Consider the following 115,343-nt stretch of genomic DNA (forward strand, 5'->3'; position numbering starts at 1 on the left):
TGTGCAGCAATTGGCAGACAGTGGCCAGTTCGGTGCGCCGGTGGTCACGGAGGTGGCACTGCTCACTCAGTTCTGGCCAGCTGAGATCTACCACCAGGAATACTTCGAGAACAATCCGCGTCAGCCGTACTGCCAGTACGTGGTCAGCCCCAAGGTGGACAAGTTGGAAACCCGCTTTGCCAACTGGCTGAAATAGGTGGCAATGCCTGGACATGCATTTGGACAGGCATAATGCAACACAATTGCATCAGCATTGGTTCACTCGCCCCATGTCCGCACGTACCCCATCCACCACGACTGCTGCCTTGCGCGTAGACGCGCTGCCCGCCGGCATGCGCGCAACGCGTGCCACCAAAGCCTTGCTGGCCCTGGTGGCCGCGCAGCCGGACATGCAGTGGTCTGCCGCCGATGTACAGGCGCGCCTGCAGAAAATGGGCGTGGACGTGAACCGGGTCACAACCTACCGCTTGCTCGACAGGCTGGCAGCCGCCGGAAGGCTGGTCAAGAGCGTGGACAGCGAACGCCTGACCCGCTATTCGGTGCCCACCCATGCCGAGGCATTGCACGTGCGCTACGAATGCACCGATTGCCACCAGGTACAGGCGCTCGACGAGAGTGCCGATGCCCAGATTGCCCACGCCATGGCGCAGTACCTGCAGACCCTGCAGGGCCAGGGCCTGGCGCCTTCACAGAGCGAGCTGCGCCTGCAGGGGCTGTGCGCTGACTGCAAATCAGGCCATCGCTAAGGCATTGAAAGAAGCCCTTGCTGGGCGGCGCTCAGGCCTTCTTGGCCCCGATGAGCCCTGTCGAGAGCATGGTGCCTCCGATGATGATCGCGCCGCAGCCCACCATCCAGGCCGTGATCGGCTCGGCCAGGAACCAGTTGCCGTAGAGCAGGGCAAACACCGGCGCCAGAAAGGTCACCGCAATGGCGCGACTGGGCCCGGCCGTCTGGATGATGCGGAAATACAGAATGTAGGCGATGCTGGTGCACAGCAGGGCCAGCGCTGCCACTGCCAGCCATGACGAAAGTGGCGGCATCTGCGCGGGCCACAGCGCAATGGTGGGCAGCAGCAGGCCAAGCGCCGCGCCAATCATGCTGCCGGTGGCTGTGGCCAAGGGCGGCACGCCCACCAGGTAGCGCTTGGCAAAACTGGCCGCAATGCCGTAGCTGAGTGATGCACACAGGCAGGCGCCTATGGCGGTATAGGCGGCCCAGCCGCCGTCGGTGCTTGCCGGCCGGTCATGCAGGGCCAGCAGGGCCACACCAGCAAAACCCATCAGAAGGCCGATGGCGCGCAGCGGCGTGATGCGGTCGCCCAGCCACAGCCAGGCTACCAGTGCGCCAAACAGCGGTGCCGCTGCATTGAGCACCGAAGCCATGCCGGTGGGCATGTGCACCACGGCATAGGAAAACAGGGCAAACGGAATGGCCGAGTTGATGAGGCCCGAGAACAGCACCGGGCGCCAGTGCGCGCGCAGCGCAGGCCACTCGCCGCGCACCAACATCACCGGCAGCAGAAACAGCGCGGCCAGCGCCACGCGCAGGCCTGCCGTGGGCACGGGGCCGAACTGCGATGCGCCCAGGCGCATGAACAGAAACGATGCTCCCCACAGAACGGCGAGCACGACAAATTCCGGCAACCAGCGCATCACGGGGATGGATGCGGCTGAGGGCAGGGCGGCTGGCGGAGAGACGGTCTGTGCCGGGGCTTGGGGCGTGGTGGTGCTGGGCATGGTGGGGGCGGGTCAGCGCAAAGCGGTTGTCACGGCCGGAAAAGGCCGTGGACAGATGCTGGTAACAGATGCTCCATGCTAGCGGGAGCGGGGGCCGTGATTGGTGACATTCTTGCGCCGAATTGATGCGCTGTGTTGATTGCTACTTATTTTATAGCTTATAGCGCAAGCCCGTTGGGCGGTTGCAGTCCATTTTGCCCCCCTACTCCTCTTGTTGACAGGCAGGGGCCGTGTGCCTTCTGGCCGGAAGCGGCTCACACAGTGCCTACAATAGCCTGCTCCCGGCATTGCGGCTTCCGAGCGAAGCCGTTTTTGTGTGCGCCGGGCCAACCAAAGGGTTTCGTACTGTGCCGATTTCTCCATCGATCTTCAAAGCCTATGACATTCGCGGCATTGTGCCCAGCACGCTGAACGAAAGCGTTGCGCTGAAACTCGGCCGCGCCTTTGGCCAGCAGGCCCTGGCCGCAGGCGAGATGGTGGTGGCCGTGGGCCGCGATGGCCGGCTCTCGGGCGATGAGCTCGGCCGCGCGCTGATCCAGGGTCTTGTGGAGGCGGGCGTCGAAGTGATCGACGTTGGCCGCGTCACGACGCCGATGCTGTACTTTGCAGCCAGTACCCTGTGCCACAGCGGTATTCAGATCACTGGCAGCCACAACCCCAAGGATTACAACGGTTTCAAGATGGTGCTGAGTGGCCGCGCCATCTACGGCGACGAGATCCAGAAGCTGCGCCAGATTATGGAAAAGGAAGCCTGGCGCATGCAGGGCGGCGGCAAGGTGCGCGAGGCCGATGTGACGCAGGCCTACCAGGAGCGCATCGTGTCCGATGTGAAGCTGGCCCGCCCGATGAAGATTGTGGTGGACAGCGGCAACGGCATTGCCGGGGCCACGGCGCCGGGCATTTTCCGCGCGCTGGGTTGCGAGGTGACCGAATTGTTTTCCGAGGTGGATGGCAATTTCCCCAACCACCACCCGGATCCGAGCAAGCCCGAGAACCTGAAGGATCTGATCGAAGCGCTGCAGAACTCCGATGCCGAGTTGGGCCTGGCCTTTGATGGCGACGGCGACCGCCTGGGCATCGTCACCAAGGACGGCCAGAACATTTTCCCCGACCGCCAGATGATGCTGTTTGCGCAGGACGTGCTCTCGCGCGTGCCAGGGGGGGAGATCGTCTACGACGTGAAATGCTCCCAGCGCCTCGCGCCCGCCATCGCGGCGGCAGGTGGCAAGCCGGTGATGTTCAAGACCGGCCACTCACTCATCAAGGCGCGCATGCGCGAAACCAATGCACCGCTGGGCGGCGAGATGAGCGGACACATCTTCTTCAAAGAGCGCTGGTACGGCTTTGACGATGGCACCTACGCCGGCTGCCGCCTGCTGGAGATTCTGAGTCGCGCGCAAAACCCCAGCGCCGTGCTCAATGCCCTGCCCACCAGCTACAGCACGCCCGAGCTGAACGTTGCCTGCGAAGAGGGCGAGCCGCACAAGCTCACCGCCCAGTTGCAGGAAATGGCGCCTGCCGCCTTTGCAGCGCCCGCCGTCATCAACACCATTGACGGCCTGCGCGTCGACTGGCCCGATGGTTTTGGCCTCATTCGCGCAAGCAACACCACCCCCGTGCTGGTGCTGCGCTTCGAGGGCCACAACCAGGCCGCGCTGCACCGCATCGAGCAGGACATGAAAGCCCTGCTGTTGAAGGTCAAGCCGGACGCCGTGGTTGGCAGCGCTGCGCACTGACACCCCCGCCACGAACGCCAACGCCGCCAGGAAAGCGCCATGGGACTGAGCCTGATTCTCTACCGCTGTGCGGCGCGCATGGCGCGGCCGCTGGTGCGGCGCAAGCTGGCCCGCCGCGCGGTGGCCGAGCCCGGCTACGCCGAAGCGGTGGAGCAGCGCTTTGGTGATTACGGCGATATACCCGCCTACCAGGCATTGCCCGATATGCCGCTGGTGTGGATTCACGCCGTCTCGCTGGGGGAGACGCGAGCCGCCGCCATTCTGCTGCGCGAGCTGCGCCTGCAGATCCCTTCGTTGCGCCTGCTGCTCACCAACGGCACGGCCACTGGCCGGGAAGAGGGCAGAAAACTGCTCTTGCCTGGAGACATCCAGGTCTGGCAGCCGTGGGATGACAAGGCTTCCGTGCGGTCGTTTCTGCGCCGCTTTCGGCCCGCCATCGGCATTCTGATGGAGACCGAGATGTGGCCGGGGCTCGTTGCCGAATGCCAGAAGGCCCATGTGCCGCTGGTGCTTGCCAATGCGCGGCTCAATGAAAAATCGTGGCGCGGTGCCAAACGGCTTGCATGGCTCTCGCGCCCCGCCTACCAGGGACTGTCTGCCGTCATTGCCCAAAGCTACGCTGATGCGGCGCGCCTGCGCGAGGTGGGTGCGCCGGTGCAGGCCGTGCTGGGCAATCTGAAGTTCGACGTGCAGCCCGATGCCGAGCAGCTGGGCCAGGGCCAGGCGTGGCGGCAAGGCGCCCAAAAGCCGGTGGTCCTTCTGGCCAGCAGCCGAGAAGGTGAGGAACAGCTGTGGCTGGACGTGGTGTTGCAAAGCAAGGCGCTTGCGCCCGCTCAGCAAGCGCCAGATGCTATCGATAGCGAAGCATCTCATGCCTCTGAGACGCCTTCTCAAAGCCTGTGCTCTGTACAGTGGCTGATCGTGCCCCGGCATCCGCAGCGCTTTGACGAAGTGGAAAAGCTGCTCACCGGCGCGGGCCTGAGCGTATCGCGCCGCAGCCAGTGGCAGGGTGGCCCGGAGGCTGCCGATGTGTGGCTGGGCGACAGCATGGGCGAGATGCAGCTGTACTATGGCCTTGCCGATGCAGCCCTGCTGGGCGGCAGCTTTGCGCCCCTGGGCGGCCAGAACCTGATCGAGGCAGCCGCCTGCGGCTGCCCGGTGGTGATGGGGCCGCACACCTTCAACTTTACGCAGGCCGCTGCCAGCAGTGCAGAGGCCGGTGCTGCGCTGCGCGTTGACGGCATGGCACAGGGCATTGCACAGGCCGTGCTGATTGCCACCCAGCCTGCGCTGCGCAGCAGGATGCAGCAGGCCGCCTTGCATTTTGCGCACCACCACCGGGGGGCCGCCAAAGCCAGCGCGCAGATGATCGCCGCGTTGCTGGAGTCGACCGAAGGCTTTGTGAACACCGGTTTTGAAGCGTCGATCTTCGACGAAGAGTCGCGCGGCTGAAGGCTTCTGCCTCTACGAGGCGCCGCCGTGATTGCGGATAGCTGGAGGCTTGGGATGCGATAGCCAGAATTGGCATTGACTTCAAGTGCGCTTCAATTTTTAGACTGCAGGCCATTTCCTGTTCTTCTTGATCTGGCGGATATGCAAGCACAACCCCATCACACCTCCTGGCGCACCATTGCACTGGCGATCTTTGCGGCACTCAATGCCGCCTTCCAGATTGGCAAGGCCATCATTGCGCTGCCACTCCTGCAAGGCGCGCCGCTGCACCTGAGCCTGCGGGAAACCGGCCTGGTCATCTCGTCGCTCGCCATTGTGGGCGCCGTGCTGGCCATGCCGCTGGGCCTGATGGTTTCGCGCTTCGATGCGCGCAAGGTGCTGTGCGCCGGGGTGGCGGCGCTGGCATTGACCAACTTTGCCGGCAGCTTTGCCACGGGGATCGGGTTATTGATCGCGTCGCGCGTGGTGGAAGGCATTGCGGTGGTCGTGTTGTTGATCTGCGCGTCGAGCGTGGTAGGGCGCCAGGCCGCGCCCCGCGAGCGCGACCTGGCCATGGCGTTGTCAAGCACGGCGGTGCCCAGCGGCATTGCCCTCATGATGCTGGGCGCCACCGTGGCGGCGTCGCTGGGTTACCCCGTGTCCTGGCAGCTGCTGTGGCAGCTCAATGGCTGGCTGGCCGTGGCCAGTGGCGTGGTGCTGTGGCTGTGCCTGCCTGCCATGCCGGCGCTGGCGTCAACCGCTGTGGGCAGCGGCGCATGGAGCGCCATTCGCAGCGTGGCGCAGGCGCGAGGGGCGCAGCTCATCGCCCTCTGTTTTGCAACGTACGCGATGATCTATTTCGCGTTTTCCGGCTTCCTGCCCCTGCTGCTGCGCGATCTGCTGGGCCTGTCGGCCCGGCAGGCGGGCTATGTGAGCGCCGCCATCGTGGCGGTCAATGTGCTGGGCAATATCAGTGCAGGTGCCCTGATGCGGCGTGGCGTGCCGCCGCGCTGGGTGGTGGGGGCAGGTTTTACCATCGGTGCGGTGTGCATTTCGCTGCTGTTCTGGGTTCCACTGCCCATGCAGGCGTCGGTGGCCGTTGCCATGCTGATGACCGGGTGCATGGGCTCCATCCCGGGCGCCCTGACTGCAGGCGCGCCCAAGGCCGCGCCCAGCGCGGCGCTGGTGCCGCCCACCATTGGTTTCATGCTGCAGGGCAGCTATGTGGGGCAGTTGCTCGGGCCGCTGGCGGCCGGCGTGCTGGCCCAGGCGGGAGGGTGGACGACGGTGGCCTGGATGCTGCTGGCTCTGGCCGCCTGCGGCGTGTGGCTGGCCCGCAAGCTGTAAGAACGTGTTTACGATCTCCTCGCGCCGCGACAGTGGCTTTGCGGGGCGCCCCTGACCGAGCGCCCCTAACTGGGCGTCCCCAAACCCACTGTCCCTACGGGTTGGAGTGAAATCGGGCGATTTCTTCGCGCTCGCCCTTGCTTGCACCCCGGTGCAAACTGCGGCCCAGCGCTTCGAACTCATCCCGATTGCACTCCAACGCGGCTGCGTAGAGATCGTAAACACGTTCTAAGGAGCGCCGCGCTGCGGGCGCGAGCAACACGCCCGGCCATGGTCTGATCGCGGTCTGAACACCGTCTGGCGCGAGCCGCTGCGCTGTCTTCTTCGCCAGTGGCGACAGCGATTGCCTTCAACAGGCGCCTTGCGGTGTATCCCGACCCGTGTCCAGCCCATGTGGTGAGGGCCCTGCAGCGCATCCGTGGCAGCTTTCGTCCTGCGCGGGCACCAGCCGGTCGCCAAGCCAGACCCGGGGGCCGGCGCCATTTTCTGCAATGCAGTCGGCGCGGTTGAAGACGTTGCACACCTTCATCGACAGGCAACCGCAGCCAATGCAGTCTTCCAGGCTTCTACGCAGGTGCATCAGCTCCTGGATGCGCTCATCGACGCGGTTGATCCAGGTTTTCGAGATGCTGCTCCACTCATCGCCCGTGGGCGCATGGTGCTTGGGCAGCCCATCGAGCTGCGCGGCAATTTCTTCGAGCTGAAAACCCAGGCGCTGGGCAAACACGATGTAGGCCACCCGCCGCAGGCTGGAGCGCCGGTAGCGGCGGTGGCCCGCGCCGCTGCGCACGGATTCGATCAGACCCAGCGATTCGTAGTACCGCAATGCGGAGGCGTTGACCCCGCTGCGCTGCGCAATCATGCCGATGGGCAGCAGCTCATCATCCCCAGGATTCATGGTGGTAATCCATTTTTTCATTGACTTAAAGCTTACTTTAACTTGAAAAATGCTGCGCAGCAACGGGCAAAAGCAGGGTTTGTCTCTGTGTGGTCATTGCGGCCACGCTCGTGCTTTGCCTTCATGTCTGCCAGCACTCCGGTCTGGCAGGCCAACGGATGGGGCTCCCGGTCGCGCCTGCGGTTCGGGTTTGCCGTCCACTCATGGAATTGAACAATGACATCAGCAATCAGCGCGCACTGGTTTGTGCGCACCGGCCTGGCAACTGCGGCCAGCATGGCGCTAGTCGGTTTAACCGCCTGCAAGCAGGCCAGCGGAGGGAGTGAATCTGCTGCCGCAGGCGAGCCGCCGCCAGCACAGGTCAGTACAGCGCAGGTGCAGTTGCATCCGGTGCAGCAATGGGACAGCTTCAATGGCCGCATTGCCGCCAAGGAGAGCGTGGAAATCCGCCCCCGCGTGGGCGGCTACATCGACAGCGTGAACTTCAGCGAAGGGCAGGCTGTGCGCAAGGGGCAGGTGCTGTTCACCATCGACGCAAGGCCCTACAAGGCAACGCTGGCAAGCGCCCAGGCCCAGCTGCAGCGCGCCAAGGCGGCGCAGGCCTTGGCCAGAACGCAGGACCGGCGGGCCCGCGACCTGCTGGCAGACCGCGCCATCTCTGCCGAAGAAGCCGACAACCGCGCAGGCACCCTGGCGCAGACATCGGCAGAAGTGATGGCGGCCGAGGCCGCCGTGGCTGCTGCGCAGCTGGATCTGGGTTTTACCGAGGTGCGCTCGCCCATCAGCGGTGTGGCGGGGCGCGCCGTGCTCACGGCAGGCAACCTGGCCCAGGCCAACCAGAGCGTGCTCTCCACCGTGGTGTCGCAAAACCCCGTGTATGTGTACTTTGATGCCGACGAGCAAAGCCTGCTGCGCAGCAGGCAGCAGGCGGTAGCGAGCAAGGCTGAGGGCAAGGGTACGGGGGGGAGCGGGGGCGCAGGAGCCGCGCAGGTGCGCATTGGCCTTGCCAACGAAGACGGCTTTCCGCACACCGGCCAGGTGGGTTTTACCGACAACCGGCTTGATCCGCAGACGGGCACGCTCACCGTGCGCGCCACGCTTGCCAACGATCAGGGCCTGTTCACGCCCGGCATGTTTGCCCGCGTGCAGATGCAGGGGCGCAGCGATTTTCAGGCGGTATTGATCGACGACAAGGCGGTGCTGACCGACCAGGACCGCAAATACGCCTACGTGGTGGGCGAGGGCGGCCGCGCCGAGCGGCGCGAGCTGAAGCTCGGCCGCATGTTCGAGGGCCGGCGGATTGTGGAAGCGGGCCTGCAGCCGGGCGACCAGCTGGTGGTGGCAGGCATGCAGCGCATCTACTACCCAGGCATGCCGCTGGCCCCCAAGCCACAGGCCGAGGCGGGCAAGCCCCAGGCGGCTCTGTCAGAAGAAAAACTGGCCACAGCGCCCGGCCAATAAGCGGAGGGTGCTATGGATTTTTCAAAATTCTTTATTGACAGGCCGATCTTTGCCATCGTGCTGTCGGTGATCATGTTCGCCGTCGGTCTGATCGCCATTCCGCAGCTGCCTTCGGGCGAATACCCTGAAGTGGTGCCCCCGAGCGTGGTGGTGCGCGCCACCTACCCGGGCGCCAACCCCAAGGAGATTGCCGAATCGGTGGCCGTGCCGCTGGAGGAGGCCATCAATGGCGTCGAAGGGCTGATGTACATGAAATCGGTGGCCGCGTCGGACGGCAGCCTGCAGGTTGTCTCCACCTTCCGCCCCGGCACCGATCCCGATGCTGCCGCCGTGCGCGTGCAGAACCGCGTGAGCCAGGCGCAAAGCCGCCTGCCCGAGGAAGTGCGGCAATACGGCATCACCACGCAAAAGCAATCGGCCACGCCGCTCATGTACGTGGGCCTTGCATCGAACGATGGCAAGCTCGACACGCTCTACCTGCGCAACTACGTCACCTTGAAGGTCAAGGACGAGCTCGCGCGCCTGCCCGGCATTGGCGATGTGGGCGTGTATGGCTCGGGCGACTACGCCATGCGCATCTGGCTCGACCCGGACAAGGTGGCGGCCCGGCAGTTGACGGCCAACCAGGTGATTGCCGCCATACGCGAGCAGAACGTGCAGGTCTCCGCAGGCCAGCTGGGCGCCGAGCCCAGCACCAAGGGCACGGAGAAACTGCTGTCGATCAATGTGCAAGGCCGTCTCAAGACCGAACAGGAGTTTGGCGACATCGTTCTGAAAACCGGCGCTGACGGCCAGATCGTGCGCCTTGCCGATGTGGCCCGCATCGAGCTGGGCGCCAGCGACTACACCCTGCGCGCCGCGCTGGACAACCAGAACATGGCGGCCATCGGCATCTTTCTGACGCCTGGCGCCAATGCGCTGGGTGTGGCTGACGAGGTATACAAAACGCTCGATCGCCTCTCGGCCACCCTGCCGCAGGGCGCTTCGTTCGAGTACCTGTGGGACCCTACGGTGTTCGTGCGCGACTCCATCCAGGCGGTGCAGCGCACCCTGATCGAGGCGGTGATTCTGGTGGTGCTGGTCGTCATCGTCTTTTTGCAGACCTGGCGCGCCTCCATCATTCCGCTGCTGGCCGTGCCGGTGTCCATCGTCGGCACCTTCGCCTGGCTCTACCTGCTGGGGTACTCGATCAACACCCTGACCTTGTTCGGGCTGGTGCTGGCCATCGGCATCGTGGTGGACGACGCCATCGTGGTGGTGGAGAACGTGGAGCGCTTCATCGAAAAAGGCCATAGCCCGCGAGAGGCTGCGCACCTGGCGATGAAGGAAGTGTCCGGCCCCATCATCGCCATTGCACTGGTGCTGTGTGCGGTGTTCGTGCCCATGGCTTTCCTCGACGGCATCACGGGCCAGTTCTACAAACAGTTTGCGGTGACGATTGCGATCTCCACCGTCATCTCGGCGATCAACTCCCTCACGCTCTCGCCAGCGCTGGCCGCCAAGCTGCTGCAAGGCCACGGCGCGCGCAAGGATTGGCTGGCACGCGGCATGGATGCGGGCCTGGGCTGGTTCTTCCAACGGTTCAACCGCATGTTCAACCGCAGCGCAAGCGGCTATGAGAAGGTTGTGGGGCGCTCGTTCAAGATGCGCGGGGTGGTATTTGTGGTGTACGTGGCGCTGCTGGGCGGCACGGCCTGGCTGTTCAACACTGTGCCCGGCGGCTTCATCCCCATGCAGGACAAGCTCTACCTCTTTGCCGGTGCCAAGCTGCCCGAAGGCGCATCGCTCAGCCGCACCGACGAGGTGACGCGCGAGCTCACCAAACATGCGCTGTCGGTGGAGGGCGTGCACTCCGTGCCCGCGTTCGCTGGCCTCAACGCCTTGCAGGGCACCAACACCCCCAACCTGACGAGCGCCTACGTCATCCTCAAACCCTTTGGCGAGCGCCAGCGCAGCGCCGCTGACATCAGCGCAGAGCTGAACGGCAAGCTCTCGGGCATGGATGGCGGCTTTGGCTACGCGCTCATGCCGCCGCCCATCCAGGGGCTGGGCAATGGCTCGGGCTACTCGCTGTTTCTGGAAGACCGGGCGGGCCTTGGCTATGCTGCGCTGCAGCAGGCGCTGGGCGCCTTCCAGGCCGAAATCGCCAAGACGCCGGGCATGCATTACCCGGTGAGCGCCTACCAGTCAAACATTCCGCAGCTGGAAGTCAAGGTGGACCGCACCAAGGCAAAGGCCCAGGGCGTGGCGCTGAACGACCTGTTCCAGACGCTGCAGGCCTACCTGGGCTCGGTGTATGTCAACGACTTCAACGCCTTTGGCCGCGTGTACCGCGTCATGCTGCAGGCCGATGCAGATTACCGCCAGACCGCAGAAGACATTGGCAGACTGCAGACCCGCAACAGCCGCGGCGACATGGTGCCGCTTGCATCCATGGTGAGCGTGGAGCCCAGCTACGGGCCCGACCCGGTGCTGCGCTACAACGGCTTTCCGGCAGCCGACCTGATTGGCGATGCCGACCCGCATGTGCTCTCGTCTGCCGAAACGCTGGCCAAGCTGCGCGAAATTGCCGACCGGGTGCTGCCACCGGGCATCGATCTGGCCTGGACGGAGATGAGCTACCAGCAGGTGGAGCAAAGCCATGCGGCAGCCATCGTCTTTGCGCTGGCCGTGATGCTCGTGTTCCTGGTGCTGGCGGCGCTGTATGAGAGCTGGACCATGCCGCTCGCCGTCATCCTGATCGTGCCCGTGTGTATCTGCGCGGCGCTCTTTGGCGTGTGGCTCTCGGGCGGAGACAACAACGTCTTCGTGCAGGTGGGGCTGGTGGTGCTGATGGGCCTGGCCTGCAAGAACGCGATCCTGATCGTCGAATTTGCCCGCGAGCTGGAAATGCAGGGCGCCAGCATCTGGGATGCCGCGCGCGAGGCCTGCCGCCTGCGCCTGCGCCCCATCGTGATGACCTCGATTGCCTTCATCGCCGGGGCCGTGCCGCTGCTCATCGGCCATGGCGCAGGCGCCGAGGTGCGCGCCGCCACCGGCATCACCGTGTTCTCGGGCATGCTGGGCGTCACCATCTTCGGCCTGTTCCTCACGCCCGTGTTCTACGTAACGCTGCGCAAGCTCAGCGGCACGCAACTGCGGCAGCATCCGCAAACCCCTTCTTCTGCAATTCCCCCTTCGGAGCATGTCCATGGCTAAACCCCTTCTGTTGAGCAGCATGACCCTGGCATGCAGCATGGCGCTGTCCGGCTGCGCCGTGGGGCCGGATTTCAAAAGCGCAGCACCCACCGTGCAAACGCCCGCACAGTTTGCCCGGCAGGAGGCGAGGGCGGGGACAGACGCGGCCCCGCTGCCATCGGTCGACGTGCGCGACGCCGCCTTCTGGCGCGAATTTGGCGACGACACCCTCACAGCCCTGGTGCGCCAGGCACTGGGCGGCAACCACGACCTGGGCGCAGCCCTGGCACGCCTGCAGGCAGCCGATGCAGTGCTGAACGAGACGCAGATGGACCGCTTCCCCACCGTCACCATGAATGCGGGCGCCACCCAGCAAAAGCAGAGCCAGGATCAGTTGAGCCCCGGCCAGCCGCGCTCCACCCGCAGCTACAACGCAGGCATTGCCGCGCAGTGGGAGGTAGACCTGTTTGGCCGCGTGCGCCGCGCCGTGGAAGCGCAACACGCGCAAAGACTGGCCACAGAGGCCGATCTGGCCGCGCTGCAGGTGGTGATTGCCGCGCAGGTGGCCGACAGCTACGCACAGTTGCGCGGCACCCAGTTGCGGCTGCAGATCGCCCAGGCCAATGCCCGCAACCAGCGCGACACCCTGCAACTGGTAGAGCGGCGCCTGCAGGCAGGCATGGCGACAGACCTAGACGCCAGCCGCGCCCGCGCTCTGCTGCTGGGCACCGAGGCGCGCCTTCCCAACCTGCAGGCGCAAGCCGCCGTGCTGCAGCACCGCCTGGCCGTGCTGGCAGGCCTGCCGCCCGGCGATCTGATCGCCATGCTCGACAGCGCCCAGGAACTGCCCCGCCTGCCCGCAGTGCCGCGCGCAGACACGCCTGGCGAACTGCTGCGCCGCCGCCCCGACATTGCGGCTGCCGAAGCGCGCCTGCACGTCGCCACGGCGCGTGTGGGCGTGGCCACGGCCGACCTGTTTCCGCGGCTGTCCATCGGCGGGCTCCTGGGCAGCTTTGCGCTCGGCGGCAACGACCTCTTCAAGGGCAGCACCGCCACCAGCAGCGTCTTCCTGGGCGTGGACTGGTCGTTTCTGGACATAGGCCGCGTGCGCGCACGCATTGCGGCCAGCGAAGCGGGCGCCGCCGAATCCCTGGCGCAATACCAGCAGAGCGTGCTGCAGGCCCTGGAGGAAACCGAAAACGCCCTGGTGCGCGCCAACCGCAGCCGCGAAGAGTTGCTGGTGCTGACTACCGCCACGCAGCAGCGCGACAGAGCATCCAAACTCGCACAGCGCATGTACCAGGGAGGCACCATCGGCCTGTACGAAGTGCTCGACGCCCAACGCGAGCAACTCGCCGCCCAGGACGCCAGCTCACAAAGCCAGGTGGAGGCCCTGCGCAACAGCATTGCCGTCTACAAGGCGCTGGCGGGAGGGTGGCAGGATGGTGGTGAGGTGCGCGGGGCAGGGGACGGCGAAGGCTGAGAGACACCTGTGCATGAAACCCAAAGCCGCCTGAGGGGATCACCTCAGGCGGTTTTTTTGATTGCGGGACGCAGGTTGTTTGTGGATGTCTATTGCTTAGCGTTTGGTGCAAGGCGTGTAACCAGCCAAAAGCTGCAGATCGTCACACCCGTTTGATCGGCCCCTCCAGGCAGATTGCAGTCCTAAGCTGTAAACCTGTGACCGCTGCCGCCGATACCAGGTGTTGACCTACTATTTGCTCAGAGGTTCGCTGCGCGCCTCCAACCGAAAACTTGCTGAATCGCAGTGCGCCAGACAAGCTGAACGGCAACTCTTGTAAGCTTGGAGCTGCCGACCCAAAGCGGAACTAATCTCCTAGTACTCCAAATATTTGCGAGAGTCCCCGCGAACTTTCTCGGCGGGGTACTTTGTTTGGTTATGTGCAAGCTTTTTTGAGGCAGCATCCAACAAATCAATGTTAAGCTTGTCCGCAAGACGTACGAGATAAATCAGCACGTCAGCCAATTCATTTCGAATTGCTTCCTGCTTACGGGTATCTAACTCGCGTAGCTCACCCGTTTTTAGCCATTGGAATGGCTCTAGTAGCTCCGCAGCTTCAACACTCAAGGCTGAAGCTAGGTTTTTTGGGGTGTGAAACTGGTCCCAATCACGTTCAGCAGCAAAGACCCGGAGTTCATCGCGTAGTTCAACCAAATTTATTGCTGATGATTTAGCCACGATAGTGTTCTTTCTTGAATTGGTTGATGTCGTCGACAAATCCTGAGCGATGAATCATACGGTGACAGTTTGCGCAAAGCACCGCAAAATCCATTGCAGGGTCCATGGCAACCTTCTTTCCTTTGAGCGAGGCCAGCGGCTTGAGGTGATGGGCTTCAATGTATTCCTTGCCAATCACCCCATAAAGAGCTTCAAAATTTGTATTGCATACTTGGCAGCAATAGCCATGATGCTTTTTTACAGCCTTTGCCAGGCCGGCGTTACGTTCAATACGTTTGTGCATGCGGAAACGAGTGGCATCCTCATATGCCATTTCTGGGGGCTCGTCACCCTCAATGGTTGTATTGCTCACTTCACTATTGGTTTCGCCTTTAAAAAGTACATCATATAGCTGGACCATATTGGTCAGGTCCCGACTCAGTTGCACCTCGTTCGGAAGGTTCCCCAGGGCGTAGAACTTGGCGCATATGTTTCCGGCTTCGTAAAATGCGGTGTCGTTAGTTGGGTCCGATGGGCGCAAATCAATGCTTATCTCTGGATAACCAGAAATCTCTTTTCCAAGCATGGCACGGTAGTTAGCTGCACGCGATTTCAACGCAGTCTTGGCGTCCGACTTGTATAGCTTTTTGGCCTCCGTCATCCCCTGATTGAGGCTAAGGTAGAGCCCTGTCATATCCTCGCGAAATAAATAGACTGGGTAATAACCACTTTGGGCACTAGCCGTTACGAGTTTGTCAAAAACAGCAACCCAAGGACCGCGCGCCCAGTTACCTTGGCCAGCACTACCCTTGAAAAGCAAACGCTCGTCTTTTCCGGCTGCGATGGCAACAGCATCGCGCAACCCGCCTCGGATGAAATTGGCTAATGTATGCTGCGTAAAGACTTCTTGGCTTGCTATGGGATACTCTGTTAGCACTCGTTCAAATCCATCGCGTAATCCCATAGACGTATCCTTCATCAGCGGACCCAACCCCAATAAATGCAGACAGCATACCCGTTGTACATGAGGCAGACGGATTTGGAGAAGATCAATTAGCCAATCCTGGACGGTAGCTCCAGTTCGTGGACCTCGCTGACAACTGACTTTTCCCCTTGGGCTTGTGTCTCGGGGGGGCCGCTCCCCAGTACATCGGTGCATTTGCGCTGCGGGCCAAGAGCCTCCACTAGTGGCACATGTAAGCGGATGTTCAGCGCCGGCGTTAGGCGGGCGACAGCGATAGCTCCAAGCCCGAGCGGGTAAAAATGTGCTGTGTACAAGCATAGCGGGCCCGATGATCTGCCATTGGCGCACCGCTTAGCGAGAGGTTAGACCGTACTGCGTGCCGCTCGCGGATGCACCACACGGAATCGCTCGCATGCGAGCAGCATTTCGTGGCTGAAAGAGCGGCCTGATCTTTCGCATTCTCTTGTGAAGTATTCGAAATGCGCTTTGCGCCAGTAGTCGAGAGAGCCATCACCTTCTCCCTCGGTTGCTGCAAACTCCTCCGAAACGGCATGAAACGGAACAATATCAACTTGAACTGTTTCGATAATGCACAGGGGGGTGTCATTGGAGTCGGTTACCACGCTCAAGTCACCGGGCTTGGGTATACCTTTGCCGCTCGACTCGTACGACCAGACGGATCCGGCAGTTGCGCGCTTGATGCCAGCCAGCACCAGCTTTCCGAGTTCATCAGCCATAGACGGTGAGTCCCCGAAGCCGAATGCTTCGTAGAATCTTCCGTCTTCGATTCCGCCTTCCTCCAGACAGAATGCGGACCACATAGTCAGAACGTGAGATGGGATGGTCATGGTGCTATCTGTTGTGCAGCCCGGCGTAACTCAGACCTCAATGAAAGACTATCAGCAGTTTTTGGTGGTGCGCCGCATGGTTTGGCAGTTTACCCTGCCGATTGCGATCGCTGGCGTAGAAACCGCACGCGCAGAAGATAGCCTGGCGCTCACAATGCGTCGACTTTGGGGTCGATTCAATTCAATCCGGCCTTGTCCAGCCCGAACATCCGATCTTTCGAGCCTGGCGGGCTGCGGAAGGCAACGTTGAGGCGGTTCCAGCCGTTGATGGCAACAACACGGAAGGTGAGCTCGGAGAGTTCGATTTCATTGAAGTGCTCACGGGCGGCGGCATAGAGTTCGTCCGAGACACCTTCGCCTTCAATCTTCGTCAGCGCTTCGGTCCAGGCCAAGGCCATGCGCTCCTTCGGTGTGAACAGATGGGACTCACGCCAGATGACAAGGTGGTGCAGGCGCAGTTCACGTTCGCCATGGAGCTTGGCCTGTTTGACGTGCATGTCCAGGCAGAAAGCGCAACCGTTCAGTTGTGAAGCACGGATATCAACGAGCAGGGCGAGGCTTTCGTCCAGTTTGCCGGCCATGCCGAACGCAACGTACTTCTTGAACAGGTCGGGCGAAATTTGCATGTAGTCGAGGCGCGGCGAATTTGCAGTCATGGTCATTTCCTTAAGGTGGGTTTGCGTATGGGGCTTGTAGAAAGCGCAATACATGAACAAGACGACATAGCCGGGTGCTTTGTGACATGCGCACCGAATTTCTCTATTCCTTCGCCGCCAGCATCTGCATGATGCCTGCCAGTTTTTCCGGGTTGCGCTGTATGTAAATTGCGCCGATGCCACCTCCGGCATCGGTGGCTGGGGCCAGGGCGATGGTCTGCACCAGTTCGCCGTGGTTGCAATCGTCGATGATCAGGCAGCCAGGCAGGCCATTGACGACGGTTGGCACAATGCGCCAGCCACGGTTGTCGTCCAGCCGTGCCCAGCCAATCAGGGCTTTGGCAATGCCGACATTGCCTCGCAGCGGCTTTGTGATTGCGCTGACCTTGCCGCCTCCATCGGCGAGCATCACCGCATCCTCGGCCAGTACCTGTGCCAAAGCACTGATGTCCTGGGTGCGTATGGCCTCTGCGAAGGCCTCAGAGAGGCGTTGGCGCTCTTCCTCGGCGACTTCGCGGCGTGCATAGTCAGCCTTGACATTGCGGCGTGCTCGGCTGGCCAACTGGCGGCAGGTGTCGGTATTGCGGCCCAGATGGCGAGCGATCTCGTCGTACTCCAGATCGAACACGTCGTGCAACAGGAAGGCAGCACGTTCCAGCGGTGACAGACGTTCCAATGCCAGCATGAATGCCACCGATACGTCCTGAGCAAACTCTGCCTGTCGTTCAGGATTGGGTGCCCAGCCAAACAGAATCTCGTCTTCCAGCAAAGGCTCGGGCAGCCAAATACCCACATACTGCTCGCGTCGTGCGGCGGCAGATCCCAGCTTGTCAAGACACAGATGGGTGGCGAGGCGTGACAGATAGGCTCCCGGATTGTCGATGGTGCTTTCATCCACCTCGACCCAGCGCAACCAGGTGTCCTGCACGATGTCCTCCGCTTCGGCGCGCGAACCGAGCATGCGATAGGCCAGGGCCCGCAGCCTGCGTGCGTGCTCGGTGTCATAACGGCGAGCGCGTTCGTCGGGTGAGAATAGGTTTTTCTGGATCATGAATGCAGTCTCGTGCCTGCCCCCAAGCGAGGCATGCCAGTATGACGAAATAGCCGTCAAGGATGTGACATGAATGACCAGGCACCTTTGAAGCCCGACGCGCTGCAAAGTGCAGGGGAAGACCGTTGAACGCGCCTATACCTCTGGCACTTGCGTCAGGTTTGATTTGCCAGGTTGAAAGGCTGTATGGGCCTTGCATGGCGGATGTCTATTGGCAGGTCAGGGACGGCTGCAAGCAATCAGTCCAGCTTGTCTCACCCCTTCGCCCGCGTAGCAAACGCCACCACAAACGTCACCACCAGCGTAGGAATCGCGGAACCAGCGACCGGCGCCCAGGCTGCCAGTGCGTGGTAGAGGGCAATACCGCACAGCCAGATGCATACCGGCAGCCAGTGGATCGGTGCCTGCACGGCAGTGCGCTGGTAGCCGCCAAACGACAGGCGGCCCAGAATCACGCCGAAGAGGGGCACAAATACCGAGCTGAGCAGCAGCAGGAAGGGCTCCAGGCTGTGCATGGGCAGCACCAGGGCGAGCAGGGTGCAGGCAGCGGCCACCACCAAGCCCCAGGCGCGCACGCTCCAGGCGGGCAGCACGCTGTGGGCCGATACGGCGCCGGAGTAGGCGTCGCCATAGGCGTTGTCCACCTCGTCCAGCAGCACCAGCGACAGGGCGATCAGGCCGCCCTGGGCCAGCAGCAGGGCGGCGACGAGGTCCTTGCTGGGCAGCACCAGGGCCACGAGCACGCCCAGGGCGTAGCACCATACGTTAGCAATGCCAAAACCGAGCCAGGTGCCGGCCATGGCCGAGCGGCCGTTTTTGCCGTAGCGCGAGTAATCAGCCACCAGTGGCAGCCACGAGATGGGCATGGCCACCACCAGGTCCAGTGCGGGCATCACGCCCATGCCGCCTGCGCCGGGGCGGCTCCACAGTGCAGAAAAGCCCTGTGCGCTCGCCATATGGGTGAACTGCCAGGTCAGCCACAGCAGCGACAGCACCACCAGCGGCAGCGCAATGCGTGAGATGAGCCGGCGCACCAGGTGCACCATCGAGCCCAGCATCAGCGCCATCAGCAGGCCGCCCCACAGCAGGGTGGCGGCCCAGGGCCAGTAATCGGCCTGCATGCTGTCCGCCTGGCGGCCGATGGCGACGGTGGAGTCGCGCATCACCACCAGTTCGAAAGCGCCCCAGCCCAGCAGTTGAACGATGTTGAGCAGCACCGGCAGCTTGGCAAAGTGGCGGCCATACACATGGTGGATGAGGCCTGCGCTCGACAGCCCGGTGTCGCACCCCAGCTTGCCCACCCAGGCAAGCAGGCCCGCGCCGACAATGGAGCCTCCCACAATGGCCAGCATGGCCTGCTGGGGCGACAGGGCGGGCATCAGGTAGGCACCCACCTGCATGACCAGAAGGCCAACGCCCAGGCTGAACCACAGTGAGGCCAGATGCATGCCGCTGAACACGCGCTCGCCAGCCTGAACCGGCGTGAGCGCTGCATTGGAGGGGGAGGAGGTGTTGCTGCTCATGGTTGTTGTGTCTTGTCTTGCTTCGCCCGAGGTTCGAGTCTGGCCCTGCCTGGGTGCGACGGAGGCGCTATTGTGCCTTGCCGCCAATCCCCTGCTGCAGCAGCGCCATACCGGCGCAGCGCGCTCCGAGGGATGACAACACAGGCCTACAATCGCCAGCGTCATGACGCGTGCAATGAATGAATCTGTAACCCCTTCGCCCGAAGATGCAGCCCTTGGCCCTCCGCACACCTGGATGCGCGATGGCGTGAGCCCTAGCTGCGTGGTGCTGCCTTCGCAGGGCGACGGCTGGCTGCTGGATTACCTTGCCGAGCGGCTGCCGCTGGTGGCGCGGCAGGAGTGGCAGGCGCGCATGCAGGCGGGCGACGTTGTGGATGCCCAAGGCCAACCCTTGCGTGCCGACCAGCGTTTTGTGCCGGGTCAGCGGGTGTACTACTGGCGCGCCTGGGCGCAGGAGACCCCGATTCCCTTTGAAGCGGCGATTCTGTACGAGGACGAGCGCATTCTGCTGGTGGACAAGCCGCACTTTCTGCCTGTGCTGCCCACTGGCAAGTATGTGCAGAACTCGCTTTTGGTGCGGCTGAAGCGGGCCACCGGCAATGCCGGGCTGTCGCCGCTGCACCGTATCGACCGCGACACCGCAGGGCTGGTGCTGCTGTCCAAGGATGCAGCCACGCGCGGCGCCTACCAGGCGCTGTTCCGCGACCGGGCCATGCACAAGAGCTACGAGGCGGTGGCTCCGGTGCGTGCCGATCTGGCTTTTCCGCGCGAACACCACAGCCGCATGGAAGAGAGCCAGCGCTTTTTTCTGATGCACGAGGTGCCGGGCACGCCCAACAGCCACACCCGGATGGCCATCATCGAATCGAACGGCGCCTGGGCGCGCTATGCGCTGGAGCCCATCAGCGGCAAGCGGCACCAGTTGCGGGTACACATGGCGGCACTGGGCATTCCCATCCGCAACGATGCGTTCTACCCCGAGGTGAACGACCCGCCCGAAGGTGACTTTTCAAGCCCGCTGCAGCTGCTGGCCAAGGAGCTGGCCTTTACCGATCCGGTGAGCGGGCAGGTGCACCGCTTTCGCAGCCGTCTGCAACTGCTTGAAATTCCAAAATGATAGCATTGGGCGCTTTATGGATAAGCGCAAGAGGTAAAAAAGGCTGAAAATCAGGCGGTAAAGCTGCCCATGGTTTCGCCCAGTTGCACGGGCTTGGTCGCAGCCCAGTCGGCGGCAAAGCCGGTTTTGCCGGGTGGCAGCAGCAGCACGACCGTGGAGCCCAGCAGGAAGCGGCCCATTTCATCGCCTTGCTCCAGCACGATGGGCTGGGTCTGGTAATCCCAGCTGCGTACCTTGCTAGAGCGCGGCGGGTTCACCTGGCCGTGCCAGGTCGTGTACATGCTGCCCACGATGGTGGCACCCACCAGCACCATCACCACGGGGCCGATGCGCGTCTCGAACACGCAGACCACGCGCTCGTTGCGCGCAAAGAGGCCCGGCACGCCGCGTGCGGTGAGGGGGTTCACCGAAAACAGATCGCCCGGCACATAGATCATCTTCTGCAGCTTGCCGCGCAGCGGCATGTGAATGCGGTGGTAATCGCGCGGGCTCAGGTAGATGGTGGCGAACTGGCCGTTGTTGAACTGCGCGGCCAGCTCGGCATCGCCGCCCACCAGGGCCGTGGTGCTGTAGTGGTGGCCCTTGGCCTGAAAGATCTGGTCGTGCTCGATGGCGCCGCACTGGCTGATGGCGCCGTCCACCGGGCAGACGAGGTCAGCCTGGGCAAGCGGGCGGGCGCCGGCGCGCAACTCACGGGTGAAGAAGGCATTGAAGCTGTCGTACCGGGCAATGTCCGGCTCGGCGGCTTCTTCCATGTTGACCCGGTACTTCTGGACGAACCAGCCGATGAAGGATGTGGTGGCTCCGCCCAGGCGGGCCGATGCCAGCTTGCCAGCCAGAGCGGTCATCCACTTTTTAGGCAGCAAGTATTGGGGCAGAACAGCAAATCGGTCACGCATAGAGGGTTTCACAGTAAACCGCCGATTCTAGCGAGACTGTGTCATCTGTTTGACAAGTTGACGCCGGGTAAGCCCGTAGATGGCAACAAATATGCGGTGCCGGAGCCATTTTGGGCTACCGTGGCGCGTGGATGGGCGGTCGGGCATTCCAGCCGGGCAGACACGTCGCGCCGCCCTTGTCTATGATGCAGGTCAATATTGCGCAGTTTCTCCCTGATCCATGCCTGACGACAGCAAACGCACTCCTGAACCTCCCGTCCGCGCCGAACGCCTGCGCCAGTGGCTGCGCAATTTCTGGCCGTCTTCTTCGCATGTGAACGGCAAGGAGTTGCTGCGCATGGTGGTGGGCGTGGGGCTGACCCTGCTGCTCACCGGCCTTGTGAGCCGCTGGTGGGGGCAGAGCCACCACGCGCCCTGGCTGTTTGCGGCCATGGGGGCGAGCGCCTTGCTGCTGGTGTGCACGCCATCCAGCCCCATGGCCCAGCCCTGGCCGGTGATCGGGGGCAGTGTGCTTTCGGGCCTGGCGGGTTTGGGGGCGGCCCTGGTGATCGACGACCCGTCGGCCGCCGCTGCCGTGTCGGCCGGTCTGGCGGTGATGGTGATGGTGGTCATGCGCTGCCTGCACCCGCCGGGCGCCGCACTGGCCATGTGGATTGCGCTGGAGCATGGCACCGATGTATCGGTGCTGGCCTATCCGGTGGCCACCAATCTGGTGCTGCTGGTGGTGCTGGCTACCCTGTACAGCCGCGCCACCGGCAAGCGCTACCCGGCGCCGCAGCACAGCCAGAAACCCGCAGCCGCAGGCGATGCGCGCAATATGCGCATCGAAGGGGTGGATCTGGATGCGGCGCTCGATCATTTCAACGGCGTGCTCGATGTGAGCCGCGCCGATCTGGAAGCCCTGGTGCACATGGCGAGCCAGGCCGCTTTCAAGCGCACGCTGGGCGACCTGCGCTGCGAAGACATCATGGTGCACCCCGTGTTCGTGACCACGGCCGATGCGCCGGTGCAGCAGGCCTGGGAGCGCATGCAGCAGCATGGCGTGAAGGCGCTGCCGGTGGTGGACGAGAAAATGCAGGTCAAGGGCATCATCACCTCGACCGACCTGCTCAACCAGGCGCTGTCGCAGGCGCCTGCCGGTTTGGGCGACCGTCTCAAGTCGCTCGTGCTGCGCAAGAAGAAGGCGGCCGTGGTGGTGGGTGAGCTGATGACCGAGGAGGTTGCCACGGTGCAGGGCTATGACCGCGTGGTGGATCTGATCGCGGTGTTCAGCCGGGGCCATCTGCGGCACTTGCCCGTCATCAATGCGCAGGGCAGGCTGGTGGGCATGGTCACGCAGACCGATCTCATCCGGGTGATGGCCAAATCCCTGGCCTCGGCGCACACGACCCAGGTGCTGCAAAAAGCATAGCTGCAGGCGCTTTCCCTGTCTGAACCTTTGGCATGTGGCGCATGGAAGGCCAGGAGGGATGCGCGCGGACCGCTCTCTTTTCGATAGGGGCTCATATTCGCGTGTCCAGGGCATGCGGTTACACTGCGCACCGCTAAGAACCGCCAATACAACCCTTGATACGTCGTTGCTTCGCCGGGGGCGCCCAGCCTGGTCGTACGTCTGTACTGCCTGCGGCTTCGCCTAACGCGGCCCGGCGCCTCGTCTCAACCGCAAATCTGCGATTTACTGAGTTGTGTTAGCGGCTCTAAAAACAACAACAGGCTGCCGCATCGTGCAGGTATGGATGTCACAAGAACCAATAACAGGAAAATCGACCGGCCAGCGTCTTCGGGTCTGGGTAAGCGCCTTGCTGCTGACGGGCATCATGCTGTATGGCCTGGGGTACCTGCACGTCAATGACGCTGAGAGCGCCATGCGCCGCCTGCTGCTGGCGGCGTTGACCTGCGGCTTCTACCTGTACAGCGCCCGCAGGGGTTGGGCCACGAAGTGGGCGTGCGGTATCAGCCTGCTGTTTTCCCTGTATGTGATGCTGGGCATTGGCCGTGGCTATGGCTATCCGACGACCGTGCTTGCGGCCTCGGCCCTGGAGACGGACGTGCAGGAGAGCTGGGAATTTCTGCTCAACCTCGATGTCACCGATATCGCCCTGGGCCTGGTGGCAGCAGCGCTGGCCATTTTCTACGGCAGGCAGCGCACGCAGGCGCCCCGGCGTTTCTCGGTCGTGCTCTGGGTGGTGCTGGCCATCCTGAATGTTTTCGGGCTGTTTGCCGTTCAGGCCATCAAGTCGGTCGTCAAATACCGCTCCGAGCACGCCGTGCTGGAGGCCAAGCCCGGTGCGGTGGATTGGCAGATCGAGCGCGTCGAGCGCAACCGCAACCTGAAGGTGCTGGTGATCGGCGAGAGCGTGAATCGGCGCTACATGTCCGTCATGGGCAGCCCCTGGAAGACCACGCCGTTTCTCGATGCATCGCCGCAGGTCGCCGCCTATGCGCAGTACCACGCACCTGCGCCCAATACGGTCACGAGCCTGGTGCGCACCCTGTCGTATTCGACCATGGCTGACGGCAGCTTTGACCCCGACCGCAACGTGATGGCCCTGGCCCATGCCGCAGGCTATACCGCGCACTGGATATCCAACCAGGGCAGCGTGGGAAAGCACGATACCAAGATTGCCTGGATCGCCCGGCAGGCCGACTCCTACCGCTTTCTCGACCAGCCGCCCGCCGTTGCGCCGTACCGCGATGATTTCGCCATGCTCAACGTGCTGCGCAGCCAGCTGGAGACGCCGGGCACCATTGCACCGGATGCCGTGATCGTGCTGCACATGATGGGCTCGCACCCCGACGCCTGCGAGCGCGTCACCGACATGCCCATCGCCTTTCAAAGCGGGCAGGGTCACCACATCGACTGCTACCTGACCAGCCTGCGCAAGCTCGATCTTTTTCTGCAGAAGCTCGACGAGCTGCTGCAGACCTGGCGGCCCGACCAGCACGAAATTCTGTTTGTTTCCGACCATTCACTGCGCGTCGAGCCCGCAAGCGACTGGGAGCGCTGGAAGGAGCAGCTGCACATGCCCAACAAGAACATCTACGTGGAGCCCAATATCCAGGAGGCCTACGATACCGCGCTGCTGCATATCGACACCGGCCGCAAGGAGCCCATGCGCAACACCACGCCGATCAGCGGCTATGACTTCTTCCACCTGTACGCCAACTGGCTGGGCGTGAAGAGCCCCATGGTGCAGCCAGGCAAGAACCTGGCCGCGCCCACCAGCAGCGCGCCCATCCAGGTCTACAACTGGCAGCGCATGGTGCCCTGGAGCGAACTGCCGGATGCGCCGGTGTTCGCGCCGGCGCGGGCAGACGGAAAAGGCAGCGCCGTCAGCGCCGCAGCACCAGCCAGGTGAAGGCGCCCAGCGACAGCAGCGAATAGATGATGCCCGGGGCCGCCGCTGTCAGCATCGGCGGCCAGTTCTGCAGGTTACCGGCAAAGCCGAACACATTGTTCAAGAGGAAGAAGCTGATACCGGCCATCACCCCGCCAAACACGTAGCCGGTGATGCCGCCCGAGCGGAAGTGCAGGTAGGCAAAGGGCAGGGCGAGCACCACCATCACCAGGCAGCTGATGGGGTAGAACACCTTGCGCCACAGCTCAATCTCGTAGCGCTGCGCGCTCTGGCCGTTGGCCTCCAGGTGATTCACATAGCGAAACAGGTCATAGGTGCTCATCTGGTCGGGCTTGAGCACGGCAGCGGCCACCATGCTGCGGGTCACCGTCGTGGGCCAGTCCACATCCGGCAGGTTCTTCACTTCGACACGCGCCTTGTTGCCATCGCCCAGGAAATAGTGCTGCTCCTGCACCTGGCGCAGCTTCCAACTGCCATCGCCAAAGCTGCCGCCGCCAGCGGTGAGCTGCTTCTGGATGCGGCCCTGGCCGTCAAAGTTGAAGATGCGCACCTGCTGCAGCTCGCCTTCGGGGCTGATGGAACGCACATTGATGGCGGCCATGCCGTCGTCGCGCTTTTCGCGCAGCCAGGCGCCCGTCTGGCCGGTGCTCAGCTGTCCAAAGCGCTGCGCACGCAGCAACTGGCTGGCCTGCTCGCCAGCGGGCGCCACATAGTCGCCAATGGCAAAGGTCAGCACCACGAAGGCGATGCCGATGGTCATGAGGCTGCCCAGTGCCTGCCAGGGGCTCAGGCCGCTGGTGCGCAGAATGGTGAATTCGGAGGTCTGCGCCATGCGCGCCATCACGAAAATGGTGCCGATCAGCACCGTGATCGGCAGCAGCTCATAGACATGGGTGGGAATGTTCAGCGCCACGCTCAGCACGGCGTGCTTGAGCTGGTAGGTGCCGGTTCCGACCCAGCGGAACTCGTCGACCATGTCGAAAAAGAAGAACAGCGCCAGAAACGCCAGGGTGACAAAGCCTACGGTCGAGGCAATGTCGCGGTAGATCATCTTGCGGAAGGTTTTCATGCGCGGGCTCCCTTGCTGCGCAGCCATTGCAACGGCGAGCGCTGGTGGCTGCGGAAATAGAGCAGCACCCAGGCAAGCACCGCAGTGGCGCCATGCACCAGGGTGAACGATGCCCACAGGGGCACCTTGCCCGACGACACCCAGCTCTGGGAGAAGGTCATCAAGTTGTAGTAAACGACAAAGGCGAAGAGGGCGAAGAGCAGGCTGCTGCTGCGGCCCGCCCGGGGGTTGACGCTGGCAAGCCCCAGGCCCAGCACCACGAAGTTGAGCGCCGCAACGGCCAGGCCCAGGCGCCAGCCCAACTCGCCGCGCTGCCGCGGTTCTGCACTGGTGACGAGCTTCTGCGTAGGAATGTTCTTGACCGAGTAGGAGTCATTGAGGTCGACCGCACCTGCCTTGCCGATGCGCGTGCCGTACTCCTTGAAGTCGCTCACCTTCAGGCCCTGCTTGCTCTTGTCCTTTTCAACGCGCTGGCCGTCGTTCAGCACCGCAACGCGGGCATCGTCCTGCACCTCCAGGTGGGCGCTTCTGGCGCTGGTCACGGTGTCCTTCTTGGCCTCGTTGGTGACGATGAAGACGTTGCTGGCCTGCGTGTCCGATGCACGTTCACGGTCGATGAAGAAAACCCGCGTGCCGTCGGACGACTCCTGGAACTCGCCCGGCGCAATGCGCTCCACATCGCCGCGCTGTTCATACTGTGCACGCAGTTGCACGATCTGCTGATTGGCCCAGGGCCACACCACCAGCGCCAGCACCGCGATCACCACCATCACCGGCCAGGAAAAACGCATCAGCGGGCGCAGAAAGGCCATCAGGCTCTGGCCGCTGCTGAACCACACCGCCATCTCGCTGTCGCGGTACATGCGCGACAAGGTGGCCACCACGGCGATGAACAGGCAAAGGCTCAAAATCGTGGGCAATTGGCCGAGCACGGTATAACCCATGACCAGCATCACATCGGATGGATTGACGCTGCCGCGCGAGGCCTGGCCCAGCACCTTGATAAGCATCATGGTCATCACGACGGTGACCAGCACCACCAAGGTGGCACCAAAGCTGCGGGATAGCTCTTTACGGATCGAAGAATCGAATAACATTGGCGGCAAGGAAAGCACCGATTATGAACTTTGAACTCAAGACTCTGGATCTGGCCTCGGCCGCATTGCAGCCGGGCGATCTCCTGGTCGTACTGGTGGGCGACAACGCACCCAAGGCCAGTGACGCATTGTCCACCCTGATTGCGCATGCGCAGAAAAATGGTGATTTTGAGGCAAAAGCCGGCAAGTCGCTGGCCATGTACGCGGTGCCCGCCATCCAGGCTCGGCATTTGCTGCTTTTGGGCGTGGGCGACGGCTCGGCCAAGGCGGTGCGCCAGGCGCTTGCCGCTGCGGCAGGCGGCTTCACCCGCGAGGGCACCAAGCAGGCCGTGATCGTCAGCGCCAGCCCGCTGGCAGAAGATGCCCTGTACGCTGCCGTGCAGTGTGCGGCGGAGCTGGCCTACCAGTACGGCACCTCCAAGCCCTCGGCCAAGGCGGTGGCCCTGCAGGGCGTCACCATCGGCGCCCCCAACGCGCAAGAACTCGGCGCTGCCTTTGGCGTGGCTCAGGCTACTGCCACTGGCGTGGCTTTTGCCCGCGAATGGGCCAACCGCCCCGCCAACTACGCTACGCCCAAAATGCTGGCCGATGCCGCTGAAACCCTGGCGGGCGAGCACAAGCGCATCAAGTGCAAGATTCACAAGCCCGAAGACGTGGCCAAGCTCGGCATGGGCGCCTTCATGGCGGTGGCACAGGGCTCCAAGGAGCCGCTGCGCTTCATCGAGCTGCACTACAGCGGTGCCGACAAAGGCGACAAGCCCGTGGTGCTGGTGGGCAAGGGCATCACGTTCGACACTGGCGGCATCTCGCTCAAGCCTGCGCCGGACATGGACGAGATGAAATACGACATGGGAGGCGCCGCCAGCGTGCTGGGTACCTTCCGTGCACTGGCAGAGCTCAAGCCTGCCGTCAACGTGGTGGGTTTGATTCCGGCCTGCGAAAACATGCCCGATGGCGGCGCGGTCAAGCCTGGCGACGTGGTCACCAGCATGAGCGGCCAGACCATTGAGATTCTGAACACCGATGCCGAAGGGCGTCTGGTGCTGTGCGACGCGCTGCATTACGCAGAGCGCTTCGATCCAGCGGCGGTGGTTGACATTGCCACCCTGACTGGTGCCTGCGTGATCGCGCTGGGCGCGCAACGCAGCGGCCTGTTCTCCAACAATGACGCGCTGGCCCAGGCCCTGCAAAATGCTGGCGACAAGGCGCAGGACTGGTGCTGGCGTATGCCGCTCGATGACGAGTATGCCGATGGCCTCAAGAGCAATTTTGCCGACGTGGCCAACGTGGGCGGCCGCCCGGCCGGTGCGGTGACGGCAGCCAAGTTCCTGCAGCGCTTTGTGGGCAACATGGCCTGGGCGCATCTGGATATTGCAGGCACCGCTTGGCGCAGCGGCGCCAAGAAGGGCGCGACCGGCCGTCCCGTGGGCTTGCTGCTGCAGTACCTGCTGTCGGCGCAGAAGGCAGATGCCTCCAAGCCTGGCAAGGCAGACAAGGACGCACGGCCCGGCAAAGCCAAGGCGGTGAAGGCCGACAAGCCCGGCAAGGCCGCCGTCAACCAGGACGGCAGCGACCGCCCTGCAGGCAACTGACCGGATCGGCCCGCACCATGGCAGACAAGACCGCCGTCGCCTTTCACTTCAACGCACCAAGCAAGCTGACCTATGCCTGCAAGCTGGTGCGCAAGCTCCAGCGCATGGACATGCCGCTGGTGGTGCTGGCCGCGCCCGATGTGGTGGCCGAACTGGATCTGGCGCTGTGGTCGTTTGGCGGCGAGCCCCAGTTTCTGGCCCATTGCCGGGCTGATGCGGCAGCCGCTGTGCTGCAGCGCTCGCCGACGGTGCTGGCCAGCCAGGTGGATGCTGGCCTGCCGCACAAGCGCGTGCTGCTGAACCTGTCCGATCGCATGCCAGACGATTTTGCGCAGTTCGAGCGCGTGATCGAGGTGGTGAGCGCCGATGATGACAACGACCGGCAGCTGGCTCGCCAGCGCTGGCGTGACTACACCGCCCAGGGCTATGCCATTGAGCGGCGCGATCTGGTGATGAAGACCGATGACTGAGCACCCCATGGAGCCACGCACCCCGCCCAAATTCGTGCCCACGCTGACCGAAGTGGCTGCGCAGGAAGCCGCTTCGGAGGATTTTTCGGCGTCCGTGCCCGCTGAAGAAGCGCAGGATGCTTCAAAAAATGAAGCATCTTCTGCCGCAGTGCTGCGCAGGCGCCGGGAGGTGGATGCGTTAGACGCTGAAACCCCGCCCCTGAGCGACATCGACATCGCCAGCCTGCCCACGCACAGTGGCTGGGCGCAGCCGGTAGATGCTGCAGATACCGCTGCCGATGACGCAGATCCCGACAGATTCGTAGTCGATACGGCGCAGGCCGATGGCGCAGTTGCGCCAAACGCCGAGCCTGTACAGGGGTTTGTCCAAGGGACTGGGCCCGATGGTCGGCACCCTGAGGCGGGCGCCGACGCCATTGCAGGTGCCGCCGCAGGCGCTTTGGGCGAAGGTGCTGCTCCGGAGGCTGCCACCCATGTGGAAGGCGCCACCGGCAGCCCTACAGGCAATGCCGCCATGGAAGCGGCCACCGCCAGCCTCGTAGCCAGTGCCGCGCAAACGGCACAGGAGCTGGAGGACGCCATCACCCGTCGCGTGCTGCGCCGCGTGCAGGATACGCTCGATGACCGGCTCACGGCGGCCGTGCTCAAGGTGGTGAACCAGCAGACGGCCTTGCTGCAATCATCGCTGCAACTCGAAATCGACACCACCATCCGCGAGGCGGTGGCAGACGCCGTGCGCCAGGCCATGGGCGCGCCAAAAGACCTTCCGAAATAACCAACGGTTGTAACGAACTAAAATTTCATTCGTTGGTAACAGCTGTCGCATCGCGTACAGTACATCTATTCACGCTTCTCGAAGCGCCCTGCGAACAAGGGCGCTTTCTTTATTCCAATGATTGAACTTCGGGGTATCACCCAAACGTACCCGGGCAAGAATGGCCCGGTGCAGGCGCTGCGTGGCGTTGACCTGCGCATTGCCGCCGGCGAGGTGTTTGGCATCATCGGGCGCAGCGGCGCGGGCAAAAGCTCGCTCGTGCGCAACATCAACCTGCTCAACCGGCCCACCTCGGGCCAGGTGTTCGTCAACGGCCATGAGCTGACGGCCATGAACGACGGCGAGTTGCGCCAGGCGCGGCGCGAGATCGGCATGGTGTTCCAGCACTTCAATCTGCTCTCGTCCCGCACGGTGTTCGACAACGCAGCGCTGCCGCTGGAGCTGGCCGGTGTGGACAAGGCAGCCATCAAAAAGCGGGTGGACCCGCTGCTTGATCTGGTGGGCCTGTCGGCCTTCAGCGACCGCTATCCAGCCCAACTGTCGGGCGGCCAGAAGCAGCGCGTGGGCATTGCCCGGGCGCTTGCGAGCGAGCCCAAGGTGCTGCTGAGCGATGAGGCCACCTCGGCGCTCGATCCGGAAACCACCCGCTCGGTGCTGGCCCTGCTCAAGCAGATCAACAAAGATATGGGCCTCACGGTGGTGCTGATTACGCACCAGATGCAGGTGGTCAAGCAGATTGCCGACCGTGTGGCGGTGATGGAAGCCGGGAAGGTGGTGGAAGAGGGCTCGGTGATCGATGTCTTCACCCGCCCGCAGCAACCCATCACCAAGAGCCTGATCGACGAAATCGTGCCGCAGGACCTGCCAGTCAGCGTGATCGAGCGCGTGCGCACGCTCAACGATGCGCTGACGGCTGGCCACGGCAAGCTGCTGCGCCTGTCCTATGCGGGCAACCAGGCCTACCAGCCCATCCTCTCGCGCCTGATCCGTGACTTTGGCCTGGATGTCAGCATCCTCAACGGCCAGGTCGACGAGATCCAGGACCAGACCTTCGGCTTTCTGGCCGTGTATGCCAGCGGCCCGCTGCAGCAGCTGGATGCGGCAATTGCTGCGCTGCGCGCCTCCGGTGTGCAGGTGCAGGAAGTGGATACTGCGGCCCGCGCCGCCTGATCACCCCCCAAGAGGTAGACCATGTTTGAGAATTTTTCGGAAATGATGCTGGAGCTGTTTGCCACCTCGCTGTGGGAAACCATCATCATGGTGGGCATCTCCGGCGTCGCCGGGGCCCTGATCGGCATTCCGCTGGGCGTGTTCCTGCGCCTCACCGACCAGGGCGGCATCCTCGAAAACGGAGCTGCCAACAAGATCGTCGGCTGGATCGTGAACGCCGTGCGCTCCACGCCCTTCATCATCCTGCTGGTGGCGATCATCCCGTTCACGCGGCTGATCACCGGCTCGTCCATCGGCACGGCAGCTGCCATTGTGCCGCTGACGCTGGCCGCCGCGCCCTTCATCGCCCGCCTGGTGGAGACCTCGCTGCGCGAAGTGGACAACGGCCTCATCGAGGCGGCGCAGGCCATGGGTGCCACCTCGTGGCAGATCGTCTGGAAGGTGCTGCTGCCCGAGGCGCTGCCCGGCATCGTCGCGGGCCTGACCATCAGCTTCGTCTCGCTGACCGGCTATTCGGCCATGGCAGGCGCCATTGGCGGCGGGGGCCTGGGCGACCTGGGCATCCGCTACGGCTACCAGCGCTTTCTGCCAGACATCATGCTGGCGGTGGTCGTGATCCTGATCATCTTTGTGCAGCTGGTGCAAAGCCTGGGTGACTGGGCCGTTCGGCGCCTGAGCCACAAGTAAGAACCTATTCAAAGTCTCCTCGCGCCGCAAGACGCCAAAGCCCATGAAGCATCGCCTTCATGGGCTTTTTGCTTTGGTATTGCAATCAGAAAATCCACAATCCAATGCTGGTAAGCGCAAGTAGCTATGGTTTTTATAGTTTGGCCGGATGCGCACGTTCTCCATGTCGCGCAAGAGGCCAACTTCACAGCACCGCTGCCTACAATGCCTGCAACCACCAAAAAAACCAGGAGACTCGCATGAACGCCCCTTTGCCACCCGCCCATGGCTTGCCGCTGCAGCGCCTTGACGCGGATCAATGGCAGCGCGCCAAGCCGCTGCTCGACGACAGCTGGATTGAACAGGAGCCCCGCCTTGCCGCCGCATTGCCGGTGGTGCTGGCCCGCGATGTGGGGTTGGATTGGCACAAGGCGGGCACGTTCCGCCACCACCTGCTGGGCGTCACCCGCACGCTGCAGCTGTGGCAGCAGGCCGAAGACGTCAAGCTCCTGGGCCTGCTGCACAGCGTGTACGGCAATGCCTTCGTCGACCTCGTCAAGTTCGATGCCAACAGTGAACGCAGCAAGCTCGCCGCCGTGGTGGGAGAGAAGGCCGAGCAGTTGGTGTTCGAGTTCTGCACGCTCTCGCGTGCGCAGTTCGTACAGAAGGTGCTGGCCGGCCAGATCGAGGCCGATGGCGCCGTGGTGCTGGACCACAAGGGTGCACCGCGCCGCGTCGAGCCCTATACGGTGGCGGCCTTCATCATCGTCAGCATGGCCGATACCATGGAGCAGTGGTTCAGCTGGCAGGACGACATTTTCTCCAGCTTCCCGAACGTGCCGCAGCGCAGCCAGAAGGCGCACTGGATGGCGTCGCTCTGGCCCGGCCCGATGCGCCCCAGCGGCCGCATGCTGTCGCAGATTGCCAGCCTGGGTCTGGCGCTGCAGCACCCCGGCCTCAAGGGCCTGCTGCCCGTGCCGCCGGTGTTCGCCCGCTGCACGCAGGGCCTGGCGCCGGCGGCCGATGCGGCCGCTGCATCGCTGTACTGGTCGGTCATCCAGCAGGACCAACCGCTCACGGATCTGGATGTGGCAACCGGTGTGCTGGAGCAGGCCGTGCAGCTCAACCCCTGGGTGGGCGAGCCGCAAATGGTGCTGGCCCAGCTGTACCTGAGCGCCGGGCGCAATGCAGACGCTCAGGCAGCAGCAGACAGCGCGCTGCAAGCCTTCAGCGAATGGGGCAATGCCTGGGACAAGCGCGTGCAATGGGATGCCTGGGTGGCGTGGACGCGCATCCTGCAGCAGCATGCGCAAAACGGCAACTGGCCCGAGAGGCTGGACAAGCTCAACAACGTGGCCCTGAAGCCCGAATAGGGCGGCAGCGATGGCTGAAACAGGGCGAAAACCGCTACCAGCGCAGGATTGATGAGCGCCAATGCATCAAATTTGATAGCATTCATTTCAGCAACACGGTTGTAAGCAAATATACAAACAATCTTTGCTGCGGTGCAAAAACGGGCTTACAGTTCGGTATCGAATTTGAAAGGTATCGCTCGTGCAAAAACGTACATTGCTGCAATCGGTTCTGGCTTTGGCGCTGGCCGTTGGTGTTTCTGGCGCCGCTGTCGCGCAGGACAAGGAAATCAAGATCGGCGTGACTGCCGGCCCGCACGCCCAGATCATGGAGCAGGTCAAGAAGATCGCCGAGAAGGACGGTCTCAAGATCAAGATCATCGAGTTCAGCGACTATGTGCAGCCCAACGCCGCGCTGCAATCGGGCGAACTCGATGCCAACAGCTACCAGCACAAGCCTTACCTGGACGCGCAGATCAAGGACCGTGGCTACAAGTTTGCCGTGGCCGCCGATACGGTGAATTTCCCGATCGGCATCTACTCCAAGAAGATCAAGAAGATCGACGAGTTGAAGGAAGGCGCGCGCTTCGGCATTCCGAACGACCCGACCAATGGTGGCCGCGTGCTGCTGCTGCTGCAGGCTAATGGCTTGATCAAGCTCAAGGACAATGCAGGCCTGAAGGCGACGCCGCTGGATGTGGTGGCCAACCCCAAGAAGCTGAAGTTCATTGAGCTGGATGCAGCCCAGCTGCCACGCTCGCTGGATGATCTGGACGCTGCGGCCGTCAACACTAACTTTGCCATTTCGGCGGGCCTCAACCCCAAGACCGATTCCATCGTGCTGGAAAGCGCCAAGAACCCGTACGTGAATATCCTGGTGGTACGTGAGGCCGACAAGAGCCAGCCCTGGGTGACCAAGCTGGTCAAGGCCTACCACAGCGAAGAAATCCGCAAGTTCCTGGATGTGCAGTTCAAGGGCTCGGTGATGGCCGGTTTCTGACCACACCCGGTATCCGTTTCCCCTGCAGAAAAGCCTCGCAATGCGAGGCTTTTTCATGGGCGGGAGTATGGACGCCAGTCAACGCCTGGCCGGTTTCGGTTGCCCCACTGGGATGGCGAAACGGCTCAGGAAATGATGGGAGAGCCCGGTGCCGCCTGATCTGCAGTCTTCCCTGCCTTGCTGCTGGAACGGGGCTTGGCAGACTTGTCTGGCTTGTCTGAGGGGATGGACTCGATCTTGACGATGGCCAGCGACATATTGTCACCCGTGCCCGTGGCGCGCATCTGCGCGCGCTCGATCAGGAACTGGCTGGCTTCGCGCGGCGACAAAAGCCGCGTGATGGACGAGAGTTCCTCGGGTGCAAAGTAGTGCCAGATACCGTCGCTGCAGGCCATCAGCACATCGCCGTGCTTGAGCACCGGAATGCGGTGGTGGATCAGCGGCGGATCCTCCGCCGTGCCCAGGCAGTTGAGCAGAATGTTGGACTGCGGGTGGAAGCGCGCTTCTTCCAGCGTCAACTCGCCCTGGTCCACCAGGGTCTGCACGTAGGAATGGTCGCTCGTCTGGTACAGCAGCTGGCCACTGCGGAAGTGGTAGATGCGTGAATCGCCCGCATGTGCCCACACGCACGAGCCATTGGGCATGATGACAAAGGCCGCAATGGTGCTGTGCGGCTCCTGCTCGGCGGCAATGGCAACCAGGCGAATCAACAGATGGGCTTCGCGCACGATGCTGCCCAGCATGGATTCGGGGCTGTCGGCCTCGGGGGAGAAACGCTCGAACACCTGCTTGGCCGTCATCATGACCTGATCGGCAGCGGCGCGCCCGCCACTGCGCCCGCCCATGCCGTCGGCCACCACGGCCAGCACACAGCCCTTGACACGGGGGTGGGCCAGCACCACCACCTGGTCCTGCTGGTAGGGGCGGTCGCCCTTGTGCAGACCGGTGGATGCGGACAAACGGAAACTGGTGCTCATGCGAGGCGGGGGCTTTGATGGAGTTGTCTGCATCATAGAGCAGATTGCCCTGCAGGCCGCGCCCCAGCACGTGATTACGCGGGTTGCGGCCGCCCAACTGATGTTTGCGCGCCATCATTTGCCCTTTATCAGCATTTTTCAGCCACTGGCACCGGCTAGACTTGCCTGCCCATGTCTTTGCCACCAGCCCCATCGCCACCGCCTATGCTGACACCCGGCCAGGCTGCCGAGCCTGCGCCCCTGCAGTTGCGTGCGCAGCAGCAGCGCATGGTGGATGCCATTCTGGCCGCCTGGAACGCTGGGGAATCCATTGCGATAGAGGCCCCCACGGGAACGGGTAAGACCTACGCCTACCTCATGGCGGCGCTGGCCCAAGGGGGGCGCTTTGTGGTGAGCACGGCCACACGCGCCTTGCAGGATCAGCTGGTGGACCGCGATCTTCCTGCACTGCTGGGCCATCTGCAGATGCGCAGGCGCGTGGCGGTGCTCAAGGGGCGCGAGAACTACGTCTGCCTGCATGGCCTGGCGCAATCGCTGCAGACCCACCGTCCCGCCGATCAGCTGCAGGCGCTGCAGCAGGTGGCGCGCTGGGCACAGGGCACGCGCAGCGGCGATCTGGCCGAGTTGGACGATCTGCGCGAGCTGCCTGCATTGCTGCCGCAGATCACCGCCAGCCACAGCGAATGCCTGGGCCAGCGCTGCACGCATTTTGCCGCCTGCTTTTCCAACCGCGCCCGGGCCCAGGCCGCCCAGGCCGACGTGCTGGTGATCAACCACCACCTGTATTTCAGCGAACTGCGCCACCGGCAGATGCTGGGCGCGGCCCACGGTTTTGTGCCGCTGGCCGAGACCGTGGTGATGGACGAGGCGCACCAGTTGCCTGCCATCGGCCTCAAAGTGCTGGCCAAGGGCCTCAATGCGGGCGATGTGCAGGATTTTTTGCAGTCCGCGGCGCGGCAGACGCGCATGCACGCGCGCGGCTTTGCCCCTTGGGATGCGCTGCTGGCGTCCTGCAGCCAGGCGCTGGTCCACTGGCTGGCTGTCAGCAATGCCAATAGCGGCGGCCCTGGCAGTGAAGCGGGCCGCGCAGAGGCTGCGGCGGGCGAGAGCACCGAGGCCTTGGTGCGTCTGCATAACCGGTTATCGGAAATGATAGCGGCACTGCAAGGTGTGGCAGGCGGTGCGGCCAGTCTGCAGCGCCTGGTGGAGCAGGGCCACAGCCTGCTTGCCACCCTGCGACAGTGGGGCAGGCCGCCCGCTGCGGGCCTGGTACGCTGGTGGGATGGCCCAAGCCTGCCGCCGCAGCAAAGCGTACCCCGTGCTGCACCAGCTGCGCAGGCACGCGCCCTGCGGCAGGGTTTTCGGGAATCCCCGCCGTGGCTCTGGCAGGCGCTGGCGGCTTTGCAGCCTGATGTACTGGGCGCCACCTGGCTGGCAGCGCCAATGACGGGCGTGACCACCCCATCTCAGGCTGCGGTGCCGCAGCGTTGGCTGTTTACCTCTGCCACGCTGGGGCAGGACGATGCATTGCAGTGGTTCACCAGTGCCATGGGTCTGCAAGGGCTTGCGGCAGATCGCGCGCCTCTGTTGGATGGGGTTGCGGCCTTGTCCGAATCACAAACGCAGGCGCAATTACCACCGCAACTGTCGCCACAGGTGCCGTCGCAGGTGCATTGCCTGCGCCTGGCGCATGCGCTGGACTGGGCGGCGCAGGCGGCCCTGGTCATTCCCCAGAGCCTGCCGCCTGCGGATGCGCCGGCAACCGAGCGTGCGCAGGCGCTGGCCGCGTGGCTGAAGGCCCCGGTCGAGCAGCTGGGTGGCCGCTGCATGGTGCTGTGCACGTCCACGCAGGCCATGTGGGCATTGGCTGCGGCACTTCGCCATGAGTTGGGCGGCACGCCTATCGATGTGCAGATGCAGGGGGAGGCGCCCAAGCGCCATCTGCTGGCCGGCATGCGTGGCGCAACAGGGCAGGGGCGGCGTGGCCAGGTGCTGGTGGGCACCATGGCGCTGTGGGAGGGAGTCGATCTTCCGGGCGAGGCGCTGCAGTTGCTGGTGATCGACAAGCTGCCGTTTCCGCCCCGCCACGATGCATTGCATGCCGCACGGGCAGCCGCCTTGCAAGACCTGGGGGAGGACGGCTTTCTGGGCTACACCCTGCCGCAGACTGCCATGCAGCTGCGCCAGGGCGTGGGCCGCCTGCTGCGCTCGTTCAGCGACCGAGGCCTCGTCGTGATTGCCGATGCGCGCCTTTGCACCCGCAGCTATGGCGCCAGCCTGCTGGCTGCGCTGCCGCCCATGCCGCAGTTGCCGCAAGAAGAGGTGGCGCGGTACCTGGCCTCCATCCGCGAAATCCGCGTCGAAAGCACGGATGCGTCGCAAGCCACCATTTCTTCATCGTGAAATGCATAAAGCGCCCAACTGGTGAGCGCTTTATGCTATTGATTCAGGAGTTCGGGGCGTTCATCCCTCTGGCAGCAGGGCTTACCAGAGCTTCCACCAGGGCTTGTCTTCCCTGCGGAAGCCCTTGCTGAGCAGGGTGGTGTTCGGGTAGCTGGCTTCCAGCACGCGCTTGGTATCGGCCGCCATGTCCTTCATGTTCAGTCGCTCGTACGACAGCATCATGATGTAGAGCGCATCTTCCTGTGCGGGCACTTCCTTGTAATCGCTGATGGCGTTCTGTGCGCGGTTGATGGCGGCCACATAGGCGCCGCGTTCATAGTAGTAGCGTGCCACGTGCACCTCGTACTGGGCCAGCGAGTTGACGATGTAGCGCATGCGCTTTTCGGCATCGGGCGTGTACTTGGACTCGGGAAAGCGCGTCACCAGCTCGCGGAAAGCCTCGAACGAATCCTTGGCGGCCTTCTGGTCGCGCTCGGACAGGTCCTGCTTGGCCACCCAGGAGAACAGGCCCAGGTTTTCGTTGAAATTGACCAGGCCCTTCAGGTACAGCGCGTAATCCACGCCTTCGCTGGCGGGGTGCAGCTTGATGAAGCGATCCAGCGTGCCGATGGCCTGGGCCTTTTCGCCGCTCTTGTATTGCGAATAGGCCTTTTCAAGCTGGGCCTGTTGGGCCAATGGCGTACCGGCAGCGCGGCCCTCGAGCTTTTCATACAGCGGAACGGCCTTGTCGAACGAGCCGGTCGAGGCTTCGTCGCGGGCTTCCGAATAGATCTTGTTGGGGCTCCAGCCTGCTGTTGGATCCACCTCGGTTGTGGAGCAGCCTGCCAGAAGCATGGCGGTTGCTACGGAAGCAATAGCAGTAACCTGAGATGTACGTTGCGCAAACAGCATTTTTGGCATCAATTCCATGGATGGAAGGCTGGAAAAACCGCGCAGAGGCAATTGCCCGCCTGCGCAGCAGGGCGGCACCTGCCGCGCCCTGTATCCGACGCATTGTAATAGGCTGCGCATGCCAATCGGGCAGGCAAGGGTTGCGAGGGGTTGTCGTGTGTAACAGCGGCTGGGGGTTGTGGGTTGTTTGCCGGGCAGGGTGCCCAAGCTTTCCTACAATGCAGGGATATGTTCGTACACCTTCGCATCCATTCCGAGTTCTCGATCATCGACAGCACCAACCGCATTGGGGATCTGGTGAAGTTCGCCGCCAATGACGGGCAACCCGCGATGGCGCTGACCGACCTCAACAGCCTGTTTGGCGCCATCAAGTTCTACAAGGCAGGGCGGGGCGCAGGGGTCAAGCCGCTGCTGGGGGCAGAGCTGGTGATGGAGGCCGAAGTGGCGGGCTGGCCGCTGTCGCGCATCATCGTGCTGATCCAGAACCAGCAGGGGTACCTGAACCTGTCGGAGATTCTGGCGCGTGTGTGGATGGCCGATACCGTCAAGGCGCAGCCGCAGTGCACCTGGGCCTGGCTGGAAGAGCTCTCCGAGGGGCTGATCGTGCTGTCGGGGGCGCAGGCTGGCCCGGTGGGGCAGGCCCTGCTGCGCGGTGACGAAATGGCGGCGCGCAGCAGCGCATTGCGCCTGGCGAGCCTGTTTCCGCACCGTTTCTACATCGAACTGCAGCGTGCAGGCCGCTCGGACGACGAAACCCATGTGAGCGCCGCCGTGGCGCTGGCGGCCAACCTGAAGCTGCCGGTGGTCGCCACCCACCCGGTGCAGTTTGGCAAGCCATCGGATTTCGAGTCGCACGAGGCACGCGTCTGCATTGCCGAGGGCGAAACCCTGGGTAACAAAAAGCGCATCAAGCGCTTCACGCAGGACCAGTACCTGAAATCCGCAGCCGAAATGGAGGCGCTGTTTGCCGATGTGCCCAGCGCCATCGCCAATACCGCCGAGATTGCCCGCCGCTGCAGCGTTACCCTGCAGCTGGGCAAGTACTTTCTGCCGGATTTCCCCACGCCCAACGGCATGCCGATTGACGATTATTTCCGGCAGGCATCCTTCGAAGGGCTGGAAGACCGCCTCAAGCTCCTCTTTCCGGATGCCACAAAGCGCGAGGCCGAACGGTCCAAATACGTGGAGCGGCTGGAGTTCGAGCTGGGCATCATTTTGAAGATGGGGTTCCCCGGCTACTTCCTGATCGTGGCGGACTTCATCAACTGGGCCAAGCAAAATGGCTGCCCGGTGGGGCCGGGCCGGGGGTCGGGCGCGGGCTCGCTCGTTGCCTACGTGCTCAAGATCACCGACCTGGATCCGATCCACTACAACCTGCTGTTCGAGCGCTTCCTGAACCCGGAGCGCGTGTCCATGCCCGACTTCGACGTGGACTTCTGCCAGGCCAACCGCGACCGGGTGATCGATTATGTGAAAGACCTGTACGGCCGCAATGCCGTCAGCCAGATCGCCACCTTCGGCACCATGGCCGCGCGCGCGGCCATTCGCGACGTGGGCCGTGTCATGGACATGAGCTACACCTTCTGCGACGGCATCTCCAAGCTCATCCCCAACAAGCCGGGCCTGCACGTCACGCTCAAATACCCGCCCAACCCGCCCAAGGAAGGCGACAAGTACACCTATGCCATCAAGGAAGAGCCCATCCTTGCCGAGCGCATCGAGAAAGAGGAAGACGTCAAGACCCTGATCGAGATGGCGCAAAAGCTCGAAGGCATGACGCGGAACATCGGCATGCATGCGGGCGGCGTGGTGATTGCCCCGGGCAAGCTGACCGACTTTTGCCCGCTCTACCAGCAGCCGGGCAGTACATCGGCCGTGGCCATGTACGACAAGGACGATGTGGAGGCGGTGGGCCTCGTCAAGTTCGACTTTCTGGGCCTGGCCACGCTCACCATCCTGGAGATTGCGCGCGAATTCATCATGAAGCGCCACAAGGGCCAGGAAAACTTCGCTTTCGAGAACATTCCGCTCGACGATGCCAAAACCTACCAGCTGTTCTCTGCCGGCAAGACCGAAGCCGTGTTCCAGTTTGAATCGCGCGGCATGCAGCAGATGCTCAAGGAAGCCAAGCCCAGCCGCCTGGAAGACTTGATTGCGCTCAATGCGCTCTACCGCCCCGGCCCGATGGACCTGATCCCGAGCTTCGTGGCCCGAAAGCACGGCAAGGAAGTGGTGGAGTACCCCCACCCGCTGGTCGAAAAGGTGCTCTCCGAGACCTACGGCATCATGGTCTACCAGGAGCAGGTGATGCAGACCGCCCAGGTGCTGGGCGGCTACAGCCTGGGTGGCGCCGACCTGTTGCGCCGCGCCATGGGCAAGAAGAAGGTGGAGGAGATGGTCAAGCACCGTGCCACCTTCCGCGAAGGCGCGGCCAAGATCGGCATCGACGAGGCCAAGGCCGACGAAGTGTTCGACCTGATGGAGAAGTTCGCCGGCTACGGCTTCAACAAGTCGCACGCGGCAGCGTACTCGCTCCTGGCCTACCACACCGGCTGGCTCAAGGTGCACTACACGGCAGAGTTCTACTGCGGCAACATGACCGTGGAAATGGACAACACCGACAAGCTCAAGGTGCTGTACGAAGATGCGCTCAAGATGGGCGTGAGCTTCGAGATGCCCGATGTGAACCGTGGACACCACCGCTTCGAGCCGGTGACCGACAAGGTGATCCGCTATGGCCTGGGCGCCATCAAGGGCACGGGCCAGGCTGCCATCGAGGCCATTGTGGCAGCGCGCGAAGGCGTGGGCACCGGCCCCCAGGGTGACACCAAGGGCCCGTTCAAGAGCCTGTTCGACTTCTGCCTGCGCGTGGACCGCAGCAAGCTCAACAAGCGCACGGTGGAAGCCCTGATCAAGGGCGGTGCTTTCGACAGCATCAACCTCAACCGGCGCGCGCTGCTCGAATCCATCGACGTGGCGTTTGAATTTGCCGCCACCACCCACGCCAATGCCAACCAGGGCGGCCTGTTCGACATGATGGGCGACGACGCACTGGGCTCCAGCACGCAGGAGCCGCCGCTGGCCGATGTGCTGCCCTGGGGCATCAAGGAGCGGCTGGTGCAGGAGAAGACCGCCGTCGGCTTCTACCTCTCGGGCCATCTGTTTGACGAGGTGGAGCTGGAAGTGCGCCAGTTCGTGCGCACGCCCATTGCCAACCTCAAGGACAGCCGCGAGACGCAGACCGTGGCGGGCATCGTGAGCGAGATGCGCATCATCAACGGCCAGCGCGGCAAGCTGGTGCTGTTCAAGGTGGACGACAAATCCGGTGTCATCGAGGCCTCGGTGGACGAGGCCACCTGGCTGCGCCACAAGGAACTGCTCAAAGACGACGAGTTCATCATCCTCAATGGCCGGGTAGGGCTGGATCACTTCAGCGGCGGGCTGCGCGCCAAGGCACAGCACATCTGGGGCCTGGCCGATGCGCGGGCGCGCTTTGGTCGCTACCTGCTCGTCAACACCGACCGCTACCAGCCCGATGTTGCGCGTTTGATTCAGGAGTTTCCCGCAGTCGAGGAGCATACCGATGAGGGTGTGCTGCGCCATGGCCTCAAAATCCGGCTGGGCGTGGTCTGCGAGCTCGAAGGCACCAAGGCGGGCGTGGAACTGAATCTGGGCGACGCGGCGCGCTTCTTCCCCAGTGACCAGGCCATGGCCGCCTGGTCGCAGGAGGCGGGCCACGAAGCCATCAGGATTGTTTACGAAAGCCTGGCCTGAGAAGAATAGCTCCGGTGGTGGGAAAGTACCGGGCGCAGAGCCCGGGATTGAAGTTCACAAAACCATCACCATCTTTGCCGATGTGGAAATTTAGCCTTATAGAATGATCTCGATGGCCACGAAACCTGTTGTTCCCCCTACGCCGAACCTGCCCGCTACGCCCAAAACACCGGATGACGGTGGCGCGCTGGTGGTCGAGCGCACCACGCAGCGGGTGGAGCCCCCCAAGATGTACCAGGTCGTCATGCTCAATGACGATTTCACCCCCATGGAATTCGTGATCGAGGTGTTGCAGCACTTCTTTGGCAAAAGCCGCGAGGCTGCCACCCAGATCATGCTCAAGATTCACCTGGATGGAAAAGGAGTGTGCGGCGTGTATTCCCATGAAATAGCCGAGACCAAGGTTGCACTGGTGATGGATGCGGCGCATGGCGCAGGGCATCCGCTGCAGGCCGTCACCGAGCCTGTTGAATAACGCAATTGGATCCTCATCTAGAAGCAAGTTGAGTGTATTTGGCAAGCAAATAAGGAGTTTCAAATGATTGCTCAGGAACTGGAAGTCAGCTTGCACATGGCTTTTGTAGAAGCCAGGCAGCAGCGCCACGAATTCATCACCGTGGAGCACCTGCTGCTGGCCTTGCTGGACAACCCGAGTGCTTCTGAGGTGCTGCGCGCGTGCTCGGCCAATATCGACGATCTGCGCGCGTCGCTGACCAATTTCATCAAGGACAACGCTCCCCAGGTAGCGGGCGAGGACGAAGTCGACACCCAGCCAACCCTGGGCTTTCAGCGCGTGATCCAGCGCGCCATCATGCATGTGCAGAGCACCGGCAATGGCAAGAAGGAAGTGACCGGCGCCAACGTGCTGGTGGCCATTTTTGGCGAAAAGGATTCGCATGCCGTGTACTACCTGCACCAGCAGGGTGTGACGCGCCTGGACGTGGTCAACTACATTGCCCACGGCATCAAGAAGAACGACGCTCCCGAGCAGCCCAAGCCCGAATCGGGCTCGGACGCCGAAGAGGCGAGCAGCGGCGGGGGCGAGCGCGCCGAAAAGGCATCGCCCCTGGAGCAGTTCACCGTCAACCTGAACCAGCAGGCCAAGGATGGCAAGATTGATCCGCTGATCGGCCGCCAGTACGAGGTGGAGCGCACGATCCAGATCCTCTGCCGCCGCCGCAAGAACAACCCGCTGCTGGTGGGTGAAGCTGGCGTGGGTAAAACCGCCATTGCAGAGGGCCTGGCATGGCGCATCACCGAAAACGATGTGCCCGAGGTACTGGCCGAGGCCGTGGTGTACTCGTTGGACATGGGCGCGTTGCTGGCAGGCACCAAGTACCGCGGTGATTTCGAGCAGCGCCTCAAGGGCGTGCTCAAGGCACTGAAGGACAAGCCCAACGCCATCCTGTTCATCGATGAAATCCATACGCTGATCGGCGCCGGCGCGGCATCGGGCGGCACGCTGGATGCGTCCAACCTGCTCAAGCCTGCGCTCTCGAGCGGCCAGCTCAAGTGCATTGGCGCAACGACGTTCACCGAGTACCGTGGCATCTTCGAAAAGGATGCGGCACTCTCGCGCCGTTTCCAGAAGGTCGATGTGGTCGAGCCCACCGTGCCCGAAACCATTGATATCCTCAAGGGCCTGAAAACCCGCTTTGAGGAGCACCACAGCGTCAAGTACGCTCTGGCTGCACTGCAGGCGGCGGCGGAGCTGTCTGCCAAGTTCATCAATGACCGTCATCTGCCCGACAAGGCCATCGACGTGATTGACGAGGCAGGAGCGGCGCAGCGTATCCTTGCGCCTTCCAAGCGCAAGAAGACCATTGGCAAGGCCGAGATCGAGGAAATCGTCGCCAAGATCGCCCGCATCCCGCCTGCGAACGTCAGCAATGACGACCGCAGCAAGCTGCAGACGCTGGAGCGTGACCTCAAGAGCGTGGTCTTTGGACAGGACAAGGCACTGGAAGTGCTGGCCTCGGCCGTCAAGATGTCGCGCTCGGGTCTGGGCAAGGTGGACAAACCCATTGGCTCGTTCCTGTTCAGCGGCCCCACTGGCGTTGGCAAGACCGAGGCTGCCAAGCAGCTGGCCTACATTCTGGGCATCGACCTGATCCGCTTTGACATGTCGGAGTACATGGAGCGCCATGCGGTCAGCCGCCTCATCGGCGCGCCTCCGGGCTATGTCGGGTTCGACCAGGGCGGGCTGCTGACCGAGGCCATCACGAAGAAGCCGCACGCGGTGCTGCTGCTCGACGAAATCGAGAAGGCGCACCCGGACATCTTCAACGTGCTGCTGCAGGTGATGGACCATGGCACCTTGACGGACAACAATGGACGCAAGGCCGACTTCCGCAACGTCATCATCATCATGACGACGAACGCGGGTGCCGAAACCATGAACAAGGCGGTCATCGGCTTCACCAATCCGCGTGCGGCCGGTGACGAGATGGGCGACATCAAGCGCCTGTTCACGCCCGAGTTCCGCAACCGCCTCGACGCCATCGTCAGCTTCCGGCCGCTCGATGAGCAGATCATCCTGCGCGTGGTCGACAAGTTCCTGCTGCAACTGGAGCAGCAGCTGGCTGAGAAGAAGGTGGAAGTCACCTTCACCGACAAGCTGCGCAAGCACCTGGCCAAGGCAGGTTTCGATCCGCTGATGGGCGCGCGCCCGATGCAGCGCCTGATCCAGGATACGATCCGCCGCTCACTGGCCGACGAACTGCTGTTTGGCAAGCTGGTCGATGGTGGCCGCCTGACGGTGGACTGGGACGACAGCGACGCCGACAAGCCCGAAGTCAAGCTGGACATCCAGCCTGCGCCGAAGAAGGAGCGGGCCAAGCAGGCCCCCGGCGAGCCTGAAGAAGAGATTGCCGCCGACTGATGCCCTGGCGCCCCCGCCACAAGCCGCATACCCCCGGGTGTGCGGCTTTTTTTCGCCTGGGGAGCGCCCGCTTTCGAGTGTGGGTGGAAGACACGGCAATCACATGGAGAGCGGCTACACTTGCCCGGGGCACCATAGATAGGAGATTTTGCCGGTGGATTGGATGACGCAGCTCCTGACCTGGGAGAACATCAAGGCGGTTTTGTCCGTGGTATGGCCCATCTACCTGTTCGTGGTTGCCATCTGGATTCTGATGCAGCGCCGCGCGCCGGTCGCGACCATGGGTTGGCTGCTCTCCATGGGAGCGCTGCCGGTGGTGGGGCTGATCGTGTACTACTTCATCGGCCCGCAGCGCTTGAAGCGCCAGCGCATCAAACGCCTGCGCGCCCGCAACAAGAGCCGCGTGCGGGAGACGGCGCGCCGCATCCGCGATGCGCAGCCGCAGCTGGTCTCCCACATGCGCGAACTGGTCAAGCTGGTGGACGAGACCAGCGGCTTTCCCATCTCCACCGCCGAGAGCGTGCAGCTGCTGAGCGGCGGCGCTGCCACCTTCGACCAGATTCTGGAAGATGTCTCGCGGGCGCAGCACCATGTGCACCTCGAATACTACATCTACGAGCCCGACCAGACCGGCACGCGCCTGCGCGATGCGCTCGTCGAGCGTGCCCGAGCGGGCGTTCAGGTGCGCCTGTTGGTGGACGCGCTCGGCGCCAAGCGGGTCAACAGAAAGTTCATCCAGCCGCTGCTGGACGTGGGGGGCGAGTTTGCCGTATTCCACCCCACCAAGATCGGCAGGCGCCTGCGCCCGGTGATCAATTTCCGCACCCACCGGAAAATTCTGGTGGTGGATGGCCGGATCGGCTTTACCGGCGGCGTCAACATCACCGACGAGGAAGACCGGCGCGTCAACCCCAATGCCTACCACGACGTACACCTGCGCATGGTGGGGCCCATCGTCACCTGGCTGCAGACCACGTTCCTCGAAGACTGGGCGTACGCGCTGCAGAAAACCGACAAGGATATCCCTGAAGACCTCGATGCCCTGCTGCCCGACCTGCCCGATGGCACCCACCCGATGCAGCTGGTGACCTCGGGGCCGGACAACCCCGGCGAGCCCATCCACCGCGCCCATGTGTTTGCCATCCAGTCGGCGCGCGAGCGGGTGTGGCTCACCACGCCATACTTTGTGCCCACGGAAGCGGCCATGTACGCGCTCACGAGTGCGGCTCTGCGCGGGCTCGATGTGCGCCTTCTGGTGCCTGAAAAGTCGGATTCGCTGGTGGTGACGGCTGCCGCACGCTCCTATTTCGACGAACTGATCCATGCGGGCGTCAAGGTGTACGAATACCAGGCCCGGATGCTGCATTCCAAAACCCTGGTGGTGGACGACAACGTAGCCATTATCGGTACCGCCAATTTCGACAACCGGAGCTTTCGCCTGAACTACGAAGTCTGTGCCATCGGCTACGGCCCCGCGCTCAACAGCCGGCTCGAAGAGCAGTTCATGGCCGACATCAGCAGATCGCGGCTGGTGGAGATGGATCGCAAGCAGGCTTTTCTGCCGCGCCTGGGTGATTCGGTCGCACGTCTGTTTTCGCCTTTGCTCTAGCTCGGGCCGATACAGCCGCCAGAGCAGGCATACTAGCGGCCATGCAGACACCACAGCCCGCACAGGCCACCTTCTTCTGGCACGACTACGAAACCTTTGGCGCCGTGCCGCGCCGCGACCGTCCATCCCAGTTTGCCGGCATTCGCACCGACATGGATCTGAACGAGGTGGGCGAGCCCGTCATGCTGTTCTGCCAGCCTGCGCCCGATTACCTGCCCAGCCCCCAGGCCTGCCTGATCACCGGAATCACCCCGCAGCAATGCCTGGAGCAGGGCGTGCCCGAGCACGAGTTTGCCGCCGTGGTGGAGGCCGAACTGGGCCACCCCGGCACCATTGGCGTGGGCTACAACACCATCCGTTTTGACGACGAGGTGACGCGCTACATGCTGTGGCGCAACCTGCGCGACCCCTACGCGCGTGAATGGCAGAACGGCTGCGGCCGCTGGGATCTGCTTGATGTCGTGCGCATGGTCTATGCGCTGCGGCCCGATGGCATCACCTGGCCCAAAAAGGAAGACGGCTCGGTCAGCTTCAAGCTCGAAGACCTGGCCCGTGCCAACGGCATCCTGCATGAATCGGCCCACGATGCGCTTAGCGACGTGCGCGCCACCATCGGTCTGGCGCGGCTCATCAAGCGCTTGCAACCGCGTCTGTTCGACTTTGCGCTGGGCCTGCACAAGAAGGACCGCGTGATGCAGGAGCTGGCTCTGCCCGCCACGGCTGCCCACGCGCGGCCATTTCTGCACATCTCGGGCATGTTCGGCGTGGAGCGCGGCTGCATTGCCGTCATGTGGCCGCTCGCCCAGCACCCCACCAACAAGAACGAGGTGATCGCCTGGGATCTGGCGCAGGACCCGTCGCAGCTCGCCGAGCTTTCGGTAGAAGACATCCGCCTGCGCATGTTCACTGCCAGCGCCGACCTGCCCGAAGGCGTGGAGCGCCTGCCGATCAAGACCGTGCACCTGAACAAATCGCCCATGGTCGTCAGCAGCCTGCGCACCCTGAGCGCCGAGCAGGCCGCGCGCTGGCACATCGACATGGAGCGCGCCCTGCAATACGCTGCTGTCGCCCGCGATCTGCCGGATATGAGCGCCACCTGGGCCGCCGTGTTCCAGCGCCCGGCCTTGCAGGATGTGGATGTGGACCAGGACCTGTACGGCGGCTTCATCGGCCAGGCCGACCGCAGGCGCCTGACCCAGCTGACTGCCATGCACCCGCAGGAGCTGGCGGTGGCCAGGCCCGGGTTCGACGACGAGCGGCTGCAGGAGCTGCTCTTCCGCTACCGGGCACGCAATTTTCCGGATTCGCTCAGCGCCGCCGAACAGGCGCGCTGGCAGGCCCTGCGGGCAGCCTTTCTGCTGCAAGGCGAGGGCGGTGCCCGCACGGCCGAACAGATGTTTGCCGAAATCGACCAGCTGTCGGAAACCGCCGATGAGCGCGCAGAAGAACTGCTGGGCCTGCTCTATGACTACGCCGACGCCATCGTGCCGGACGCATGAAGATCGTGGCTTTTCAATAAAGATAGCAGCAAGCGCTTTAGGGATAAAAGATTCAAATAGTGAAGTGTCTGGATCCGTCATCTGATGAGCGCTATTTGCTATCAAATTTCAGTCCATTCGATCCGTCTGCCGAACCGATTGTCTATATAGGAGAATCCGCGCTCTGCCCGCAGCAGACGCGATCATCCGTTGATCAGCCTGGAAGTGCTTGAACCATGGACGGTACTGCTTTCTGTCTTTGGAGCGTCTACGTCGCTCACCCGAAGAACTGGTAGCACACGGCGATGGCGGCCACCACCCCAGCCAGCTCTGCCAGCAACGCGCAGGGCACGGCGTGGCGGGCGCGCTGAATGCCTACGGCGCCAAAGTACACCGCCAGCACATAGAAGGTGGTTTCGGTGCTGCCCTGGATGGTGGCAGCCACCAGGGCCGGGAAGCTGTCCACGCCCTGGCTCTGCATCGTCTCGATCAGCATGGCCCGCGCCGCGCTGCCGGAGAACGGCTTGACCAGCGCGGTCGGCAGTGCGTCGACAAAGCGGGTGTCCATGCCCGTCTGGCTCACCAGCCAGCGGATGCCTTCCAGCACATAGTCCAGCGCGCCCGACGCGCGGAAAAGGCCCACGGCGCACAGCATGGCCACCAGATAGGGAAGCAGGCCCTTGGCCACATCAAAGCCTTCCTTGGCGCCTTCCACAAAAGCCTCGTACACCGGCACCTTGCGCAGCGCCCCCACCACGACGAACAGCACCACCAGCGAGAAGAGGGTGATGTTGCCCAGCAGCGACGAGACCTGTGACAGGGCGGTGGCGGTCAAGGTGGCAAGAAAGGCCATGAACGCCGCTAGCAGCAGCGCCACCGGCAGCAGATACGCCAGCACCACCGGATGCCACAGCGGCAGGCGCTGCACCACGGCAACGCTGAGCAAGCCCACCAGCGTTGATGCCGAGGTCGCCAGCAGGATGGGCAGAAACACCAGGGTGGGGTCTGCAGCGCCTTGCTGGAGACGGTACATGAAGATGGTGACGGGTAGCAAGGTCAGCGACGAGGCGTTCAGCACCAGAAACAGGATCTGCGCATTGCTTGCCGAGGTGGCAGAGGGGTTGATGTCCTGCAGCGCCCGCATGGCCTTGAGGCCGATGGGCGTGGCCGCGTTGTCCAGCCCCAGCGCGTTGGCGGCAAAGTTCAGCGTCATCAGGCCCAGCGCAGGGTGGCCGCGCGGCACCTCGGGCATCAGCCGGGCGAACAGGGGCGCCAGCCAGCGCGCCAGCAGGTCGACGAGGCCCGCCTTTTCGGCAATCTTCAGAAAACCCAGCCACAGGGTGAGGGTGCCAAACAGCAGCACCATCACCTCGACCGACAGCTTGGCCATGCCAAACAGCGCCTGCACCATGTCTGCAAAGATCTGGCTGTTGCCGCCCACCAGCCACTGCGCCAGCGCGGCCACCGCCGCCACCACAAAAAAACCGAGCCACAGGCCGTTGAGCATGTGAAATCCTTCATCAACCGGCAAAAACTGCGCAGAGATCGTAAACACGTTCCCAGAGGCAGGCGCCGTGGCAACGATTGTGCGCGATTGGCGCTTCTGCTTTTGCCAAAAACAGGGAGGTATGGGTGGTTCACTGGCCTTTTGGCAGGCGTAGAGCCGCAGCGTATGCGGGAAAACCACAGCTTGGCGACACCCCTCGCGCTCACCCAAGTAACGCCGAAAAGCGGATTTGTCAGCACAATGCAAGGCAGAGGGAAATAATGCGTGCATAACAAAGTTTGGAGACAGCCCCAATGACGAGTTTTGCCGAGTTCCACCGCCAATCCATCGAAGACCGCGACGTATTCTGGGCCGGGCAGGCCCAGTTGATCGACTGGAAAGTGCCCCCCACGCAGATCTGCGACTACAGCAACCCACCTTTCGCGCGCTGGTTTGCTGGCGGGCAGACCAACCTCTGCCACAACGCAATTGACCGCCATGTGGCCGCCCGTGGCGACCAGCCTGCATTGATTGCGGTCTCCACCGAAACCAATACCGAGCGCACCTACACCTATGCCGAGTTGCATGCCGAAGTGCAGCGCATGGCAGCGGCGCTGCAGGCCCTGGGGGTGAAAAAGGGCGACCGGGTGCAGATCTACATGCCCATGATCGCCGAGGCTGCGATTGCCATGCTCGCCAGCGTGCGCATTGGCGCGATTCATTCGGTAGTGTTTGGCGGATTTGCCTCCGGCTCGCTCGCCACCCGCATCGATGATGCGCAGCCCACAGTCATCGTGAGCGCCGATGCCGGATCGCGCGCAGGCCGCGCCGTACCGTACAAGCCACTGCTCGACGAAGCCCTGAGCCTGGCCAGCCACAAGCCGCAGGCCGTGTTGCTCGTCGACCGTGGCCTGGTGCCGATGAACCTGGTGGCAGGGCGTGACCACCTGTGGGCCGCGCTGCGCGCGCAGCACATGGATGCGCAGGTGCCCTGTGAATGGGTCGATGCCACCCACCCCAGCTACACGCTCTACACCAGCGGCACCACGGGCAAGCCCAAGGGCGTGCAGCGCGATACGGGCGGCTATACCGTGGCGCTGGCTTCCAGCATGCCCGCCATCTTCGATGCCAAGCCGGGCCAGACCTTCTTCTGCACCAGCGACATCGGCTGGGTGGTGGGCCACAGCTACATCATCTATGCGCCGCTGATCCATGGCATGGCCACCATCATGTACGAGGGCGTGCCGATCCGGCCCGATCCCGGCATCTGGTGGAGCCTGGTGGAGAAATACAAGGTCACCCACATGTTCTCGGCGCCCACGGCCATCCGTGTGCTCAAGAAGCACGATCCCGAGTACCTTGCCAAATACGACCTCAGCAGCCTGCAGGCGCTGTGGCTGGCGGGCGAGCCGCTCGACGAGCCCACCGCCAACTGGATCAGCAGCGCCATCGGGCGCCCCATCATCGACAACTACTGGCAGACCGAGACCGGCTGGCCGATTCTCACGCTGTGCAACGGCGTGGAAAAGCAGGCTTCGCGCTTTGGCAGCCCCGGCAAGGCGGTGTATGGCTACAACGTCAAGCTGATCGACGGCGAAACGGGAGCCGAGTTGACCGAGCCCATGCAAAAGGGCGTGATCGCCATCGAAGGCCCGCTGCCGCCCGGCAACCTGATGACCATCTGGCGCGACGACCAGCGCTTCGTGAACACCTACTGGAAGAGCATTCCCGGCCGTCTCGTCTACAACACCTTTGACTGGGGCGTGCGCGACAAGGACGGCTATTACTTCATCCTGGGGCGCACCGACGACGTGATCAACGTCGCAGGCCACCGCCTGGGCACCCGCGAGATCGAGGAAAGCATCTCCGGCCACGCCAGCATTGCCGAGGTGGCCGTGGTGGGGGTGGCCGACAGCCTCAAGGGCCAGGTGGCGCTGGCCTTTGCCGTGGCCCGCGACAACAACGTGGCAGGCGACGCACAGGCCTGCGCTGCGCTGGAAAAATCGGTCTGCAACCACGTGGACGCGCAACTGGGCGCCGTGGCGCGGCCTGCGCGCGTCTACTTCGTATCGATGCTGCCCAAGACCCGCAGCGGCAAACTGCTGCGCCGCGCGCTGCAGGCCGTGGCAGAAAAACGCGAAACCGGCGACCTCTCCACCATGGAAGACCCGGCTGCGCTGCAGCAGGTGGTGGAGGCGATGACCCGCGGCTGACGGGCGCCGCCGCCACCCCTACACCACCCGATGACTGCGGGGAGCAACGATAATCGCCGCTGCAAACAGGAAGGGCGTGTGCGCAATGGCGGTGATGGTGTCTTTGGTTCCGGTGGTGGTGCTCATTGCACTGGGTTATCTGCTGGGACGTCTGGGTTGGGTCAAGGCCACGTCGGTGCGCGATCTGTCGAACATCGTCTTTCTGGTGCTGACGCCCGCGCTGCTGTTTCGCACCATGAGCCAGGTGCGCGTGCAGGATCTGAACCTGCAGACCATTGCGGTGTACTTCACGGCAGCCGGGCTGCTGTTTGCCGCCACCCTGCTGTGGCAGGGCTTCAGCACGCTCGGGGCTGCCCGCGCGTTGGCGCATTGCTTCAGCAACAACATCATGGTGGGTGTGCCGCTGGTGGGCGTGGTCTTCGGGCAGGAGGGGCTGGTAACCCTGTTCACCATCATCTCGGTGCACGCGCTGATCCTGATGACGGCGGCAACCCTGGTGTTCGAGCTGGCTGTGATGCGCCAGCAGCATGCCGCCAGCGGCGGGCCGCGCAGCTATCGATCCATGGCGGTCACGGTAGGAAGGGCGCTGAAAAACGGCATCATCCATCCCATCCCATTGCCCATCATTTGCGGCCTGCTGTTTGCCCAGACGGGGCTGCAACTGCCCGAGCTGATCGACAAGCCGCTGGCCATGCTGGCCCAGGCCCTGGGGCCGGTTGCGCTGATGCTGGTGGGCATTACGCTGTTCTACAGTGCGGTGGGCCGCTATGCCCGGCAGGCAAGCCGCATTGCCGCCATCAAGCTGCTGGTGCATCCGGCGCTGCTGCTGGCGGTGGGGTGGCTGTGGGGCCTGCGCGGCATGCCGCTCGTGGTACTGGCCACCGCGGCGGCCTTGCCCGTGGGAGCCAATGTGTTTCTATTCACCCAGCGCTATGAGGTGGGGCGCGAGGAGGTGACGGCCAGCATCGCGGTTTCTACAAGCTTTGCGCTGGTAACGATTCCGCTCATTCTGCTGGCCTTGGCGCCGATGCTCAAGACGGGCTGATGCCGTGCCCTTTATGGTGCTTTCGCTTATGGAACGGGCGCGGCATGCAGCCACCATTGCATCAGGTGCTCGTCATGCAGCGTGCCATCGATGCACAGCGCGGCAGGCTCGGTGCCGTAGACGGAAAATCCGGCCGCCTGGTACAGCTGCAGTGCAGCGCGGTTGCCGGCGTTGACGCTGAGCTTGACCAGCAAGGCGCCTGGAACCGTTCTGGCAAAGGCCAGCGCTTCCGCCAGCATGGCACGGGCGATGCCGCCGCTTCGGTGCAGGGGCGATACATACACGCCCCAGATCAGCAGCTGATGCTGCTGCTTGACGGAAGTCAATCGCCGTATGCCCATGGTACCCACCAGCTGCTCGCCGATGAAGGCGCCCAGAATGCCGCGCTCCCGCGCTTGCCCCTCGGGTTGAACCAGCCGCTGCCGCACGACGTCCACGGGCTCGTCCTTCTCTTCTGCGTAGCTGGAGCCGAAGGCGGTGGGCGCTTCGCGCAGGCCCGAAAGGCGCAGGGCCTGGAACGCGGGGGCATCCTCCGGGCCAATCCAGCGGATCTGCACAGTAGCAGACAACTCGCCTAATGGCGGGGCCGCCATCACGGAGCCAGGCGCTCGCGCACCCATTCGCTGCCTTCCAGCCGGTAGCGCAGGCGGTCGTGCAAGCGGCTCTTGCGGCCTTGCCAGAATTCCCAGGTATCGGGCACGAGCCGGAAACCGCCCCAGTGCGGCGGGCGCGGCGGCTTGAGCATGAACTGCGCACCGTACTTGGCGGCGTTGGTGACGAGCACCGTGCGGCTCTCGATCACCTGGCTTTGCGGGCTGGCCCAGGCGCCAATGCGCGAATCGAGCGGACGGCTGTTGAAGTAGGCGTCGCTTTCCGCGTCGCTCACCTTTTCCACCCGGCCTTCAATGCGCACCACGCGCTCCAGCTCCACCCAGTGGAACATCAATGCGGCAAAGGGGTTGCCTGCAATTTCGCGGCCTTTGCGGCTGTCGTAGTTGGTGTACCAGACGATGCCGCGCTCGTCATAGCCCTTGATGAGCACGATGCGCGTGCTGGGCCGTGCATCGGCGCCCACGGTGGCCACGGTCATCGCATTGGGCTCGGGCAGCTGCGCGGCCACGGCCTCGTTCATCCAGCGGTCAAACTGGTCGATGGGGGCAGGGGCCGATGCAGATTCATTCAATTCTGCGCGCTCATAGCTCTTGCGCAGGTCGGCAATGGAGTGGGACAGTTCGCTCATGGTTTGATTGTGCACTGCTTTGCGGCGGGCAGAGCGCGGCGGGCCATGCCCCAAATCAAAAGCCTGCGGGCGCAATGCACGCAGGCTTTGTCATCGTGAACATGCCGCGCAGGCATTCCGCTCAATGCGGAGTGCTGCGGATGGCGTCGCGTGCGGCTTACTGGATGACGCCGCAGCCGATGCGTGCGCCGGAGTTACCCGTAGGCTGGGTCGTGAAGTCGTCCTTGTCCTTGTGCACCACCACGGCGCGCCCCTTCACATCGCTGGGCTGGCCGGTACCGATCGAGATGTTCTTGGTTTCGTAGATGAGGGTGGCAACGCCGGTGCTGTCGGCCATCAGGCTGGGCAGGTCTCCCACATGCGACTGCGGGCCGGCCTTGCCGTGCTGGTGGCCGGTCGGGTTGTAGTGGCCGCCTGCGCTCATGGCATCGGGGGCGGAGCAGTTGCCGTTTTCATGGATGTGAAAACCGCGTTCGCTGTTGGGCGGCAGGCCGGTGACCTGGGCGTTCACGCGCACGGTGTCCTGGCCTGCCTGGTAGAAGCGGATGTAGCCGCTGATGTTGTTGCCTGCAGTGGGCTTGATGATGGCTTCTGCCACCGGTGCGGAGCGGTCGGTGCTCGCACAGGCGCTCAGCAGGGCCGCCAGCGCTGCAGCGCCAGCGATGGCGGCGAATCGAATGCTTGGTTGTGCCATGGTTTTCCTCCAGGTGATCGGTTCTCAAAAGGCAGTGCAGACAAAGGCTGCCTGCTGTGCCTCGACTGGTGTTTGTAACACGCCATCTGCTATCAATTTGTAGTCCTGCAGCTTTAGCTGACGCTCATTGACGTTGTGGATGTATCAACAAGTTAGCCATCCGGTCCCACACCGCCTGTGCTGCTGCAGGCAGGCTGCGCTGGCGGCGGCGCACCAGCATGATGGCGCGTTCCACCTGCGGCGTCAGATCAGCCACCAGCAGGCCCGGTAGTCCCTGCGGCGGAATGGCCAGGCGCGGCATGATGCTGATGCCGATACCCGCCTCCACCATCCGAAAGGCGGTGGTGACATGGCCCACCTCCTGCACCACGGGGCAATGCGCAGGCCCGCAGCCATGCGCCAGCAGGGCCGAATCCATGAGCCGGCGGCTGCCCGAGGCATGGTCCAGCAGCACCAAGGGCAGCCCCTGCAACTGGGCCCAGCCAAGCGTGATGGCCGCGCTGTCGGCCTGGCCCCGTACCAGCGCGTGGCTGGCGGGCAGCACGGCCACAAAGGGATCGTGCAGCAGGGTGACGTGCTCCAGATCACCCAGCTCTGGTGGCTCCACCACCACGCCAAAGTGCACGTCGCCATTGCGCACCTGGGCCAGCACCTCCTGCTGGAGCCTGTCTACCAGCTGCAATTGCACCTCCGGCAGATCACGGCTGCAGGCGGCAATGCAGGCGGGCATCAGCGCTGCCGACAGGGTAGGGCTGCTGGCCACACGCACCACACCGCGCGCGGCCTGGCCCACGTCAGCCACCTCGTCCAGCGCGTCGGCCAGTTCTTGCAGCAGGGGTGCCACGCGCTGGGTGAGCAACTGGCCCGCCTGGGTGAGCAGCACTTCGCGTGTGGTGCGGTCGAGCAGCCGCACATTGAGCTGGCCTTCCAGTTCCACCATGGCACGGCTGACGGCTGATTGCGTCAGGCCCAGGGCCTGACCCGTCTGGCTGAAGCTGTGGCTCTGGGCCAGGGCCATGAAAACCTGCAGTTGGCGGAGGGTGACATGCATGGTGCGGTGTGTGGGAGTGGGGTGTTATTAATTTGATAGCAACTGGCGCTTGCCAGATAAGCCCTTGTGTTCAAAGTGGCTTGTGTTTCTGTACCAAAGAATGATATATGACTGAAAATCATCAATCTATCTTATAAATTAATTTTACTTTTGGTGGCCGCTGGCGTCCAATGCGGGCATGAAATTCCGCCCCGATAACTTCACCCTGATGCTGGTGGCCGTCGTGCTGCTGGCCAGCTTTCTCCCCGCGACCGGCGATGTCGCATCCATTCTGGAGAAGGTGACCACCGCCGCCGTGGCGCTGCTGTTCTTTCTGCACGGCGCCAAGCTCTCGCGCAAGGCGGTACTCGACGGCATCATGCACTGGCGCCTGCACCTGTTCATCGTGCTCAGCACCTTTGCCCTGTTTCCGCTGCTGGGCTGGCTGCTCAAGCCGGTGCTCACGCCGCTGGTATCGCCGCAAATTTATGTGGGCGTGATGTTCCTGTGCGTGCTGCCATCCACGGTGCAGTCGTCCATTGCCTTTGTGTCGATGGCGCGCGGCAATATTCCAGCGGCCATCTGCAGCGCCTCGGCTTCTACCTTGCTGGGCGTGTTCATCACACCGCTGCTGGTGAGCATTTTCGTGACCGAGCACGGCGCCAGCGGCTCGTTTGTTGATGCCGTGGTCAAGATCCTGTTGCAACTGATGCTGCCTTTCGCGCTGGGCCATTTGCTGCAGCGCTGGGTGGGCCCTTTCATCAAGGCCCACGGCAAGCTCACCAAGGTGGTCGATCAGGGCTCGATTCTGCTGGTGGTCTACACCGCTTTCAGCGCGGCTGTCGTGCAAGGCATCTGGCGGCAGGTATCGGTAAGCACCCTGGTGGGGCTGCTGGTGATCTGCGCCATCATCCTGGCTCTGGCGCTGTTCCTGACAACCTTCCTCTCGCGGCGCTTGGGCTTTAACAAGGAAGACGAGATCACCGCCGTCTTCTGCGGCAGCAAGAAAAGCCTGGTGAGCGGGGTGCCGATGGCCAAGGTGCTGTTTGCCAGCAGCACGGTGGGCATGATGGTGCTGCCGTTGATGCTGTTCCACCAGATGCAGCTGATGGTGTGCGCGGTGCTCGCGGCCCGGTATGCCCGGCGGGCGGAGCTGATCGAAGGCGAAGCCGTTGCAGCGGCAGCCGCCAAATAAAGAACTCAGATAGACAGAAAAGCCCAAGGAGACACTGGCATGACACCTTTTATCGCGCGCCGCGCACTGCTGGCCGCCGCTGTTGCCGCGCTGAGCACAGGCACCCAGGCTGCAGAGCCAGCATTCCCCTCAGGCCCCATGCGCATGGTGGTCGGCTTTGCAGCCGGTGGCGGCAACGACATCCTCGCCCGCGTGATCGCCAGGGAGCTGCAGCAGCGCCTGGGCCAGCCCGTGGTGGTGGAGAACAAGCCCGGCGCGGGTGGCCTGATCGCAGGCGATATCGTTGCCAAGGCGCCTGCCAATGGCCTGACCCTGCTGCTCGGCTCGATGGGCGCGCAAACGGTGGCCCCCAGTCTGATGGCCAAGCCGCCATACGACCCGCGCACCGGTCTGGCGGCTGTCACCCTGGTGGCCGATTCGGGGAACGTGCTGCTCATCCACAGCAAACTCCCCTACAAGAGCGCCAAGGACGTGATCGATGCCGCCCGCAAGCAGCCGGGCAAGCTCAGCTATGGCTCCAGCGGGCAGGGCTCCACGCTGCACCTGGCGGGAGCCCTGTTTGCGCAGCAGGCCAAGGTGGACATGCTGCATGTGCCGTACAAGGGCAACTCGCAGGCCATCACCGACCTCTCGGGCGGCCAGGTCGACATGGCGTTCTCCGGCATTCCACCCGCCCTGGCTTCGGTGCGCACAGGGCAGACGCGCATGCTGGCGGTCACCACCGCCAAGCGCCTCAAATCCTTGCCCGATGTGCCGACGGTGGCAGAGTCGGGCTTGCCGGGCTATGCGTTTTCGTCCTGGTATGGCGTGCTGACGACGGGCGGCACACCGGCCCCCATCATCGAGCGGCTGGCTGCGGAAATCCATGCCATCGTCGCCAAGCCCGAGGTGCGCGAGGTGTTTGCCCAGCAGGGCGTGGAGCCCGAAACCAGTACCCCGGCTGAATTTCAGCGCATGATCGATGCCGAACTCACCCGCTGGGCCCGGGATGTGAAGACGCTGGGCATCCTGTAGGCCGCAGCTATTTGAGCGCTGGCGTGAAGGTGATCTCGTATTTCTCCAGCGCAGGCCCCACATCCAGCCGCATCTGGCGGCGTTTGGCTGTCTTGGGGCCGCCCAGCACCTGGGCGGTGATGCGGATGCCCTTGCCCTGCGCGCTGCAGCGCAGGTTCTGCAGCGTCAAACCGGCCTTGTCGTCGTTGATTTCTGCAAACCCCAGGGTGTGGGCTGCCACGCCGCGCCAGCTGCCTGCGCCTTCGGGCTGGTTCATCCACTGCACAAACAGCACCGATTGGCCGTTCTGCTCGCCCAGCACCACACGGTAGGGCTGGGCAGATTTGCTGCTGCCGCTGTTGCGGTTGCCGCACAGCTGGACGCTGACCACCGCGTCGGCCACGGCAAAGTTGTTGATCTTGGGCTCTGCCGCCTGCAAGGGCAGGCTGGCAGCGAGCGGTGACAGGCAGATGGCCGCCATGGCGGCAAGACGAGAGAGGGTGCGGTAACGCATGAAGCAATCAATCAGGAAGGCAGCCTGCAGTCCATTGCGGTCCATCGCAGGCCATCATGGCGCCAGGGCCGGTGCCCATGCCAAAGCGGCAATCATAGGCCTCGCGGGGTGCCAGGTGTGCGGGGCGACCCTCGCAAGCCGCAAATTTGCGCAAAACATCGCAAGCGATTGCAAGAACCCGGAGCAATCAAGGATTTGCCCGGGTAAAAAAATAGAGGCGAAACAGGGGCAAAACAGGGCTTACGCCGCCTGCTGGCTGGCAATGGCCTGCGCCAGCCGCAGCATGCTCAGCGGCGCACAGCCCTCGGCCTCGTTGCTGATCGTCACATAGGCCTGCTGGCCCTTGCCGCAGATGCCGGCAACGGTGCGGGCCAGCGCTTCGAGCGTCGCATCATCGGGCTGTTGAATGCGGTCAAACGGCGCCAGCTTCTGCTCGGCCTCGGCATAGCCGTAGGGGCCGAAGACCGGGTTCACATTCCAGCGGCACACCAGCGGGCCGGGCCACAGGGCGCGCAGCAGTGGTAGCTGCTCTGCAATCCGTGGCATCTTGGCGTGCAGGCCCAGGCAATAGGTGGCGCCGCTGTTGCGCAGAATCCGGGCAAACTGCGGCGCAACGTCGGGGCGCAGCCAGTCGGGGTCGCGCACCTCGTAGGCAATAATGGGCCGTGCTTCCTCTGGCAAACTGGCCAGCTGCGCTTGCACAGCAAGCGCCAGCTGCTCCAGTTCTGATAGCGTTTGCTGCATGCGAATGAGTCGCCCCATCGGCAGGGGGCTGAGCTGAAACAACAGCACGCCCAGCTTGCTGCCCAGGCCTTCGCACGCAGGGCGCACATAGGTGTCCAGCGCCAGATCGGGGTTCAGAAACACCGGATTGGCTTCGCGGCCCCGGCCTTCCTCACCGCGCACCTGCGCATCGCACACCAGCGAAGGTGCTTTGACGACAAAGCGAAAATCCTCCGGCACCTGGGCGGCGTACACCGCGTATTCCGATGCCGCCAGTGGCCGGTAAAAGCTGCGGTCAATGCTCACGGTGCGCAGCAGCGGATGCTGCGAATAGGCGGTCAGGCCCCGCTGCGCCAGAATGCGCTCGCTATAGGCCTTGGCCCACACCAGCCCCTGCCAGCCCGGGTACGACCACGACGATCCGCCCAGCCGCAGCAGGGCAGGCAGGCGCTCTGCCAACCCGTCACCCAGCAGGGGCTGGGCAGGGGCCACGGTCTGGGCGCGGCTGCGTGGCGTGGCCGGCGCAGTGGTCGCGGTTGCAGTAGCCTCCTCAATGGACTGGGCGGCTGGCGTAGCCGCGCCAGACCCGGGCTGTGCGGGCGCGGCCGGGTGCGCATCACCGTGACCGGCAGCACCTGTGTCACCAAACAAGTCGAACGTGGAATCAGTTGCGCGAGACATGGCAGAGGGCAGATACGGACAAAACGGCAGCGCAGGGGGGGTGAAACATCCAAAAGTGGCCCGCCGAGTGTAGAGCCTGCCGGGCAGACTGCAACGCTGCGCGTATTCGCATTGTTTTACGATTCTGCCTAAATTGGAGTTTTGCGCACGTCCTTCAAGCGCCAAAAGCTATTAAAAGTGTAGCGATGCGTCATAACCCCTGTGCTTATCACCAGTAGGTGCCGCTGCCTATGGCACACTCGGCGTCTTTGCCAGAAATGCATTGGAGCGAGAGTCAAGCATGCACAAGATCATTGCGCAGATTGCCGGGGAGTTGAAGGTTGCCGAATCGCAGGTGAAATCGGCGGTGGAATTGCTCGATGGCGGCGCCACCGTCCCGTTCGTCGCCCGTTACCGCAAGGAAGCCACGGGCGGCCTCGATGACACGCAATTGCGCACACTGGACGAGCGCCTGGGCTACCTGCGCGAGCTGGAAGACCGCCGCGGCACCGTGCTCAAGGCCATCGACGAGCAGGGCAAGCTCACCGACGCGCTGCGCCTGGCCATTGCCAACGCCCCCACCAAGCAGGAGCTGGAAGACATCTACCTGCCGTTCAAGCAAAAGCGCCGCACCAAGGGCCAGATTGCCAAGGAATTCGGCATCGAGCCGCTGGCCGACAAACTGTTTGCCGACCCCTCGCTTGATCCGCACAAGGAGGCCGAGGCCTTCTGCAAGCCCGCCACCACACTGGACGACGGCAAACCCGGCCCCGATTTCTCGACCACCTTCGCCGTGCTCGACGGCGTGCGCGACATCCTCTCCGAGCGCTGGGCCGAAGACCCGTCCCTGGTGCAGAAGCTGCGCGAGTGGCTGTGGGATGAAGGCCTGCTCCAGTCCAAGAAGGTGGAAGCCAAGAACGAAAACGACCCCGAGGTTGCCAAGTTCCGCGACTACTTCGAGTACGACGAGCCCATCGGCCGCGTGCCGTCGCACCGCGCGCTGGCCGTCTTCCGTGGCCGCGCGCTCGAAATCCTTGAAGCCAAGCTGGTGCTCCCCGTGGAGCCCGAACCCGGCCAGCCGAGCCTTGCCGAAGGAAAGATCGCGCTGCACCTGGGCTGGAGCCACGCCAAGCGCGCGGCCGATGACCTGATCCGCAAGTGCGTGGCCTGGACCTGGCGCGTCAAGCTCAGCCTCTCGACCGAGCGCGACCTGTTCTCCCGCCTGCGTGAAGACGCTGAAAAAGTCGCCATCAAAGTCTTTGGCGACAACCTGCGCGACCTGCTGCTGGCAGCACCTGCCGGCCAGCGCTCTGTGATCGGCCTGGACCCCGGCATCCGCACCGGCGTGAAGGTGGCCGTGGTTGACAGCACCGGCAAGCTGGTCGACACCACCACCATCTATCCGCACGAGCCCCGCCGTGACTGGGATGGCTCGCTCGCCGTACTCGCCAAGCTGGTGGAAAAGCACAACATCAACCTGATTGCCATCGGCAACGGCACTGCCAGCCGCGAAACTGACAAACTGGCAGCCGATCTGATCAAGATCGCCAGCCAGGCCGACAAGAAGATCGACAAGGTTGTGGTGAGCGAGGCGGGCGCCTCGGTCTATTCGGCCAGCGAATTTGCCGCGCAGGAAATGCCCGACATCGACGTGAGCCTGCGTGGCGCGGCAAGCATTGCCCGCCGCCTGCAGGACCCGCTGGCCGAGCTGGTCAAGATCGACCCCAAGAGCATCGGCGTGGGCCAGTACCAGCACGATGTGAACCAGAGCGAACTCGCGCGCCAGCTTGACGCCGTGGTTGAAGACTGCGTGAACTCCGTGGGCGTCGACCTGAACACGGCATCGGCCCCGTTGCTCTCCCGCGTCTCGGGCCTCTCGGGCTCGGTGGCCAAGTCGGTGGTGCGCTGGCGCGATGCCAACGGCAGCTTCCAGAACCGCAAGCAACTCATGGAAGTGGCGGGCCTGGGCGCCAAGACCTTCGAGCAGGCTGCGGGCTTTCTGCGCATTCGCGGTGGCGACAACCCGCTGGATGTCACCGGTGTCCACCCCGAAACCTACCCGGTGGTCGAGCAGATCATCGTCAGAACCGGCAAACCCATCGGCGAGATCATGGGCCGTGGCGAAGTGCTCAAGTCGCTCAAGCCCGAACAGTTTGCCGACGACCGGTTTGGCGCCGTCACCATCAAGGACATTCTGGGCGAGCTGGAAAAGCCCGGCCGCGACCCGCGCCCTGACTTCGTTGTGGCCCGCTTCAACGACGGCGTGGAAGACATCAAGGACCTGCGCGAGGGCATGACGCTCGAAGGCACGGTCAGCAACGTGGCCCAGTTCGGTGCCTTCGTCGACCTGGGCGTGCACCAGGACGGCCTCGTCCACGTCAGCCAGATGAGCCACAAGTTCATTGAAGACGCCCGTGAAATCGTCAAGACCGGCCAGATCGTCAAGGTCAAGGTGCTCGAAGTCGATGTGGACCGCAAGCGCATCAGCCTCACCATGAAGCTCGACGCAGCCCCCGCCAGGCGCGATGGCCCGCGCGACAACCGCTTTGAAAGCGCAGGCCGGGGCAACAGTTACGGCGGCAATCGCGGCGGCGGCCGGGACAGCTATGCCCAGCCCCAGCGTGGCAACCAGCCCACACAGCAGGGCGCCATGGCCTCTGCATTTGCCAAACTGCAAGGCCTCAAGAAATAATCGAGGCCAGGACGCGACCAGCGCCGCAAGCTCCGCAAGGGGCTTGCGGCTTTTTTATGCTCTACAGGGTCAGATGCATCGAGGGGTTATGAGAAACAAGAACAGCGAAAACAACAAAAACAAAAGCCAAGGCCGCATGGCCATGGGCATGCTGCTGGTGCTGGTGGTCGTCCTCATGGCAGGTATCAAGATGAGCTACCGGGGCTGGACCTCGCTCGGCCAGGCCAAGAACAAGGCGCAGGCCGAGCAGCCTGCCCCGCTGGTGTGGCCGCCCCAGGCTGCGCCGGAGTCGGAGCCGTTCTGCCACACCGTCAAACTGACCCTGCCGCAGTTGGACAAAGCCAACGAAGAAGGCTTTGCCGTTGACCAGGGCCGCCGCTGCATCACCCGCGAAGCCATGCGCGCGCACGACGAATACTTGGCGCAGCGCGCCCGGAGCAAGGCCGAGCGCGATGCCAATGAAAGCCGCCATGCGCTGGAGCAAAAGCTGCAGGCCGAACTGGAGCAGGCCGTGGCCCAGCAGGTGGCGCAGGGCGGCATCACGCTGCAAAACCTGGGGCAGGCGCGCGAAGGCAAAACCACCCAGGTCGCCAATGTGCTGCTGCCGAGCGCTGGCGGCGCTGCCAAACCACTGCCCAAGCCACCTGCAGAGCTGTTTGTGCCCGTCACCTACCATAGCGGCGGCATGCCGCTGGCCGGCTTTGTCACCCCCAATCCCAAGGACGGCAAACGCCATCCCGTCATCATCTGGCTCACCGGCGGCGACAGCAACACCCTGGACGACTTCTGGACCGAAGGCACGCCCGGCAACGACCAGAGCGCCAGTGCCTTCCGCAAGGCCGACATGGTCATGATGTTTCCCACCCTGCGAGGCGGCAACAGCAACCCGGGCCAGCGCGAATATTTCTGGGGCGAGGTGGACGACGTGACCGCCGCCGTGCTGTTTGCAGCCCGGCTGCCGTATGTGGACCCGGCCCGCATTTACTTGGGTGGCCACAGCACCGGCGCCACGCTGGCGCTGCTCGTGGCCGGCACCGGTTTACCGGTGCAGGGCGTCTTTGCGTTTGGCCCGGTCGCCGATCCGTCCACCTACACATCGAGCCAGCTGCCGGTGGCCTGGAAAAGGCTGGGCAGCGAAGAGCAGCGCCTGCGTGCGCCCATCCACTGGCTGCACGCCATCAAGGCGCCCACCTGGATCATCGAAGGCGCCAATCCGCCGTCGAACATGGCCGCGCAATCCCAGCTGTGCAAGGCACGCAAGTCAGAACAGGTCCACTGCGTGCAGGTGGCGGGACTGGACCACTTCTCGGTGCTGCAGCCGCTCACCCGCCGCATTGCCGCGCAACTGGCCATGGGCGAAGACCCCAAGCTCGAATCCACGGCCCCGCTGCCGTAGAAAACCTACGACTGCTCGCCAATACGCGCGGGGCCAATCCGGCCCCAGACAACAAGCCATACAGCAAGCCAGCCAGCAACGCAACAAGGCACCAAAACGGCGCCATCCCTGCCCGGGGTGGCGCCGTTTTTCCGTTCCGGGCATCGGCGCCAGACGCTCTGTGCCGTGCCGTCCCGGCACCCGTATGCCCTGGCAGGCGGCCTGCACACTGTTGCCAGGGTTACACACATCCTGTACCTGCAAGCACCGGGCATCCCCGGGATGTAACAGGCATGTGTTTAATATGTTTAATATTTATCAATTCTTAGATTGAGATTGAGTTTGAATATTGATAGTATGCAAGTGTAAATACTGCAAAACGCCAATCCCAGTCCCTTTGCCGGCCTTCGCAGCGCCATGTTTCAGGCGTGCGTCCATGCATACCACCGCGTTGCCGCTGGTTGCGCGGCGGGCAGGTGGGACGAGTAAAAAAAATGACCCCAACATATCCAGAGCCATTGGAGGGCACAGAGATTCTTACTCTGCAAGATGACTACAAGGACAACGGATTCGAGATGTTCAACAATCCGCCCTCCATGTGGCCGTCCTTTCTGGTGGGACAGCGTGACAAGCCTGTCCGCACCATCGTGATCGACGATGACATCCACTTTGTCAACGTGCTGCTGCAGGAACTTGCGCTGGACGAACGCATCCAGGTGGTGGGCCGCGCCCTCAATTTCAAGGACGGCAAGCGCCTGGTGCGCGCCGCCGATTTTGACGTGCTGATCGTCGATCTGAACCTCACCGATCGCTCCGGCGAACTGCTGCTGGAGCTCGCCGCTGCCCAGAAACCGGCCAGCCAATCCATCGTGTGCACCGCATCCGATCTGGAAGACCATATTCGCCGTGCCCTGGAACTGGGCGCATCCGGGTATCTGCTCAAGCACTCGTGGTTTGGCTCCTATGCGCAGTCCATCCTGCAGGTGGCCAACGGTGGGGCGGCCATCACGCCTCACTTGGTCAAGCGTCTGTTGAATCACCCCGAACCGGTGCGGCAGGCACCGGCCAGCATGACAGACGTTCCCAAGACATCGGCAAGTCAGTTGTCGATGCGTGAGCTTGATGTTCTGCGCATGGTCGCCAATGGCAACACCAGCCTCGAAATTGCATCGCAACTGCAGATCAGCCACATGACGGTCAACACCCACATCCGCAACACCTACCGCAAGCTCCAGGTGCGCTCACGTGCCCAGGCCGTGCAAAACGCCATGCTGCGGGGCTTGATCTAGCAATTTGTGCAGAACACGTGCGCAGGTGAAGGCTGAGGGGCGGGGACACGGCTGCGTACCACTAGGCGGTGATTTCATGGCCATGGCCCAGCCTGATGTGCGCAGAATGCTTCTCTATCGATAGCAAACTGCGCCAGACGCGACACCGGCACACCCCTGGATCAGCGGGTGGATGACAGGCAACAGTCCACAAAGCGGCTGAAATGGCATCAAAATGCCAACGCAGCCATTTGCCTGACCATGCCAGACCCACGCTCACCCCACCCGCAGCAACCGCCGCACCCGCATTCGCCGCCAAGCGCCCCGTTGCCCCGGCAGGACTCCGCCGCGGAAGCGCACGCCACTGCGCCCACTTCTGCGCACAGGGAGGGCAGCATGGGATCGGCGGCACCTTCGCAGCCACCGTCACCACCACAGTCTTCACACCCGCTGCAAGCCCCCCCGACACCGCATTCACTGCATTCTCCGCAGTCACCGCAGCTTGCATCACCTAGCAGCGATGTCCTGGCGCCGCTCCTGTCGATCGTGCCCGGTCTGCGCCTGATGGTCGGCATGGTGATTGCCGGGGTCGTCATATTTGGCCTCTATGTGGGCCGCAACGTATTGCTGCCGCTGGCGTTGGCGGCATTGCTCGGCTTCCTGCTCGATCCTGCGGTCAGCCGCCTCAAGCGTTGGGGGCTGCCCCGGCTGCTGTCCGTGATCCTTGTGGTCATGGTTGCCATTGCAGGGGTGGGAGCAGGGGCCTTGTACGTGGGCAGCCAGGCCACGGTGTTGAGCGCCGAGCTTCCGACTTACCAGAACACCATCCGCCAGAAGCTGCGCAACCTCAAAGGCTACTTCAAGGGCCCCAGCGTGTTTGATGGCGCCTTCAAAGTCTTCAACACCGTCGAGACTGAAATTGCCCTGCCGGATACCGGCAAACCCAAGCCAGCCCGCGCCCAGAAGGTCGAAATCCAGGAGCCCGCGGCCAAGCCCATCCAGAAAATGCTCGATGTGGTGTCCAAAGTGGGCGAACCGGTTGCCACCGCTGGCATCGTCCTGCTGTTCGTGATCCTGATCCTGCTCGACCGCAGCGACCTGCAGGATCGCCTGCTGCGCCTCATGGGGCGCAACATGCACATGGCAACCGACGCCCTGGATGAAGCCTCCACCCGCATAGGCCAGTACCTGCGCATGCAGTTCATCGTCAACCTGAGCTACGGCATCCCCATGTGGCTGGGGCTGTGGTGGATCGGTGTGCCCGGTGCCGCCCTGTGGGGAGCGCTGGCCGCCGTCATGCGCTTTGTGCCCTACATCGGCCCCATGGTCTCGGCGATCTTTCCCCTCACGCTGGCCTTTGCCGTCGACCCGGGCTGGGATCTCCTCCTGTGGACGCTGGCCCTCATCCTCGTGCTGGAGCTGATCAGCAACAACATCATCGAGCCGTGGCTCTACGGCTCCAGCACCGGCCTGTCCACCCTGTCGATCATCCTGGCCGCCACCTTCTGGACCGCCTTGTGGGGACCTATCGGCCTGATCCTGTCCACGCCGCTCACCGTCTGCCTGCTGGTGCTGGGGCGCTATATACCTGCCCTGCGGTTCTTCGAGATCCTGCTGGGCAGCGGCGCGGTGTTCGACCCGCCGCAAAAACTCTTCCAGCGCCTGCTGGGCGGCAATGTGGACGAGGCGGTCGATGTGGCGACCCACCGCATCGATGAAGAGCTGCCTGCCAAACCCACCGGCCAGGACACGGCCAGGGCCGTCACCAGGTTCTACGATGGCGTGGCGATTCCCGCGCTCAAGCTCGCAGCGCACAACTACCTGAACCAGTCCACGGCAGAACACCGCCTGCGCCTGTCCGTGGGCACGGCAGAGCTAGTCGAAGAACTGCGGGAGCACTACCCCCCTGCAAAGGCCGTACTTGTGGGGCAGGAAGCCACCGAGCGGGAAGAGGGCGGCAAGCCCGTGCACGAGGCACCCGGCCGGCCAGCCATACTGTGCGTGGGCCTGCGCTGGGACATTGACGTACAGGCCGCAGCCATGGCCGCCCACGCCCTGCAGCTGTACGGCCTGCCAGCTGGGCACGACGCCGAAGCACTGCCCGTTTTCCCCCGCGACGCCGATCTCAACACCTGGGCCGGGGTGCGTGCGGTCTGCATCTGCAGCTTTCACCCCCACCCGCAGACCAAGCTGCGCCAACTGTGCAAGCGCATCCGCCAGCGCTGGCCAGAGCTGGGAATCGTCGTGGCGCTGTGGAACACCGACAACCAGCTGCTCGACCCCGATGCCATCCGCGCCATCCAGGCCGACTACGGCGTGCGCACCATCGACGAGCTTGCGCTCCGCATTCAGGTGGAATCGGGCGTTGAACAATGGGTACAGCAAGCCGTCAAGCCCGAAATCCCGGCGGGCGAAGACAAGCGCCTCAAGGCCCTGCACAAGAGTGGCGTGCTGCACCCAGTCCACCACGACCAGTACCGCGAGGCCGCCATACAGGCCTGCAATGCTTTCCAGGTGCCCTGGGCCTACGTCGCCTGGGTCGATAAGGACCGCGTCTACATGCCGGGCGCTGTTTTTGACAGTGGCGACAGCGAACTTGCGCAAACGGGCATGGCTCGTGCCGACGCACTGGCCTCCTTCGTGATCGCCGATGGCGCGCCCCTGGTGATCGAAGACACACAGCGCAACCCACGCTTTGCGCGCAACCCGCATGTGGACAGCCTGGGCGTGCGCTTCTACGCAGCAGCACCCCTGCGCTACAGGCGGGGGGCCGTTCTGGGGGCCCTGTGCATACTCGATCAGGTGCCGCGCGACATGAGCGCCGACGACCTCAAGGTGCTCGAAAACATGGCCGACGACTTGATGAAATCGCTGGAAGGCAGCCACGGAATACCGATAGCTGTCTCTCCAAACCCCGATCCCGCTCGGTAATAGGAGCCGTTAACACAACCCGGCAAATCGCAGATTTGCGGTTGAGACAAGGCGCCGGTCTGTGCTAACAGCTGATAGCGGCTCTGGTCCCTCACCCCGACACCTGTAAACATACAAGCCGCTCTAAAGCCAAAGCTGGCAAAACGTCTCTCACACCATGCCTGGCGCGACGCGCCAGGCATCCCATCAAAAGCCCTGTGCTCAGAGCCTCCCCCGGCCCCAACGCGCTGTACCAGAGGCCTGGCGGCTCAAATGTCAGAGCAGAGAAGGGGCTAGCCAGCAGGCAGGCTATTGCGCCACCTGAAGCACTGCCAACTTGCCCCCTCGGGCGGGAGCGGCAGCCCCTGGCCGGACGCCCCTGGCCGGGCGTCCCTAGCCGGGCGCCCCAATTTTTCAACGGCCCATCAAAGTTTGTGTTGATGAGCCTCGGGCCCGATGACAAGCACTGGCTGCTATGAGTAGCCACCCATAACTGCTGCGAACACTGCGTCCTGCCACACCACTGTCTGCTGCCTCGCACCACTTCCGGTGCAACGGGTGCTTCACATCCCATTTCCGGCTGCGCTTTGCTGGCTGGGCATCACGGCTCTGGTCACCACCATGTGGCCGCAATGTTGCTAATTTCCTCGTAAGCATTTGATTATTCTGACGAGCTTAATCATAAGTAATTTTAAAAAATATTTGATTTAATAAATTAAACAGATTAATAATTATTTTATTGATGTAAAAAATCTATTAACAGAGTTTGATATAAAAAATTGAATATCGCGCCTTGATCTAAATCAATCTCTGTGCGGTGTCGTTGTTTCTGGAGCAGTCAGACATAAATTTGCAATCGAGTATCCATATTTAATATAAATTATTGAAGCTGAGTTAGGATAGATTTTTTTGAATTTGTTATAGGAAAAATAGATGGCTCGAATTGCCATTGACAATTTTTAGTTTTTTGAAAACCAATAGTATTTGTCAACTGTTGTTATTTTAAAAAATATAAATTAATTAGAAATTAAGTTTGAGACAAAAACTAGGAATGTGTAGCATTATTGAAGCATGTGTAATGCAGATGTTTCTAGAATGCATGATATTAAATGGTGTTTAGAGATGAATGCGAGTTGCGGCGAACATGACTAATTTTTTTAGAACATTGGGGTATATGCTAATTGGCATACTCCTCGCAGGGGGAGGGCAAGGGGCTTTCGCACGACAGGTGCTGATGCTGCCTGCCGTTATTACCGGTGGCAATGCAGAGTGTGTGGCTGCAATTGACGCTTTCGCCAATACGGAGGTCGAATTTGCGATGGTAGTGGGTGCAACCAATCTCATGCGCATGCCCGTGCTCGGGCGCGCCAATGCCATCTCGCAGACAACACCCGCCAGTGCGCCCGGTCCTTATAACTTGATGCAGGCGGCCTCTGCCAGCAGCGCAATCGACGACGCCAATGGGGCCATCATACAAAGCGCATTTGCCAACCGTTGAGCCAACTCCATTGGCTTTTATGTGGGTGGGTACTGGAAAGATGGTCGGGGTCATGATCTGATCCTGGCGTAAACAGGGCCATGTACGCCTTAATACAGGAGATTGATTTCAGTGATACCTGAACTGAATCCAGTTTTCTTTTTAAAGTATTGGTTGAATTCTTTGAATTTATTGAATTAATTCAGCCATTAAATCATCTTGGTACATTGATACAGGCGAATATGTATAAGAGGGAGGTTTAACAAATGCTTGCAAACACCAGGCTCGAGCTATTTTCAGAACTATGCATCCACGCACAAGAGCAGAGGCGGGCAAAAATATTGTCGGAAATAGGCATTGCCTCGTCAATTGAAGAGCGGTTTTCAATTCTCGTGATACTGCTGTATCCCAAAAATTACGGTCGATACAAGTCTATTCAACGAGACACCAATATCAATGCAATCCATTGGAATCATGTCGTTTTTAATCGACAGCAGCTTACCTCGGTAATGATTCAGGCTTTTGGCAAAAAATGGCCAGAACATGTTTATTGGATGATAACGGGCCAAAATGACAGCAACGTACCCAATAGCCATCCTTCATCGCTGATTGATGGATACCTGGAAGTGTGCGAAAAGCCGGTGATGAAGCGCTTTTTTTAATAGAGCGCAAGCCTGCTCTATGGTGTGCAGAAAAAATACTGGAAAAACCATACGATAAAACATAGGGTTGTTCGTAAAGGCAATTCCGTAATGCGGCAGGCTCGCAACCAGCTTTATGGGGGCGTTGCTGATCTTTATCTGAAAACCAAGCATAAAAAGTAATAGTCCAAGAGCCCTCGGGGTGCATCATGAAAAATAAATTATACGGGCCTTCAAATGGTTTCAGTTTCTGCCACCCATGCCATGACGGCTTCTGTATTTTCAGTATTGATTGTGTGCTTCGTGATTACTTGTATGTGTCCAAGTCTGTTTTCTGCTGCTGATGAAATCGCACCTTGCTTCGTTGATAACACATGCAAAGAGCATCATTAACCACCAACCTTTCGGTGAAATAAAATGAGCGCATTTTTATATTACTGCTTCCGGCAGATGCTGTTGCGCAAGCCCGCACGCAACAAATCATTGGAACGCATGCACTCCAGTGGGTTTTCCCCGCGCTCAGGTGTTTTTGAAACAGCAAAATGGCGGGGGGCGGTCAATCGCGCCTGGTCAACCGTTGGGGTTGCCGTGGTTTTTATGCTCATGGGCACGGCTGCGCAGGCTGCTGTTACGGTGAACAAGGCGTTTGCCCCCAGCTCCATGACGGCAGCGGGCACATCCACGCTCACCATCACACTGGCCAACACCGCTACCAGTGCAGCCGTCAGTGCAGCCGTTACCGATACGCTGCCCAGTGGCCTCACGGTGGCCTCGCCCAGCAACATAGCCACCACCTGCGGCGGTACCGTTTCTGCCACACCGGGCGGTAACAGCGTCAGCCTCACGGGCGGCACCATTCCGGCCAACGGCGTCACTTGCACGGTAACCGTCTCCGTCACCACCAGTGTCACCGGCAACTACACCAACACCATCCCTGCAGGGGCGCTGACTACTTCGCAGGGCAACAATGGCGCTGCTGCATCAGCAACGCTGGCCGTCATCACCCAACAACCGATCACTGGCAGTTGGGCGCTTACCAACACCAACGGGGGAGGCGGCTACCTCAAAGGCAACGGGCCTGCTTACAAATACACCGTAACGCTCAACAACCCCAATACGATGGCGCTCACCAACGCCGCAACCACCTTTACCTTGCCGGCACAGATTGCGTTTGCATCACCCAATAACCTCGCCACTACCTGCGGCGGCACCTTAACATCCACGGCTTCTTCCGGCACCTTGGCGGCGGGCACCATTCCTGCAAACGGGAGCTGCTCAATCTCCTTCGATGTCGTTGCGGCAACGCCCGGCAACATTTTCTGGGGAACAGTCAATTTAAGTATTGCTGCCAACAACATCACCACAGCGCAAGGCATCACGAATGCAGGGGGCATTGCGGGTGGGGTTGGGGTGGGAACCGGCGCGAATGTTGTCAAAGGCATCAGCCCCACCCCCATTCTCAGTGGTGGCACATCCACATTGACGCTGACATTTGCCTATTTGAATGTCGGCAGTACCTTGCCACTCAACCTGACGGATACCTTTCCTGCGGGCATGACGGTCGCTGCGCTCCCCAATATCTCCAACACCTGCGGGGGCTTGGTTACGGCGGTACCGGGCGGGGGCAGCGTGCAGCTTGCAGGGGGCTCGCTACCCGGCGTGGCAATCACGGCAGGTACTTACAACAGTTGCACTGTCAAGGTTGATATCACAGGTATCAACAATGGCGCCTCATGCACCTCGGCCAATGTGGTTTTGACGAATACGATTCCTGCAGGCAATTTCAGCGGCCTTACCTATCCCACGAGCTCGGCTGCGCTGACCGTGGTACCAACTCGGCCACTGTGCGGCTCCAGCAAATCGATTTCCAATTTCACCTACGCAGGCACGCCCATCGATATTGCTGGCAGTGTGCAGACCGTTACCATCACGCTGCGCAACCCTTTGGCGGTGCAAGATGTCGTTACCAGCCTGACTGACAACCTGACCAGTGGCCTTACCGTAGCAGCCAGCCCCGCACCCACCACGACTTGCGTGGGGGGCGTCATCACCGCCATCTCGGGGGCATCGTCGTTCTCGATGGTGGGTGGCATCATTCCAGCCTCCAACGGCACCACTTCAGGCTCTTGCACCGTCAGCGTGCCAGTCAATGTGCCGTTGAGTGCCTCCAATACCAATATCAACAATACCATCCCCATTGGCGGTATCACCACGGTCAATGGCAGCAACATCACGGCCATTGGCAGTGGCAACGTTCTTATCTATAGCCCCTTGCGTATTAGCAAAGGGCTCAACCCCAGCCAGGGGGCACCGGGTACCGTATCGCAGTTGACCATCGCCATCAACAATGGCAATGGTTTTACCAGCGGGCCGGCACTTTTCCCGCTCAGCAATATTACCGGTAGCGATACGTTGCCAGCCAATATGGTGGTGGCCACACCTTCGGCCCTGGCTACCACCTGCACGGGGGGCACGGTAACTGCCCCCGCAGGCGGAAGCACGGTCAGTTTCTCTGGCATCAACCTAGCTTTGAATGCCAACTGCACCATTACCCTCAATGTACAGGTGTCGCCCACTGCACCCGTGGGCACCATCACCAACACTATTGCATCCAATACCGTCACCACCAATGAGGGGCCCAGGAATACCACTATTCCTGTGGGGGCCGGATCTTTTGCCAACGGGTCCGCCGTTGCGGGCTTTGGCGTGGTCAATCCCAATGTCACCAATGTCACCGTCAACAAGACATTCTCGCCAGCCAATGTGGTGCTGGGCACGCCAAGCACGGTCAATATTCAGTTCATCAACACCAATGCCAGCAATATCACGCTGACTGGCGCGGCACTGACGGATGCCTTGCCCGCAGGCATGACGGTTGCCAGCCCGGCCTCTGCATCCTTTACCGGGGCAGGGTGTGGGGGCGCGTTTACCTTGTCAGCAACCCCGGGCGCATCTACAGCATCCCTGTCCGGGGCGCAGATCAATGCGGGAGCAACCTGTTCGCTCAAGTTCAACGTCGTCACCAATGCCGCAGGCAATGTGATCAACACGCTGCCAGCGGGGGCACTTACGTCAGCGCAAGGTATCAGCAATCTGCAACCTACGGTCGCAACGCTGGCGGTCAACGGCACGGCTGATCTGTCGATCAGCAAAACCGACAACCAAACCACCATGAGTACTGGCACCTCATCCACCTACCAGATTGTGGTGAGGAACCTCGGCCCCAACAATGTGGCAGGCGCCTTGGTGAGCGATACCCCGCCTGCAGGCATGACATTTACCAGCTGGACTTGCGCAGCAACTGCAGGGGCGACGTGCGGCGCTGCCTCGGGCAGCGGGGCCATCAGCGACACGATCAATATCAACGTGGGCAGCACTGTTACCTATACAGTCACCGCACAGATCCCGATCAACTTCAGCGGCACAACCGTCACCAACACGGCGACGGTAGATCAGCCCGGCTCGGTGGCAGACGCCAACCAGGCCAACAACACGGCCAGTGACACCGATACGGTCATCTCAGGTGTTGTTCTGAATTTGACAAAAGTCAAGTCACCTAACCCAACCACCTATACGCCGGGCGCCAATGCCACCTATACCATCACGGTACAGAATACCGGGCCAGCAAATGCGGGGCAGGTGAACCTTTCTGACACCTTGCCAGCAGGCGTTACGCTCACCGGCACACCTACCTGTACCGCCACAGGCACTGCAACTTGCGGCACGGTGGCGGGCTCCAGCGGTCAAACACAGTTCACGGTCTCTGGGGCTACCTTGCCATCGGCCAGCAGCGGCACGCTCACCTTCAATGTGCCAATCATGTTTGCATCCAACATGACCGCTCCGAGCATCGTCAACACGGTGACTGCCATCGATGCGCCCAGCCAGGCCACTGGTACGGCCAGCACGCCCAATACTCTGGTGCTGCCCAGTGCAGATATTTCTGTTGCAAAAAGCGGGCCACCTGCCGTGGTGCCTGGCGCGCCGATCCAGTACACCTTGCTGGTCGGCAATGCGGGCCCCACCGACGCCAACGGAACCAGTTTCAGCGATACCGTTCCGTCCACCATCACAGGGGTGGTGGCCACTTGCGGTAATCCTACAGGCGGTGCAGTATGCCCTGCTTCAGTGACGGTAACGGGCAATGCCATCAGCGGCACCGTTCCAACCCTGCCGGCAAACAGCTCCGTCACCATCACGGTAACGGGCACTACGTCGAGTAGCAATACGGCGCCCATCACCAACACGGCAACGGTCACATCTCCAGCCAATATGGCTGATCCCAATGTCGGCAACAACGCCAGCACTGCCACAACCGTGGCCGCTCCGGTCATCAGCATCAGCAAGGTTGCCGATGTTTCGACCCTGATACCCGGTGGAACGGTGCATTACACCGTAACCGTAAAAAGCCTCGGTCCGGCTGCAGCCAGCAACGTACTTGTGAGCGACCCGATGCCTGCGGGCATCACAGCCCAGAGCTGGAGCTGCGCAGCAGCAGGTGGGGCCACCTGCACGGCCAGCGGCACGGGAGCAGTTGCTGACACCATCGCTGCCTTCCCAGCCGGGGCCACTGCCACCTACACCATCACGGCCACGGTGAGCAATGCGCCGCCAGCAACTGTGACCAACACCGCAAGCAGCACACCCGGGGCGAACGGCGTGTGCGCGCCAGGCAACACGGCAGCGCCTTGCACGGCAGCGGTGACTCTGGGCTCGGCCCCGATCATCGAGGTGAGCAAGACCGCCAACACCACGGCTCTCGTGCCCGGTGGCACCGTCACCTACACCGTCACCGTCAGCAACACTGGTGCTTCGGCAGCGAACGACGTCCTTGTCACCGACCCGCAAGCGGGCGGCATCACCAGCCAGAGCTGGAGCTGCGCGGCCAGCGGCGGCGCAGCCTGCCCGCAGGCAAGCGGGGCAGGGGGCATCAACCAGACCGTTGTGCTCATGCCCACGGGCAGCTCGGTGACCTACACCATCACCGCTGTCATCAGCAACACCCCGCCCACCAATGTGAGCAACACGGCGGCTGCCATGCCCAGCGAGAGCGGCACCGTCTGCGGCCCCACCAACACGCCCGGCCCGTGCAGCGCCACGGCCAGCGTGCCGCCACTGCCGCAAGTCTCCGTCACCAAGAGCGCCAATGCCAGCACCGTCGTGGCCGGTGGCACCATCGTCTACACCATCGTGGTGAGCAACAGCGGCGTCATGCCAGCGAACAACACGGCAGTGAGCGACCCCATTCCTGCGGGCATCACCAGCCAAAGCTGGACCTGCACGGCCAGTGGGGGCGCGGCCTGCGCTGCCAGCGGAAGCGGAGCAGTGACCGACACCATTGCCGCATTCCCAGCGGGCAGCTTCGCCACCTACACCGTCACTGCCCAGGTCAGCGCCACGCCACCGGCGACCATCGGCAACACGGTCGTTGCCACCCCGCCAGCGGGCACCCTGTGCACGCCAGGCAATACGACATCACCTTGCAGCGCCTCGGCCGCCGTCTCGCCCAACCCGCAAATCTCGGTCGCCAAGAGCGTCGATGCGCCAACCATCACCCCTGGCGGCGTCGTGCACTACACCGTCTCTGTCACCAACAACGGCTCAGTTGCTGCAGACGGCACCACCGTGAGCGACCCGATTCCAGCGGGCATCACGGCCCAGAGCTGGACCTGCGCGGCGCAAGCGGGCGCCACCTGCACCACGAGCGGCACGGGGGCGATCAGCGACACCCTGGCTGTCTTCCCACCCGGCAGCCTCGTGACCTACACCGTCACCGCCACCGTGAGTGCCACGCCACCAGCCACCATTGCCAACACCGCAAGCGCCACGCCTTCTGGTGGGGGCACCTGCGCGCCGGGCAACACGGCCCCACCGTGCACAGCCACGGCCAGCAGCACACCGCTGCCGCAAGTGCAAATCAGCAAAACGGCGGGTACCAGCACCCTCATCCCGGGCGGCACCGTCACCTACACCGTCACTGTGAAGAACACCAGCGCCGTGGCAGCGGACGGCACCACCGTGAGCGACCCGATGCCTGCGGGCATCACAGCCCAGAGCTGGAGCTGCGCAGCAGCAGGCGGGGCCACCTGCACGGCCAGCGGCACGGGAGCAGTTGCTGACACCCTGGCTACCTTCCCAGCAGGCGCCACTGCCACCTACACCATCACGGCCACGGTGAGCAATGCGCCACCAGCAACTGTGACCAACACCGCCAGCAGCACACCTGGAGCCAACGGCGTATGCGCGCCGGGCAACACGGCAGCGCCTTGCACGGCAGCGGTGACGCTCGGCTCGGCCCCGATCATCGAGGTGAGCAAGACTGCCGACACTACCGTTCTGGCTCCTGGCAGCACGGTGCATTACACGGTCACCGTCAGCAACACGGGCTCTGTTGCCGCAGATGGGACCACGGTGAGCGATGCCGTCCCTGTCGGTATTGCCCAGCAAAGCTGGGCTTGCTCTGCCACGGGTGGAGCCACATGCACGGCCAGCGGCACTGGGGCGATCAGTGACACCATCACTACCTTCCCTGTAGGCGCTGTTGTCACCTATACGGTCACTGCCACGGTCAGCAGCGCGCCACCGGCGGCCATCACCAACACGGCAACCGTTACCCCATCTGGGGAAGGCGTGTGCGGGGTGGACATGAAGGCTGCCGCAATGAAGGCTTCGCAAGCGAAAGCTGCATCATTGAAGGCTCCGCCATGCACGGCGTCTGTCACCGGCAGTTCCACGCCACAACTGCAGATCACCAAGACGGCAGACCTGCAGACGGTCGCAGTGGGCGGCACGATCGAGTACACGGTCACGGTGATCAATGGCGGAAGCGTGCCAGCAGATGGCACGGTCATCAGTGATCCGATCCCCGAGGGCATTGCCAGCCAGCTGTGGACATGCAGAACCAGTGCAGGTGCCGTCTGCGCGGGCATTGGAAGCGGAGCCATCAGTGACACGATCACGAGCCTTCCTGTTGGCGGCTCGGTGGTCTACACGGTCACGGCAAAGGTGAGCTTCACAGCGCCCAAGACCATCACAAACGTAGCGACCATCACACCTCCAGCGGGTGGTAACTGCGCGCCATGCACGGCAAGCGCGGCTACTGCAGTGCAGCAGAACTCGACGCCTGCACCTGTGCCGGGGTTGGGGGCGTGGGGTGTGGGATGGATGCTGTTGTTATTGCCAATGGCTGCTGGCCTCGCCGCCCGCCGGCGGTCAACGAAGGCGTAGCGCAAGCTGGGTGCCACGGGCGCATAGGCCCGTGAGCGCCTACGCGTGCGGCTGGCTGGCCGCACGCCCGCCATAGCATACACCCGCATACACGCCGCTACCCGCAAGCCAAAGGCGTCGGCCCGTACAATACGCACATTTTCAGCAAGTTGCGCAGCATGGCTTATAGCGTCAAGGAAATCTTCTACACCCTGCAAGGGGAGGGTGCCAATGCGGGGCGCCCAGCGGTTTTTTGCCGGTTTGCGGGCTGCAACCTGTGGAGCGGTCGGGAAGAAGACCGCGCTGCAGCGGCGTGCAGGTTCTGCGACACCGATTTTGTGGGTACCGACGGAGAGGGGGGCGGCAAGTACCCGTCTGCCACCGAGCTCGCCGCTGCCATTGAGGCACATTGGCCATCAGAGAATGTTGACCGCCGTTTTGTTGTTCTCACGGGCGGAGAGCCTGCCTTGCAGGCGGATGCCGCCTTGGTCGCCGCTTTGCACGCAAAGGGCTTTTTCATTGCGATGGAGACGAATGGCACGCTCATGCCTCCAGAAGGTATTGATTGGCTATGCGTAAGCCCCAAGGCCAATAACGCGCTTGCCGTAGATGCAGGGCAGGAACTGAAGCTGGTTTATCCGCAAAACCATGTGGATCCCTCGAATTTCATTCATCTGAATTTCGACAGGTTCTATCTCCAGCCATTGGACGATTTCGAACAGCACAAGAATACTGCAGCCGCCATTGCCTATTGTCTTCAGCACCCGCGCTGGAATCTGAGCCTGCAGACGCACAAAATCACAGGAATACGATGAAGTACGAACTGAGCCAGAAGTTCATCTTTGAAGCCGCACATACACTCCACCGCACCGTGGACGCAGTCGGGAGCCGCCGGATACACGGACATACCTACCACGCCGAAATCACTTTGCGTGGCGAGCCATCGCAAGCATCAGGCATGCTGCAGGATCTGGGTGATGTGCGCCAGAAGATTGAGCGTGTTCGAAATGAGCTTGACCACCATTTTCTCGATGAGGTTCCCAATCTCGGCCCAGCCACCTTGGAAAACCTGTGCAAATACATCTACACCGGCCTGGTCGTGCATTGCCCTGATTTGATTGCCGTTTCAGTGGAGCGGCCTTCCAGTGGCGATAAATGTGTATTGCGCATGAATAATCTGCAGAACTCAAATTCAAATTGAAAATAATTTGATTTGATTTGATTTGATTTGATTTTTCCTGGCTGCATAAGCCGATCCGGTAAAAAGTGCCTGCTCGGCAGTTTCGGCTGAATGGCATTGCTGGCCGGTTGATGGAATGGTGAAGTCCACTCCCATCCTCTTGTTGATTTTTTCATTCAAAGCCATGAAAAATGGCTGTTAACAGGGTGAAAAATTGCCAAGATCACGCCTGCAGGGTTTGCTGAGGCAATGCAAAACAGAAACGCCCGATGTTGTTCCATCGGGCGTTTGCGGTTTCATCCATCAGAGGGTTCAGGCTACGCAGGCTTTTGCAACGCATTCAGCGACACAAGCCTGCCCGCCTGCTTGTTCTGGCAGTGCTCACGAAGCCAGAACTTCCACCAGATAACGGCGCTTGCCAGTTTCATCCACCTCAACTTCGCGGCCATGGATGTCGGACTCAAAGCCGGGTACCTGGACATCCTGTTCTTCGGCAATCTGCAGGTATTGGAAGATGGCATCTGCCTTTTCGTTGTAGCGCTCGCCAGGCATGATGAGTGGAATGCCTGGGGGATAGGGCACCAGCATGGTAGCCGCGATGCGCCCCTTGAGCTTTTTGACTTCCACCTTCTCGACCTTGCCCTGCACCAGCAGGTTGTAGGCCTCTGCCGGGATCATGGCCATGTCGGGTTGCTCGACGTACATCTCGCGCATGACCTTGGGCACATCGTGGCTCACATTGAACTGGTGCAGGCGGTCGCACAGGTCACGCAGCCCCGTGTCGGCATAGACCTGCGGGTAGCTCTCCACCAGGTCAGGCAGTACCTGCGCCAGTGGCGTATTGGCCTCGTAGTGCTGCTTGAAGCTCATCAGTTCCGCCACCAGGGTTCCCCACTTGCCCTTGGTGATGCCCATGGAGAACAGCACCAGCAGCGAGTAGAGGTTGGTTTTTTCGACCACGATGCCGCGCGTCCACAGGAACTTGCTGACCACGCTGGCAGGGATGCCCTGTTTGTCCATGCGCCCGTCCATGTCCAGCCCAGGCATGGTGAGGGTGACCTTGATAGGGTCGATCATGACAAAGTCGTCGCTCAGCTTGTCAAAGCCGTGCCACTGGGCTTCGGGGCGCAGTTGCCAGTCCTTGGCCTGGGCAGGTGGAATGTGGGATGAGGATTTGCGCAGCTGCTTGGCCACGGGCTCGGGCTGCCAGACCTTGAACCACCAGTCTTTCTTGTCCAGGTCGGATTCGATCTGCAGCATGGCGCGGCGAAACGCGAGGGATTCATCGTGCATTTCCTGCACCAGTGATTCACCGGCAGCGCCTTCCATCATCTTGGAGGCCACATCGCAGGCCGCAATCACCGGGTACAGCGGGCTGGTGGAGGTGTGCATCATGAAGGCTTCGTTGAAGCGCCCCATGTCGAGCTTGCGTTTGCGGCTGTCACGCACATGCACCATGGATGCCTGCGAAAACGCCGCCAGCAGTTTGTGGGTGGAATGGGTGGTGAAGACGATGGCATCCTGCTCACGCGGCTTGCCCTTGGCCATGCCGTAGTAGTGCTCGTAGAACGGATGGAAGGCGGCGTAGGCGTACCAGGCTTCGTCAAAGTGCAGAAAATCGACGGCACTGCCAATTTTCTTGGCAATCTTCTCGGCGTTGTAGCAAAGGCCGTCATAGGTGGAGTTGGTCACCACCGCAATGCGCAGCTTGGCGCCGTTTTTCATGGCTTGCGCGGCAAGCGGCACCTGTGCGATACGCGCCTGCATGGCCTTGGGCGAGAACTGGTCTTCGCTGATCGGCCCGATGATGCCGTGCGCATTTCGGCTCGGCGAGAAGTACACGGGAATGGCTCCCGTCATGATCAGCGAGTGCAGCAGTGACTTGTGGCAGTTGCGATCCACAAACACCACATCGCCGCGCGCCACCGTACCATGCCAGACGATCTTGTTGGCCGTGGAGGTGCCGTTGGTCACGAAGAAGGTATGGTCGGAGCCGAAGTTCCTGGCGGCGTCGGCCTCTGCCTCCCGTATGGGGCCGCTGTGGTCGAGGAGGGAGCCCAGCTCTGGCACAGAGATCGAGAGATCGCTGCGCAGGGTGTTTTCACCATAGTACTGGTGGAAGGCTCGGCCCACCGACGATTTGGTGAAGGCCACGCCGCCCGCATGCCCCGGCGTGTACCAGGAGTAGTTGGACTTGGCCGTGTGCTTGATCAGTGCCTTGAAGAAGGGCGGCAGCAGGTGCTCCATGTACTCTTCGGCCGCACGCATCACCTGCCGCGCGATGAAGCTCTTGGTGTCTTCGAACAGGTAGAAATAGCCGCGCGCATATTTCACGAGGTTGGTCGGCACCTTCTCCACCGAACCTCGCTCGCCATAAAAGAACACCGGCAGGTGGGGGTGGCGCGCCAGGTTGTCTTCCAGCAGATCCTGAATCTTGCGGAACTGTTCCTCGGCATCCTCATGTGCGTCGATGGAGATCAGGACTGCGGAGGCTGCCAGATAGGTGCGTGCAGCCACCCGCGCATCATCGAGCGTGAGATTGGCCATCACACGCTGGTTTGCGTTCTCCAGCTCTTCGGCCAGGGCGCGGATGATGCTGCCGCGCAGGCGGGGCGAGTCGAACTCGCTGTCGATAATGACGGTTGGATAGTCCAGGGCTTTGAAAAACATCTTCAGGCTCCGTTGTGATGAATTCGAAAAGGTTCAAGGGAGACAAATCCCCTGTTGGGAGAGCATGTTCGCAAGCGCTGCCCAGCCGTAGGGCGGCGAAGAGGGCAAAAACATGCGCTTGCGGCCTGTTTCAGGCTGCTTTGCCGGTATGGCTGGTAGTGGTGGCTGCAGCACGCTCCTGGTCCAGGCGCAGCATGCGGGTGCTGACAAAGCCATAGAGCGTGAAGCCCACGATGGTTGCCACGCCGCCGAGCATCAAGGCCTCGGTCCCCGAGCTGTACAGGGCCAGATAGCTGTAGGCTGCAGCGACCCACGAGATGATATTGACGAACAAGGCCTTTTTAGGGGGAACGCCCGCAACCTTCTGGATGGTCATCAAGGCCGCCATGGACAGGATGTAGGGCACGATGTTCGTCACCACCGCCAGGTTCACCAGCGTGTCGAACTGCTTGGTCAGATCGGGGCTGATGGTGAGCAGGGCGAGGCCAGTCTGGGCGGCCAGCAAGATCAGCATGGCCACGATAGGGGTACCTGCCTTGTTCACCTTGGCAAAGATCGGTAGAAAGTAGCCGGTGTCCGACGAGCTTTTGAACACCTGCGCAATGGTGAACTGCCAGCCCAGCAACGAGCCGATGCATGCCAGCACCATCAGGCCCATGATGATCTGCCCGACCAGGGGGGTGAACATGTACGCGAACACCAGGCCAAAGGGCGCAGTGGAGGCCGCCAACTCCGGATTGGAGACGATGCCCGCCATGACGTTGGTCGAGACGATGTAGATCACGGCAGCGCCGATCGTGCCACCGAGCACGGCAATTGGCACGTTCTTTTCGGGGTTCTCCACCGCGTCGGCGTTGGCGCAGGCAGACTCCATTCCCAAAAACGCCCACAGGGTGATGGCCACGGAAGAGCTGGCTGCCTGCAGGAGCGACAAACCATGCGGGTTCCAGGCTTCGGCGTAGGTGCTGGGGCTGAACCAGAACCAGCCAAATGTGGAGACGCCAACCACCGGAAGAATCACGCCCCAGACGGTGACCCCACCGATCTTGCCGGTCACGCTGGCACCGCCGAAGTTGGCAATGGTGGTGATCCACAGCAATGCAATCGTCATGAGGCCCACGCCCACGGGGCTCAGCTGCAGAGAAAACAGCTCGGTCAGGTAGCCCACCGCAGTGATGCCAATGGCCACATTGGCGATCAACAGAGACGTGCCATAGGTGTAGTTCACCAGATAGTTGCCGGCACGGCCAAACGCATATTCCGCATAGCCCCCCATGCCGCCAGACTTGCGGCTGAGCATGCCGCACTGGGCAAAGGCATAGGCCAGTGCCAGCGAGCCCGTTGCGGTGACCAGCCAGGAAAGGATGGAGATGGCCCCCACCTGTGCCAGCTTGGTGGGCAACAGAACAATGCCAGACCCAAGCATGTTGACCACGGTCAGCATGGTCAGCTGCACCACGGTCATTTTTTTGGTTTGCGCCATTCTCACTCCTTTTCCTGAATGAAGGTTTCTATTCGCCTGGGCGTTGATGGAAAACGCAAGGGATGTGCCCTCAGACTCAACACCTGCAACGCTGGGCAGCGGTTATCCAAAATCGCGAAAATTATTTCTCTGTGGCAAGCGCTCAGATGATAAATATGCAACAGGCAAAATGCATCGATTAAATCAATGCAAAAAATATAACGAGAAATGAATTTTGATCAGGGAATTATATTTTGATACATGCCTGATTTCTGCACCGATCATAATTTAATGATCTTTCATCCCTGTGAAAGTGCCTCACAAATTGCCCCGAACCCCATGATGCTTGATATATGTCAAGTATTGACTCTGCAAACACGGTAACGCACGCAGATATCTCCCAATCTGCATTCGCCGCAGCATGAAATTCGCGCTCCGATAGAGAAGGTGATTGCCTTTTTATGAAGCTTCGCAACTGATGGCATAGCGGGGCAGCACATTCATGGCTTCAGCTTCATTCAATGCCGTGCCGTGCAGAGCGTTCCTAAGCCTCAAATCACACGCAATGCGCCCGGATTCGTCACAAAATGCTGCAAAGTGCCAGAGAATTTGGGGACAGAGAGAGGGGCAGAAGCAGCGCCCCTCCAAGCCCGAAACAGTTCAGTCGACCGTTATATCGAAGCCAAATTCAAGGGTTTTTCGAAAGCTGGAGTCATGCCAGCCCCGCGCCTCGATTTCTGCCGTGCCTCGATAGCTGCCAGAGCGCATATCTGGGTTGTCTGCGCGCACAAAGCTGAGCTGCAAGCTGCTATATCGAGGATTACTAGAGCAAGTCCTAGCATCGTTCATGCCTCGGGTGTAACACGAATTAGACCGCCCGGCACGGATATTTGCCACGTAGGGCAGTCCCGTGGCATTGTTGATCAACGTCACTTTGATCGCGGATGGTTCACGCGGCCCATCCCAAACCAACGAAGTCGGCCCCATTACACCCATCTGGAACGGAACCACAAATGCAACGCTACCGTAGCCTGCCAATGGACCTTGGTCTGACAACTCGAAAGTTTCGCCGTTGCGTACAACGCCATCAAGCGGCCGTGTCTCGATATCAGCATTCAGCTCCAGCGTGCGGCGGTACCCGGAGTCATGCCAACCCTGCGCCTCAAGTGTGAAGCTCCCCTGATAGTGCCCGGCAGGAAGGGTAGGGTTATCGGTTTCGACATAAGTCAGAATCAAATGGCTATTGCGCGCGGTGTAACAGGTTGAGGCATCGTTCATGGAGACAAGTCCTGTCTGTGCCGCGCAGGAATCATCCCGATAACCTCTGATTCGCACGGGGCGTTTTACCCCTGTAGCGATGTCGGTGAGATCCACTGTTAGCATGGCTGGGGTGTTGGCTCCGCTCCATGTCAAACCAGTAGGTCCCGTTACCCCCGCCTGAGAAGGCACAACAAACCCGACCGAGCCAAGATTTGTATCGAAGCCTAAATCAGTCAACAGCTCAAAATCGATTCCGGCAAACACCGTACCATCGATCACGGGGGAGACTTCGTCATACATGGCAGTGCCCTTGCCAATGCGGACCTCCGTCACATGGACGGTAATTGGCGGCTCGGGCAACGCGTTATCATTGTTGCGCGAAGGTCGATAGATGCCAGTCTTGAAATAAGGTGTTCGAGGAATGGTCAGGTTATACACATTCTGGCCACTGCGGGACCAGACCCGGACACCATCGCGCCAGATTTCGAGCAATCCGTCGGAACCAGTCGACCATTTTGCATGTACTACCCAATTGACCCATTCCCCAGCGACCGCCGGTTCGTCCAGCACTTGGGATGATCGCTGTATGGCCGCTGGCGATCCCCACGCAGTATTGATGACCCAGCGATCATTTTTCAGCGCAATGGCCAGATTGGGGAAATTGCGATCAACCTTCTCGTTTCCCATGACAGCATGCCATTGCATGACGATAAAGCCTTGCTGATCGGTTGGTACCTGCTGTACAGCCAGACGCTCGCCATACCAGCGCTCCTGAAGCCCTTCCTCGGCGGGCAGTGCCAGCTCTGCCCGAAAGGAACCGGGAGTGCCTGGAACGGTAAATTTGGCAGCGCGCCGACCATCCATCCCTGGCGCATTCACCAGTTGAACACGATCAGAGAAGGTAGGGCGTTGCGCCGGATCGTAGATCGCATCGATGGACAAGGTCCATTTGAGGAAGTTGCCTGACCGAAAATCTTCTTTGAAAATAAGAGGTACGCCTGTATTGAAGACATCCTGCGGTGAGAGCTGCTGTGAAGCCTGCTGTGCTTGGGTACTGAGTGCAACACAGAAAAGTGAGAGGATCACGGCGGTGATCTTCACAAATATTTTCCTGATCGCATAATTCGAGATGTTTATGTTCTGAATGAGCATAAAAAGACCTTTCCATCAGTTTATTCATCGTGAGATGGGATGATGAGAGTGAGAAAGATCTTAAATATTATCCAGACCTCATTCAAAATGAAGCTGCAAGGCTGCGCGAAATGTGTGCGATTTTTGTTTATGAACAAATACTTGTTATTTTGTGCCCTGCTTGCTGATTGATTTCTAATAAATCTATTTATTTGAAATTTCTATTTATTAATAAGAAATTTTGGCATTAATTGCCGCCAAATAACCCTGAAAATCATAGATTATGCAATGGAGAAGAGATGCCGGGCTAAAGCTATCTGCAGTACAAACGAACGACACGGCTAGGCGCCGCCGGGAGGCAGCGACTATCCAGGGAGCGTTAGCGGCCCCAGCGCAGGGGGGCAGCAACACTGCCTGTTTCCGCCAGCGGCCAATGGTGGCCTTGTTGCTCCACTCAGGCTCCCAACGACTTGCAGACAGCTAGCCCGCAGCGCTTGCTACTGACACAAGACGCCTTCGCGCATACACCAGCCCTGCATCTTAGGCTCCCCAGATATCAGTGCTGATGGCTTTGTACCAGGCGGCCCCGTAGTCCGCCTCGGCCTTGCGGAACGCGGCATCCTTGTTGGCAGGGCTGACCCCGCCAGAGTTGGGCACTTCCATCATCTTGCCCTCCTGAGCGCGGTAAACGCCCGCCACAGAAATGCCGTAGTCCGGGCCGACAAAGCTGTAGCAGGTATTGGCAAACGAGGCAGTCGGCAGGGCGCTGCCTGCCAACTCGGCGGCAATCGCCGCTGCGGCGACCTTGCCCTGGATGTTGGCGGCAAAGCCGGACTTGGGCATGGGCGCCGCGATGGTGGCATCGCCCAGCACATGGATATGGCGCACCAACCGGGACTCGAAATTCTCCGCCTTGATCGGCACCCAACCGCTTGCGTCCGCCACACCGGCACGCTCGGCAATGAACCCCGCCTTCTGCGCAGGAATCACGTTGAGGACGTCTGCCGTATAGCGGTTGCCAAAGACGGTTTCCACCTCCAGACGCCTGGCATCCACGCGGCCGACCTTGCCATCGTCAGATTGTTTGATCCATTCGATCATGTCGCCATACAGCGCTTTCCAGCCCTGGATAAACAGGCCTTGCTTGGAGAACTGGTCTTTGCTGTCCAGCAGGAGAATCTTGCTTCTGGGCTTGTGCGTTTTCAGATAGTGCGCAACCATGGCCGCTCGCTCGTAAGGGCCGGGCGGACAGCGGAACGGGTTGTCGGGGATGACCATCACAAAGCGCCCGCCATCGGGCATGGCCTCCAGCTGCTTTTTCAGCAACTGGGTCTGGGCACCGGCCTTCCAGGCGTGGGGCGCCCATTGGGCTGCTGCCTCGTCATAACCTTCCAGGGCATTCCAGCGCATATCAATGCCGGGCGAGAGCACCAGCTTGTCATAGCGCAGCGTCTGGCCATCGGAGAGCTTGATGCTGCGTGCTGCACCGTCCACCGATTCCGCGCTCGCCTGCACCACGGTCACACCGGCTTTGCGCAAACCGTCATAACCATGGCCAATGCTGTCCCAGCTGCGCAGCCCAGCCAGGTACAGATTGGAGAACGGGCAGGTGTAAAAGCGCTCGGAGGGCTCTACCAAGGTCACATTGATGTGCGGCGCAAACCGCCGCAGATAGCGAGCGGCTGTGGCTCCACCGAAGCCCCCGCCCACAATCACCACATGGGCCGAGGCTGCCTGGGCACGAACAATGGCGGGCATGGCCAGACTGGCCGCTCCGGCGGCTACCCCCCCCAGAAGATCTCTACGGCGTATTGGCATCATGGCTTCTCCTTGCTGAACCATTGGGCCAAGGCTTGCAATTGCTTGTCGTCATAGCCTTTCGCCAAGCGATCCATCACCGTGGCGTCCTTGGCCGTTCCGGCTTTGAAAGACTGCAGCCGTTGCAGCAAATATTCCTGCGGCAGGCCGCGCAATGGGGTGATGCCACCGGAGTTGCGCCCATCCGTGCCATGGCAGTTGGCGCAACTGGCCGCGAGCACCGCTACATCCTGGGGGCGCAACTGGGTGGAGGGCGTATCGGAAGCGGAATGGGCAAAGGTGCCCAGTAGCGTCAAGCCCAGGCCGGTAACGACGCCCAGAGGCGACCTAGACACCGCAAATCGATGGCGAGTTGATCGTGACATAGAAGCTCCTGCAAAGGCCGCCATGTGGCAGTTTGTGTTCAAGCAAACCCATCCCATTGATCATGATTTTTATATAAAAGCATCGAATCAGGCTGAGATGGCCTTGGCCTTGATCCGGAGTCTTTACATATCATAGGCAGCCTGGACGGATATGGAAATGCAACGGGTACACTTTCCCAGTTATGCAAAGTGCGCTCGCTGACCTGAAAAAACTGCGCAGCCTGGGTGCGAGACATGCCAGCACTGCGGTACGTGTCCCGAAATCGGGACGCAATGCGGGTACGAGTGTCTGGGTCATGGCGGGCAGGCCGTACTTCTTCTTTAATTTATACGATGTATATTATGTTAAGTTTAAAATAGAGTAGCACGACAACCCCATGGACCGCATCCCTCAGCAATGAACCCAGATCAAACCCTCTTCTCGATCCAGACGATATTCAGGGTTAACTCTGGGTAATTCTGTGTTCCGTGAAGAAGCTTTGCGTCCACAATTTCCTCTTGGCCCATCCAAGGAGAGATTACCCAATGCAAATCCCATCCCATCCTGCGTCTTCCGTGTCACCACGCTACAGTCTTGTGGCGTTGGCGTCGATTGTGTTGTTGTCTCTGGCGGGCTGTGGCAGCTCTGGCGGCAATGACGACAAGCTGGTCAGCACGGCTTGCGAGGCGTCCACCAACGACGGCTCGGTGGTGGTGGGGTCTGGCCTGCCAGGCGATCCATCGTTTCCCGAACTTGCCTCTGGCTACCGTACCGGCAAGAAGGTCGTGGAAGGCAACAAGTACATGGTGGTCACTGCCAACCCGCTGGCGTCCAAGGCGGGTTGCGAGGTGCTCAAATCCGGTGGCTCTGCGGTTGATGCGGCGGTTGCTGTGCAGATGGTGCTGGGGCTGGTGGAGCCACAATCGAGCGGCATTGGCGGCGGCGCTTTCATGCTGTACTACGATGCGGCCAGCAAGAAAGTGACGGCCTATGATGGCCGTGAAACGGCGCCCGCCGCAGCCACGCCGGATTACCTGCGCTACATCAGCGATGCCGACAAGACCGTGCCGCAGCCCAGCGCCCGTGCCAGTGGCCGCGCGGTGGGCACGCCAGGCGCTGTGCGCATGCTCGATCTTGCGCACAAGGACCACGGCAGCAAGCCCTGGAAGGACCTGATCCAGCCCGGTATTGATCTGGCCACCAATGGCTTCAAGATCAGCGGCCGCATGTCGGATGCGCTGGCGGGCGCCAAGACGGCGCTGCAGGCCGATGCCGATGCGATTGCGCTGTATTTCAATGCAGACGGATCTACCAAGAGCCTGGGCCAGACCTTTACCAACCCCGCCTACGCAGCAACCTTGACCAAGATTGCCACTGGTGGCGCCGATGCGTTCTATACCGGCGCCGTGGCGCAAGGCATCGTGAACAAGATTGGCGTGACGCAGAACGTGACAACAGGCACGCCCATCACCCCGGGCGTCACCACCATGGCCGATCTGGCGGGCTACCAGGCCAAGAAGCGTGATGCAGTCTGCACCACCTACCGCGCCAAGTATGTGATCTGTGGCATGCCACCCCCATCGTCCGGCGGCATTGCGGTGGCGCAGGCCATGGGCGTGCTGGAGAATTTTGATCTGGCACCGCACAAACCTACGGCACTGGATCTGGAAGGCGGCAAGCCGACGGCCATGGGCGTGCATCTGGTCAGCGAAGCCGAGCGCCTCGCCTATGCGGACCGCGACGTGTATGTGGCTGATACGGACTTCACCCCCCTGCCCGGCCCTGTGGGCTCTACCCTGCTCGACAAGAATTACCTCAAGAGTCGCGCCGCACTCATCTCCACCAAGCAGAGCATGGGCACCGCCACGGCAGGCCAGTTCAGCAATACCCGCATGGGTGTGAGCAAGGTGGCTGAAAACGGCACCACCCACATGACCATTGTCGACGCCAAGGGCAACGTTGTGAGCATGACGACGACGGTGGAAGCGGGCATGGGTTCGTACCACATCACCCAAGGTTTTGTGCTGAACAACCAGTTGACCGATTTCTCGGCCACGCCCACCTCCGCAGATGGCCTGCCGATCGCCAACAAGCTTGAAGCCGGCAAGCGCCCCCGCAGCTCGATGGCGCCAACCCTGGTGTTCGATGCCAACGCAGACGGCACGCCCGGCGCCTTCAAGATGGCGACGGGCTCGCCTGGTGGCAGCACCATCATCCAGTTTGTCACCAAGACCTTGGTGGGCGCGCTGGACTGGGGCCTGGATGCGCAGCAAGCCACCAATCTGGTGAACTTTGGCGCGGCCAACAGCAAGACCACCAATCTGGGCGGCGAGCACCCCAATATCGTGGCGGCCAACAATGGCGATGCCGATCCGCTGGTGCAGGCGCTGCGCGCCATGGGTCACACCGTGTCGGTCAATGCCCAGTCGAGCGGCGTGGGCACGGTGATTCGCACCGCCTCCAGCGCGGGCGAGGCACGCCTCACCGGCGGCGCCGATCCGCGCCGCGAAGGTGTGGTTCTGGGTGATACCTACAAGGTCAAGCCCTAAGCTTTAAGCCCAGGCCAGCCTGGCAATTGCAAAAGCCGCTGCAGGCATGATCTGCAGCGGCTTTTTTTGGATGAAAATGGCATCAAATGCTTACGCAGCGCGCGCTGGCAGCTCCTGTTTTTGAAGGTGCTCGTTGATCTGGGCAATCACCGGCAGCAGGTCTGCCACGCTGTCGATCACAAAATGTGCGCCCGCCTCCTGCAGCTGCCGGGTGGCAGATGCGCGCACTGGCGCCTGCTCGGCCGGTGGCAGTGCCTGCCATTCGGGTAGAGACAGGCCGTTGGCGTTGCCGCTGATGGCGACGCCCACCGTCCAGCAGCCCGCGTTCAGGCCTTCGGCAATGCCAACGCCGGTGTCGTCCACCTTCACCACGGTAGATGCGGGCCACACGCCCAGGTCGGCAAAGCAGCGATACATCATCAAGGGGCTGGGACGGCCTGCGGCCAGATCGCCGGCGCAGACGACGTTGTCTGGCTCGTAGCCCGCCTTGGCGGCAATGGGTTGCAGCACATCCATGATCGGGCGGTTGTAGCCGGTAGTGCTGCCGATTTTGATGCCGTCGGCGCGCAGCCGGGCCACCACATCGAGCGCCCCGGGAATGAAATCGGCAAAATCGCCAACCACGCGGGCGTTCATCGGGGTGAATACTTCATACAGGTGGTCGATATCGCTGATGGCCACGGGCTTGCCATATTTGCGCTCCCATTGGGCGGCGACCTCCGGCAGACTGCACAGCGCATGGATGTGATCCCACTTGGCAGAGCCCATGGGGCCGCGTGCCTGCGCGATGGTGATGTCGACGCCGAAGTCCTTGAACAGCTGGACAAAGGCGCCCATGGGGGCACGCGAGCCAAAGTCGACTATCGTGCCGGCCCAGTCAAAGACGACGGCCTGAACGCGGTCGGTATGGTGAAAGTTCGTCATTTCGGATATCCAATGGTTTCAAGGTTGTGGGGGCAAGGCACGGGCCGCACCATGGCAGCACGGTGGCCTACCAGTTCTCGAAGGTGTCATGCGCCACGCCAAAACCGGTGCTGGCCCCGGTGCCGCTGGTGACCACGGCAACCCGGGTGGCGTCGTCCGGCGCCTCGATGAAGCAATCGGTGTCGGGCGCCGAGGGGTAGATGCCTACCCAGCGCTCCGTCACCATGTAGTCGCCCAGATGGAGTGCCTCGCGCATGTGGCGCAGCATCAGCTCGTCCACATCGTCCATCGCAAAAGGCGCAACCGACGCGCCGTAGTGGTGCGAATCTCCGACCACCAGGCTGCCATCGGCACTTTGCACGGCGATCAGATGGATGCCATGCGCGAGACTCTCGCCCTCTTCCTGCTGCAGTTGCGCAAGCAGTGCCTGGGCCTGTGGCAGTTTGCTGTAGCCGTGGTAGCGCACCAGGCTCAGGTCGCCCATGACGGAGGCTGTCAGCTTGAAGCCCGCCTGCGGCAGCACGCGCAGCATCTGCAACTGGCACAGCCGCACCTGGTGCTTGGTAAACAACTGGCTGTAGAGGCCATGGATGTCGGCATTGGTGCAGACCACCACGCGCTCTGCGTGCAGGGTTGCCTTGGCGGTTACCACCTTGGGCGTAGCCACTTCCAGCACGGCTTCGCCAAAGCGAAAAGTGACGTTGTGCTGCTCGGCCAGCCAGCGCGTGAGCTGACCAATGGCCTGGCGCGACTCCACGCGCAGGTCGACAGGGCTGTGCAGCACGGCCCGGGCATTGCCCAGCTTCAGCTCAGGCGCGTGCCGCGCGGCCTGCTCGGGGCTCCTCAGCTCGCAGCCCACGCTCTGGGCCATGTCAGTTGCCATGAAGGCGTTCAGCACGTCCACGGCTTTGTCGCGGCTCGCCACCACGTTCAGGCCCTGGTGCACCACCTGGATGCCGGCTTGCGGTGCGATGGCGGCCCACACGTCGCGGGCGTAGCGCGCGCGTCGCCAAGTGTCGCCTGCGCCCTGCCCGGTCACGGTCACAAAGCCGAAATTGCGGATGGATGCACTCACGCAAGCGGCGTCACGATCCACTACGCACACCTTCAGGCCCTTGCGGGCAGCCTCATACGCATGCGCCAGGCCAACAATGCCTGCGCCCACCACGATCACATCAAAACTGCTCACTGTTTTCCCTTTTGTCCAACATATCGTTGGCTGCATGCTATGAAATTTGATAGCACTGCGCTCATCCACATTGGGCTAGCACACTATTTATTAACAACTAGCGTTTGCGCCACGCCTGGGTCTTCTGCGTCAGCCACCAGCCTGCCGCCTGGTAGAGCACGGTCACCACGCAGCTGATGGCGGCAATCATCACGGCCATGGCGGCGGCGGCGGCCATGTCGCCCGCTTCGTCCAGGTTCAGGATGGCAACGGCGCCCAGCCGCGTATCCGGTGAATACAGAAACACCACGGCCGAGATCGTCGTCATCGCCGCAACGAAGAAGTAGCGCGACACTTCCAGGAGGGCGGGCAGGCACATGGGCAAGGTCACCTTGAACAAGGTGCGGTAGAAAGGCACCTTCAGCGACGCACTCACGGCTTCGAACTCGCCATCGATGGCCTTGAGCGCAGTCACCAGGGTCATGTGGCCGGTGGTGTAGTAATGCATCACCGTGCACAGCACCATGAGCGGCATGGTCTGGTACAGAAAATTGAGCGGATTGCCCGGCGCATTGAAGAAAAAGATATAGCCCAGGCCCAGCACCAGTCCGGGCACAGCCATGGGCACCATGGCCAGAAGGCGCAGCACCGGGCGAACGGCGTTCATGCCCTTGGTCTTTTCCAGCAGGTAGGCGCCGGTGAACACGACCACGGGGCCGGCAATTGCGGCGCTCACCGCCATGGTGAGGCTGTTGAAGATGGCAGTATCGACACCGGCATCCACCAGGCCACTGGTGTAGTGCGACAAGGTCAGGCCCAGCTGGTACGGCCAGAACTGCACGAGCGATGCAAAGATCGCCATGCCGAACATGGCCAGCATCAGCGCCGCCATGCCCCAGGCGAGCACTGCGCAGGTGCGGTCGGTGGCCGCGTGCCTGGTAGGCTGCAGCACCACGGCGCGCGCCGTCAGCACCGAGGTCTGCTTTTTCTGCACCTGGCGGTCAATCAGGTAGGTGATGACGGCAGGCAGCAACAGCAACAAGGCCACCACAGCACCGCGCTGAAAATCCTGCTGGCCGATCACGAGCTTGAAGACATCGGTGGCCAGCATGTTGAAATTGCCGCCAATCACCTTAGGAATTCCAAAATCGGTGATCACTAGGGTGAATACCACCAGCGCTGCCGACACCACGCCATAGCGCGCGGCAGGCAGGGTGACGGTGAGAAACTGGCGCGTGCGGCTCGCCCCCAGGGCGGTAGCGGCTTCGTAGAGGCGCTGGTCGCCCACGGCCAGCGCGGTCACCATGATCATCAGGGCATGGGGAAAGGTGGCAAAACACTGGGCGAGCACGATGCCGGGCGCGCCGTAGATGCTGTCAAAGCCGAAAGCCTGCACCGTGCCCTTGAAGACGCCCTGGTTGCCAAACCAGTAGATGAGCGAGATGGCCGACAAAAGCGATGGCGCGAGCAGCGGCAGCAGGCTGATGCTGCGCAGCACGCCCTTGCCACGGATGCCAGAGCGCGTGATGGCATAGGCAAACCCAAAAGCCAGAGGCACCACGAACACGGTCACCAGCAGCGACACCCAGATGCTGTTCCACAGGCTGCGCAGCAAGGCTGGAGACTGGAAGTACTGGATGAACCGGGCCAGGCCCGCGCCCTCCCCGTTCTGCCCGGGGGCAAATGCGTGGCTGAGCAAGGCAGCCAGCGGAGCCAGCAGCCCGACGACCAGCAGCGCGGTGAGAAGAAGCAGCCCGGCGTGCGCCATGCGATCAGCGGGGGCTGTGCGAATACCCGCGCTGCGCAAGCCCGATGGAGCCGTGCCGCTATTCAGGGTGGTGGTGGAAGAAGTCATAAAGCTCCGAAAGCCCGCTGCCGCCTGCACTGCGCGGCCTGAGCGCCCAAGGGCCGTTGTTGTCTAAGCCCGGCGCGGTTTCTAGTGAAATCAGGCACTAGCGCCCGTCCATCAAGCGCTGGCAGCTATCAATATTTCTGCGCAAAAATCTTCAACTGTGTGGCGTTGACCGAGAACTGCAGCCAGCGGCCAGGCTGCACATCGAGCTGGGTCCACTGCGCAAGCGACAGCTGCAGCTGAATGCGCTGCTCGGGCAGGCGCGGCACTTCGGCGTGCACGATGCAGGTGGCGCCCAGAAATTCCATGTGTTCGACACGGCCCGTCCACACGGGCGCGCCCGTCGCGGGCGGCACGCTGGCGGCAGGCGGCATTGCCGTGCAGTTGTGCACGCTGCAGTCCTCGGGGCGCAGGTACACATCGAGCGCCTGGCCTTTGGCGAGCTGCGGCGTCTGCGGGCAGAACAGCTTGTGGCCACCCAGGGTGATGCCGCCGTCTCCGGCCGCAATGGCCTGGAGCTTGTTGGCCTTGCCGATGAATTCGGCCACAAAGGGGGTGGCGGGCCGCTGGTAAATCTCCATCGGCGTGCCCACCTGCTCCACCACGCCATGGTTCATCACCACCACCCGGTCGGCGATGGCCATGGCCTCTTCCTGGTCGTGCGTGACCATGATGGTCGTCACGTACAGGCGCTGCTGCAGTGCCCGGATTTCATTGCGCAGGTGTACGCGCACCGTGGCGTCGAGCGCAGACAGGGGTTCGTCCAGCAGCAGCATGCCGGGCGACATGGCTAGCGCCCGGGCCAATGCCACGCGCTGCTGCTGTCCGCCCGAGAGTTGCGCCGGGTATTTGGGGCCGCTGCCCGACAGGCCTACCGTCTCCAGCAAGGCATGCACCTTCTGCGCCACCAGGCTTTTGGGCTGGCGTTGGCTCACGAGGCCGTAGGCCACGTTGTCCGCCACGGTCAGATTGGGAAACAGCGCATACGACTGGAACACGATGCCGTAGTCGCGCTGGGCGGCAGGCAGCTCGGAGATGTTCTTGCCGTCCTGCCACACCTCGCCGCTGGTCTGCGCTTCCAGCCCTGCAATCGCCCGCAGCAAGGTGGTCTTGCCGCAGCCCGAAGGCCCCAGAAAGCACACCAGCTCGCCGCGCTGGATCTGCAGGCTGACCGATTGCAGCGCGGTAAAGCTGCCGTAGCGCTTGTGCAGATGACGAATGTCAAGGTACGGGACACCCGTATCCTGCGGGCGCGCCGCCGGCGCGCCCAGGGGCTCAAATGCGTACGACGTGTCACGCAACGGCAAGGGGGCCGTTGCGGCGGCGCTCTGTCCGGTCAGTTCTGCATTCATGGACGCTGTTTCCCGCTCGCTCACTTCTTGGCTTCGCTTTTGGCGTCGTAACGCTTGGTCCACTCGGCCAGCACGCGTTCGCGGCTATCGGCCATCTTGCCGAAATCCAGCGGAATCAGGCGCGATTCGTAGTCGGCAGGAATATTGGCCAGCTTGGGCGCCACGCCGGGCATGGTGGTGACGGCAAAGTTCTTGCCATACAGCTCCATGGCATCCTTGCTCACGGCCCAGTCCACCAGCTTCTGGGCGGCCTGCTCATGCTTGGTACCCTTGTAGATGCTGATGCCTTCCAGATCCCAGCCCAGACCTTCCTTGGGGAAGACGAGGTCGATAGGCGCGCCCTTGGCCTTGTTGGCGTGGCCACGGTATTCGAACGAGATGCCAGCAACGTACTCGCCCTGGGCAGCCATGTTGCAGGGCTTGGAGCCCGAGTGGGTGTACTGGGCGATGTTCTCGTGCAGCGCGTCCATGTACTTCCAGCCGCCGCCCTTGCCGTTGTCATCACCAAACAGCTGCAGCCAGGCGGCCACGTCGAAGTAGCCGGTACCGCTCGATGCAGGGTTGGGCATCACGACCTGGCCCTTGAACTCCGGCTTGGTCAGGTCTTGCCAGCTGGTGGGCAAAGGAATATTGCGCTTCTTCGCTTCGACCGTGTTGAAGCAGATGGTGGCGCCGAACACGTCCATGCCCACCCAGTGCGGTGGGTTCTTGCTGTCGCGGTACTTGGCGGTAATGGCTTCCAGGCCCTTGGGCGCGTAGCCTTGCAGCATGTCGTTCTTGTCGAAAATGGCCAGGCTCGATGCAGCCACGCCCATGATCACGTCCGCCTTGGGGTTGGCCTTTTCGGCGAGCAGCTTGGCGGTGATGACGCCCGTCGAATCGCGCACCCACTTGATTGCGATATCGGGGTTGCTCTTGGTGAAGGCGGTTTCGTAGGCCTTGAGCTGGTCGATTTCCAGCGCGGTATAGACCGTCAGCTCGGTCTTTTGGGCATATGCCGCACCTGCGGCCACCAATGCGGCTGCGGCCGCCACGAGCTTCTTCCAGTTTTGCATTCCGAACTTTCCTGCGTTGTATGGGATGGATCGGCAGGAAGTATCTGAATGTTCTGTGACCTCGGCATGGCATATCGATGAAGCTTTTGTGACGTATTGCCGCGTCGCCGCCATGGGGCAATGGCCTGGGGAAAGGATATGCAACATACGTCACGCATGGCCGACTGCTATGCTGCAGCCATGCAATCCTCACTCTGGACCGTCCATGTCGACGGCAGCGCCCTCCCCAATCCCGGGCGCATGCGCATTGGCGGCGCGGCCCTGGCGCCCAATGGGCAAAGCCACAGTTTCAGCGTGGCACTGCCCGGCACGGGTTGCAACAACGAAGCCGAAGCGCGTGCCGCCATCCATGCGCTGCACTGGTTGCAGCAACTGGGCGCGCGCGAGGTACTGCTCTATACCGACAACAGCATTCTTGCCGAACAACTGGCGCGAGCCCCTGCCAAGCCTATCGCGCGGCTGGCCGATATTTATGACAAGGCGCGCGCCCTGCTGGCGGGGTTCGACCGTGTGCAGGTTCAGTGGATTCCCAGGCACAGGAATACTGTGGCGGATAGTTTGGCCAGGGGTGACGGTGAACAGGCCATGGAGGGGCGCAACACGGTCGCTGGTCGGTAAGATCCTGTTCAAAGGACCGTAGCGCCTGTGTTTGCAGGAAGCGTGTTGCCATCCCTATTGAAATTTCTCCATCCACCTGCGATGCAGCCCTTCACCGGCTCAACGCCTGGCGCGGTATGCCGCCCTGGCGAAATTGCGGCCCATGCGAGCCGCTCGGGCTGATTGCGCAGGGCTGCGCGACGAGCCGCGTGCGCCCTCTGATTCACGACTTTTCGCAACACCAGCAGCAGCGGCATGCGCAGTCCCTGCTGCAGTTGATTTCTGGATGGCATCCGCCTGCAGGCGTTCGATATCCCGCTGCAACTGGCTTTTCTGTGCATGGAACTGCTGGTCCATCAGCGCAATCTGGTGCGCATGCTGGCTCATCGTGGCCTGCAGGTCCTGCTGCAATTGCTGGGCTCTGGTTTGTGATTGGCTCCACTGCGCCTCCACCTCCGCCGCCTGCAACTGCAAGGCCTTGCGCTCGGCGTGCCAGTCCACCTCCAGCCTGGCCAGCTTTTCCTGCTCGGCCCGGTGCGCAGCCATCCACTGCTTGACCTCCTGCCGGGCGCGGTCAATGTCCTGCAGCGCGCGGTGCTGCTGCGCCTGGGCGGCTGCATGCTGCTCACGCAGATGTTCCGCATGGGCCCGGTCTACCTCATCGCGCGCCTTGCGGCTGGCAGACAACTCCTGTTCCAGCGCCTGCAGGCGCTGCTGCTGCTGAGCGGCAAACTGGTCCTTCTGGCGGGCGCCCTGCTCCAGCTCGGCCAGGCGCGCGCCCTGCATCTTGATCTGCGCATGGGCCACGGCCAGCGATTGCTCCAACGAAGCCCGTTGCTGGGCCATGGCTGCCTGCTCCTGTGCCAGGGCGTTCTTTTCGGCGTCCAGCGCCTGCCGAGCGGCCTGCAACTGCTCGCGCTCCTGCGCCAGTTGCGCCTGCGCGGCATCCACCGCCTGGTGCATCGCCGCATCCCACAGGGCCTGCGCAGCCTGCAGAACCGGCGCTGGTGCCGATGTGCCCCTGCCCTCCTCTGCGACAGGTACGGTGCCGCTGCCCTTGAGTTGCGCCATGCGGGGCCCCAAGGTGGCAAACCACTCCTCCAGCATGGGGCTGACGGTATTGGGCGAGCCGCGCCCAATCTTCTGGCGCACCCGCTCGATCGTGGGGCGTTTGCCCTCCAGCAGCAGCGCGTCGGCCGCTGCCCAGACATCGTCGCGCTGGATGGCGCGCTGGCTACGCAAATTTTCCATGGTTCACCCGGTTTTCTGGTTTACTATCGATAAGAGGTATTTATCGATACTTTCATTGGTATTTAATGTAATACATCATACATTAGATGTAATATTTATTCAATATGAAATCCAACAATCCACGCCGTGGCGCTTTGCAACCCCTTTTGGCAGCCCTGTCCACTACCGATGTGCTGCCACTGCAGGCGGACGCCCTGTCGCAGGCGGCGCGCACGGCTTTGGACGCCTTGCGGCTGGAGGCCGAATCGGCCAATACCACGCACAGCTACCAAAGCGCCCTGCGCTACTGGGCCGCGTGGTACTGGCTGCGCTACCGGCAGGCCATTGCCCTGCCCTTGTCTGTTACTGCGGTGCTGCAATTCATTGCAGACCACGGCGAACGCGTCTTGGAAGACGGGCTGGCCTGCGACCTGCCCGCATCCATCGACGCGCAACTGGTGCAGGCGGGCTTCAAGGGGAAAACGGGGGCTCTGGCGCATTCCACGCTGGTGCACCGGATTGCCGTGCTCTCCAAGGCGCACAGCCGCAAGGCGCTCACCAACCCGTGCCGCGATGCCGAGGTGCGCGAAGCCCTCTCCCACTTGCGCAAGGCCTATGCACGGCGAGGGGCACTGGCTCAGAAAAAGGCTGCGCTGACGCGGCTTCCGCTGGAGCAGTTGCTGGCCACCTGCGACGACAGCCTCAGAGGTCGGCGCGACCGCGCACTACTGCTGTTTGCCTGGGCGAGCGGCGGCAGGCGTCGCTCGGAGGTGGCCGAGGCGCGCATGGAGTGGCTGCAGCCCATGGGGCCGCACCAATACCTGTATGACCTGCGCCTGTCCAAGACGAATCAATCAGGGGTGGATCGTCCAGAAAATTTGAAGCCTGTTGTAGGCCCTGCCGGCGTGGCGCTGGCGCATTGGCTGCAGGCCGCAGGTATCAGCGAGGGGCCCATCTTTCGGCGAATCTTCAGGAATGGACGGGTGGGCGACACGGCACTGACGCCACTGTCCGTAAACAACATCGTCAAGGAGCGCTGCGCCTTGGCGGGCATTGACGGCAATTTTTCGGCGCATTCGCTGCGCTCGGGCTTTGTGACCGAAGCCGGACGCCAGAACATGGCCTTGGTCGACACAATGGCCATGACGGGCCACCAGAGCGCCTCCACCGTCCTGGGCTACTTCCGCGCCGAGGCGCCGCTGGCCAACAAGGCGGCCCGCCTGCTCGAAGACCCCGGCACAGAGGTGTGACAGAAGACAGGTAGGCAGCCCTAATGCCGCAATTGCAGTACCTGCGTCACCAGCATCAGGCCGCCCAGCAGCACTAGCTGGTGCAGCATGTAATAAGGCAGGCTGTGCCGGCCCAGCCAAGCCAGCAGGCGCACGGCACCTGCCGTGGCCGGGCGCGACCACCAGGCGCGCGCGCTGCCGCTTGCCTGCGAAAACCATTGCCGGCCCGCCACAAAACCCAGCAGCATGATGCCCAGCCATGGCAGCAGCGGCACATAGTCTTCAGTGCGTGGCTTGGTGGTGATCAGGCCCAGTACGCTGCCTGCCCTGCCGTTGAGCCACTGCATCCACTCTGGCGGCAGGCTGCCTGCCATGTGCCGATAGACAGGCGGCAGTGCAATGGCGATGGCAGCGACCGCCAGCAAAAGCCACGAAGGCGCGCCGCGCCATGCGCGCACCATCAGCAGCATGACGGCCATACCATGCAGCACCCCGAAATAGATATAGCTGTGCGGAAACATCAGGTAGGAGCCCATGCTGACCGCCAGTGCGCAGGCCACCACCACGCCCCAACGGCGCAGAAAGCGCCCCCAGGGCACGTTCTGCGCCAGGGCCACGGCCTGCGCGAGGCCCGCGCAGAACAGAAACAGGCTCACGATGGCGGTGCGCTGCCAGACCCAGAATGGGTCGCGGTAGAAATCCTGGGCCCAGATGCCCAGATAGCTCAGGTCGAAGCAGAAGTGAAATGCTGTCATCCACACCATCGCGAGACCTCGCAGTGCATCCAACCGGTCCAGACGACCGGAGGTACGGGAGGCTGCGGCAGTTTTCGGGGCTCGGCTCATGCAGAAGATGGATTGGGCAGGCATTCCTGCACTATAGCGGCCCCGCAGCACACGATCAGCGGTTGGCAATCCGTGAGCGGGCCGCACATGGCCAAAGAAAAACCCGCTGCAATTGCTTGCAGCGGGTGTTCAATAGTGGTCGGAGCGGCGGGATTCGAACTCGCGACCCTCTGCTCCCAAAGCAGATGCGCTACCAGACTGCGCTACGCTCCGACAAGCTAGCATTATAGCCAGGTTTTTTCGGGGTTTTCAAGTGGTTTGCATATTCGGGCGGAAAAATACCGCAGCGCCGGTAGGTCTTCGCCATCTGGCTGAGGCGTATCGCGTATCGAGCTGCTTCACCAGGTGCCCCGCACGGAGCGCTTTGGCTCAGACAATGCCTCCATTGGCGCGAATCGTCTGCCCGTTGACCCAGGCGCCATCGAGCCCGGCGAGCATGGAAACCAGTGCGGCAATGTCCTCGGGGCGGCCCAGCCGCTCCAGTGGTGCCATCTTCGACATGCGTTCGATCTGCTCGGGCGTCTTTCCATCCAGAAACAGGGCCGTTGCCGTGGGCCCCGGCGCTACGGCGTTGACGGTGATGTCCCTGCCTCGCAACTCCTTGGCCAGGATATGGGTCATGGTCTCCAGCGCCGCCTTGGTGGCTGCGTAGACCGAATACCCTGGCAAGCCCAGGCCGACCACGCTGGTCGAGAAGTTGACGATACGCCCGCCCGGACCCATGCGGCGCGCTGCCTCGCGCATGGTGTTGAAGCTCCCCTTCAGGTTGATGGACAGCAAGCGGTCGAAGGTGGCATCGTCGGTATCGGCCAGGTGGGGCAGCGTGGGCGGCATGATTCCGGCGTTGTTGACCAGCACGCTCACCGGGCCCAGCTTGGCTTCCACCCTGTCAAACATATGGCGTACCGCGTCCGGGTCGGACACATCTGCCTGCACCGCAAAGGCGCGGCCGCCCTGCGCAATGATGGACTCGGTCACCGATTGCGCTTCTGCATGGCTGCCCGCGTAGTTGACGGCCACGGCGTGGCCATCTGCTGCGAGGCGGCGGGCAATGGCGGCACCAATGCCGCGTGAGGCGCCGGTGACCAGTGCAACGGATGAAGGTGTATGGGAGGTGTTCATGGGATGGCGTCTGTTGTCCGGGATGTCCGGGTTGTCTGGTTGGCGAGTTGTCAGGCATTGGCGTCGGCAATCCTGACGTGGTGCCATGACTTTATTGTTTTTATGAAAACGAATAAATATCCGAATTTGGCATCACAATCCATAAAATCTAAACAATAAGGCGACGCCATGGACCGTTTGGACGCCATGCATCTGTTTGTGCGCATCGTGGATCTGGCCAGCTTTACCAAGGCGGCCGATGAATTGCAGCTGCCGCGCGCATCCGTGAGTCTTGCCGTGCAGCAGCTCGAAGCGCGCCTGGGTGTCCGGCTGCTGCAGCGCACGACGCGCCACGTCAGCCCGACGGTGGATGGCCAGGCCTACTATTTGCGCTGCCAGCAGATCCTGCAGGATGTGGACGAAGCCGAAGGTGCATTTGGCAAGAGCACACGCATGCCGCACGGGAAGATTCGGGTGAATCTGCAAGGCACACAGGCGCTGCACTTCATCCTGCCACGCCTGGGTGAGTTCCATTCCCGCTACCCGGATATCGAACTCGAAATCGGCCTGGGTGACCGCTTCATCGATCTCGTGCGCGAAGGGATCGACTGCGTGCTGCGCTCGGGAGAGCCCAAGGATTCGTCATTGGTGGGCCGGCGCGTCGCCCTGCTGGCCCAGGTGACCTGTGCCAGCCAGGATTACCTGCACCGGCGCGGCCAGCCTCGAACGCTGGAGCAATTCAAGACGCACGACGCGGTGAACTATCTGGGCGCCAATGGCCGCAGCCTGCCCTTCGAATTTCTCGTGCAGGGCCAGAAGCTGGCGGTTCAGTTGCGGGGGCCGGTTTCCGTGAGCAGCGCCTATGCCTATACCGCCTGCTGCCTGGCGGGCATGGGGTTCATCCAGGTGCCGCGCTACCACGTGCAGGCCCATCTGCGCAGCGGCGAGTTGCGCGAAGTCTTTCCTGAGTGGGCGCCAGCCCCCCTGCCCGTCTCGGTGCTCTACCCGCATGCAAGGCATCTGTCACCAAGAACCCGGGTGTTCATCGATTGGGTGGCGGAATGCATGGCACTGGCTGCCTGAGGCAATGCCAGCCGGTGCCCCTCACGCGCACCCAAGCAAGCCTGGGGATTTTCTGCAACACCTTCGCCAGACGGGGGATGGACGCGGATCGCCCGAAACCGCGTTCAGACCACGGCAAGGAGTTTTACAGAGCCTTCCTAGGCACAGGCCATCAACCCCACTTCATCTCGCCCTTGGCAACCTTGGCGCTGAGTGCCAGGCTTTCGAGCCCGCCCAGACCTGGGAAGCGCTGTTGCATGGCCGCAATCAGTTCGGCGGAGTTCTTTGCCTTGGCAGCTTCTTCGTCAAAAGCGCGAATGTAGTCGGCGGTAAAGTCCACCGCTGCGATGCCCTGCGGCATTGGCCCCGCAAAATGGCCTGGAATGACGACTGCCGGGGCCAGGGCCTTGATGCGCTCCAGCATGGCCAGCCAATCGGTGTGAGACTGCGCAGTCTGGGTGTCTGCCATCCAGACATGCTCACCAGCCAGCACAGGAATGCCGCCCGCCACGGTCTTGATTGATGGAATCCACACGACGGTGCGGTCTGGCGTAGGCCCGTCGAGCCCGATCAGTTTGAGCTCCTGCCCGTCGACCGTCAGCGTGTCGCCCTGCAAAGGCTGGGGCACGATGATCTGCTTGGGCGCATTCGCTCCCAACTGCGGCCCCCAGACCTTGAGCTTTTCGTCCTTGGTCGCTTCGATGTGCGCAATGGTTTGCGCTGTGGCCACAATCCTGGCGTCGGGGAAGGCGGCATGGAGGCTGTCCAGGCCAAAGTAGAAGTCGGGATCGCCGTGGCTGATGTAGATGGTGGTGAGGCGCTTGCCGGTGGCCTTGACCTTGTCAGCCAGCTTGCGGGCCTGTTCGGCCGAGAACTGCGCATCGATCAGCACCACCTCGCTCTTGCCCAGTACCAGCACCGACGAGACGGCAAAGATCGCCTGCTCGCCAGGGTTGAAGACTTCGGTGGTCAGCGCCGCCTGCTGCGCAGGCTCGGACGGTGACGCAGCCGCCGGGGCGGTCGCTGGCGCTGCTGCGGGGGCGGTTGCATTGCCCGCCTTGTTGCAACCAGCCAGCATGGCAGCAGCCGCAAGGGTAATGGCCGACAGGGTGTAGATCGATGGTTTCATGTGCTTTCCTTCCAAAGGTGAAAATTGCAGGTCGGTTGCCTTGCGTCAGGGGCTCTGCGCTGCTTGTGCTTGCAGCGCATCCCGCAGCAGGGCCAGTTCCTCGTCAAAACTTCCGCGCTGGCGAAAACGCTTGCCCGCGCGGTCATACCAGTTCTCGGCGTCTTCCAGGTCGCCTTCCTGCAGGTGCACGAGACCGTGCAACCAGGCTGCAAGCAGGCCCTCGTGGCGCTGCACGCCATCGTGTGCGGCCTGCCAGTTGCCTGCCTGCAACTGCGTCAGCAGGGCCAGCAGTTGCTGTGGCTCGTGGGCGTGCTGCATGGCGCGTCAATCCTTCATGGCCTGCTGCACGGGGTGGCTGTCCACTACCTGATCCATGCGGATGATCTAGCCATTCCTGAGTTCATAGAGATGCGAGAAGGCGGCGGTCATATGCTTGCCGGTTTGGCGATAAGTGCCGGAATAGGTTCCAAAGGCAGCCACCTTGTCGCCATCTTCCAGGTAGGTCTGAACCCGGGCAGCAAAGCCCTCCCATTCACTGCCCAGTCGCTGAAAGACGCCGGCCACGATTTGTGCAGCCCCGATATAGGTGCCTGCATAGGGAAAGCCAGGTGCCTCGATCCAGCGCACATCCGGTGCCAGCGCGGCAAGCAGATGCCTGCTGTTGTCCTGTGGCGAGCCTTCATAGGTCGCGCGGATGGTGTCCAGATTGCTTGTCATCGTCATCTCCCATGCAAAGTCAGGCCGCCAGCACCTGTTCCAGAAAACCGCGCGGATCGGAAAATGCGGCGCTGGAAGGCAGCAGCCGAGCCTGGCCGTCGAGTTGCAGAACAAAGCTGGGTACACCACGCGCGCCGAACTGCTGCATCAACTGCCGGGCCTGGTGGATGCGCCGGTTGTTGGCCTCTACCAAGGCTGCATCCGGTCGGGCCAGACGCGCGGCAGCATCCGTGAGGCACAGCCTGCCAAGAATGGCCTGCAGGCTGTCGATGTCGGAGATGTCCATCCCGTCCACGTAGCGGGCTTGCTGCAGGGCCTTGAGTGCCTCCACCTCCCGCGACGACTCGGTCAGCGCCACAGCGGTGAGCGCGAAGGTCGCCGGGCCGCTGTCGAACATCTGCTGGTGGTTGGCCAGCACCTCGGCGCGATAGCGCTCACTGAAGACCTGACCGGTCAGGCCTTCGATCCGCTGGTCATTGCTCCACGCATAGGCAGCAAATTCCGCATCCATGGGGCGCGCGCCTTCACCAGCGAACAAGCCACTGGGCAACAGGTGCAACTGCACGTCGGCGTTCCCTGCCAATGCCGTGACCGCCGGCCCGGCGCCGTAACACCAGCCGCACAGCGGATCGAAGATGTAATACAAATCTCTCATGCGCATTCCATGTCTTGTTGAATGTCTCCATGGTAAGTTCCATTGATTGACAAATAAATACCGATGTAATAGATAGACTGTATGCCAATAGCAAACAATCAAGACGATGCTTCGGGCGGCAACTTTGCCAACCTCAAGCGGCTGGCGTATTTCGCAGCCGTCGTGGAAACCGGCAGCTTCACCGCCGCAGCCGAGCGCCTGGGCATCACCAAAGCCGTGGTCAGCCAACAGGTGGCGCGGCTGGAGGCAGAGTTCAGGGCCAGCCTGCTGACCCGTACCACGCGCAAGGTGGCGCCCACCGATGCCGGGCGCGCCTTCTACCAGCGCTGCGCGCTGATTCTCAAGGAAGCGGGCGAAGCCTTTGACGAACTGGCCGAGGTGGCGAAGGCACCATCGGGCACGCTGCGCCTGACGGCTCCCTTGGACTATGGCATCACCGCCATCGTGCCGGTGATCACCGAGTTCTGCCGCCGTTATCCGCAATGCAAGGTGGATGCCGCGCTCAGCGACCAATCCCTGGATCTGGTGAGCGACCAGGTGGAACTGGCGATTCGCGTGGGCTGGCTCACCGATCTGCACCTGCAGGCCAGGCAGGTCGGTACTTTCCGGCAATTGCTGGTGGCGTCGCCGGCGTGGGGCAGGCAGTTGGCAGGCATTACGCAGCCCCAGCAGATCGCCGCCCTGCCCTTTATCGCCAACACCGCATTGCGTGATCCGCTCCAATGGAGCTTTGCCCCAGGCGAAGCCGGGCACCAGCATGTGAACGTGACCGTGCAATCGGCCATATCGCTCGATGCCACGCTGGCCGTACGCGAGGCGGTGCGCCAGGGCGCAGGGCTTTCGGTGCTGCCCGACTATGCGGTGGAGAAGGATCTGCACGAAGGCCACCTGGTACACGTGTTGCCGCGTTGGGTGCTGCCTTCCGGTGGTATCCATGCCGTATTTCCAGCCGCACGCTTTCGCCCGATCAAGGTGCGCGCCTTTGTGGACTTGCTGCAGGAACGGCTGTCTTCGCACCAAGGCAGCAGTGGCGGGGGTGATGGGGAGCGGCAAGTACCAAAAGGGAGCGGGCTTCTGCCGCCTCCTCTGAGTCTCTAGTTCCGCAATGTCCTTTCGTACTCACTGCGAAAGGTCTGCAGTGAGCTTCCAAGAACCGTTGCAGCACCATCTACGAGGCCGCATCGTCCGGAACCAGGCAACAGCCGCACAAAATTATCGAGTGCTGCCAGATCAGTTTTTCGCCCTGTACCGGCTTCAATACGTTCGAGGATGCGCGAGACTTGATAGGTGCCGATTTTGCAGGATGGACACTGTCCGCAGGAGTTTGCAGCAAAGAAACCAACGTACTCGGCCGTCTTGCGCAAAATACTGGTTCCTGTACCAACCACGATCATCGCGCCGGTGCCCAGCCTCGATCCGCGAGCACATAGGCTGTCAAAGTCCAGAGCAACATCAAGCTCGCGCTCCGTAAGCAATGTGTTGGACGGGCCACCGGTGAAAACAGCTTTGAATTGCTTGCCGGCCAATATGCCGCCGCCATGGTCAAAAACCAATTCGCGCAAGGTCGTTCCCATGGGCAATTCATGCAGACCCGGGCGCAGAACATCGCCTGACAGAGAATAAAGCTTGGTTCCCACAGCCTTGCCGACGCCAAGCGCCTGGTACCAGGAGGGCCCATGCCGCAGGATATGCGTCACATGCGCGAAAGTTTCCACATTGTTCAGCAAGGTGGGGGCACCGTGCACCCCCTTTTCTGCCGGAAATGGCGGCTTGAGAGAAGGAAAGGGAAATTTCCCCATAATGCTTGAGACCGCTGCCGTCTCCTCTCCGCCGACGTAGAGGCCGGAACTGGGGCAGATCTGCAACTGCACCGACGCGCCTACCACCTGGGTCACTCGCGCCAAAATCGGATGCCCACTCCACGAATCTACGGCAGCGCGAAGCGTCGGCAGCATCTTCGCCTCATGCGCATTGACGTACAGCACGATCTGGTTGGCCTTTACAGCCACAGCCCCAATCAAAGCGCCCTCGATCACCTGATGCGGTGTACTGGAAAGCAGAAATCGATCCTTGAATGTACCTGGCTCATCTTCATTGCCATTGCAGACGAGCCATTTGCCACCACCATCAGGGCATGATGGTTGAGCCGCCACCGCGGCCCATTTTTTCCACGTTGGAAAGCCGGCCCCTCCAAGCCCGCGCAGGCCGGCAGATTCCAGACAGGAAATGATGCCTGTCGGGTTAGCCAGGGCTTGTTCCAGTCCCTGGCCTCCACCAGCGTCGAACCAGGCAGCCAGATCGGACCCGACTTGTACGGATTTTGCGGTAAGCACCTTCATTGTGTTGTCCCCCTTAGGCAATTGGTGGCATCGAAATTGCCATAAGACGGAAAGAGAAGCGGTGCTTTTTTCTCCAGCGATAGTGAATGTGCGATGAGACCACGGCGCCAGTTGGCCAAGTGGGAAAGCCCGATGTTGCACGGTAGCCCGACCCGCGCCTGTGCTGCGGCAGCTGCACCAGCGCGCCTGCCAAACACCACCAGCTCCAGTAGTGCATTCCCCATCATTCGATTGCGACCGTGCAGTCCGCCAGTCATCTCTCCGGCGCAAAGCAGACCGGGAACGCTTGTGTGACCAGCTTCGTCGATTGCAACGCCACCATTTTGATAATGAAGCGTGGGCCGAATCAACAACGGCTCCCGGGCGGGGTCGATGCCGCAGCGCTGCGCCAGATGAGAAAGCGTCACCAGACTGTCCTTCAGAATGCCGGGATGACAGCGCTCCAGCGTGGGGGTATCCAGAAAAATGCCAAGTTTGCCGTCGCGTTCAACACCGCGTCCTTCCGCAAGCTCACGCAGAACGGCCGAGGCGACAACGTCGCGTGGCTGCAGTTCATCTACGAAGCGATCGCCTTGGCCATTGACCAGATAGGCCCCCGCCGAGCGCGCAGCCTCGCTCACCAGGGTGCCCTCCATGTGCTGGGGCCAGGCAATTCCTGTTGGATGGTATTGGAAGCTGTCCATTTCGCGCAGCTTTGCGCCGAGCCGGTAGGCCATGATCAGTCCATCGGCCATCGCTCCGTAATGGTTGGACGTCGGAAACCCACCAAGATGGAGCCGACCTGCTCCGCCTGTCGCCAGGAGTGTGGCACTTGCGCGCGCCAATATCGGGCGGCCCCGGCCAAGGTCGTGCAGAACCGCTCCTGCGCAGCGCCCACGGTCATCTGCCAGCAGTTCCAGCGCCGGGTGACGATCCAGCACCTTGATACCTGGTTGCAGCAGCACTGCTTCGCGGAGCGTTCGCATCAATTCCAGACCCGTAAAGTCCTTATAAGAGAGCAACCGTGCCGCAGTGGCCCCTCCCGGGGTTTTGCGCAAAAGCGTTCCCCCCATATGAGGGCTACCCTTGGCCAGATCAAAGCTCATGCCTTCCTGAATCAGCCAGCGAATCGCAGCCGGTCCTTCGCAGACCAGTGCGGCAACCAACGCCTTGTCGGCAGCAAAGTGCCCTGTACGCAATGTGTCTTCAAAATGCCGCTGCAGGCTGTCTTCTGCACCGACTGCTGCCTGAATACCCCCCTCCGCCATCACCGTGTTGCTGTCACCGATGCGTAGCTTGGTCGCCAGCAATACCCTTGCCCCTGCGCGTGCAGCAGTCAAGGCCGCCACACACCCTGCCCCTCCTCCGCCAATGATCAGCACATCGGCGTCCAAAGCAGGCGCACCTGCGATATCCACATCTTCCAGCAACGAATCGGCCTGCAACAATTCAGCCAACGCCGCAGGACACCGCTCTCCCGCACTGACACCTACAAGCAGAGTCTCCATGGCGCCGGCCTGATGGTCGGGGTGGTATCGCGCCAGCAACTCCGGTATGGGGAGATTCAGGGCCTTGGGAGCGGCCGGGTAAGCCGCACGCCAAGCTTGCAGGGCCAGCGGAATGGCAACTCCAACCTGTTTCAAGAGACAATCTCCTTCACCAAGGGAGGATTCGCTCCCTCTGCATCGAGTTGTATAGGTTGAAGCCCCTCTTCAATTTCATGAATGCGCATGATCAGGTCTGAGGGGCGCAGGGTGAGAGCAGCGTTCATCCGCCGCACGAACTGTCCCAGATGGGCAGGATCGATATGCTCTGGACAAGCGGCCACGCACAAATTGCACAGCACGCATTGCTCAAACAACGCTCCAGCAGCAGTGGCCTGACCCGCGCAAGCCAAATTGACCATGCGCTGCACCTCCACCCCTTTCGGGCACGCGCGGTCACAGCCGCCACAATGCCTGCAATGCTGCGCTTCCGGGAAGGCGGTGTTGATCTGGCGAATGGCCTGCCAACTGTCCGTCATGGTGTGCAGGTCATATGGGTGCAGGCGACGTGCCGGAAAATGGTCAATGAATGCAACCTGCATTCCATCCTCGGCAAGCGTTGTGCAGGCAAGTGCTGTAGTGGCCAGCCGCGTGCCGGGCCGGCTGACCAGCACACGGCATGCACCGCACACGCCCTGCCCCAAACAGCCAACGTTTTCAGTGAGTGGTAGCCCAGCAGCCATCCAGGCTTCAAGCAGCGAAGCGCCTCTGCTCGCCTGGATGTGATGGCCATCGAAATGCAATCCGATCGGGTCGGATTGCACAGTTTGGGCACTTTTTTTGGCTTGCATGTTTGTTACCACCTCACCACAGTCCGAGAAGCTTCCACCAGGAATTACCCAGGACTGCATATATTGCCAATTCGCCATTGCACATCAAAAATCCGACGCGCCACCACTGCCCCAGCGGCACATAGCCGCTGCCGAAAATAATGGGTGAAGTACCTGTCGCATAGTGCGTCAGTGTCATCATGATGGTGGAGGCTGCCACCATCATCAGCAGGAACGGCACCAGATACGCTGGAGGAACAAGCGCTGCACCGACGGTGAGAAAGGCCAGCATCATGGCGCTGATATGTGCTGTGGTACTGGCAAAGCAATAGTGAGAAAACACGAAAAGCAGCACCAGAAGCGAGGCTGCTGCCTGCCAGCCCAACCCCGAGGCCAACAGGCTATCACGCAGCAGATTGGAGAACCATGTGATAACGCCGGTCTTGTTCAATTGCTCAGCCATCATGACCAGAGCGCCAAACCAGATCAAAGTGTCCCAGGCGCTCTTTTCTGAAAGCACATCATCCCAGTCAATCGTACCGGTGATGATCAAGACAAAAAGACCGACGAAGGCCACGACGGTTGGCTCCAGCAGAAAGGCCGGGCCAAAGATCATGGCCGGCACATTGGCCCAGAGCAACAGCAGCAAGACAAAGGTGCCGATCATGACCTTTTCACTACCCGCCAGTTTGCCCATACGTTTGAGTTCAGTCTTCGCATACTCGACTGCATGCGGTGTGACCTTGACTTCGGGCGGTGCTATCACAGCCAGTGCCAATGGCATGAGCAAGAGGCATGCGAGGCCTGGAACAAGCATGTACAAAGCCCAGGTAGTCCAGGATAGATGAAAGCTCTGATTCGTTACCTTGGCCAGGTAATCAACCACCAGTGGGTTGGGTGCAGTCGCTGTGAGAAACATGCCCGAGGTGATTGTGTTGGCATGCATGTTCACCAGAGACAGATAGGTGCCCATCTTGCGCTCGGTGCCACTCGCAGGGTCGGAGTTGAATGCGGAGGCGATCGACTTCATGATCGGATGAACGATCCCACCACCACGCGCGGTGTTGCTGGGTGTGAAAGGCGCCAGAACGAGCTCGCATATCGCGATACCATAACCGATACCAATGGTTCGCCGGCCGAGCAAAGAAATAAAGAGCAAGCCAATACGGTTGCCGAGCCCGGTCTTTTTCAGACCTCGCGAGATAAGAATCGCGACAACGATCAACCAGATCAGCGGGTTGGAAAGGCTGGCTAGCGCGTCACTGATGGCGCCTTTGGATGAGGTGGACGTCACCTGTGTCAGCGCAACAATGGTCATGGCCATCATGGCCATTACACCGATTGGCATGACTTTCAGAATGATGGCAACAATAGTGGTCAAAAAGATTGCCAAGAGTGTCCAAGCTTTGGCAGTAAGGCCATCTGGGGTTGGAATCAGAAGCAGTGTGACGAGAACCGCAGTGGTGACAAGGGCGGGCTTAATACGAAATGGCACAACCTGTTCAAAGTATCGGAACAGTGCGCTTAGTCGGGTCGGCTGCATGATGACCTTCTTCAATTAAGAATTATTCTTAGCCTTACCTGATACGGCAAGTCTGTATTTGCGGGAGACCGTTGTCGTCCCTTCAATGATTTCTGACCAATACCGAAGCTTTCAGTCTTCCAGCGAGCTGCGTATCAGCAGCACAGGCTTGGTGGTCTTGCTGACTACACCCTCCGACACACTTCCCATGATCATTCGGCTCACACCACGACGGCCATGGGTGCCAAGAACCAGAAGGTCCGCGCCCCATGCGTCTGCCTCGGCAACAATCACTTCATGGATTTGAGCAGGCGGGATATTGCGCTGCTGACTCAACTGCGTCGCATGGACGATTTCTGCTCCCTGAAGCAATTTGGTAGCATCTGCGAGCGTGCGTTGACCAATGTCCGATAACTCGGGAATTCCTGTCGACATACCTGCGTGCCCCGTCAAACCACCGGCCTCGTCGCTTGCGACAAACAGAACCTTGACCTCACTGCCAGTAGCCTTGGCCAGAATGATTGCTTGAGATAAGGCCAATTCAGAGGCGTGGCTGTCATCCATCGCCAGCAATATCTTTTGGTACATGAGGGTTGCTCCATTGTGGGATATGAAGTCTCGCAGGCACAGAACAGTCCGCGTCGCTTACCGGGCGCTGAATCAGAAAACAAAAAGTCCTGTCTCTCGATTTCATAAACGAGAAACATCGTGCCATTTCAAAAAATATGAAAACTGGCCTTATGCTTTGGTTGCTACCGGCATTGTTTGAAGAGTCTGTTGCGTCGCCTTCACTGCCCGTACGCTATTTGCAAGGTGATACGGACAAGCTTGGGGTATTGAAGATTTTTCTGAGGTCAAACTGCTTCGATGCATTCAAAGAGCAAATGATTCCAGCGGCCTAGGCTCAAATCTCGCGCGTCTTGCGAAGGATCACATACAACTCATCTTTGAGATGAAGCTTCTCTTTCTTCAAGTTTTCGATAACGCCATGGGCCACAGGCAGAAGACCTGCTTCGATATTTTTTATCTCCTGATCCAAGGTGTTGTGGCGATGAAAGATGCGGGCGAAATGGGCATCATCGGTCTTGAGGCGAGAGATTTCGTCACGAAATTCTGGAAACATATCAGAGTCCTTTTGGATGTTTTTCAATTGGAAGTACCGCTGTGCCTTACCAATTCTGAGTGCCACAAGCTTCCTCCAATTTGATATGAATCAAGCGTCACATCTGAATAGCGATTTCAAAATATCAATAGCATATAACTATTAATTGGGTTATGAATTTGTGTATTAACCCGGTGAAAACCTACTCAGGTTTTATTGTTGAAAGGAAGACACCATGAGTACGTTGATGGAAGAAAAAATCAAGCGTTGGACCGCGAAGCGCAAGACGGCATTGGTACTGGAAATCATTCAGGGCAAGACCAGCTTGGCCGAGGCCAGTCAGCTCCATGACCTAGCGCCCTCGGAGATCGAGAGCAGAGTGGAGTACGGCCGCAAAGAGATGGAGAGCGCCCGGGAGGCTAACCCACAGGAGGTACGCGAGCAGTACGAGCGCCAGCTGAGGGAACTCCAGGGGGCCTACGGCGAAACGATGCTGCAGCTGCGCGCCAGGAAAAATTGCAGTCCCTGCTGGGCGAGGACGAGAAGTAATCGAGAGGAGCCGCCAGGGACTGCAGACCGGCGACATCACCGTCTCGATCAGCAAATTGTGTCGGTGGTTCGAGGCAACATGGCGCACTGTGTACTACCGCCTGGTGGGCTTCAGGCTAACGGATCCAATCGCTGTCTTCAGTGGCCAAGGCTCCTAACGAACGCTGGGCCACCGACATGTTTCGAGTCTGGGCCGACGGTCGTGATGGCCGGACCACGATGGCCTCAGTGATCGACTGCCACAGCCGGGAACTACTGAGCTAGCACCTGTCGCGCAGCGGGAGATCGAAGACAGTTGAATCAGCACTGGAGTATGCCCTGAGCAGAACGGTCTGGTCGAACGGGTGATTCGTACGCTCAAGGAGCAATGCGTGCATCGGCATCGGTTCGAATCACTGCAGCATGCCAGCCGCTTGATCGGAGACTGGATCCATTTCTACAACCACCGGCGCCCGCACTAGGCGCTAAACATGAGAACTCCCGCTGAGGCATTCGCATTAGCGGCCTGACCTATGCAGGTTCTGCTGGGTCAAACAATCTTGCGTAAACTGAAAAAACCCGCTGCAATTGCTTGCAGCGGGCATTCAATGGTGGTCGGAGCGGCGGGATTCGAACTCGCGACCCTCTGCTCCCAAAGCAGATGCGCTACCAGACTGCGCTACGCTCCGACAAGCCGATATTCTAATCGCTGCAAGGCAGCCTCAAGACAAAATCAAGGCCCTTCTTCAAAATATTTTGGCAAAGAAAAAACCCGCTGCAACTGCTTGCAGCGGGTGTTCAATGGTGGTCGGAGCGGCGGGATTCGAACTCGCGACCCTCTGCTCCCAAAGCAGATGCGCTACCAGACTGCGCTACGCTCCGACATGTGATGATTGTAACCAGCTTCCGGGCTGCTTTTGGGAAAACTTGCCACAATTTTTGCAGCATGCTTTGCAGCACTGGTTTGCACTACAGACCCAAAAGACCTCAGTCCTTCCGGCGCTGCAGCTCTCCATTAACGGCTGGAGGTAGGCGCCGGGCCACGGCCTGGCAGATGGCGGAACGTGATACGACCCTTGGTCAGGTCGTAGGGCGACATTTCCAGCGACACCTTGTCACCGGCCAGAATGCGGATGTGGTGTTTGCGCATCTTGCCACCGGTGTATGCAATCAGCTCGTGGCCATTGTCCAGAGTCACGCGAAAGCGTGAATCGGGCAACACTTCGGTCACAGAGCCTTGCATCTCGATCAGTTCTTCTTTAGCCATAAAAGTCGATGAATCCTTGTCCTAGTTGTGCAGTACAGCGCCTGCTCCGTTGCATGCCTACCGGCTGACGCTCCATGGGCCAGCCCATCTGACACAGCGATGGGAGGTTGGCGGGGCGCGGTAGGCAACGGACGCGGCATGTTCTAAAGCATTCATGGCCGCAGGCGAATCAGGAGCAGTACACCCCCTAAAATTCGTCTGCAGGCACTGGAACTACGCCGTAAGCTGCCGCACTCCTAAATGCATTAGTTTGCAAAGCCCGATATTGTACTATGCATGCAGTTTTTATGCATGCGCGCCATGCGGCATTTCCGTATGGGTCTTTGATTTTTCAGCCCTTTGCCGCTGTGCTGTGTTGCAATGCGGCAATACCGGTTCAATCCCATGCGCAACTCTCTTGATTTCAGTTCCTGGCAATCGCTGCTGTCGACCGTGCTCGGGCTTTTGTTTGCGACATTGCTGATGCTGGGCATTCGCCTCGTATTCATGCAGACCATGCAGCGCAAGCGAGAGCGGGAAAACCGCCAGATCAACGAGAGGCTTAAAACGCTGATTGCGGCGTACAAAACCCTGGGCAGCTCGTTCACCGGCGAATTGTCGGTGGACCCGAGCCACCTGAAGGAGCTGCGCTCCTCCGGCGAGACGGGCGAAGCCCCCATTCAGGACTGGGAAGCGTTCAAGGCCCAGACGGAGCGCCGCAGGCGCATGCGTGATGCAGTAGAGGCAGCGTTGTCCGACATCATCTTGCTGGGCACGGAGGAACAGGTGGCACTCGCAGCCCGAGCTGCGCAAGACATGGTGGCAGGCCGCACCGTGCGCACGAGCGAGTTGGTGGTGTCGCTGCGCAACTTCATCCGGCAGGCACTCGATCTGGAAGCAATCGCAGAGTCCACCCACATTCCCGAGCAGGGCCCGCAGCGCATTGCAGCAGGTAGTGGATCGGGTCGACGCAACGGTGGAAACGGAGGCAGCACCGCCAGCGGCGGTGCCGGGGGCGGCCGTGGTAGTGGTGGTGGAAGTAGCGGTAGTGGGGCCGGAATGGGCGCCGGAGGCCTCGCCGTGGGCGCAGGTGCGGGCGTACATGCAGCCAGCACATCCTCGCCAGACGCTGCTCAAGCCCCCGCAACCCCTTTGGCGGTTGAGGCCGATCCATTGGCCTGGGTAGATAATCCGCGCTAGGGAGGCTCTGCCGTACCCTATCCAGCAAGAGGGATGTGGATCGCCCGATGCCGCGCTCCGATTCACTGCCAGCAGTTTTGCAAAGAATCCCCTGGCCCCGCAACCAGCGCTCAATGACCATGAACTCTCTCACCCCCCGCTACTGGCTGATGAAAAATGAGCCGGACGAGTACTCGATTGACCATGCACTGGCTGCGCCCCACCAGACCATCCCCTGGGACGGTGTGCGCAACTACCAGGCGCGCAACTTCATGCGCGATGACATGCAGGTAGGCGACGGTGTGCTGTACTGGCATTCCAGTTGCGCCGAGCCCGGCATCTACGGCATTGCCCGCATTGCAGGCAATTTACGCACCGACGCCAGCCAGTTCGACCCCGCGTCCCCCTACTTCGACGCTAAATCCAGCCCGGACAAGCCGCGCTGGTTGACGCTGGATGTGCAGGCACTGCGCAAGGTTGGCCCCATCTCTGTAGCAGCGTTGCGCCAATACCCGCAGCTCGAAGACATGCGCGTGCTGCAAAAGGGCAACCGCCTGTCGATCACCCCCGTGGATGCCCGCCATTGGGATTTCATCCTGGGATTGATCGACGGCCGCGCCTGAGTCTTGTTGCCTCCAGGCATGGAAGCGCATTGTCGTCAGACTGGAGCACATCGCCGCCTTCCACGCCCGCCAGCCAAAGACCTCCCTATCCAGCCCGGGCATGGGAATGCACCACGCATGGGGCACAAAACGCGAGGCAACTTCCACCGTGCAACACGGCTCCGTTCATGGCAGCAGCACATTCAGCAGCTATGCTTGCAGGCCATGACTGCCACCCCCGCCTCGCCCCAA

The 115,343-nt window shown here is 61.8% G+C and carries 92 protein-coding genes, 3 tRNA genes and 1 pseudogene (2 of these 96 cut by a window edge); 48 read left to right on the forward strand and 48 right to left on the reverse strand.

Going from position 1 to position 115,343, the window contains the following annotated elements; genetic code table 11:
- Both msrA and LAD35_RS09540 read left to right on the forward strand, forming a co-directional pair.
- On the forward strand, positions 1–196 hold the end of the coding sequence (gene msrA / locus LAD35_RS09535) for a peptide-methionine (S)-S-oxide reductase MsrA (RefSeq protein WP_224152435.1). Its footprint begins 356 nt before the window's first position; the window shows 196 of its 552 coding nt (coding positions 357–552); the start codon falls outside the window, past its left edge; its stop codon occupies positions 194–196.
- A 73-nt stretch (positions 197–269) separates the two neighbouring features.
- Positions 270–746, forward strand: coding sequence for a Fur family transcriptional regulator (locus LAD35_RS09540; protein ID WP_224152436.1), 477 nt, complete (start codon positions 270–272; stop codon positions 744–746).
- A gap of 31 nt (positions 747–777) precedes the next feature.
- Here the strand turns inward: LAD35_RS09540 and LAD35_RS09545 are convergent, their stop codons facing one another.
- Positions 778–1,737 carry a DMT family transporter gene (locus LAD35_RS09545; RefSeq protein WP_377780256.1) on the reverse strand — a complete coding sequence of 320 codons (960 nt, stop codon included), beginning with the start codon at positions 1,735–1,737 and terminating at the stop codon, positions 778–780.
- A 347-nt stretch (positions 1,738–2,084) separates the two neighbouring features.
- Here LAD35_RS09545 and LAD35_RS09550 point away from each other — a divergent pair, with 347 nt between their 5' ends.
- The 3 genes from LAD35_RS09550 to LAD35_RS09560 all read left to right on the forward strand — a co-directional run bounded on the left by LAD35_RS09550 (position 2,085) and on the right by LAD35_RS09560 (position 6,251).
- Positions 2,085–3,473, forward strand: coding sequence for a phosphomannomutase/phosphoglucomutase (locus LAD35_RS09550; RefSeq protein WP_224152437.1), 1,389 nt, complete (start codon positions 2,085–2,087; stop codon positions 3,471–3,473).
- Positions 3,474–3,512: 39 nt separating this feature from the next.
- The gene (locus tag LAD35_RS09555) at positions 3,513–4,925 is read left to right on the forward strand and encodes a 3-deoxy-D-manno-octulosonic acid transferase (RefSeq protein WP_224152438.1); all 1,413 of its coding nucleotides are present in this window, start codon (positions 3,513–3,515) and stop codon (positions 4,923–4,925) included.
- A gap of 141 nt (positions 4,926–5,066) precedes the next feature.
- Complete coding sequence (locus LAD35_RS09560) at positions 5,067–6,251, forward strand: MFS transporter (protein ID WP_224152439.1); 1,185 nt, start codon at positions 5,067–5,069, stop codon at positions 6,249–6,251.
- 349 nt (positions 6,252–6,600) lie between these two features.
- On the opposite strand, the gene soxR is transcribed toward LAD35_RS09560, so the two are convergent.
- Positions 6,601–7,149: a redox-sensitive transcriptional activator SoxR gene (gene soxR, locus LAD35_RS09565; protein ID WP_224152440.1), complete on the reverse strand. Its 549-nt coding sequence runs from the start codon at positions 7,147–7,149 to the stop codon at positions 6,601–6,603.
- Between the two features lie 216 nt (positions 7,150–7,365).
- Here soxR and LAD35_RS09570 point away from each other — a divergent pair, with 216 nt between their 5' ends.
- The 3 genes from LAD35_RS09570 to LAD35_RS09580 are packed head-to-tail and all read left to right on the forward strand — an operon-like array spanning position 7,366 to position 13,270.
- A complete protein-coding gene (locus LAD35_RS09570; protein WP_224152441.1) occupies positions 7,366–8,610 on the forward strand; it encodes an efflux RND transporter periplasmic adaptor subunit in 1,245 nt (414 codons plus the stop codon).
- 12 nt (positions 8,611–8,622) lie between these two features.
- Complete coding sequence (locus LAD35_RS09575; protein ID WP_224152442.1) at positions 8,623–11,808, forward strand: efflux RND transporter permease subunit; 3,186 nt, start codon at positions 8,623–8,625, stop codon at positions 11,806–11,808.
- Complete coding sequence (locus tag LAD35_RS09580; protein ID WP_224152443.1) at positions 11,801–13,270, forward strand: efflux transporter outer membrane subunit; 1,470 nt, start codon at positions 11,801–11,803, stop codon at positions 13,268–13,270. Before LAD35_RS09575 ends, LAD35_RS09580 begins: the two co-directional genes overlap by 8 nt.
- Positions 13,271–13,624: 354 nt before the next feature.
- On the opposite strand, the gene LAD35_RS09585 is transcribed toward LAD35_RS09580, so the two are convergent.
- The 3 genes from LAD35_RS09585 to LAD35_RS09595 form a co-directional block, all read right to left on the reverse strand.
- On the reverse strand, positions 13,625–13,987 hold the full coding sequence (locus LAD35_RS09585; protein ID WP_224152444.1) for a nucleotide pyrophosphohydrolase: 363 nt from the start codon (positions 13,985–13,987) through the stop codon (positions 13,625–13,627).
- On the reverse strand, positions 13,980–14,930 hold the full coding sequence (locus LAD35_RS09590) for an MrcB family domain-containing protein (RefSeq protein WP_224152445.1): 951 nt from the start codon (positions 14,928–14,930) through the stop codon (positions 13,980–13,982). Before LAD35_RS09590 ends, LAD35_RS09585 begins: the two co-directional genes overlap by 8 nt.
- Positions 14,931–15,292: 362 nt before the next feature.
- Positions 15,293–15,778 (reverse strand): ASCH domain-containing protein, encoded by a 486-nt coding sequence (locus LAD35_RS09595; protein ID WP_224152446.1) that lies wholly within the window; start codon positions 15,776–15,778, stop codon positions 15,293–15,295.
- On the opposite strand from LAD35_RS09595, the gene LAD35_RS22380 reads away from it, so the two are divergent.
- On the forward strand, positions 15,777–16,028 hold the full coding sequence (locus LAD35_RS22380; RefSeq protein WP_396022783.1) for a pantoate--beta-alanine ligase: 252 nt from the start codon (positions 15,777–15,779) through the stop codon (positions 16,026–16,028). The two genes, LAD35_RS09595 and LAD35_RS22380, sit on opposite strands and share 2 nt — an antisense overlap.
- Here the strand turns inward: LAD35_RS22380 and LAD35_RS09605 are convergent.
- From LAD35_RS09605 to LAD35_RS09615, 3 genes are all read right to left on the reverse strand, one after another.
- Complete coding sequence (locus LAD35_RS09605) at positions 15,955–16,440, reverse strand: carboxymuconolactone decarboxylase family protein (protein WP_224152447.1); 486 nt, start codon at positions 16,438–16,440, stop codon at positions 15,955–15,957. The two genes, LAD35_RS22380 and LAD35_RS09605, sit on opposite strands and share 74 nt — an antisense overlap.
- 97 nt (positions 16,441–16,537) lie before the next feature.
- Positions 16,538–17,485, reverse strand: coding sequence for an RNA polymerase sigma factor SigJ (sigJ, locus tag LAD35_RS09610; RefSeq protein ID WP_224152448.1), 948 nt, complete (start codon positions 17,483–17,485; stop codon positions 16,538–16,540).
- A gap of 254 nt (positions 17,486–17,739) precedes the next feature.
- A complete protein-coding gene (locus LAD35_RS09615; protein ID WP_224152449.1) occupies positions 17,740–19,008 on the reverse strand; it encodes a purine-cytosine permease family protein in 1,269 nt (422 codons plus the stop codon).
- A 175-nt stretch (positions 19,009–19,183) separates the two neighbouring features.
- Between LAD35_RS09615 and LAD35_RS09620 the strand changes: the two genes are divergently transcribed.
- The gene (locus LAD35_RS09620; protein ID WP_224152450.1) at positions 19,184–20,125 is read left to right on the forward strand and encodes a pseudouridine synthase; all 942 of its coding nucleotides are present in this window, start codon (positions 19,184–19,186) and stop codon (positions 20,123–20,125) included.
- Positions 20,126–20,175: 50 nt separating this feature from the next.
- Here the strand turns inward: LAD35_RS09620 and asd are convergent, their stop codons facing one another.
- Positions 20,176–21,024 carry an archaetidylserine decarboxylase gene (gene asd / locus LAD35_RS09625; protein WP_224152451.1) on the reverse strand — a complete coding sequence of 283 codons (849 nt, stop codon included), beginning with the start codon at positions 21,022–21,024 and terminating at the stop codon, positions 20,176–20,178.
- Between the two features lie 220 nt (positions 21,025–21,244).
- Here asd and LAD35_RS09630 point away from each other — a divergent pair, with 220 nt between their 5' ends.
- Positions 21,245–22,435 (forward strand): HPP family protein, encoded by a 1,191-nt coding sequence (locus LAD35_RS09630; protein WP_224152452.1) that lies wholly within the window; start codon positions 21,245–21,247, stop codon positions 22,433–22,435.
- A gap of 325 nt (positions 22,436–22,760) precedes the next feature.
- Positions 22,761–24,383, forward strand: coding sequence for a phosphoethanolamine transferase (locus LAD35_RS09635; protein ID WP_224152453.1), 1,623 nt, complete (start codon positions 22,761–22,763; stop codon positions 24,381–24,383).
- Here the strand turns inward: LAD35_RS09635 and lptG are convergent.
- Positions 24,358–25,452: an LPS export ABC transporter permease LptG gene (lptG, locus tag LAD35_RS09640; protein WP_224152454.1), complete on the reverse strand. Its 1,095-nt coding sequence runs from the start codon at positions 25,450–25,452 to the stop codon at positions 24,358–24,360. The two genes, LAD35_RS09635 and lptG, sit on opposite strands and share 26 nt — an antisense overlap.
- Positions 25,449–26,549 (reverse strand): LPS export ABC transporter permease LptF, encoded by a 1,101-nt coding sequence (gene lptF, locus LAD35_RS09645; RefSeq protein WP_224152455.1) that lies wholly within the window; start codon positions 26,547–26,549, stop codon positions 25,449–25,451. Before lptF ends, lptG begins: the two co-directional genes overlap by 4 nt.
- 23 nt (positions 26,550–26,572) lie before the next feature.
- On the opposite strand from lptF, the gene LAD35_RS09650 reads away from it, so the two are divergent.
- From LAD35_RS09650 to LAD35_RS09680, 7 genes are all read left to right on the forward strand, one after another.
- Positions 26,573–28,141 (forward strand): leucyl aminopeptidase, encoded by a 1,569-nt coding sequence (locus tag LAD35_RS09650; RefSeq protein ID WP_224152456.1) that lies wholly within the window; start codon positions 26,573–26,575, stop codon positions 28,139–28,141.
- Between the two features lie 17 nt (positions 28,142–28,158).
- Positions 28,159–28,611: a DNA polymerase III subunit chi gene (locus LAD35_RS09655; RefSeq protein ID WP_224152457.1), complete on the forward strand. Its 453-nt coding sequence runs from the start codon at positions 28,159–28,161 to the stop codon at positions 28,609–28,611.
- A 7-nt stretch (positions 28,612–28,618) separates the two neighbouring features.
- On the forward strand, positions 28,619–29,386 hold the full coding sequence (locus tag LAD35_RS09660) for a hypothetical protein (RefSeq protein WP_224152458.1): 768 nt from the start codon (positions 28,619–28,621) through the stop codon (positions 29,384–29,386).
- A 117-nt stretch (positions 29,387–29,503) separates the two neighbouring features.
- Entirely contained in the window at positions 29,504–30,556 is a 1,053-nt protein-coding gene (locus tag LAD35_RS09665; protein WP_224152459.1) for a methionine ABC transporter ATP-binding protein, read from the forward strand.
- Between the two features lie 21 nt (positions 30,557–30,577).
- Entirely contained in the window at positions 30,578–31,243 is a 666-nt protein-coding gene (locus tag LAD35_RS09670) for a methionine ABC transporter permease (RefSeq protein WP_224152460.1), read from the forward strand.
- 239 nt (positions 31,244–31,482) lie between these two features.
- A complete protein-coding gene (locus tag LAD35_RS09675) occupies positions 31,483–32,595 on the forward strand; it encodes a DUF6817 domain-containing protein (protein ID WP_224152461.1) in 1,113 nt (370 codons plus the stop codon).
- 181 nt (positions 32,596–32,776) lie between these two features.
- The gene (locus tag LAD35_RS09680; protein ID WP_224152462.1) at positions 32,777–33,574 is read left to right on the forward strand and encodes a MetQ/NlpA family ABC transporter substrate-binding protein; all 798 of its coding nucleotides are present in this window, start codon (positions 32,777–32,779) and stop codon (positions 33,572–33,574) included.
- A 125-nt stretch (positions 33,575–33,699) separates the two neighbouring features.
- Here the strand turns inward: LAD35_RS09680 and LAD35_RS09685 are convergent, their stop codons facing one another.
- Positions 33,700–34,551, reverse strand: coding sequence for a PP2C family protein-serine/threonine phosphatase (locus LAD35_RS09685; protein ID WP_224152463.1), 852 nt, complete (start codon positions 34,549–34,551; stop codon positions 33,700–33,702).
- Between the two features lie 171 nt (positions 34,552–34,722).
- Here LAD35_RS09685 and LAD35_RS09690 point away from each other — a divergent pair, with 171 nt between their 5' ends.
- Positions 34,723–36,954 carry an ATP-dependent DNA helicase gene (locus tag LAD35_RS09690; protein WP_224152464.1) on the forward strand — a complete coding sequence of 744 codons (2,232 nt, stop codon included), beginning with the start codon at positions 34,723–34,725 and terminating at the stop codon, positions 36,952–36,954.
- A gap of 81 nt (positions 36,955–37,035) precedes the next feature.
- Here the strand turns inward: LAD35_RS09690 and LAD35_RS09695 are convergent, their stop codons facing one another.
- Positions 37,036–37,854: an outer membrane protein assembly factor BamD gene (locus LAD35_RS09695; RefSeq protein ID WP_377780100.1), complete on the reverse strand. Its 819-nt coding sequence runs from the start codon at positions 37,852–37,854 to the stop codon at positions 37,036–37,038.
- A 219-nt stretch (positions 37,855–38,073) separates the two neighbouring features.
- Between LAD35_RS09695 and dnaE the strand changes: the two genes are divergently transcribed.
- The 5 genes from dnaE to sbcB all read left to right on the forward strand — a co-directional run bounded on the left by dnaE (position 38,074) and on the right by sbcB (position 47,608).
- Positions 38,074–41,619, forward strand: coding sequence for a DNA polymerase III subunit alpha (dnaE, locus tag LAD35_RS09700; RefSeq protein WP_224152465.1), 3,546 nt, complete (start codon positions 38,074–38,076; stop codon positions 41,617–41,619).
- Positions 41,620–41,722: 103 nt separating this feature from the next.
- Entirely contained in the window at positions 41,723–42,094 is a 372-nt protein-coding gene (gene clpS / locus LAD35_RS09705; protein WP_224152466.1) for an ATP-dependent Clp protease adapter ClpS, read from the forward strand.
- A 63-nt stretch (positions 42,095–42,157) separates the two neighbouring features.
- Positions 42,158–44,500: an ATP-dependent Clp protease ATP-binding subunit ClpA gene (gene clpA, locus LAD35_RS09710; RefSeq protein ID WP_184710577.1), complete on the forward strand. Its 2,343-nt coding sequence runs from the start codon at positions 42,158–42,160 to the stop codon at positions 44,498–44,500.
- Between the two features lie 154 nt (positions 44,501–44,654).
- A complete protein-coding gene (gene cls / locus LAD35_RS09715) occupies positions 44,655–46,109 on the forward strand; it encodes a cardiolipin synthase (RefSeq protein ID WP_224152467.1) in 1,455 nt (484 codons plus the stop codon).
- Between the two features lie 41 nt (positions 46,110–46,150).
- Positions 46,151–47,608, forward strand: coding sequence for an exodeoxyribonuclease I (gene sbcB, locus LAD35_RS09720; protein ID WP_224152468.1), 1,458 nt, complete (start codon positions 46,151–46,153; stop codon positions 47,606–47,608).
- Between the two features lie 256 nt (positions 47,609–47,864).
- Here the strand turns inward: sbcB and LAD35_RS09725 are convergent, their stop codons facing one another.
- Complete coding sequence (locus LAD35_RS09725) at positions 47,865–49,094, reverse strand: nucleoside recognition domain-containing protein (protein WP_224152469.1); 1,230 nt, start codon at positions 49,092–49,094, stop codon at positions 47,865–47,867.
- A gap of 293 nt (positions 49,095–49,387) precedes the next feature.
- On the opposite strand from LAD35_RS09725, the gene LAD35_RS09730 reads away from it, so the two are divergent.
- A complete protein-coding gene (locus LAD35_RS09730; RefSeq protein ID WP_224152470.1) occupies positions 49,388–51,286 on the forward strand; it encodes a propionate--CoA ligase in 1,899 nt (632 codons plus the stop codon).
- 85 nt (positions 51,287–51,371) lie between these two features.
- Positions 51,372–52,331 carry an AEC family transporter gene (locus LAD35_RS09735; RefSeq protein WP_184710632.1) on the forward strand — a complete coding sequence of 320 codons (960 nt, stop codon included), beginning with the start codon at positions 51,372–51,374 and terminating at the stop codon, positions 52,329–52,331.
- 26 nt (positions 52,332–52,357) lie between these two features.
- Here the strand turns inward: LAD35_RS09735 and LAD35_RS09740 are convergent, their stop codons facing one another.
- From LAD35_RS09740 to LAD35_RS09755, 4 genes are all read right to left on the reverse strand, one after another.
- Positions 52,358–52,900 (reverse strand): GNAT family N-acetyltransferase, encoded by a 543-nt coding sequence (locus LAD35_RS09740; protein WP_224152472.1) that lies wholly within the window; start codon positions 52,898–52,900, stop codon positions 52,358–52,360.
- Between the two features lie 23 nt (positions 52,901–52,923).
- Positions 52,924–53,571, reverse strand: a complete 648-nt coding sequence (pdxH, locus tag LAD35_RS09745) for a pyridoxamine 5'-phosphate oxidase (RefSeq protein WP_224152473.1) — start codon at positions 53,569–53,571, stop codon at positions 52,924–52,926.
- Positions 53,572–53,728: 157 nt separating this feature from the next.
- Complete coding sequence (locus tag LAD35_RS09750) at positions 53,729–54,265, reverse strand: superoxide dismutase family protein (protein WP_224152474.1); 537 nt, start codon at positions 54,263–54,265, stop codon at positions 53,729–53,731.
- 124 nt (positions 54,266–54,389) lie between these two features.
- Positions 54,390–55,316 (reverse strand): LysR family transcriptional regulator, encoded by a 927-nt coding sequence (locus tag LAD35_RS09755; RefSeq protein WP_224152475.1) that lies wholly within the window; start codon positions 55,314–55,316, stop codon positions 54,390–54,392.
- Positions 55,317–55,494: 178 nt separating this feature from the next.
- On the opposite strand from LAD35_RS09755, the gene LAD35_RS09760 reads away from it, so the two are divergent.
- Positions 55,495–56,490 carry a bile acid:sodium symporter family protein gene (locus LAD35_RS09760; RefSeq protein ID WP_224152476.1) on the forward strand — a complete coding sequence of 332 codons (996 nt, stop codon included), beginning with the start codon at positions 55,495–55,497 and terminating at the stop codon, positions 56,488–56,490.
- A gap of 39 nt (positions 56,491–56,529) precedes the next feature.
- Positions 56,530–57,504: a Bug family tripartite tricarboxylate transporter substrate binding protein gene (locus LAD35_RS09765; RefSeq protein WP_224152477.1), complete on the forward strand. Its 975-nt coding sequence runs from the start codon at positions 56,530–56,532 to the stop codon at positions 57,502–57,504.
- Positions 57,505–57,511: 7 nt separating this feature from the next.
- Here LAD35_RS09765 and LAD35_RS09770 read toward each other — a convergent pair whose 3' ends face one another.
- Both LAD35_RS09770 and LAD35_RS09775 read right to left on the reverse strand, forming a co-directional pair.
- A complete protein-coding gene (locus tag LAD35_RS09770) occupies positions 57,512–58,042 on the reverse strand; it encodes a hypothetical protein (RefSeq protein WP_224152478.1) in 531 nt (176 codons plus the stop codon).
- Between the two features lie 195 nt (positions 58,043–58,237).
- The gene (locus LAD35_RS09775; protein WP_224152479.1) at positions 58,238–59,401 is read right to left on the reverse strand and encodes a DUF72 domain-containing protein; all 1,164 of its coding nucleotides are present in this window, start codon (positions 59,399–59,401) and stop codon (positions 58,238–58,240) included.
- Between the two features lie 280 nt (positions 59,402–59,681).
- Here LAD35_RS09775 and LAD35_RS09780 point away from each other — a divergent pair, with 280 nt between their 5' ends.
- The 9 genes from LAD35_RS09780 to LAD35_RS09820 all read left to right on the forward strand — a co-directional run bounded on the left by LAD35_RS09780 (position 59,682) and on the right by LAD35_RS09820 (position 78,150).
- Positions 59,682–62,072, forward strand: coding sequence for a Tex family protein (locus LAD35_RS09780; protein ID WP_224152480.1), 2,391 nt, complete (start codon positions 59,682–59,684; stop codon positions 62,070–62,072).
- 88 nt (positions 62,073–62,160) lie between these two features.
- Entirely contained in the window at positions 62,161–63,468 is a 1,308-nt protein-coding gene (locus LAD35_RS09785) for an alpha/beta hydrolase family protein (protein ID WP_224152481.1), read from the forward strand.
- Positions 63,469–63,941: 473 nt separating this feature from the next.
- Positions 63,942–64,736 (forward strand): response regulator transcription factor, encoded by a 795-nt coding sequence (locus tag LAD35_RS09790; protein WP_224152482.1) that lies wholly within the window; start codon positions 63,942–63,944, stop codon positions 64,734–64,736.
- Positions 64,737–65,261: 525 nt separating this feature from the next.
- Entirely contained in the window at positions 65,262–67,646 is a 2,385-nt protein-coding gene (locus tag LAD35_RS09795; protein WP_224152483.1) for an AI-2E family transporter, read from the forward strand.
- Between the two features lie 1,123 nt (positions 67,647–68,769).
- On the forward strand, positions 68,770–69,123 hold the full coding sequence (locus LAD35_RS09800; RefSeq protein WP_224152484.1) for a hypothetical protein: 354 nt from the start codon (positions 68,770–68,772) through the stop codon (positions 69,121–69,123).
- 245 nt (positions 69,124–69,368) lie between these two features.
- On the forward strand, positions 69,369–69,764 hold the full coding sequence (locus LAD35_RS09805) for a hypothetical protein (protein ID WP_224152485.1): 396 nt from the start codon (positions 69,369–69,371) through the stop codon (positions 69,762–69,764).
- Between the two features lie 576 nt (positions 69,765–70,340).
- Entirely contained in the window at positions 70,341–76,970 is a 6,630-nt protein-coding gene (locus LAD35_RS09810; protein WP_224152632.1) for a DUF7933 domain-containing protein, read from the forward strand.
- A gap of 158 nt (positions 76,971–77,128) precedes the next feature.
- Positions 77,129–77,764: a 7-carboxy-7-deazaguanine synthase gene (gene queE, locus LAD35_RS09815; protein ID WP_224152486.1), complete on the forward strand. Its 636-nt coding sequence runs from the start codon at positions 77,129–77,131 to the stop codon at positions 77,762–77,764.
- Complete coding sequence (locus tag LAD35_RS09820) at positions 77,761–78,150, forward strand: 6-pyruvoyl trahydropterin synthase family protein (RefSeq protein WP_224152487.1); 390 nt, start codon at positions 77,761–77,763, stop codon at positions 78,148–78,150. Before queE ends, LAD35_RS09820 begins: the two co-directional genes overlap by 4 nt.
- Here the strand turns inward: LAD35_RS09820 and LAD35_RS09825 are convergent.
- The 6 genes from LAD35_RS09825 to LAD35_RS09850 all read right to left on the reverse strand — a co-directional run bounded on the left by LAD35_RS09825 (position 78,142) and on the right by LAD35_RS09850 (position 86,835).
- The gene (locus tag LAD35_RS09825) at positions 78,142–78,315 is read right to left on the reverse strand and encodes a hypothetical protein (RefSeq protein ID WP_224152488.1); all 174 of its coding nucleotides are present in this window, start codon (positions 78,313–78,315) and stop codon (positions 78,142–78,144) included. The genes LAD35_RS09820 and LAD35_RS09825 overlap by 9 nt on opposite strands.
- Positions 78,316–78,510: 195 nt before the next feature.
- Positions 78,511–80,799, reverse strand: coding sequence for an Orn/Lys/Arg family decarboxylase (locus tag LAD35_RS09830; RefSeq protein ID WP_224152489.1), 2,289 nt, complete (start codon positions 80,797–80,799; stop codon positions 78,511–78,513).
- Between the two features lie 130 nt (positions 80,800–80,929).
- A complete protein-coding gene (potE, locus tag LAD35_RS09835; protein WP_224152490.1) occupies positions 80,930–82,282 on the reverse strand; it encodes a putrescine-ornithine antiporter in 1,353 nt (450 codons plus the stop codon).
- Between the two features lie 639 nt (positions 82,283–82,921).
- Complete coding sequence (locus LAD35_RS09840) at positions 82,922–84,673, reverse strand: polysaccharide lyase (RefSeq protein ID WP_224152491.1); 1,752 nt, start codon at positions 84,671–84,673, stop codon at positions 82,922–82,924.
- Positions 84,674–85,192: 519 nt separating this feature from the next.
- Positions 85,193–86,470: an NAD(P)/FAD-dependent oxidoreductase gene (locus tag LAD35_RS09845; RefSeq protein WP_224152633.1), complete on the reverse strand. Its 1,278-nt coding sequence runs from the start codon at positions 86,468–86,470 to the stop codon at positions 85,193–85,195.
- Entirely contained in the window at positions 86,470–86,835 is a 366-nt protein-coding gene (locus tag LAD35_RS09850) for a c-type cytochrome (RefSeq protein ID WP_224152492.1), read from the reverse strand. The genes LAD35_RS09845 and LAD35_RS09850 overlap by 1 nt, the downstream gene beginning before the upstream one ends.
- A gap of 525 nt (positions 86,836–87,360) precedes the next feature.
- Between LAD35_RS09850 and ggt the strand changes: the two genes are divergently transcribed.
- The gene (ggt, locus tag LAD35_RS09855) at positions 87,361–89,364 is read left to right on the forward strand and encodes a gamma-glutamyltransferase (RefSeq protein WP_224152493.1); all 2,004 of its coding nucleotides are present in this window, start codon (positions 87,361–87,363) and stop codon (positions 89,362–89,364) included.
- 90 nt (positions 89,365–89,454) lie between these two features.
- On the opposite strand, the gene phnX is transcribed toward ggt, so the two are convergent.
- From phnX to LAD35_RS09880, 5 genes are all read right to left on the reverse strand, one after another.
- Positions 89,455–90,288: a phosphonoacetaldehyde hydrolase gene (gene phnX / locus LAD35_RS09860; protein WP_224152494.1), complete on the reverse strand. Its 834-nt coding sequence runs from the start codon at positions 90,286–90,288 to the stop codon at positions 89,455–89,457.
- A 67-nt stretch (positions 90,289–90,355) separates the two neighbouring features.
- On the reverse strand, positions 90,356–91,477 hold the full coding sequence (locus tag LAD35_RS09865; RefSeq protein WP_224152495.1) for a TIGR03364 family FAD-dependent oxidoreductase: 1,122 nt from the start codon (positions 91,475–91,477) through the stop codon (positions 90,356–90,358).
- Between the two features lie 97 nt (positions 91,478–91,574).
- Entirely contained in the window at positions 91,575–93,311 is a 1,737-nt protein-coding gene (locus tag LAD35_RS09870) for a putative 2-aminoethylphosphonate ABC transporter permease subunit (RefSeq protein WP_317986741.1), read from the reverse strand.
- A gap of 128 nt (positions 93,312–93,439) precedes the next feature.
- Positions 93,440–94,660: a putative 2-aminoethylphosphonate ABC transporter ATP-binding protein gene (locus tag LAD35_RS09875; RefSeq protein ID WP_224152496.1), complete on the reverse strand. Its 1,221-nt coding sequence runs from the start codon at positions 94,658–94,660 to the stop codon at positions 93,440–93,442.
- A gap of 20 nt (positions 94,661–94,680) precedes the next feature.
- Positions 94,681–95,715, reverse strand: coding sequence for a putative 2-aminoethylphosphonate ABC transporter substrate-binding protein (locus tag LAD35_RS09880; RefSeq protein ID WP_224152497.1), 1,035 nt, complete (start codon positions 95,713–95,715; stop codon positions 94,681–94,683).
- A 180-nt stretch (positions 95,716–95,895) separates the two neighbouring features.
- Between LAD35_RS09880 and LAD35_RS09885 the strand changes: the two genes are divergently transcribed.
- Positions 95,896–96,333: a ribonuclease HI family protein gene (locus tag LAD35_RS09885; protein WP_224152498.1), complete on the forward strand. Its 438-nt coding sequence runs from the start codon at positions 95,896–95,898 to the stop codon at positions 96,331–96,333.
- 99 nt (positions 96,334–96,432) lie between these two features.
- On the opposite strand, the gene LAD35_RS09890 is transcribed toward LAD35_RS09885, so the two are convergent.
- Positions 96,433–97,563: a DNA-binding protein gene (locus LAD35_RS09890; protein ID WP_224152499.1), complete on the reverse strand. Its 1,131-nt coding sequence runs from the start codon at positions 97,561–97,563 to the stop codon at positions 96,433–96,435.
- A gap of 104 nt (positions 97,564–97,667) precedes the next feature.
- Between LAD35_RS09890 and LAD35_RS09895 the strand changes: the two genes are divergently transcribed.
- Complete coding sequence (locus tag LAD35_RS09895) at positions 97,668–98,792, forward strand: site-specific integrase (RefSeq protein ID WP_224152500.1); 1,125 nt, start codon at positions 97,668–97,670, stop codon at positions 98,790–98,792.
- A gap of 20 nt (positions 98,793–98,812) precedes the next feature.
- Here the strand turns inward: LAD35_RS09895 and LAD35_RS09900 are convergent, their stop codons facing one another.
- From LAD35_RS09900 to LAD35_RS09910, 3 genes are all read right to left on the reverse strand, one after another.
- The gene (locus LAD35_RS09900; RefSeq protein WP_224152501.1) at positions 98,813–99,616 is read right to left on the reverse strand and encodes a heparan-alpha-glucosaminide N-acetyltransferase; all 804 of its coding nucleotides are present in this window, start codon (positions 99,614–99,616) and stop codon (positions 98,813–98,815) included.
- Positions 99,617–99,752: 136 nt separating this feature from the next.
- Positions 99,753–99,829: transfer RNA gene (locus LAD35_RS09905), tRNA-Pro, on the reverse strand.
- Between the two features lie 156 nt (positions 99,830–99,985).
- A complete protein-coding gene (locus LAD35_RS09910; RefSeq protein WP_224152502.1) occupies positions 99,986–100,738 on the reverse strand; it encodes an SDR family oxidoreductase in 753 nt (250 codons plus the stop codon).
- A 168-nt stretch (positions 100,739–100,906) separates the two neighbouring features.
- Here LAD35_RS09910 and LAD35_RS09915 point away from each other — a divergent pair, with 168 nt between their 5' ends.
- The gene (locus LAD35_RS09915) at positions 100,907–101,800 is read left to right on the forward strand and encodes a LysR family transcriptional regulator (RefSeq protein WP_224152503.1); all 894 of its coding nucleotides are present in this window, start codon (positions 100,907–100,909) and stop codon (positions 101,798–101,800) included.
- 151 nt (positions 101,801–101,951) lie between these two features.
- Here the strand turns inward: LAD35_RS09915 and LAD35_RS09920 are convergent, their stop codons facing one another.
- The 4 genes from LAD35_RS09920 to LAD35_RS09935 form a co-directional block, all read right to left on the reverse strand.
- Positions 101,952–102,908 (reverse strand): MBL fold metallo-hydrolase, encoded by a 957-nt coding sequence (locus tag LAD35_RS09920; RefSeq protein WP_224152504.1) that lies wholly within the window; start codon positions 102,906–102,908, stop codon positions 101,952–101,954.
- Positions 102,909–102,953: 45 nt separating this feature from the next.
- Positions 102,954–103,226 carry a hypothetical protein gene (locus tag LAD35_RS09925; RefSeq protein WP_224152505.1) on the reverse strand — a complete coding sequence of 91 codons (273 nt, stop codon included), beginning with the start codon at positions 103,224–103,226 and terminating at the stop codon, positions 102,954–102,956.
- A 66-nt stretch (positions 103,227–103,292) separates the two neighbouring features.
- Positions 103,293–103,625, reverse strand: coding sequence for a nuclear transport factor 2 family protein (locus LAD35_RS09930; RefSeq protein ID WP_224152506.1), 333 nt, complete (start codon positions 103,623–103,625; stop codon positions 103,293–103,295).
- 19 nt (positions 103,626–103,644) lie between these two features.
- The gene (locus LAD35_RS09935; RefSeq protein WP_224152507.1) at positions 103,645–104,280 is read right to left on the reverse strand and encodes a DsbA family protein; all 636 of its coding nucleotides are present in this window, start codon (positions 104,278–104,280) and stop codon (positions 103,645–103,647) included.
- A gap of 81 nt (positions 104,281–104,361) precedes the next feature.
- On the opposite strand from LAD35_RS09935, the gene LAD35_RS09940 reads away from it, so the two are divergent.
- Positions 104,362–105,378 carry a LysR family transcriptional regulator gene (locus LAD35_RS09940; RefSeq protein ID WP_224152508.1) on the forward strand — a complete coding sequence of 339 codons (1,017 nt, stop codon included), beginning with the start codon at positions 104,362–104,364 and terminating at the stop codon, positions 105,376–105,378.
- Here LAD35_RS09940 and LAD35_RS09945 read toward each other — a convergent pair.
- From LAD35_RS09945 to LAD35_RS09970, 6 genes are all read right to left on the reverse strand, one after another.
- Positions 105,375–106,619: a complex I 51 kDa subunit family protein gene (locus LAD35_RS09945; protein WP_224152509.1), complete on the reverse strand. Its 1,245-nt coding sequence runs from the start codon at positions 106,617–106,619 to the stop codon at positions 105,375–105,377. The genes LAD35_RS09940 and LAD35_RS09945 overlap by 4 nt on opposite strands.
- A complete protein-coding gene (locus LAD35_RS09950; protein ID WP_224152636.1) occupies positions 106,616–108,166 on the reverse strand; it encodes an FAD-binding protein in 1,551 nt (516 codons plus the stop codon). Before LAD35_RS09950 ends, LAD35_RS09945 begins: the two co-directional genes overlap by 4 nt.
- A gap of 71 nt (positions 108,167–108,237) precedes the next feature.
- Complete coding sequence (locus tag LAD35_RS09955) at positions 108,238–108,933, reverse strand: 2Fe-2S iron-sulfur cluster-binding protein (RefSeq protein ID WP_224152510.1); 696 nt, start codon at positions 108,931–108,933, stop codon at positions 108,238–108,240.
- A gap of 13 nt (positions 108,934–108,946) precedes the next feature.
- The gene (locus tag LAD35_RS09960) at positions 108,947–110,455 is read right to left on the reverse strand and encodes a DASS family sodium-coupled anion symporter (RefSeq protein WP_224152511.1); all 1,509 of its coding nucleotides are present in this window, start codon (positions 110,453–110,455) and stop codon (positions 108,947–108,949) included.
- Positions 110,456–110,566: 111 nt separating this feature from the next.
- On the reverse strand, positions 110,567–111,022 hold the full coding sequence (locus LAD35_RS09965; RefSeq protein WP_224152512.1) for a universal stress protein: 456 nt from the start codon (positions 111,020–111,022) through the stop codon (positions 110,567–110,569).
- Positions 111,023–111,338: 316 nt separating this feature from the next.
- A complete protein-coding gene (locus LAD35_RS09970) occupies positions 111,339–111,557 on the reverse strand; it encodes a YdcH family protein (RefSeq protein ID WP_224152638.1) in 219 nt (72 codons plus the stop codon).
- A 214-nt stretch (positions 111,558–111,771) separates the two neighbouring features.
- Here LAD35_RS09970 and LAD35_RS09975 point away from each other — a divergent pair.
- Positions 111,772–112,085 (forward strand): annotated as a pseudogene (locus tag LAD35_RS09975) (DUF1153 domain-containing protein).
- 371 nt (positions 112,086–112,456) lie between these two features.
- Positions 112,457–112,546, forward strand: a complete 90-nt coding sequence (locus LAD35_RS22465; RefSeq protein WP_449720090.1) for an integrase core domain-containing protein — start codon at positions 112,457–112,459, stop codon at positions 112,544–112,546.
- Between the two features lie 130 nt (positions 112,547–112,676).
- Here the strand turns inward: LAD35_RS22465 and LAD35_RS09985 are convergent.
- From LAD35_RS09985 to infA, 3 genes are all read right to left on the reverse strand, one after another.
- Positions 112,677–112,753 (reverse strand) — tRNA-Pro (locus tag LAD35_RS09985).
- A 116-nt stretch (positions 112,754–112,869) separates the two neighbouring features.
- Positions 112,870–112,946: transfer RNA gene (locus LAD35_RS09990), tRNA-Pro, on the reverse strand.
- Between the two features lie 133 nt (positions 112,947–113,079).
- Entirely contained in the window at positions 113,080–113,331 is a 252-nt protein-coding gene (gene infA, locus LAD35_RS09995; RefSeq protein ID WP_224152513.1) for a translation initiation factor IF-1, read from the reverse strand.
- A gap of 384 nt (positions 113,332–113,715) precedes the next feature.
- On the opposite strand from infA, the gene LAD35_RS10000 reads away from it, so the two are divergent.
- From LAD35_RS10000 to chrA, 3 genes are all read left to right on the forward strand, one after another.
- Complete coding sequence (locus tag LAD35_RS10000) at positions 113,716–114,510, forward strand: hypothetical protein (RefSeq protein WP_224152514.1); 795 nt, start codon at positions 113,716–113,718, stop codon at positions 114,508–114,510.
- A 113-nt stretch (positions 114,511–114,623) separates the two neighbouring features.
- Positions 114,624–115,112, forward strand: a complete 489-nt coding sequence (locus LAD35_RS10005) for an EVE domain-containing protein (RefSeq protein ID WP_224152515.1) — start codon at positions 114,624–114,626, stop codon at positions 115,110–115,112.
- 204 nt (positions 115,113–115,316) lie between these two features.
- Positions 115,317–115,343, forward strand: the 5' portion of a protein-coding gene (gene chrA / locus LAD35_RS10010; RefSeq protein ID WP_224152516.1) for a chromate efflux transporter. It continues 1,227 nt past the right edge of the window; only the first 27 of its 1,254 coding nucleotides appear in the window; its start codon is at positions 115,317–115,319; its stop codon lies off the right edge, out of view.

Origin of the sequence: Comamonas odontotermitis (genome assembly GCF_020080045.1) — a bacterium.
GTDB classification, from domain to species: Bacteria; Pseudomonadota; Gammaproteobacteria; order Burkholderiales; family Burkholderiaceae_C; genus Comamonas; species Comamonas odontotermitis.

What these genes read in the sequence shown, in the direction of transcription:
- LAD35_RS09750 (WP_224152474.1), bottom strand. Translation starts at nt 54,265, where the DNA reads ATGGCACAACCAAGCATTCGATTCGCCGCCATCGCTGGCGCTGCAGCG.
- LAD35_RS09725 (WP_224152469.1), bottom strand. Translation starts at nt 49,094, where the DNA reads ATGCTCAACGGCCTGTGGCTCGGTTTTTTTGTGGTGGCGGCGGTGGCC.
- LAD35_RS09790 (WP_224152482.1), top strand. Translation starts at nt 63,942, where the DNA reads ATGACCCCAACATATCCAGAGCCATTGGAGGGCACAGAGATTCTTACT.
- LAD35_RS09925 (WP_224152505.1), bottom strand. Translation starts at nt 103,226, where the DNA reads ATGCAGCACGCCCACGAGCCACAGCAACTGCTGGCCCTGCTGACGCAG.
- LAD35_RS09875 (WP_224152496.1), bottom strand. Translation starts at nt 94,660, where the DNA reads ATGAATGCAGAACTGACCGGACAGAGCGCCGCCGCAACGGCCCCCTTG.
- LAD35_RS09825 (WP_224152488.1), bottom strand. Translation starts at nt 78,315, where the DNA reads ATGGCTTTGAATGAAAAAATCAACAAGAGGATGGGAGTGGACTTCACC.
- LAD35_RS09590 (WP_224152445.1), bottom strand. Translation starts at nt 14,930, where the DNA reads ATGGGATTACGCGATGGATTTGAACGAGTGCTAACAGAGTATCCCATA.
- LAD35_RS09830 (WP_224152489.1), bottom strand. Translation starts at nt 80,799, where the DNA reads ATGTTTTTCAAAGCCCTGGACTATCCAACCGTCATTATCGACAGCGAG.
- LAD35_RS09870 (WP_317986741.1), bottom strand. Translation starts at nt 93,311, where the DNA reads ATGACTTCTTCCACCACCACCCTGAATAGCGGCACGGCTCCATCGGGC.
- LAD35_RS09850 (WP_224152492.1), bottom strand. Translation starts at nt 86,835, where the DNA reads ATGTCACGATCAACTCGCCATCGATTTGCGGTGTCTAGGTCGCCTCTG.
- LAD35_RS09540 (WP_224152436.1), top strand. Translation starts at nt 270, where the DNA reads ATGTCCGCACGTACCCCATCCACCACGACTGCTGCCTTGCGCGTAGAC.
- LAD35_RS09690 (WP_224152464.1), top strand. Translation starts at nt 34,723, where the DNA reads ATGTCTTTGCCACCAGCCCCATCGCCACCGCCTATGCTGACACCCGGC.
- LAD35_RS09805 (WP_224152485.1), top strand. Translation starts at nt 69,369, where the DNA reads ATGCTTGCAAACACCAGGCTCGAGCTATTTTCAGAACTATGCATCCAC.
- LAD35_RS09605 (WP_224152447.1), bottom strand. Translation starts at nt 16,440, where the DNA reads ATGACCATGACTGCAAATTCGCCGCGCCTCGACTACATGCAAATTTCG.
- LAD35_RS09555 (WP_224152438.1), top strand. Translation starts at nt 3,513, where the DNA reads ATGGGACTGAGCCTGATTCTCTACCGCTGTGCGGCGCGCATGGCGCGG.
- LAD35_RS09930 (WP_224152506.1), bottom strand. Translation starts at nt 103,625, where the DNA reads ATGACAAGCAATCTGGACACCATCCGCGCGACCTATGAAGGCTCGCCA.
- LAD35_RS09910 (WP_224152502.1), bottom strand. Translation starts at nt 100,738, where the DNA reads ATGAACACCTCCCATACACCTTCATCCGTTGCACTGGTCACCGGCGCC.
- LAD35_RS22380 (WP_396022783.1), top strand. Translation starts at nt 15,777, where the DNA reads ATGGTGCTATCTGTTGTGCAGCCCGGCGTAACTCAGACCTCAATGAAA.
- clpS (WP_224152466.1), top strand. Translation starts at nt 41,723, where the DNA reads ATGATCTCGATGGCCACGAAACCTGTTGTTCCCCCTACGCCGAACCTG.
- pdxH (WP_224152473.1), bottom strand. Translation starts at nt 53,571, where the DNA reads ATGAGCGAACTGTCCCACTCCATTGCCGACCTGCGCAAGAGCTATGAG.
- LAD35_RS10005 (WP_224152515.1), top strand. Translation starts at nt 114,624, where the DNA reads ATGACCATGAACTCTCTCACCCCCCGCTACTGGCTGATGAAAAATGAG.
- LAD35_RS09770 (WP_224152478.1), bottom strand. Translation starts at nt 58,042, where the DNA reads ATGGACCGCAATGGACTGCAGGCTGCCTTCCTGATTGATTGCTTCATG.
- LAD35_RS09655 (WP_224152457.1), top strand. Translation starts at nt 28,159, where the DNA reads ATGGCAGACAAGACCGCCGTCGCCTTTCACTTCAACGCACCAAGCAAG.
- LAD35_RS09595 (WP_224152446.1), bottom strand. Translation starts at nt 15,778, where the DNA reads ATGACCATCCCATCTCACGTTCTGACTATGTGGTCCGCATTCTGTCTG.
- phnX (WP_224152494.1), bottom strand. Translation starts at nt 90,288, where the DNA reads ATGACGAACTTTCACCATACCGACCGCGTTCAGGCCGTCGTCTTTGAC.
- LAD35_RS09755 (WP_224152475.1), bottom strand. Translation starts at nt 55,316, where the DNA reads ATGCATGTCACCCTCCGCCAACTGCAGGTTTTCATGGCCCTGGCCCAG.
- LAD35_RS09915 (WP_224152503.1), top strand. Translation starts at nt 100,907, where the DNA reads ATGGACCGTTTGGACGCCATGCATCTGTTTGTGCGCATCGTGGATCTG.
- LAD35_RS09545 (WP_377780256.1), bottom strand. Translation starts at nt 1,737, where the DNA reads ATGCCCAGCACCACCACGCCCCAAGCCCCGGCACAGACCGTCTCTCCG.
- LAD35_RS09670 (WP_224152460.1), top strand. Translation starts at nt 30,578, where the DNA reads ATGTTTGAGAATTTTTCGGAAATGATGCTGGAGCTGTTTGCCACCTCG.
- LAD35_RS09955 (WP_224152510.1), bottom strand. Translation starts at nt 108,933, where the DNA reads ATGCAAGCCAAAAAAAGTGCCCAAACTGTGCAATCCGACCCGATCGGA.
- LAD35_RS09580 (WP_224152443.1), top strand. Translation starts at nt 11,801, where the DNA reads ATGGCTAAACCCCTTCTGTTGAGCAGCATGACCCTGGCATGCAGCATG.
- LAD35_RS09895 (WP_224152500.1), top strand. Translation starts at nt 97,668, where the DNA reads ATGAAATCCAACAATCCACGCCGTGGCGCTTTGCAACCCCTTTTGGCA.
- LAD35_RS09630 (WP_224152452.1), top strand. Translation starts at nt 21,245, where the DNA reads ATGCCTGACGACAGCAAACGCACTCCTGAACCTCCCGTCCGCGCCGAA.
- queE (WP_224152486.1), top strand. Translation starts at nt 77,129, where the DNA reads ATGGCTTATAGCGTCAAGGAAATCTTCTACACCCTGCAAGGGGAGGGT.
- LAD35_RS09900 (WP_224152501.1), bottom strand. Translation starts at nt 99,616, where the DNA reads ATGAGCCGAGCCCCGAAAACTGCCGCAGCCTCCCGTACCTCCGGTCGT.
- LAD35_RS09560 (WP_224152439.1), top strand. Translation starts at nt 5,067, where the DNA reads ATGCAAGCACAACCCCATCACACCTCCTGGCGCACCATTGCACTGGCG.
- LAD35_RS09760 (WP_224152476.1), top strand. Translation starts at nt 55,495, where the DNA reads ATGAAATTCCGCCCCGATAACTTCACCCTGATGCTGGTGGCCGTCGTG.
- LAD35_RS09935 (WP_224152507.1), bottom strand. Translation starts at nt 104,280, where the DNA reads ATGAGAGATTTGTATTACATCTTCGATCCGCTGTGCGGCTGGTGTTAC.
- LAD35_RS09615 (WP_224152449.1), bottom strand. Translation starts at nt 19,008, where the DNA reads ATGAGCAGCAACACCTCCTCCCCCTCCAATGCAGCGCTCACGCCGGTT.
- LAD35_RS09780 (WP_224152480.1), top strand. Translation starts at nt 59,682, where the DNA reads ATGCACAAGATCATTGCGCAGATTGCCGGGGAGTTGAAGGTTGCCGAA.
- LAD35_RS09785 (WP_224152481.1), top strand. Translation starts at nt 62,161, where the DNA reads ATGAGAAACAAGAACAGCGAAAACAACAAAAACAAAAGCCAAGGCCGC.
- LAD35_RS09810 (WP_224152632.1), top strand. Translation starts at nt 70,341, where the DNA reads ATGCTCATGGGCACGGCTGCGCAGGCTGCTGTTACGGTGAACAAGGCG.
- lptF (WP_224152455.1), bottom strand. Translation starts at nt 26,549, where the DNA reads ATGTTATTCGATTCTTCGATCCGTAAAGAGCTATCCCGCAGCTTTGGT.
- LAD35_RS09735 (WP_184710632.1), top strand. Translation starts at nt 51,372, where the DNA reads ATGGCGGTGATGGTGTCTTTGGTTCCGGTGGTGGTGCTCATTGCACTG.
- clpA (WP_184710577.1), top strand. Translation starts at nt 42,158, where the DNA reads ATGATTGCTCAGGAACTGGAAGTCAGCTTGCACATGGCTTTTGTAGAA.
- LAD35_RS09820 (WP_224152487.1), top strand. Translation starts at nt 77,761, where the DNA reads ATGAAGTACGAACTGAGCCAGAAGTTCATCTTTGAAGCCGCACATACA.
- LAD35_RS09840 (WP_224152491.1), bottom strand. Translation starts at nt 84,673, where the DNA reads ATGCTCATTCAGAACATAAACATCTCGAATTATGCGATCAGGAAAATA.
- LAD35_RS09800 (WP_224152484.1), top strand. Translation starts at nt 68,770, where the DNA reads ATGACTAATTTTTTTAGAACATTGGGGTATATGCTAATTGGCATACTC.
- LAD35_RS09685 (WP_224152463.1), bottom strand. Translation starts at nt 34,551, where the DNA reads ATGAGCACCAGTTTCCGTTTGTCCGCATCCACCGGTCTGCACAAGGGC.
- LAD35_RS09650 (WP_224152456.1), top strand. Translation starts at nt 26,573, where the DNA reads ATGAACTTTGAACTCAAGACTCTGGATCTGGCCTCGGCCGCATTGCAG.
- LAD35_RS09660 (WP_224152458.1), top strand. Translation starts at nt 28,619, where the DNA reads ATGGAGCCACGCACCCCGCCCAAATTCGTGCCCACGCTGACCGAAGTG.
- LAD35_RS09845 (WP_224152633.1), bottom strand. Translation starts at nt 86,470, where the DNA reads ATGCCAATACGCCGTAGAGATCTTCTGGGGGGGGTAGCCGCCGGAGCG.
- sbcB (WP_224152468.1), top strand. Translation starts at nt 46,151, where the DNA reads ATGCAGACACCACAGCCCGCACAGGCCACCTTCTTCTGGCACGACTAC.
- dnaE (WP_224152465.1), top strand. Translation starts at nt 38,074, where the DNA reads ATGTTCGTACACCTTCGCATCCATTCCGAGTTCTCGATCATCGACAGC.
- soxR (WP_224152440.1), bottom strand. Translation starts at nt 7,149, where the DNA reads ATGAATCCTGGGGATGATGAGCTGCTGCCCATCGGCATGATTGCGCAG.
- infA (WP_224152513.1), bottom strand. Translation starts at nt 113,331, where the DNA reads ATGGCTAAAGAAGAACTGATCGAGATGCAAGGCTCTGTGACCGAAGTG.
- LAD35_RS09620 (WP_224152450.1), top strand. Translation starts at nt 19,184, where the DNA reads ATGAATGAATCTGTAACCCCTTCGCCCGAAGATGCAGCCCTTGGCCCT.
- lptG (WP_224152454.1), bottom strand. Translation starts at nt 25,452, where the DNA reads ATGAAAACCTTCCGCAAGATGATCTACCGCGACATTGCCTCGACCGTA.
- LAD35_RS09695 (WP_377780100.1), bottom strand. Translation starts at nt 37,854, where the DNA reads ATGCCAAAAATGCTGTTTGCGCAACGTACATCTCAGGTTACTGCTATT.
- LAD35_RS10000 (WP_224152514.1), top strand. Translation starts at nt 113,716, where the DNA reads ATGCGCAACTCTCTTGATTTCAGTTCCTGGCAATCGCTGCTGTCGACC.
- LAD35_RS09570 (WP_224152441.1), top strand. Translation starts at nt 7,366, where the DNA reads ATGACATCAGCAATCAGCGCGCACTGGTTTGTGCGCACCGGCCTGGCA.
- LAD35_RS09940 (WP_224152508.1), top strand. Translation starts at nt 104,362, where the DNA reads ATGCCAATAGCAAACAATCAAGACGATGCTTCGGGCGGCAACTTTGCC.
- LAD35_RS09970 (WP_224152638.1), bottom strand. Translation starts at nt 111,557, where the DNA reads ATGTTTCCAGAATTTCGTGACGAAATCTCTCGCCTCAAGACCGATGAT.
- LAD35_RS09885 (WP_224152498.1), top strand. Translation starts at nt 95,896, where the DNA reads ATGCAATCCTCACTCTGGACCGTCCATGTCGACGGCAGCGCCCTCCCC.
- sigJ (WP_224152448.1), bottom strand. Translation starts at nt 17,485, where the DNA reads ATGATCCAGAAAAACCTATTCTCACCCGACGAACGCGCTCGCCGTTAT.
- LAD35_RS09635 (WP_224152453.1), top strand. Translation starts at nt 22,761, where the DNA reads ATGTCACAAGAACCAATAACAGGAAAATCGACCGGCCAGCGTCTTCGG.
- LAD35_RS09775 (WP_224152479.1), bottom strand. Translation starts at nt 59,401, where the DNA reads ATGTCTCGCGCAACTGATTCCACGTTCGACTTGTTTGGTGACACAGGT.
- asd (WP_224152451.1), bottom strand. Translation starts at nt 21,024, where the DNA reads ATGCGTGACCGATTTGCTGTTCTGCCCCAATACTTGCTGCCTAAAAAG.
- LAD35_RS09945 (WP_224152509.1), bottom strand. Translation starts at nt 106,619, where the DNA reads ATGAAGGTGCTTACCGCAAAATCCGTACAAGTCGGGTCCGATCTGGCT.
- LAD35_RS09575 (WP_224152442.1), top strand. Translation starts at nt 8,623, where the DNA reads ATGGATTTTTCAAAATTCTTTATTGACAGGCCGATCTTTGCCATCGTG.
- LAD35_RS09965 (WP_224152512.1), bottom strand. Translation starts at nt 111,022, where the DNA reads ATGTACCAAAAGATATTGCTGGCGATGGATGACAGCCACGCCTCTGAA.
- LAD35_RS09765 (WP_224152477.1), top strand. Translation starts at nt 56,530, where the DNA reads ATGACACCTTTTATCGCGCGCCGCGCACTGCTGGCCGCCGCTGTTGCC.
- potE (WP_224152490.1), bottom strand. Translation starts at nt 82,282, where the DNA reads ATGGCGCAAACCAAAAAAATGACCGTGGTGCAGCTGACCATGCTGACC.
- LAD35_RS09920 (WP_224152504.1), bottom strand. Translation starts at nt 102,908, where the DNA reads ATGAAACCATCGATCTACACCCTGTCGGCCATTACCCTTGCGGCTGCT.
- LAD35_RS09960 (WP_224152511.1), bottom strand. Translation starts at nt 110,455, where the DNA reads ATGCAGCCGACCCGACTAAGCGCACTGTTCCGATACTTTGAACAGGTT.
- LAD35_RS09675 (WP_224152461.1), top strand. Translation starts at nt 31,483, where the DNA reads ATGAACGCCCCTTTGCCACCCGCCCATGGCTTGCCGCTGCAGCGCCTT.
- LAD35_RS09665 (WP_224152459.1), top strand. Translation starts at nt 29,504, where the DNA reads ATGATTGAACTTCGGGGTATCACCCAAACGTACCCGGGCAAGAATGGC.
- LAD35_RS09890 (WP_224152499.1), bottom strand. Translation starts at nt 97,563, where the DNA reads ATGGAAAATTTGCGTAGCCAGCGCGCCATCCAGCGCGACGATGTCTGG.
- ggt (WP_224152493.1), top strand. Translation starts at nt 87,361, where the DNA reads ATGCAAATCCCATCCCATCCTGCGTCTTCCGTGTCACCACGCTACAGT.
- LAD35_RS09880 (WP_224152497.1), bottom strand. Translation starts at nt 95,715, where the DNA reads ATGCAAAACTGGAAGAAGCTCGTGGCGGCCGCAGCCGCATTGGTGGCC.
- LAD35_RS09730 (WP_224152470.1), top strand. Translation starts at nt 49,388, where the DNA reads ATGACGAGTTTTGCCGAGTTCCACCGCCAATCCATCGAAGACCGCGAC.